Consider the following 113266-nt stretch of genomic DNA (forward strand, 5'->3'; position numbering starts at 1 on the left):
CGCCGGACGCCGTGACGATCATGCGTTCGATGCGGGAGGGGTCCTCGCCGCCAAGCGCCTGAAAAATGGCGTTGTGCTCGCTGTCCATCGGCAGCAGTTGCACGCCCATTTCCGCCGCCTTCCGCATGAAGGGCACGCCGGCGCAGACAAGACATTCCTTATTGGCGAGCGCCACGTCGCGGCCGGCGGCGAGCGCCGCGTAGGTCGGCTCGACGCCGGCGGCGCCGACAATGGCCGAGACCACGAGATCGGCGTCGCGCAGCGCGGCCTCGATGATCGCCTCGCGACCCGCGGCGACCTGAATGTTGGTCCCGGCGAGCGCCGCCTTGAGCGCCGCATAGGCGCTCTCGTCGCGGATGGCGGCGAATTCGGCCCTGACCGCGCGGGCGACCCGCGCGAGCGCCTCGACGTCGCGGCCGCCCGCCACCGCCGACACCGAAAACCCTTCCGGATCGCGTTCGAGAAGGTCGACCGTCGAGCGGCCGATCGAGCCCGTCGCGCCCAGCAGCACGATGCGGCGCGGAACCGGCGCCGGCGGCTGGGCCGGGGCGTGCGCGTGAAACTGTCCGTTTGCTAATGCCATTGGGTCCCGCCCTACCAGAAGAAAAGACCGGCCGCCACCGACGGCGCGCCGCGCAGCAGGCCCACCGCCGCCGCGAAGGCGCTGGCGAAGATGAAGCCGTCGAGCCGATCCATGGCGCCGCCATGGCCGGGAATAAGCTGGCTCGAGTCCTTCACGCCGAAGCGGCGCTTGACCGAAGATTCGAAAAGATCGCCGACTTGCGAGAAGCCGGCGGCGGCCAGTCCGACCAGGAACACACGCCAGCTCGCAAGTTGCGGGCCGGCGCCGAGATAGACGGCGACGAGGCCCAGTAATGCGCCGCAGAGAACGCCGGTGATCGTGCCCGACCATGTCTTGCCGGCAGAGACGCGCGGCCAAAGCTTCGGGCCGCCGATCAGCCTGCCGCCAAAATAGGCAAAGATATCGGTGCCCCAGACCACGGCGAACAGGAAGGCGATCGCCAGCGCGCCGAAATCGGGCGACTCGCGCAAAAGACATACGGAGAAGGCGAGCGCGCCGGCGTAGACAACGCCCGTCGCCGCCCAGAGGCGACGCTCGGCTCCCGCCAGCGCTGCGCCCGCAAGGGCAAAAACCGCAATCGCGAGCGCGGCGGCGCCCGGCATGAAGACGCGTCCGAACGCCGTTGCGGCGGCGACCGCCGCGCCGCCGACGGCGATTCTGGCGGCGCGCCCGTCGCCGCCGATCAGGCCCTGCCACTCCCAATTCACCGCGAAGGCGGCCGCCAGCCAGAAGAGCGCGAAAACGTCGCCGCCAAGATAGAGCGCGCCGAGGGCGGCGATGACCATCGCCGCGGCGGATGCGAGGCGCGGCCCAAGGTCGGCGAAGCCTCCGGCAGACGGCTTTTCAGGAGGCTGCCCGGCGCGGCTTATGTCGCTTCGATCCGCCGTCATGAAGCGGTCTTGGCGCTGCGCGCCGCGGCCTCAAGCCCGCCAAACCGGCGATCCCGATGGGCGTATTCGGCGATCGCCGCCGAAAGCGCCGCTTCGTCGAAATCCGGCCAGAGAATCGGCAGGAAGACGAATTCGGCGTAAGCCGCCTGCCAGAGCAGGAAGTTCGACAGCCGCTGTTCGCCCGACGTGCGGATGATCAGGTCCGGATCGGGAATGTCCGCGGTGTCCAGCCGCCGCGCGATCGCGTCGGCGTCGATCTCCTCGGGCCTCAGTCGGCCTTGCGCCACCATTTCCGCGAGCGCGCGGGCCGCCGCCGCGATCTCCTGCCGCGCGCCGTAGTTGAACGCGACGACGAGGGTGAGCCCGGAGTTCGCCTGCGTCATCTGCTCGGCCTCGCGCAGCAGGTCCGAGATGTCGGGCGCGAGCTCGGCGCGCGCGCCGATGACGCGCACGCGCACATTGCTCGCGTGCAATTCCGCCAGATCGTTGCGGATGAAGCGGTGGAGCAGCGAAAGAAGGCTTTCCACCTCCTCGCGCGGTCGCGACCAGTTTTCCGCCGAGAAGGAATAGACGGTCAAATAGCCGATATTGAGCTTGATCGCCGCCCGCACCGTGCGGCGCAGCGCCTCAACGCCGCGCCGGTGTCCTTCGAAGCGCGGCAGGCCCCGCTTCGCCGCCCAGCGGCCATTGCCATCCATGATCAGCGCGACATGACGCGGCGCCGTGCGCGCGCGCTGAGCGTTCGTTTGCGCCTCCAAAATGTCGCTTTCCGTCATATTCGGGTTCCAAATGGCCATAGGACCTGCGCCAGACGACGCCGCAGCTTCCTAGACCTGCATGATTTCCTTTTCCTTGGCGGCGAGCGCGGCGTCGATCTCCTTCACCGTCTCGTCCGTCGCCTTCTGCACCTCTTGTTCGTGGCGCTTCTCGTCGTCCTCGGGAATCGCGTGATCCTTAAGTAACTTCTTGAGAATGTCGAGGCCGTCGCGGCGCACGTGGCGCACGGAGACCCGCGCCTCCTCGGCGTATTTATGCGCGACCTTGACGAGTTCCTTGCGGCGCTGCTCGTTCAGCTCCGGCATGCGGATGCGCAAATTCTGACCTTCCACCGTCGGCTGAAGACCGAGATTGGCCTCGCGGATCGCCTTGTCGACGGCGATGACCAACGCCTTGTCCCATACCTGCACCGAAAGAAGGCGCGGCTCGGGCACGCTGACGGTGGCGACCTGATTGAGCGGCGAAACCTGCCCATAAGCTTCAACATGAATCGGATCGAGCAAGCTCGTCGAGGCGCGTCCCGTGCGAAGCCCGCCGAATTCGTGCTTGAGCGTCGCGACCGCGCCCTGCATGCGGCGCTTCATATCGGCAAGGTCAAAAGTTTCCGCCATGTGAACAACCTGTCTTTGATCTGTCGCCGCTCTTACGAACTCTCGCGCGGCTCGGCTTCTTATATTTCGAACGTGGCGCGGCAAAAAGGGCGCACGCCGCCGCCTTCGCCGGCGCTCCGGCTCCGCGGCGCAAGATTTATTGCACGATTTATCGTCTGGCGCGAAAGGGTCTTACGGCGCAACGAGGGTCGCGCGCGCCCGACCGGAAAGCGCCCCGTCGATGGCGCCGGCCTCGGCGATCGAAAAGACGAGAATCGGGATCTTGTTCTCGCGGGCGAGCGCGAAGGCCGCCGTATCCATCACCGCCAGGTTTCTGGCGATCGCCTCGTCATGGCTCAAACGGTCGTAGCGCTCCGCGGTGGGATCGCGCTTGGGATCGGCGGTGTAGACGCCGTCGACCTGAGTGGCTTTGAGCACCGCGTCGGCGGAGAGCTCCGCGGCGCGCAACACCGCGCCGGTGTCCGTGGTGAAGAAGGGGTTGCCGGTGCCTCCGGCCGCGATGACGACGCGTCCCTTGGCCAGATGATGCAGGGCGGCGCGGCGCGAAAAGGATTCGCATATGGACGGCATCGAGACCGCTGACAGGCAGCGCGCCTGCCGCCCCTGCCCTTCGACCGCCTGCTCCAGCGCCAGCCCGTTCATCACCGTCGCCAGCATGCCGATCGAATCGGCGCGCGCGCGCTCGATGCCGGTTTCGGCGCCCTTGATGCCGCGAAAGAAATTGCCGCCGCCGACGACGACGGCGATCTCATGTCCAGCCGCCGCGGCGGTCGCGAGGTCGGCGGCGATGCGGGCGATCGTGACGGCGTCGAGACCATGCGGCGCCGAACCCTGCAGGGCTTCCCCGGACAGCTTGACGACCACACGCTTGAATCGTCGCGTCGACGTGAGGTCGGACATGAGGCGTCTCTCGGTGGCTGAAGCGGGGCGCGTTCTTCATACGGAGGCCGGGCGGCGCCGGCAAGTGAGGCGCGTCACCCAAGCTCTGGATGAGACCCGTGTATCGAGCCCGTGGGAGCCGCCGACGCATCAACTCTCGCCGCCGCCCCACACGCGATTGCAATCGAACCGCCACGCGTCGGTCGGGGCACTATTCACGACACTTGATTACGGCCCCACTTCGCCGCCAGTCGCGCCGAACACCTGGCCTGTCGTGAAGCTCGCTTCGCTTGACGCGAGCAGAACATAGAGCGGCGCGATTTCCGCCGGCTGTCCAGGGCGGCCCAGCGGCGTGTCGGCGCCAAATTCGGCGAGGTGATCGGGAAATTGTCCGCCGCTCGGCTGCAGCGCCGTCCAGAACGGGCCCGGCGCGACGGCGTTGACCCTGATGCCTTTGTCGGCGAGCTGCTTCGCCAGACATCTGGTGAAATTGAGAATGGCGGCCTTGGTCGCCGAATAATCCAGAAGCTGCGGCGAAGGATCGAAAGCCACGATCGAACTCGTATTAATGATCGACGATCCCGGCCGCAGATGCGCAAGCGCGGCTTTCGTGATCCAGAACAGCGCATAGAGATTGGTGCGGAACGTCCAGTCGAGGTCCTCGGTCGTAATGTCGAGAATCGATTTGCACGCATGCTGGCGCGCGGCGTTGTTGACGAGAATATCCAGGCCGCCGAGATCGCGCGCCGCATCGTCGACGAGCTTGCGGCAAAAAGCTTCGTCGCGAATGTCTCCCGGAAGCGCCACCGCATTGACGTCGGCCTCGCCCATGAGGTCCATGACTTCCTTGGCGTCCGCCTCCTCCTCCGGCAGATAATTGATGGCGACGTCGGCGCCTTCGCGCGCAAAAGCGATCGCCGCGGCGCGGCCGATGCCGCTGTCGCCGCCGGTGATGAGCGCCTTGCGGCCAAGGAGACGCCCCGAGCCTCGGTAGCTTTCCTCGCCATGATCGGGACGCGGCGTCATGAGCCCGGCGAGACCCGGCCAGGGCTGCGTCTGCTTTTCGAACGGCGGCTTGGGATAGAGCTCGCGCGGATCGCGCAGTTTGCGCGCGGACGGCGCATCATCGAATCCAAGCACGGAAGTGGCGGCGTCGATCGCGCGCTCAACGCGCGGTCCGCGAATCGTTGCGTCGGCGGCGGTCTTCTTGGCGCGCATGCGCGGCTCCCTCTGCTCGATCTTCGCCCTGCGACGAACACCAACATCCGGAGCCTAAACGCCGCCCGCCCGCGATTGTTTCGAAGGGCGCGACAACCGAGAGCATGCCGAACGCGCACGCGGCCCGAAGGAGGATGAGGCGAAGGTCGCGGCGTTGCGGACGGAGGGAATAACAGCGGGAAGTTTCATCCGTCATGGCCGGGCTTGTCCCGGCCATCCACGTCGAGAGGCTGAGTTATGCTGAGAGGCTCGTGCGTCGCCGCTTGGATGCCCGCGACAAGCGCGGGCATGACGCGGAGAGATATCGCGAAAAGAAAAAGGCCGGGGTTCAACGCCCCGGCCCCTCACCCTGAACTTCTCCCCACATGCGGGGAGAAGGAATGTCTTACCCCTTCACAGCCGCGGCCACTTCCGCAGCGAAGTCGCTCGTCTGTTTCTCGATGCCTTCGCCGAGCGCGTAGCGCACGAAGCCCTTGAGAACGATCGGCGCGCCGGCCTTTCCTTCAAGCTCCTTCACCGCCTGGGCGACGCTCTTGCCGCCGTGGTCAGGATGGTTGGAGATCTGATCGAGCATGCAGACCTCCTTGGCGTAGGTCTTGATGCCAGAGTCGATGATCTTCTGCAGCACGTTCTCAGGCTTGCCGGCGTTCTTCTCGGCAAGCAGCTTCTTCTCGCGCTCGACCGTCGCCGGGTCGAGGCCCGTGGCGTCAAGCGCCAGCGGATTGGCCGAGGCGACATGCATCGCGAGCTGGCGCGCGAGCGTCGCCAGCACATCCTTGTCGCCTGTCGATTCGAGCGCGACGATCACCGCGATCTTGCCCTGGCCGTCGACGACCTGCGCATGCACGTAACGGCCGACGACGCCCTCGCCGACGCTGAGCGCGGCGGCGCGGCGCAACGTCAGGTTCTCGCCGATGCCGGCGATCGCATTGGTGATCGCCTCGTTCACCGTTCCGCCGCCGGGATAGGCTTCCTTGCCGAGCGCCTCGACGTCGCTCGCGCCGCTTTTTAAGGCGACTTCGGCGATGTTCTTCACCAGCGTCTGGAAATCGGCGTTGCGGGCGACGAAATCCGTTTCCGAATTCACCTCGACGACGACGCCCGATTTGTCTGACACGAGCGCGGCGACAAGCCCTTCGGCGGCGACGCGATCGGCTTTCTTCGCGGCCTTGGAGAGGCCCTTCTTGCGCAGCCAGTCGACCGCCGCTTCGAATTCGCCGTCCGTCTGGGTGAGCGCCGCCTTGCAATCCATCATGCCCGCGCCGGTGCTCTCGCGCAGTTCCTTCACAAGGGCGGCGGTGATCGTAGCCATGGCTGAAATTCCTTCTCGGAGAGTCATGCGACGACGCCGGCCCACTGGACCGGCGCGCGCGTCTTAAGCATTGGACTTGACGAATCGACTAGGCGGCGAGAAGCGCCTTCGCCTGATCGACCCAGCCGTCGCGCGCAATGCGGCCGTTCAGCTTCAACTCGCCGTCGAGTTTTTCGACGTCCGCCGGAGTCATCGCGGCAAGCTGCCAATAGTGATAGACGCCGGCGTCGTTCAGCTTCTTGACGAGCTGCGGGCCGACGCCGTGCAGCTTGGCGAGATCGTCCGGAGCGCCGCGCGGCGCCGACAGCAATTCGTAGGCCTCGACAGGCGTATCCGCATCCGCGACGGCGACCTCGGCGGGACGCAAATCTTCGCGGACCACCGGGCGCGCCTCGAGCGCGGGCTCAAGCGCCGGCGACTCATCGGCGCCAATATCGATTCCCACCGAGCCCTGGCTGCGCGAAATGCCGTCGATGGCGGCTCTCGCCACGAGATCGCAGTAGAGCGCGATGGCGCGGCCCGCGTCGTCATTGCCTGGGATCGGATGGGTGACGCCATCCGGATCGCAATTGGTGTCGAGCACGGCGACGACGGGAATCTTGAGGCGATTCGCCTCCTTGATCGCGAGCTGCTCTTTGTTGGTGTCGATCACGAAGATCAAATCCGGCGTGCCGCCCATATCCTTGATGCCGCCGAGCGCCTTTTCGAGCTTGTCGCGCTCGCGGGTCAGCAGCAGGCGCTCTTTCTTGGTGATGCCCGATGCGCCGGCCGAAAGCTGCTCGTCGAGCTTGCGCAGACGGGTGATCGATCCGGAAATCGTCTTCCAATTGGTGAGCGTGCCGCCCAACCAGCGGGAATTGATGTAATATTGAGCGCTCCGCTTGGCGGCGTCGGCGATCTGCTCCTGCGCCTGGCGCTTGGTGCCCACGAACAGCACGCGTCCGCCCTTGGAGACAGTGTCCGAAATCGTCTTCAACGCCTGATGGAGCAACGGCACCGTCTGGGCGAGATCGATGATGTGGATGTTGTTGCGGGCGCCAAAGATGTAAGGCGCCATCTTCGGGTTCCAGCGATGCGACTGATGGCCGAAGTGAGCGCCGGCCTCCAGCAGGCCGCGCATGGTGAAATCGGGCAGAGCCATAGTGTCTTTTCTCCGGTTGAACCTCGGCGAGAGAGAAAAGAGGCCGGAGAGCCGGCCACCGGAGCGACGTCTTGAGGCAGACGCCGCGTAACCCTCGCCTGTGGAATGGCGCGCTTATAGGCGATGCGCCTACGTCCGGCAAGGGCCGCCGCCGGCCGGCCCGCGCGGACGCTTTAGCCGTTCGATGCATGGCTGGCGCATCGGCGTTCGAAGGGAACGCGAGGACGAAGGAATGGGCTTAATTTTTTGCAACGACCGCGACCTTCTGTCGCATGTTAACTACTTGTATTTAAATAGTAATATTGCTTTTTTGGCAGGCCTTAGAGTCCCCGCAGGAGCGCATTGCCATCCGATCGGAAACAAGCTAGGCTCCCTCTCGATGCGGCAAGCATTCACGTAAAATCAAGAACAGGGGGAAAACGCATGGCCGTCAACGTTCACAATACCGGCGATATCGGCAAGATGCTGCTTTGGGTCGCCGCCTTCGTCGCTTTCGTTGTCGTCGCTCTGACCTGGGTTCCGGACTGGATTTCTCCCGAAGGAACCAACGGCACGGGCAACCGCAACGGCATGCAAGGCGATGGCGTTGGCTCTACCGCCCGCATGATCCAGTAAAACATACCCCTGCCGAAAAGACTCGCCGGGCGCGCAAGCTCCCGGCCCTTGTCTTTCTGGCGGGCGATCGGCCGGTTACCGCGCAGATCATTTTGGAGCCGACGTTCTCGACGTGATCGAGCGTCGGCTTCCACTTTTTCGGACGCTTAGAGCGCTTCCCGATCACGTGGAATCATGTGATCGATAAGGAATCGCTCAAAATCAAAATGCTGGAGCAGGTTCTCCTCGAAAAAGTCTGTCAACTTTTTCGGAACCTGCTCTAACGCGCCCGACTCCACACTTGCGACAGCCGACTCCAGTATTGCGACACCCAAATATTTTGCGCGGCCGGTCCAGCTTCGACGAAGACGGCGCTAAGCAAGATCAGCAACCCGCCCAGCATCGCCGGCCCGGTGAGGCGCTCCGACAGCAGGATGGCGCCCGCCAAGGCTGCGAAAACGCTCTCCAGCGACATGATGAGCGCGGCTTCGGCCGCTGGCGTATATTTGAGCGCCACGATTTGAAGCGTGAAGGCGATCCCCCCGGAGCAAAGCCCCGCATAGAGAATCGACGGCAGGGCGGCGATCAGGCCATCGAGCGAAAAAGGCTCGCCGCCAAGGCCCACGACGGTTCCAAGAACGCCGATGACGCCGAACTGCGCGAAAGCCAAAAAATACGGCCGATCGGCGCGCGCGAGAAAGGTCGGGACGAGACTGATCCCGGCCGCCCACGCAATATCCGCAATCAAAACCAAGGCGTCGCCCGACGTCCAACTCTGGAACTGCGCGTTGTCCGTGAGAAGCCAGGCGCCCAGGATGGACCCGAGGCCCGCGACGAGAACGACCTGCCGGGGTCTTACGCCGGTCTGCGTAAAGACGAACACTGGAACGAGCACGACATATAACGCCGTGAGAAATCCGCCGTTGGTCGCCGTCGTCGTGGCGAGACCGACTTGCTGCAAAGCGGCGGCGACGAAGACGCAAAAGCCGATCAGGCCGGCGAGAGGCAAATCGCCTTTTCTTAGGGGAGATTCACTGTGACGGCCTTCGTAGAGCGCCAGCGGCGCGAGCGCGGCGCACGACAGGAGAAAACGGACGCCGACGAAGGTGATCGGCCCCATAAGCTCGCCGGCGTTTTTTTGCGCGATAAAGGCCGTCCCCCAGATAAACGCCGCCAGCACAAGCAGCAAATCGGCGCGAATGCGGCTCATAATATGCCTGTGCTCTTTAGCCTTTGACGTCGCTGCTCCAGTCGCTCACTCCCTGCATTCCATGCATCGGCGAGCGCGCGCCACAGCGCGAGGGCGGCTCTATAAATCGGGGTCGCCAATAAGCCGAGCGAGGAATGCGGGTCCGCGGCGTCTTCCTCGACCCCGTATTTAAGACGCGGGTTCTTGGTCGAAGGCATCTCGAGCGATCCGAACATCCAATCCCAAATGGCGAGAACGCTGCCGAAGTTGCGATTGAAGTGCTGGGAATCTGTCGAATGATGGATCTGGTGATGCGCGGGGCTCAGGACGATGTGTCCCCAAATCCCGCGAAAGGGAATCCAGAACTGCGAATGTTGAAGATGCCCGATCGTCCAGAGGAAGAAGATGAAAAGGATGTTCTTCCCGTCGACCGTGAAGGATTCTGTGGTTCGCCCAAAGACCCAAGCCAAGATGCCTGACGCGCCGCCAATGAACGTCGCGAGCATGTAGCCGAAAATGATGTTGTCGATCGGATGATTGCGAAAGTTCGTCACCGGGGTCAGCACCTCGGCGGTGTGATGCACCTTGTGGAACTCCCACAAAAACGGAATTCGATGCTTGAGATAGTGATCGACCCAATAGCCGACTTCATAAGCCAAAAAAAGCGCGGCGGTCGAGAAGAGCCTTACCGAAAGGTCACAGCAAGAGACCGGCGCAAAAGCGCCAAAAGAATTGCGCAGCGAGCCGCTCACGAGCGTCGCGACGGCATTCGACGATATGACGAGGGCGCCCACCACGACCGGCATGAGAACGACGCTCAGGATGAAGAGCTTGACGTCCGCGGCAAACGATTTGGATAGCAGGAGTCGCTTGTCGAAGATCGCCCGCGCCATGGCCCGCGGGTTGACGCGCCCCCGGCGCATCTTGCGCTGATAGGCCAGCGCGCCAACGGCGATGACAAACGTCGTCGCCAGGGAATAGACCGAAAAAATCGATCCCGCCGAAAGCAGTTCGTTGGAGATCTTCGCAGCGGAAAAGCGGAGCGCGCCGTAAACGTCCATCGAGCTTTCGGGTCCAGATGATGTTGAGAGTTCGGCCTAGGACTGACGCGCCTCAGGATGCCTGCTCGCGTCGCTGGCGCGCGTTCCTGTCCGCCACGGAACTGCCTGCCCGCAAAGCGTATTCTCTACGCGAGCCGCTGCCAAGAGCGATATGCCGGCGGGCCTTCAAAGCATAGGTTCAGGTTAGAATTCGATACCCTCCTGCGCTTTGACGCCGGCGCCGAAATGGTGCTTGACCAGAGTCATCTCGGTGACCAGATCGGCTGCGGCGATGAGCTCCGGCTTGGCGTTGCGTCCGGTCACGACGACGTTGAGATCGTCGCGGCGCACGGCGAGCGCGCCCAGCACTTCCTCCAACGGCAAATGCTCATAGCGCAGTGAAATGTTCAATTCGTCGAGCACCAGCAGGCGGACCTCAGGGTCGTCCATCAGTTCGCGCGCTTTCTCCCAGGCGCCCCGCGCCGCCGCCGCGTCGCGGGCGCGGTCCTGGGTCTCCCAGGTGAAGCCCTCGCCAAGCGTATGCCAGGCGACTTGACCGAACTCTTGGCCAAGCTTTTCGAGCATGTTGCGCTCGCCGGTGCGCCACTGGCCCTTGCCGAACTGAACGACGCCGATCTTCCAGCCATGGCCGAGCGCGCGCAGCGCCAGCCCGAAGGCCGCCGTCGACTTGCCCTTGCCGGCGCCGGTGTGGACCATCAGCAAGCCTTTGCGGGCGACCGTCTTGCCGGCGACCTCTGCGTCCTGAACCGCCTTGCGCTTCTCCATTTTGAGACGATGGCGGCGCGCCTCGTCGTCTACATTCATATCGGTCACAGGCGCTCCTCTGCCGGTTTGACGGAAGCCTAAGCCGCGCATATGACTAGTCGGGACGGTCCTTCGCAAGAAGTGAAAAGGGAACGCGGCGCGGGCATTACGCCTGTTTCCGCGGCTGCCCCCGCAACTGTAGCCGGCAAGGTCCGCGCCATCTGCCACTGAGCGTGATGCTTGGGAAGGCGGCGCGGTCCGACGACCCGGGAGCCAGGAGACCTGCCGTCAGGGCGATCATTTCGGATCGCCGCGCGCATCGCATCGCCGCCGGTGGGGCGGCAGGGAGACCGATATGAACGTCAAATCCGTTAATTCCACCGCCCTCGCCGCTTCGAGACTCGAGGCGCTGAAGGCCGCCGCCGTCGCGCTCACTCTCGGCTTCGGTCTCGTCTGGCTTGCGGGCTTCGCTTATCCAGAAAGCGTCCATGACGCGGCGCATGACACGCGCCACGCGCTCTCCTTTCCCTGTCACTAGGCCGCAACGCGCTTGATCGCGCGCATTTTGACGACCGGCCTTATCGCCGGCCTTGTCGCCGGGCTTGCGGTCGCGGCCCTGCAACACTTCACCACGACGCCGCTCATCCTCGCCGCCGAAGTCTATGAGGCGGCGCAGCATGCGCATGACGGCGGCGAGGCGGGCGCGGCGTTTTCAGGTCTGAGCCGCACGGCGGCGACCAGCGTCGCGACGATCGCCGTGTCGATCGGCTATGCGCTCATTCTGCTCGCCGCGATGCTTCTCTCGGGCGACGCCATCGCGCCGCGCCGCGCCGCGCTTTGGGGCGCCTGCGCCTTCGCCGCGACCGGACTCGCGACGAGTCTCGGCCTCGCGCCGCAGCTTCCCGGCATGGCGGAAACCGAACTCGCCGCGCGCCAAATCTGGTGGCTTGCGACCGCGCTTTCCACCGGCGCCGGACTCTTCGCCCTGTTGCGGCTTGACTCGACGGCGGCGAAGATCGTCGGCGTCGCGCTGATCGTCGCGCCGCATTTCTTCGCGCCGCAGCCCGCGACTCCCGAGAGCACGGCGCCGGCGGAGCTCGCCGCGCGCTTCGCCGCCGCCTCGCTCGCCGTTCAGGCGATCAGCTGGGCGCTCGCCGGCGCGCTCGCCGGTCTCGTCTGGCGACTCCAGTCGCGCCAACAGGAACCCTCATGAGCGCCAAGATCCCTGCAACAATTGTCACCGGCTTTCTTGGCGCGGGGAAGACGACGCTCATTCGTCATGTGCTCGAGAACGCCAAGGATCGGCGTCTCGCGCTCGTCATCAATGAATTCGGCGACGTCGGCGTCGACGGCGAAATCCTGCGCGCCTGCGGCGTCGAAAACTGCCCCGAAGAAAATATCGTCGAACTCGCCAACGGCTGTCTGTGCTGCACCGTCGCCGACGATTTCATTCCGGCGATCGAAGCGCTGCTCGCGCATGAAAAGCGTCCCGATCACATCATCATCGAAACCTCGGGGCTGGCGCTGCCCAAACCGCTGGTCAAGGCGTTCGACTGGCCGGCGATCCGCTCGAAGCTGACAGTTGACGGCGTCATCGCCGTCATCGACGGCAAGGCCGTCGCGGAGGGCCGTTTCGCCGACGATCTTGAGGCGATCGCCAAAGAGCGCGAAGACGCGCAGACGATCGATCACGACAATCCGCTTGAAGAGGTGTTCGAAGATCAGCTCGCCTGCGCCGATCTTATCATCCTCAACAAGACCGATCTGCTGGGCGCCGATGAAGAACGCGACGTCGCAGATCGTCTGGCGCTAGGCGCTCGGAAAGCGGCGAAGATCGTGCGCGCCAGCGGCGGGCGAGTCGATCCGCTCGTGCTGCTCGGCCTTTCCGCGGCGGCGGAGGATGATCTGGCGACCCGTCCGTCGCATCATGACGCCGAGCCCGAACATGACCATGACGACTTCGACAGTTTCGTCGTCTCTCTCTCGGCCGTCGCCGATCCGGCGGCGCTGGTTGCGCGACTCGCCGAAGCGGCGCGCGCGCATGACGTGCTGCGCATCAAGGGATTCGTTGAAGTCGTCGGCAAGCCGATGCGCCTGCTCGTGCAAGGCGTCGGCGCGCGCATCGAACATCATTTCGATCGGGCGTGGAAACCCGATGAGCAGCGCATGAGTCGGGTCGTGATCATCGGCGAGAAAGGCCTCAATCGCGACGCGGTCATCGCGACGCTGGCGCAGCCGTGATACGCCATGCATCTTCTCCCGCGCGATCTCCATAATCTCGACGACGCCGGCGCCGCCGTCGATCTTGGACAATCTCCAGCAGAGATCGTGTTTCTGTCCTTCTCTGATTCAGAGCTGCGCCTGCTGGCGCGGCTCTATGAGCAGAGCGCGGGGACGCTCCCGAGCTTTCGCTGCGCGTCGCTCGCGCAATTGAAGCATCCCTATTCCGTCGATCTCTATCTCGACGCCGTCGCGCGACATGCGCGTCTGATCGTCGTGCGACTGCTCGGCGGCAAAGATTATTGGCCCTATGGCGTCGAGCAACTCGAGGCGCTGGCGCGCGCGAAGGGAATCGCCCTTGCGATCACGCCCGGCGACGCCCATGACGACGCCCGTCTGAAGCAGGCGTCGACGCTCGACGCGGAGACGCTCACTCGAATTTGGCGCTTCTTTCAGGATGGCGGTCCCGACAATCTGCGTTCGTTTCTCGGTTGCGCATCGACTCTCGTCGGCCGTCCGGCGCCGTGGCGCGAAAGCGTTCCCGTCGCTAACGCCGGGCAATTCGAATCCGCGTGCCGCGCCGGCGGCGAATTGCGCGCGACGATCGTCTTCTATCGCGCCATGTTCCTCGCCGACGATGTCGCGCCGATCGTCGCGCTCGCCGACGTGCTGGGTGAGCGGGGGTTCGCGGTCGAGGCGGTTTATGTGGCGAGCCTGAAGGAGGCCGAGAGTGAAGCTTTCGTATCGCGCGCGCTCGAGACGTTCGCGCCCGACGTCATCCTCAACGCCACCGCCTTTTCGGCGCGTCGCGACAGCGGAAGCGTGCTGGATTGCGCGGACGCGCCGGTGCTGCAGGTCGCTCTTGCCACCTCGTCGCGTGACGCATGGGCCGCCTCGATGCGCGGCGCGAATGGCGCCGATCTCGCGATGAATGTCGTCTTGCCGGAAGTTGACGGGCGCATCTTCACGCGCGCGATTTCCTTCAAGGAGGAAGCGCCGCTGCGTCTTGCGGCGGAATTCAGCGAGACGCGGCATGCGCCGGAACGCTCGCGCATCGACTTCGTCGCGGACCTCGCGTTGAACTGGGCGCGACTGCGCCGCAAACCCAACGCGGATAAGAGCCTCGCGCTCATTCTTTCGGACTATCCGGCGCGGCGCGGCCGCGGCGGCTACGCCATCGGCCTCGACGCGGAAGCAAGCGTGCATGAGATCGTCACAGCTTTGCGAGAGGCGGGATACGACATTGGCGCGGCGCCCACCTCCCCCTTGAGGGGGGAGGTCGCGTCGCGAAGCGACGCGGGTGGGGGTGACGCCCCGCATTATGAAGCTTCACCCCACCCCGGACTGCTGCGCAGTCCGACCCTCCCCCTCAAGGGGAGGGTGACGCGCGCGCTGGAAGATGGATATCAGGCTATCCGCTTCCTGCTCGCCGACTATCTGGCGTTGCTCTCGAACGTCTCCCCCGACTTCGTCGCAAGCGTCAACGACGCCTGGGGCGCGCCGCAGGACGATCCGGCGTTTGTCGACGGAGCGTTCCGCGTCCCCTGCTTGGAAGCCGGCAAGCTCATCGTCGCGCTGCAGCCCGATCGCGGCGCGCGCGCTGAGCGTTACGAGAGCTATCACGACGTTCAGCGCCCGCCGCGTCACGCCTATGTCGCATTCTATCTCTGGCTGCGGCATGTGCGAAAGATCGACGCGCTCATTCATCTTGGCGCGCATGGCACGCTCGAATGGCTGCCCGGCAAATCGGTCATGCTGTCCGAGGCGTGCGCGCCGGAAGCGGTGCTTGGCCCGACGCCGCTCATCTATCCGTTCATCGTCAATGATCCCGGCGAAGCCGCGCAGGCGAAGCGCCGCACATGCGCCGTGACGATCAGCCATCTGACGCCGCCGCTCGTCGACGCCGAACTGTTCGACGCGGCGGCGAAAGTTGAAACGCTGCTCGACGAATATGCGACGGCAAGCGCGCTCGACGCGCGCCGCGCGCGACTCGTCGCCGGCGCGATCATCGATGAAGCCGAGCGCAGCGGCCTTGCCGCCGAATGCGGCGTCTCGCGCGAGATGGACATCGCCGAGACTTTGACGCGGCTCGACGCCTGGATGTGCGATCTGAAGGACATGCGGATCGGCGACGGACTCCATGTCTTCGGACGCGCCCAAACAAATTTAGACAGCGATCCCGCGCGTGGCACCTGCGCGCGCGCCGAACGCGAGGCGTTCATCGCCGCGCTATCGGGCCGCTTGATCGAGCCCGGCCCGGCGGGCGCGCCGTCGCGCGGGCGCGCCGACGTTCTGCCGACCGGCCGCAATCTCTATTGCATCGATCCGCGCCATGCGCCCACGCAAACGGCCTATGACATTGGCCGGCGCGCCGCCGCCGAGGTGATGACGCGCCATGCGCAACTGCATGGCGAATTTCCGCGCCGCATCATTCTCGATCTGTGGGGCAGCGCCACGATCCGCACCGGCGGCGAGGATTTCGCGCAAGCGCTCGCGCTTCTCGGCGTGGCGCCGCGCTGGGATACGGCAAGCGCGCGCGTGATCGGCTTTGAAATTTTGCCGCAGGCGCGGCTCGAGTTTCCGCGCGTCGACGTGACGCTGCAGGTCTCGGGGCTGTTCCGCGATATGTTCGGAAATCTCATTGCGCTGTTCGACGACGCCGTGCGCGCGGTCGCCGCGCGCGATGAAGACGCTGCAATCAATCCGCTGAAAACGGCGGACGATCTGCGCCGCGTCTTCGGCGCCGCTGACGGCGCTTACGGTCTTGGCGTGAGCGATCGCGCGCTGCGCGGCAATTGGTCGGACCGCGACGATCTTGCGCGCGCCTATCTTTGCGCCGCGGGTCACGCCTATGATCGCGCGGGCGAAAGCAATGAAGCCGTCGCGGCGTTCAGCGCGCGCGTCGCTGACGCCGACGCCCATGTCCATGTGCAAGACATGGCGGAAGTCGACGTTCTGATCGGACCCGCCTTCGCCGATTACGAAGGGGGCTTCGCCGCCGCCAACGCCATGCTTGGCGGCGACGCCGATTTGGTGCATATCGATGCGACGCGGCCAGAACGGTTACGGTCGCGCGCTCTGAAAGATGAAATCGCACGCGTGCTGCGCATGCGGCTCGCCAACCCCCAATGGCTTCAAGGCCAGAAGCGGCACGGCCACCGCGGCGCCGGCGAAATCGCCGAGACGATAGACAATCTCTACGCTTTCGCCGCGACAAGCGGCCTCATCAGCGACGCACAATTCGACCTCGCTTTTGACGCCACCTTAGGCGATGATGCGACACGGGATTTTCTCGTCGCGGAAAATCCCCGCGCGCTCACCGCAATCGCGCGGGTTTTTAGCGAAGCGCTCGCGCGCGGCTTGTGGAATACGCAACGCAACAGCGTGCGCGGCGCCTTAAGCGATTTGGAACGCCAACAGGGAGGGCGTCTTGCAGCCGAGGCCTGAGATCAAGGGCTGGTGTCCCGGAGCCTTCGCGCCGATGCCGAGCGGCGACGGTTTGCTGATCCGCGCCAAGGCGGTCGGCTCTCGCCTGAGCGCGGCGCAGGCGCGCGAGATCGCGAGAATTGCGGACAACTGCGGCAATGGGCTGATTGATCTCTCCCAGCGCGCGCAACTGCAGCTGCGCGGGATCAGCGAGGCGACGATCGCCGAAGCCCTGCGCGGCCTTGAGGCGATCGGCATGCTCGCGCCCAGCGCCGACGCCGAACGCGTGACGAATATCATTGCGTCGCCGCTCGCCGGATTCGTCGCGGGCGCTTTTGACGCCAACGTCATGGCTGTGCAGCTTGCTGCGGAATTGCAGCGCGACGCGGCGCTGCGCGCGCTTCCGCCGAAATTTCTGTTTCTTCTCGATGATGGCGGCGCGCTGTCGCTTGCCGACGTCGAGGCCGACATTCGGATCGAAGCGATTGCAAACGGCGACGTCGCAATTCGCATCGCCGGCGTTCCCAATCGCGCCGTAGTCGTCGCAGCCGATGACGCGCTCGACGTGGCGTTGCGCGTTGCGCGCGCCTTCGTGGAGCTGCGCGACCGTCATGCAAATAGCTTCAGGCGCGTCCGCACGCTGGTCGAGGCGCTCGGCGCCGACGCGCTGCCACGCGCCGCCGGACTCGGCATGCGCATCTCTAGGGAGGCGCCCGCGCCTGCGCGATGGGCGCATATCTTCGGCGAGCAACGTCGCGGCGCCGTCGCTTACGCAGGCGTCGGCGCGCCCTTCGGCCGCTGGCGCGCAAGCGAACTCGCCGCCGTCGCCGACTTTGCGCAAAGCGAGGGAACCGGCGAGCTGCGCCTCACGCCGTGGCGCGCCTTGCTGATCGTCACGCCCGATGAAGACAACGCGCGACGCGTCGTCTCGCGCGCGCAAGACCACGACCTCATTACCTCGGCCGACGACAAGCGCCTTGCCGTCATCGCCTGTCCCGGCGCGCCGGAATGTCCGCAGGCGATCGCCGAGACGCGCGCGCATGTGATGGATCTCGCGCCGTTGGCGCAAATGATCGGCGGCGCTGATGGCGTGGGCTTGCATCTTTCGGGATGCGCCAAAGGCTGCGCCCGGCAGAGCGCCTCGCCGATTACGCTGCTTGCCTGCGCTGAAGGATTCGATCTCATCGAGAACGCCGGCGCCGATGGCGCGCCGAGCTTCAGATCGCTGACATTCGAGGCCGTCATGCGCGAACTCTCCACGCGCGCAAGCGGTAGGACGCAATGAGCCGCTGCTTCGACTATATCCACGAAGGCGCGCAGATTTATGCGCGCTCCTTTGCGACCATTCGCGCCGAGTCGAATCTCTCGCGTTTCACGGCCGAGCAGGAAAAGATCGCCGTGCGCATGATCCACGCCTGCGGCATGGTGGAACTCGCCGACGACATCGAGTTCTCGCCGGATTTTGCTGCAGCGGCGCGCGACGCCCTGCAGAAGGGCGCGCCGATCCTGTGCGACTCCAACATGGTCGCGCATGGCGTCACCCGTTCACGTCTGCCGGCGGAAAACCAGGTGGTCTGCACGCTGCTCGAGCCGCGCGTGCCGGCGCTCGCCGCCGAGATCGGAACCACGCGCAGCGCCGCGGCGCTGGAGCTGTGGCGCAACAGGCTGGATGGCGCATTGGTCGCGATCGGCAATGCGCCCACCGCGCTGTTCCGTCTCCTCGAGATGATTGACGAAGGCGCGGCGCCGCCGGCCGCCATCATCGGCATGCCGGTCGGCTTCGTCGGCGCGGCGGAATCAAAAGACGCGCTGCGCGAATACGGCCGCGTTCCCTTCGTGATCGTGAAAGGCCGCAAGGGCGGCAGCGCCATGGCCGCCGCCGCCATCAATGCGCTGGCAAGCGAAAAGGAATGAACGCGCTCGCCTCGACCTCGCATGAAGCCGTCGCGACGCTCGGCGCGCTGATCGGCGTCGGACTCGGTCCCGGCGATCCGGAGCTTGTGACGGTGAAGGCTGCGCGCCTCATCGGCGCGGCGAACGTCGTCGCCTTCTTCGCCAAGCGCGGACGCGCAAGCCACGCGCGCGCGATCGCCGCGCCCTATCTCGCGCCGGGCTGCGAAGAGATTGCGCTGCTCTATCCGGTGACGACGGAGATTCCTTTCGATCAGCCGGAATATGTCTCGTCGCTTCAGCACTTCTATGAAGAGTGCGTGATGCGCATTCGCGCCGTGCTCGAAGCCGGACGCGACGTAACGCTGCTCTGCGAAGGCGATCCGCTGCTCTACGGGTCTTTCATGCATATGTTCGCGCGGCTTGACGCGCGTTTTCGCGTCGAGATTTGCGCCGGCGTCTCCGGCATGTCGGGCTGTTTCGCCGCGGCGCGCCAGCCGATGGCTTGGGGCGACGACATTCTCACCGTTCTGCCGGCGACGCTCGACGAAGACAGACTTGCGTCTCGCCTCGCCGAAACCGACGCCGCGGTGGTGATGAAGCTTGGCGGCAATTTCGCCAAGCTGCGCCGCGCGATGACGCGCGCCGGCGTCATCGATCGCGCGATTTATGTCGAACGTGGCGCGATGCCCGGCGAAAAGATCATGCGCTTCGCCGACAAGCGCGACGATGACGCGCCCTATTTCTCGATGGCGCTCGTGCCGGGGCGAGGCCGACGCCCTTGAGCGGCGCGCTTGACATTGTCGGCCTTGGTCCGGCCGACGCGCGATGGCTGACTCACGAGGCGCAGGCGGCGCTCGACGAGGCGCAGGACATTATCGGCTATGCGCCTTACGTTGCCCGCGTTGCCGAGCGCGCAGGACAGACACGGCTGGCAAGCGACAACCGCGTCGAAATCGATCGCGCCCAGGAGGCGCTGGCGCGCGCCGCGCAAGGACGCCGAGTCGCTGTCGTCTCCGGCGGCGATCCCGGCGTCTTCGCGATGGCGGCGGCGGTTTTCGAAGCGGTCGATGGCGGTCCGCGCGCGTGGCGGGATCTCGACATTCGCGTGCTGCCCGGCGTCTCGGCGATGCAGGCGGCGGCGGCGCGGCTTGGCGCGCCGCTCGGCCATGACTTTTGCGCGATCTCGCTCTCCGATAATCTCAAGCCCTGGGACGTCATCGCCAAGCGGCTGGAACATGCGGCGCAAGGCGATTTCGTCATCGCGCTTTACAATCCGGCGTCACGCGCGCGGCCGACGCGCATCAATGACGCCTTTGCGCTGCTGCGTCGTCATCTTCCCGGCGAGACTTTCGTTGGCCTGGCGAAATCCGTCGGCCGCGAGAACGAAGAGATCATTCTGACGCGGCTCGACGAAGCCGCCGGCGACAAGGTCGACATGTCGACGCTTGTCGTCATCGGCGCCAGCGGCACGCGGCGCATTGCGCGCGATCGCGCGCGCGATTGGGTCTATACGTCGCGGAAGGCGACATGAACACGCCATGGCTGTCGCTGATCGGCCTCGGCGAAGACGGCGTCGACGCGCTGACGCCGGCGGCGCGCGCGCTCGTCGCGCAGGCCTCGCTGATCGTCGGCGGCGCGCGCCATCTCTCGATGGTCGACGCGCCCGCCGAGCGCCTGCAATGGCCCTCGCCGCTCTCCGACGCCTTGCCGCGCATCCTCGCCCAGCGCGGCAGGCCCACGGTCGTTCTGGCTTCGGGCGATCCCTTCTTCTACGGCGTCGGCGATCTCATCGCGCGCCACGTCGCGCGTGACGAGATTTTCTGCGTTCCGGCGCCCTCGGCGTTTTCGCTCGCGGCCGCGCGACTCAAATGGAGCCAGCAGGATTGCGCGCTGCTTTCGCTGCACGGCCGCGCCTTTGAACGCGTGACGCCGCATCTGCAGCCGGGCGCAAAGATCATTGCGCTCTCCTGGGACGAGACGACGCCTGCGCGCCTCGCGCGCCATCTCATCGAGCGCGGCATGGGCGGATCGCGTCTCTGTGTGCTCGAGCGGCTCGGCGGCGCTAACGAGCGGCTGCGCGACGCGCGCGCCGACACTTTCGCGCTCAACGATATTGCGCCGCTCAACACGGTCGCCCTCGAAATAGACGCCGGCGAAGACGCAGCGGTCATTCCGCTGGCGCCGGGCCTGCCCGACGATTGGTTCGAGCATGACGGGCAGCTCACCAAGCGCGACATCCGCGCCGTGACGCTCTCCGCGCTCGCGCCGCGCAAGGGCGAATTGCTGTGGGACGTCGGCGCCGGCGCCGGCTCCATCGCCATCGAATGGATGCTGAGCGATCCCGCAAACCGCGCCATCGCCATCGAGCGCGACATGGAACGCGCCGCGCGCATTGCGCGCAACGCGCTGTCGCTTGGCGTTCCGGATCTGCGCATCGTCAAGGGCGAAGCGCCGCAAGCGCTCGCCGAACTCGATGCGCCGCAGGCGATCTTCATCGGCGGCGGCGCCGATGCGGCGACGCTCGCCGCCGCGTGGGACGCCCTGCCCCGTTTCGGACGCATCGTCGTCAACGCCGTTACGATTGAGACTCAGTCGCTGCTCGCCGACGCCTATCGCGAGAAGGGCGGCGAGCTCATACATCTGCAGATAGCGCGTGCGCGTCCGATCGGCCGTTTCCATGCGCTCGATCCAGCGATGGGGGTGTTGCAATGGCGTGCGGTGAAGAGATGAATGTTGCGACAGCGCGCACACCCTCTCCCTATGGGAGAGGGTGGCCCCGCGTAGCGGGGCCGGGAGAGGGGTTTCCATCCTTGTTCATTTGCGAAGATCATTCGATCCAACGGCGTAGCCAATTTCGGTCGACGGATACCCCTCACCGCGGACCTTCGGTCCGACCCTCTCCCGATGGGAGAGGATGGGCGCGCGCCTATGACTGACGCTCCGCTTTACGCCTTCGGGCTCGGCGCAAGGCGCGGCGTCGCCGCGAACGACATCATCGAACTCGTGCGCCGCGTCGCGCAAACGCATAAGGTCGACCTCAGCGAGGCGAGGCTTTGCGCGCTCGAAAGCAAGGCGCAGGAGGCCGGGCTGCACGAGGCGGCGCGCGAACTTGGGCTTGAACTCGTCTTTCTGCCGCTCGCCGCGCTGCGCGCCCGCAAGGCGACCGCGGCGACGCATTCGCCGCGCGTGCAGGCGATGTTTGGAGTCGGCAGCGTCGCCGAAGCCGCGGCGCTTGTCGGCGCCGGACCCAACAGTCGCCTCGTCGCGCCGCGCCTGACGACGCCGGTCGCCGCCTGCGCGCTGGCGAAGCGCGCCGAAGAGAACAACTCATGACCGTGCATTTCATCGGCGCCGGCCCCGGCGCCGCCGATTTGCTTACCTTGCGCGGACGCGATCTCATCGCGCGATGTCCGGTCTGCCTTTACGCCGGCTCGCTCGTTCCTGCCGGCGTGCTGGCGCATTGTCCGCCGGGCGCGCGCATCGTCGACACCGCGCCGCTGTCGCTCGACGCCATCGTCGCCGAGATGCAGCAGGCGCATGACGCCGGCCTCGATGTCGCGCGGCTGCATTCGGGCGATCTCTCGATCTGGAGCGCGGTGGGAGAGCAGATGCGCCGCCTCGACGCGCTCGGCATTCCTTGCACAATGACGCCGGGCGTTCCCGCCTTCGCGGCGGCGAGCGCCGCGTTGAAGCGCGAACTCACGCTGCCCGAAGTCGCGCAATCGCTGGTGCTGACGCGCACGTCGGGCCGCGCCTCATCGATGCCTGGGACCGAAAGGCTCGCCACATTCGCGCAATCCGGCGCGACGCTCGCGATCCATCTCTCGATCCATGTTCTGGCGCGGGTCGTGGAGGAGCTGACGCCCTATTATGGCGGCGGCTGTCCCGTGGCGCTCGTTTATCGCGCCTCATGGCCCGATGAGCGCGTCGTGCGCGGAACGCTGGCCGACATTGAAGGGCGCGCGTCCGAGACGCCGATGGAGCGCACCGCGCTCATTCTCGTTGGACCGGCGCTCGCGAGCGAAGATTTCCGCGAAAGCGCGCTTTACAACGCGGACTATGATCGGCGCTTTCGGCCGAGCGGCGAAAGGTGAACGCGCCCGGACTGCTGATCGGCGCGGCGCGCTCCTCCTCGGGCAAGACGACCCTGACGCTTGGCCTGATGCGCGCGCTTGTGCGGCGCGGCTTGTGCGTCGCCCCGGTCAAATGCGGGCCCGACTATATCGACCCGGCCTTTCACGCGGCGGCGACCGGCCGCGCCGGGGTCAATCTCGATTCATGGGCGATGGATGCGCATTCGATTGGGCGGCTCGCCGCGCGCGTGAGCGAAGGCGCGGACATCGTGATCGCCGAAGGCGCGATGGGGCTGTTTGACGGCGCGCCCGGCGGCGCGGCGGGAATCGGCGCCAGCGCCGACATCGCCGCCTTGCTTGGCTGGCCAGTCGCGCTCGTTCATGACGTCTCCGGCCAGGGGCAGACGGCGGCGGCGATTGTCCGCGGCATCGCAGGACACGACGCGCGCGTGAAGGTCGCCGGCGTCGTATTGAATCGCGTCGGCTCCGAGCGTCATCGCAGACTCGCCGGCGAGGCGATCGAGGCGCTGGGCATCCCGGTGTTTGGCGCGCTGCCGCGCAATGAGGGGGTTTCTTTCCCCGAACGCCATCTCGGCCTAGTTCAGGCCGGCGAGACGGCAGGTCTCGACGGGCGTCTCGAGGCGCTCGCGGATTTCATTGAAGCGCATGTGGATGTCGCGGCGGTGATCGAGGCGGCGCGCAGCGCCCCCTCCCCAGCCCTCCTCCGCTTCGCGGGAGAGGGGGTAGGTCAGCGCGCTTTATCAGCGTCACGCGAAAACGGCGTGAGCGTCCCCTCTGCCGTTCGAAGTCGGCTGTTGCCGACTTCGGAGTCGATGCGCAACCCGGGAACACCCGGTTTGCGAAAGCGGGGGAGCGACCGGGAGGGGGGCCTTCCGCCCCCCGCGCAGCGCATCGCGGTGGCGCGTGACGACGCTTTCTCCTTCTTTTATCCGCATCTCGCGCAGAGCTGGCGCGACGCCGGCGCGGAGCTTTGCTTCTTCTCGCCGCTCGCCGACGAGGCGCCGCCCGGAGATTGCGATCTCTGCTGGCTGCCGGGCGGCTATCCAGAGCTGCACGCCGGTCGGCTGTCGGCGGCGCAGGGCTTCATAAAGGGGTTGCGGCGTTTCGCTCAGAGAGGATGGCTCCACGGCGAATGCGGCGGCTACATGGTTCTCGGCCGCGCGCTGATCGACGCGACGGGCGCCGCTCATGAAATGGCCGGACTGCTCGAACTGGAAACGAGCTTCGCCCAGCGCAAATTGCATCTCGGCTATCGCCAGGCGAGATTGGCTGTCGATCATCCGCTGGGCGCCGTCGGATTTCGACTGCGCGGGCATGAATTTCACTACGCGACTGTTCTTCGCGAAGAAGGCCTGCCCTTCGCGTTGGCGCGGGACGCCTATAGCGATGATGAACGCCCAGCCGGACTGGCGAGAAACGGCGTCTCCGGCTCGTTTTTCCACCTGATGGCGTAAAAAAGGGCCGCCGGACGAACCAGCGGCCCAAGTCAAGGGAGGAAACGCCCAAGGAGGGCTACGAAGCAAGACAACTCTCGCTGCGTCGCACTGTTATATTGCTGCGCCGCACAAGAGTCAAGATATTTTTCGCTACACGGCAAAGCTTCAGCGAGTAGCCGCCCATCGCGCCTTGGACAGAAAAGAAAGCCGCGCCTAAGCGCGGCTTTGAGTTTGCTCGAAGGATCCGAGAGTTTTAAAAAGATTTGGACGGATGAGCGGCCGCGGATTTCCTGACGCCAATAGAGGCCGGCGGCGTCGGAATATCTCCCCCCAATGCGTCCCTGCTGGAACGCACCAATTTTTTCACGCTGTTGGTGGGGCTTGGATCCGAGGCTGCGAGCGCGGAAAGGTCGCGGTGGTCGCTGCGCATCGGCGCCAATGCGACGACGCGGGTCTGCCGGCTTTCGCCAGCGGCCTTCGCCGCGGCCAGGGTCACGACCGGCGGTTTGGCGGCGAGCTTGGCCGCGACCTTGGCGACAGCCGACCCAGCGCCACGGTTCGGCTTCTCGTCGAGGGCGATTTCGGTCGGCGGAACGATCGTCTCCGGGCGGCTGACCTCTGGAATCCGCGATGCAAAGGCCGGGTGCTGGCCGCCGTCCTGATAAACGATCCGCACCGGCTTCACGCCGCTTTGCGCGAGTTGGGCGATCTTGGCTTCGTCCTGGGCGCTCTTCTGGGCCACAGCCTGGGCGATCTCCGGGTCCTGTTGGAGCGGCGGACAGGCGGCGTCCGGATCGAGATTGGCCGCGCCCGCCGCGTTGAACACGTAACGCCGGTTGCAGAAGGCGACCTGCGGCTCCTGCAAGGTCACCTCGAAATGATCGGAGCCTTCCTTGAGCTGCTTCCAGAAGTCGATGTTGGGATCGAGACGATGTTTGGCGAGATTTTCCGCCGTCATCTTGAAGGGGAAGGATTGCATCTGGATCGCGCGTTGACCGCCGGCGAGCGACGAGCGGGCGATCGCGTAGATCTCGGCGATCTGCTTGTCGGTCATCGAGAAGCAGCCGGCCGACGAGCAGGCGCCATGCACCATGATGTCGCCGCCGGTGTGGCCAAGGGCGCGATCGAGCGCGTTCGGATAGCCGACGTTGAACGACAGATAGTAGCTTGAGTTCGGATTCATCTGCGCCGGGCCGATGGCGTAAAAGCCTTCCGGCACTTGGCGGTCGCCCTGGCGGCGCTTGGGTCCGAGCTGACCCGACCAGCGGCACATCGGAAACGTCTTCAGATGGACGTAACGACCATCGGACCGCATCTTCCAGATTTCGAGCTCCGCTTCCTTTTTATAGGCGCGGATCAGCATCGGCGCTTCCTTGGTCGTGCCGGCCTGCTCCATCAGCGCGACAGTCTCGGAGGGGATCGGCGCTAGCGAGCGATGCGCGAGACCGCTCTGCTCGCAGGCCGAGAGCGCGAAGGCGGCCAGGACGGCAAGCCCCAGCGCCGGCGCAATGCCTCGAGTCTTCATAGTGTCCCCTCTGGCGGCGCAGTCGCCTCGCGAAGGTCTCGGAAGCGAGCCGCCGCGCCTGATCAGGAAAAACAAATAATGGGACGAGAAGTTGTCCGAATTGGCGAAGAATCGCGCGCGGACGCGCTTTTAGGGCCAATCTTCTGGAATTTACGTTAACGCTTCTCTTCAAGTTTCCGGCCCATGGCCAAAAACTTGTCGGCACGGAATTGTCTCAGCTGTTCGCGCGACAAATTCGCCAGGCCGGCAAGCTCTTTGGCGAGCGCCTCTCCGACGGCGCCAATCGCCGCCTCGGGATCGCGATGGGCGCCGCCCGGCGGCTCCGTCACAATCAGGTCGATGATGCCGAACTTTAAGAGATCCTGCGCCGTGATTTTCATGCTCGTCGCCGCCTCTTGCGCCTTGGCGGAGTCGCGCCACAGGATCGAGGCCGAGGCTTCGGGCGACGCAACGGTGTAGACTGAGTGCTCAAGCATCAGCACTTTGTTGGCCGCGGCGATCGCGATCGCGCCGCCGGACCCGCCCTCGCCCAACACCACCGCGACATTGGGCACGCCGAGCAAGAGCGACACGTCGGTGGAGCGGGCGATCGCTTCGGCCTGCCCGCGCTCTTCGGCGTCGATGCCTGGAAAAGCGCCAGCCGTGTCGACAAGCGAGACGACCGGCAAACCGAAACGGTCGGCGAGCTCCATCAGACGGACCGCCTTGCGATAGCCTTCCGGCCGCGCCATGCCGAAATTGTGATGAAGACGACTCGACGTATCCGAGCCCTTCTCCTGGCCGATGACGCAGATCGGCTCGCCGCGGAACCGCCCGAAACCGCCGACGATCGCAAAGTCCTCGCCGAACAGCCGGTCTCCGGCGAGCGGCGTGAACTCGTCGAAAAGCTGCCGCACATAATCGGAAAAATGTGGCCGCTGCGGGTGGCGCGCCACCTGGATCTTTTGCCAGGGCGTCAGGCCGGCGTAGAGATCCGCGAGCGCCTTCGCGGCTTTGGCCTGGAGCTTGCTGAGTTCCTCGCCGATCGACACGGCCTCTCCGTTTCCGGCCAGCGCGCGCAGTTCGTCGACCTTGGTTTCGAGTTCTGCGACGGGCTTTTCGAAGTCGAGATAGGAGCGCATTGAGGCGGCGTTTTCCTTTAGGCGAGGGACGCCTCGCGGGCGCGGGCAAACTCGCCGCAACCGGCTTTGAAGTCAAGGAACACAAAGCGCCAGCGGCGCGGTTGCGAATCTCGATGGAGGGCTTCAATGTCGCTGTCGACCGGGCAGGTTTTATATGCGGGAATGGTCGTTCCATGGCGTCTGCGCAAGAACCGTTTAGCCGCTACATTCACGTGGCCGACGGGCTCCGCTTGCATTATTTCGACTATCCCGCGCCGCCGGGCGGCGGCGGGGGTCTGCTCCCGGTCGTTTGCCTGCCGGGGCTTGCCCGCTCGGCCGATGATTTCGACCGCATCGCCAGGGCGCTGCAAGCCGACGGCCGGAGGGTTCTTGCCCTCGACTATCGTGGACGCGGCCGATCCGACTGGGATCAGGACTGGCGACGCTATGACTTCAACGTCGAGCATGCCGACATCATGGCTCAACTTGCCGACGCGGGCGTCGCGCAAGCGGTGTTTATCGGCACGTCGCGCGGCGGCCTTCACACAATGCGCATCGCGGCGCGCCGGCCCAGCGTCGTGCGCGGCGCGGTGCTCAACGACATCGGACCGAAGATCGAGCACGCCGGCCTGCTCCGCATTAAGCGCTACGTCGGCAAGCTGCCGCCCATCCCGTCTATGCGCGAAGCAATCGCGCTGATGCGAATGACCGCCGGCGTCAATTTTTCCGGCGTCTCGCCGCAGGAGTGGGAGGATTATGCGCGGCTTACCTTCGTCGAGAAGGACGGGAAAGTTCTGCTGCGCTACGATCCGGAATTGTCGCATACGCTCGACTCTGTCCTGCCCGATGTTGCGCCAAAGGAACATTGGGACGACTTCGCCGCGCTGTCGGATGTTCCGATTCTCGCCATTCGCGGCGCGAACTCCGACATTCTCTCGCCCGAAGTCTTTGACGAGATGGCCCGGCGCGCGCCGCGCCTTGAGCGGGCCTGGGTCGAAGGCCAGGGCCATGCGCCGCTGCTGCTCGATCAGCCGACAATCTCGCGCATCGCGGACTTCGTGCGCCAATGTCCATAAATCGCGCACAGCCAATCGCTAGGGAGCGTAGCCTTGCGCTTGATTGAGCCGTGAGATCGCGACGCCGACATTGATCTCGGCGTTCGCCTCCATGCGCTGCGCCTCGAGTTGAATCTGGCGCACGCGGTAAAGATCGAAGGCGCTGATCTCGCCAAGTTTGAAGGCTTTGCGCGACAGTTCGAATTGGTCGTTGGCGACGGTAAGTCGGCTGTTGGCCAGTTTCACGGCGCGTTGCGCCGCCGCCAGCGCTTCGCGCGCCGCCTTTATTTCCGCCGTGATAATTCGCCTGGCGCGTTCATATTCGGCCGTGGCGCGATCCATCTCGGCGAGCGCCGCGGCCCGTCTCGGCTCGTTGCGACCCGCCGTCGGCAAAGGAATGCGGATGCGAACGCCGATGGTCGTCGAATCCGTGCGCTGGTTGGTGAGCGTCTGAGAGGGATCGGTTGAATATTGATCATTATATTCGCGCCGCCCGAACACGCCGATATCGGGACTGTCGATCGGCGTTGCGTCGATGAGCCGCGCCTGCGACTCGGCGCGCACCAGCGCGGCGCGCGGCGCGCGTAGGGCCGGATGATTTTCAATCTCGGTCGCGGGATGCAAGGACTCGAGTGTTCCTTCCGCGGGCGTGCCGGCGGTGAGAGCCATATAATTGACTTGCGCGACCTTCGCGGCGCCTTCCGCCTGCGCCAGTTCCGTTTCGGCGGCGAGCGTCTCATTCCGGGCGAGCAGCGCATCGCCTTGCGCGGCGTCGCCAAGTTCGAAGCGGCGGGTCATGTCCGCGCCGATGTCGCGCGCGGTCGTGACGCGCGTGCGCGCGACCGAGACTTCGCGCGCCGCCCGCTGCACGCTCCACCATGCGTTGCGCAACGCGCCAGCGACATCGAGTCGGCGCAGCGCCAGCCGCTCCTCCACCTCGACGAGGCTGGTCGTGACCGTCGCCTCAAAGGCGTCGCGCTGTCCGGGCAGCCACAGCGGCATGCCGACCTCAAACTCCGTCTCGTTGTAATTGCGCAGATTGCCGGTGACATTACTGGAGATATTGTTGCGCTGCAGGCCGCCCACGTAGGGCGAGCCGGGCGTGATCGAATTGGCCGTCGCATAGCGCGCCGAGGTGGCCCGAAACTGCGCCTCGAGCGAACGGCTCTGCGCATCAACCAAGACGGCCATCTCAAGATGTTTCGCCAACACGCCGCCGCTTCGCCTGGTCGGCGCCCGAACACGGGCTTTCTTGCGCGATGTCCCAGGCGGTTTCTTGGGTGCAGCTTTGACAGACGCTTTGATCTGCATCTCCGCCGGCTCGCCCTGCTCCTGTGCAAAGACTCGCGTCTCGAAAGGCAAAGCCAACGCAAACAACAAAAATGCTGTAAAAACCGCGCCGACCCTCATACGCGAGCGTCCTCGCGCGCACGCATTGGCGCGGGTCGCCGCATCGCGCGCGCGCGGAACTTCTGACGAATGACCAAGCCGAGATTGGCGGTGCGATCGTAAAGAATCGGCAGCAGGATCAAGGTCAGCACCGTGGCCGAGATCAACCCGCCAATGACGACGATGGCGAGCGGGCGCTGGATCTCGGCGCCGGGCCCATGCGCGAACAGGAACGGGATCAAGCCGAAGGCCGCGATGGTGGCGGTGAGCAAGACGGGCCGCATGCGCCGACGCGCGCCTTCCAGCACCGCTTCGCGCGTGCTGCGCGTGCCCTCGGCCACAAGCTTGTTGATGTAGGAGATGAGCACGACGCCGTTGAGCACGGCGATGCCGACAAGCGCAATGAAGCCGACCGACGAGGGCACTGACATGAATTCTCCCGAAAGCCACAGGCCCAAAATGCCGCCGATCGCCGCGAAGGGCACATTGCAGAACACCAGCGTCGCCTGCAGCACCGAGTTGAAGGTTAGATAAAGCAACAGGAAAATCAGCGCCATCGCGATCGGCACGACGATCGCAAGCCGCGCCGATGCGCGCTGCTGGTTCTCGAATTGGCCGCCCCATTGATAGCGATATCCCGGCGGCGTCTTTACGTTTTTGGTGACGGCCTTCTTGGCCTCGTCGACGAATCCGACAAGATCGCGTCCCGTCACATTGGCGAGGACGGTGGCGAAGCGACGGCCTTCCTCGCGAATGATCTGGATCGGTCCGTTCTCCACGCGCACGTCGGCGAGTTGCGACAGTTCGACGACTTTGCCTTCAGATGAAACCATCGGCAGCCGCGCGAAGTCGACGGACGAGCGGCGCGAGATTTCAGAGCCGCGGATGACGAGCGGGGTGCGGATCGGCCCTTCGAGGACGATGCCCACCGGCTGACCGTCGACCCACACGCGCAGCGCGTCCTGAATCTCGCCGGCGTTGAGGCCAAAGCGCCCGGCAGCCAGCCGGTCGACGCGCGCCGTGAGATAGCGCATGCCGTCGTTCTGCAGGCCGAACACGTCGCGCGCCCCCCTGATCTTGCGCAAGGTCGCCGCGACCTCGCGCGTGAGACGATTGAGCTCATCGATGTCGTCGCCAAATATCTTGACGACGACGTCGCCGCGGGCGCCGATGATCATTTCCTGTACGCGCATGTCGATCGGCTGCGAAAAGGCATAGGAAATGCCCGGCATGCTATCGAGCACGGCGCGAATCTCGCCCATCAGCCAATCTATATCCTTGCCGCGCCATTCGCTTTGCGGCGCAAGCGTCAGGAAATTATCGGTGTCGTTGAGGCCGACGGGATCGATGCCGAGTTCGTCGGCGCCGGCCCGGGCCATCATTCCCTTGACCTCCGGCACGCGCTCCATGATTGCGCGCTGAATGCGCATGTCGGTTTCCGCGGCCATATTGACGCTGATCGTCGGATGTTTGCGGATGGTGATGACGGGCGTGCCTTCATTCATCACCGGCATAAAGGTCTGGCCGATGCCCGCATAGGCGATGAAGGCGACGACGAGGCCGATGACAGCGGCGGCGCCGACAATTAAGGGCTTGTCGAGCGCGCGCTTGAGCAAGGGCTCGTAGACTGCGGCGACCTTGCGCACCAGCCAGGGTTCGTCGGCATGGCCGGGCTTCAACAATGTCGCGCTCAGCGCCGGAACGACGGTGAGCGACAGCAGGAGCGCAGATCCGAGCGCAAAGGCGATGGTCAGCGCCACCGGCGCAAACAGACGACCCTCGAGCCCTTCGAGAGACAGCAGCGGCAGGAACACCGTGACGATGATGATGACGCCGGACGTGAGCGGGACGGCGACCTCGCGGGTCGCCTCAAGCGTCATGAAGATGCGATCGGAAAGACTGACGTCATGCGCATGCGCCATGCGATGTTCGACGTTCTCGACGACGACGACAGCGCAGTCGACCAAAAGTCCGATGGCGATCGCGAGACCGCCGAGCGACATGATATTCGCCGAGAGTCCCCACCAGCGCATGATGCCGAACGTCGCGAGCGCGGCGAGCGGCAAGATGACCGATACGACGATCGCGGCGCGAAGATCGCCAAGAAACAAGACGAGCAGGATGACGACGAGGACGATCGCCTCGATCAGCACCTTCTGCACGGTCCAGACCGCTTTGCCGATCAATTCGCTGCGATCATAGAAGATTTCGATTTTGGCCCCGTTCGGCAACGTCGGCTCGATTTCGGCCAGGCGCTGCTTCACGCCATTGACCACCATGCGCGCGTCCGCGCCGCGCAGCCCGAGAACAAGTCCCCACACCGCCTCGCCTTCGCCGTTGCGCACGACGACGCCGTTGCGCGGCAACGCGCCGTTGCGCACTTCGGCGACGTCGCCGACGCGCACGATGCCGGTGTCACGCGCGGCGATCACGACGGATCGGATCTCCTCAAGCGATCGCAGGCGGCCTTCGGCGCGCACCAGCAGCGCTTCCTCGCCATCGCGCACGCGCCCCGCGCCGTCATTCTTATTGTTGTTGGAGAGCGCCAACTGGAGCATCTCCACGGTGACGCCACGAGACGCCATGGCGGCTGGAAACGGCGCGACTTCGAAGGTGCGCACGAAGCCGCCGAGCACGTTGAGGTCGGCGACGCCCGGCAGGCCGCGGATGGCGGGGCGTATCGTCCAATCGAGCAGCGTGCGTTGCTCCGTCGGCGTGAGATGGCCGCCGACGATGGTGAACATCACCATCTCGCCAAGCGGCGTGACGATCGGCGCGAGGCCGCCGGAAACGCCGTCCGGCAACTGACTTTGCGCTTGCGCCAGACGCTCGTTGACCTGCGCGCGCGCCCAGTAGATGTCTGTCCCTTCCGAAAATTCGAAGGTGATCAGCGTCACCGAATAACGCGTCGTCGAGCGCATGCGAACGAGGCTGGGAATGCCTTTCGCCGCGATCTCGATCGGCACGGTGACGCGCGCCTCCAACTCCTCTGGCGTGAGGCCCGGCGCGCGCATCGCGACCAGCACCTGCACCGGCGCGACGTCCGGAAATGCGTCGATCGGCAGTTTGAAATAGCTGACCGCGCCCCACGCGGCGAGACCGAGCGCGCCAAGAAAGACGAGCAGCCGCTGCTGGAGCGCGACACGGATCAGTCTTTCAAGCATTGCGTATCATCACCTTTCGGCCTCGGCGAGTTCCGCCAACAAGGTCAGCAGACCGCGGGTCGCGACGCGCTCGCCTGCCTTGAGCGCGCCCTGGACCGAGGCGAACTGCGGCGTCTCGGAAAGCAGCGTCACCGGGGTCGCGACAAAGCCTTCCGGCGAGCGCACGAACACCCAATTGTGGTTTTTGAAGTTCACCAGAGCGTCCGAGGAAACCCGCCACTGCGTATCGCCGCCGCCCTTAAGGCGCAGGATCGCCTGAACCGCTTGGCCAGGGCGCAGCGGACTCGATCCAGGCCGAAACTCGGCGACGGCCGTGACAGACTGCGTCGCCGCGTCCACGGTGCGTCCGATGCGAATGAGTCTGCCGTCGATGCCCGCCAGAGGCAAATGCACGCGGGCGACGCTGTCTAGCGCAGCGGCGCGGCCAAGGGGCACCTGCAGATTGACCCAAATGGGGTCGAGCCGTGCAATCGTGATGAGCGGCGCCGACGCCTGCACGCGCTCGCCGGTCGTGCCGTGTCGCTGCAGGACGGTGCCGGTAACCGGCGCGCGCACGACAAGCGAGCTTGCGAGCTTGCGCTCGCGCTTCAGCGTCTCGATCTCCTTATCCGTCATGCCGGCCAGCGACAGAATTTGCCCGCGCTCATCCAGCGCCGAACGCGCCTGAGTCGCCTCGGCGCGCGTGACGATCAATCGCCGCTCGGCGATAATGTGCTCCTTGAATAGCTGCTCGTCGCGCCGCAGCTTCTCGGCCGCGAGATTCGCCTCCGAGACAGCGTGCAGGAAGGCGCGCTGGGCCTCGATGAGCTCCGACGACTTCAGCGTCGCGATCGGCGCGCCTTGTTTGACATCCTCGTCGATTGCGACAAGCAGAGTCTCGACGAGACCGGCGGCGGGGGCCGCCACGATGAGGAGCTGCTGCGGCGGCACGGCGACGACGCCCGGCACGACGAGTTCGCCCATGCCCGACTCCCGCTCGATGGGCTGAGTCTCAACGCCGGCGACGCGCATCTGATCTTCGCTGATTTTGACGAGGATCGGTTGCAGGTTCTGTGTCTCAGCGGGGGCGCCTTGCGCTGTTGGAGCGCTGAAGGTCAGAAGACCGCCGAGAATGAAAAAGCCCGAGAGAATGCAAAGGCCAAGGAAAGGAGCAAGCGTCCGCCGCATGTGAGTGATCATGAACCTTCGCTTTACAGGCCGTTCGCCTGCCTTCCGCTGTCGAGGGCAGCGGGACGCGTTCCAGAGGCGAAGCGGCGCACGCTGAAGTGACGCGCGCAACAGCGGCCGCCGCATTCCTACGGCGCCGCGATGGCGATCATCTTGCCCGGATGCGGCGAAAGGCTCAAGGCAATTCGGCCCTTCGCCGGAGATTTTCCAGAAAAAATAGATTGGGCGTCCGTGTTTTCGGCCGCTCCAACCGTCGCAAATGAGCGCGCAGGTTCTATAATCATCGAAGAAACCGTCACCCTAGCCCTGAGGAGCGAAATGCGTCATCCTTCGACCGCCGCCATTCGGCTCGCGGATTACCGTCCTGCCGATTTCGCGATCGATTCTGTCGAACTCGACTTCGCTCTGCATCCGACCAAAACCCGCGTCTCCGCGCGACTGGCGCTGCGCCGCAATCCAGCCGGGGATTCTTCTGCGCCACTCGTGCTCGACGGCGACGAGTTGATGCTGCTGGGCGTGAAGCTCGACGGCCGGACGCTGGGGCCCGGCGAATATGAAGCGACGCAGGATCGCCTTACTCTCGCCGAAGTTCCTGACGCGCCTTTTACGCTGGAAATCGACACGGAGCTCAATCCGAGCGGCAATACGCAGCTTTCCGGGCTCTATCGCTCCGGCTCGGCCTATTGCACGCAGTGCGAGGCGGAAGGTTTTCGCCGCATCACCTATTTCCTGGATCGGCCCGACGTGCTCAGCGTCTATACGACGCGCATCGAAGCCGAGAAAAGCGACGCGCCGATCCTGCTGTCGAACGGCAATCCGATCGAGCATGGCGATGTCGCAGGATCCAATCGCCACTATGCCCTCTGGCGCGATCCGTTCCCAAAGCCCTCTTATCTGTTCGCGCTCGTGGGCGGCGATTTGGGCGTTGTGCGCGACGAATTCACGACAATGTCGGGCCGTGTCGTCGAACTGGCCATCTACGTCGAACATGGCAAGGAATCGCGCGCGGCCTATGCGATGGACGCGCTGAAGCGCTCGATGCGCTGGGACGAAGAAAAATTCGGTCGCGAATATGATCTCGACGTGTTCAACATCGTCGCCGTTTCCGACTTCAACATGGGCGCGATGGAGAACAAGGGCCTCAACATCTTCAACGACAAATATGTGCTCGCCTCGCCCAACACTGCGACCGACGGCGATTACGCCGGCATCGAAGGAGTCATCGCGCACGAATATTTCCACAATTGGACCGGCAATCGCATCACCTGCCGCGACTGGTTCCAGCTTTGCCTGAAGGAAGGGCTGACGGTTTTCCGCGACCAGGAATTTTCCGCTGACATGCGTTCGCGCGCGGTGGAGCGCATCGGCGACGTGCGCGGCCTGCGTCTCGCGCAATTTCCCGAAGACGCAGGTCCGCTCGCGCATCCCGTGCGTCCGGACGTCTATCAAGAAATCAACAATTTCTACACATCGACCGTTTACGAGAAAGGCGCTGAAATCATCCGCATGCTGCGGACGCTGATCGGCGACGACAACTTCCGCCGCGGCATGGATCTCTACTTCGAACGCTTCGACGGGACGGCCGCGACGATCGAAGATTTCCTCTCCTGCTTCGCCGCCGCATCCGGCCGCGACCTGACGCATTTTGCGCTTTGGTACAGTCAGGCGGGAACGCCTGTGGTGACGACGTCAGGCGACTACGATCCCGCCGCCCGGACGTTTGCCTTGAAGCTGTGTCAGCAAACGCCTCCAACGCCGGGCCAAAGCGACAAGAAGCCCGTCGTGATCCCGCTGGCGCTGGCGCTCTTTGGCGAGAACGGGCAAAAGCTCGATCTCGTCAGCGAAGACGCCGCGCCGACTGAACTCGCTTGTGGTTTGATCGAACTCGACCGCGCCGAGCGCGTCATCCGGTTCCGCGAGATTCCCTCACGGCCCGTGGTCTCGCTGCTGCGCGGCTTTTCCGCGCCTGTGCGCCTCGAGCCCGCGCCGGCGAGCGAGGATCTCGAACGTCTGCTCGCCTGTGACGACGATCCGTTCAATCGCTGGCAGGCGTCGCAAAGCCTCGCCTTGCGGGCGATCTTCGGTCGGCTCGAAACCGGCGCATTGGACGCCCGGGGACTTTGCGAAGCGCTGCGACTGCTGCTCGCCAAGTCCGAGGACGATCCGGCGTTGGTCGCACAGGCGTTGTCGCTGCCGTCGGACATCGACCTTGCGCGCGAAAAGGGGAACGACGTCGACCCGGATCAGCTCTTCGACGCGCGCATGGCGTTGCGCGCGGAGATCGGCAGGTCGCTCGGCTCAGCGCTCGACGCGATCCACGCGCGCTTCTCCGCCGCTGGGGCCTTTACGCCCGACGCCGCGAGCGCGGGACGCCGCGCTTTGCGCAATGTGGCGCTCGATCTTCTGGCCGCGGGCGATGCTGAAAAAGGCCGATCGCTCGCCACGGCGCAGTTCGAAACCGCCGGCAATATGACCGACAAGCTCGCCGCGCTCGCCACATTGGCGCTTCTCGGCGGCCATGCGCGCGAGGAGGCCTTCGCCCGATTCTACGCACAATATGCCGGAGACGCGCTCGTCATCGACAAATGGTTCTCGCTGCAGGCGATGATTCCGGAAGCGGCGACCACACAGCGCGTATTGGGCCTGATGACGCATCGGGAATTTTCGATGAGCAACCCCAACCGCGTACGCGCTTTGATCGGCGCCTTCGCGAACGGCAATCTCACGCGCTTTCATGCGCTCGACGGGTCGGGATACGATTTGCTGACGGCCGTGGTTCTCGAAGTCGATCCGAAGAATCCCCAGGTGTCCGCACGGCTTCTCTCGGCGCTGCGATCCTGGCGCACGATGGAGTCGCGGCGCCGCGGCCTCATTGAAGCCCGGCTCAAGCATATCGTCGCGCAGGAAAATCTCTCGGCGGACCTGCGCGACATCGCCACGCGGGCGCTTGGCTGAGGCGCTTGCTGAGGCGCCCAAAAAAGAGTCGTTAACGTCGCGTTAAGATCTGGACAATCGCACGTCGAGAGATTCGAATGAAGGTGATTCGCTCGTAAGCCGCGTTCGCATCACATTCATTTTGGAGGCTATCGATGGCGCGCGCTCCCGCTGCCCGCGTGAAGACTCACGCCCATACCGTGTGGGGAGCGTACCGGTTCGATGAGAACGGCGCAAAGCGGCCAAAGGACTTCTCCTGGCTGCGCCCTTTGGCGTTCGCCGCCTGCGCGGTTTGCCTCGTCTCTCTCGCCGCCTTTGTCGTGTCGCTGACCAGCGCGATGCAGGATCGACTGGTCGAACAGGCTGTCGACGATCTCGACCTTTTCGTGCGCGCCGTGTCGCAGGACCTACGCGACAAAATCAAGACCGACGCGCAAAAGCCGTTCGGCGCGCCGCTCGATCAGCTCGTGCCGCAAGGCGCGCTCGCGCGAGGGCGACGCGTTCTGGTGACGGACGAGCGCGGCCGCGTCGCCGCCGCCTTTCCGCCGATTCCATCGAAAGACCTTACGCTGTCGCAAGCCATCGGCGCCGAAGATGCGCTCGTCGACTTCGCCGACAACGCCGGCGTCTTGCGCGTCACCTTGCCCGATGGCGTTCCGGCGCTTGTGAGCGTCAGGAAGCTGCCGACGCCATTCGGCCAGGTGGCGATGATTTATCCCGTCGACAATGTGCTCGGCGAATGGCGCGTGATCGCGTCCCGTTATGCGCTGCTGTTCGCCTGCACCACGCTGCTGCTGCTCGTCATCGTCCTCGCCTATTTCCGCCAGAGTTGGCGTCGTCAGGAAGTCGAACGCGCCAATACGCTGATCCGCAGGCGCCTCGAGGCGGCGCTGTCGCGCGGCCGGTGCGGCCTTTGGGAATGGGACATTGCGCGCGGCCGGATCTACTGGTCGGACTCCATGTATGAAATGTTGGGGCTGCCGGCCGAGCGCCGCTCGCTTTGCTATGCCGAATTGAGCGCGCTGCTGCATCCCGACGATGGCGACTTCCAGACGATGGCCGACATGGTCGCGAGCGCACGGACGAATAGCGTCGATCACGAGTTTCGGCTGAAGAACGCCACGGGCGAATGGATCTGGCTGCGCGCGCGCGCGCAGATTGTCGAAGACAGTCGGGAAGCCGGCAAACATCTTATTGGAATCGCAATCGACGTTTCGGAGCAACGCGCGCTCGCCGAACAAACCGAGATGGCCAATTTGCGCCTGCGCGACGCGATCGACGCCATTTCCGAAGCCTTCGTGCTGTGGGACTCCAAAAATCGACTCGTGACCTGCAATTCGAAATTTCTCTCACTGCATGGCCTTTCGCTCGAAGCCGCATCCGCCGGGGCGAACTATCGGCAGATCATGAGCTGCGCCATCGCGCCGCTGATCCGCACCCAGGTCGCCTCGCCCGACGGACCTTCGCCAGACGCCCGCACCTACGAGGCGCAGCTCATCGACGGGCGCTGGCTTCAGATCAACGAGCGCCGCACCAAGGATGGCGGCTATGTCTCCGTGGGCGCCGATATTACGGCGCTCAAGCGCAACGAGGAGAAGCTGCGTGAATCGGAGCGCCGCCTCACCGCGAGCGTCGCCGATCTAACCCGCTCGCGACAGACGCTGGAGATGCAGGCGCAGCAGCTCGCGATACTCGCCGAGCAGTATCATCACCAAAAGGCCGAGGCGGAAGCCGCCTATGTGGCGAAATCGGAATTCCTCGCCAATATGAGCCACGAGTTGCGCACGCCGCTCAACGCCATCATCGGCTTTTCGGAAATGATGGAGGCGGAGCCTTTCGGCGCGCTCGGTTCGCCAAAATATCTCGAATATTGCTGCGGCATACGCCAGGGCGGCAATTACCTCAACGAAGTGCTGTCCGACATTCTCGACATGTCGCGTCTCGAAGCGGGCCTCATCCGCCTCGCCGAACGGGAGATCAACGTCGCGGAGGCGCTGCGCAAATCCGTCGGAGCCTGGCGCGCGCGCGCCGAAGTAAAGAACATCGAGCTTGTCGCCGACGCCCGCGAGAACCTGCGTTGCGTCGGAGACGAAGCGGCGATCGTCAAGACGCTCAGCATCTTTCTGTCGAATGCCGTCAAATTCAGCGAATTCGGACGCGTGGTGCGGGTGCGCGCGCGAGCCCACGGCGGCGCGATCGACGTCTATGTCGAGGATTCGGGACGCGGCATCGACCCGCGCGCCATCCCCAAGCTCGGCAAGCCGTTCGAACAATGCGCCGATCTGATGGAAAACGGCATGCGCGGATCCGGGCTCGGCCTCGCCATCGCCCGCGCCCTCATCGAGCTGCATGGCGGCGCGCTGCGCGTCCGCTCCCGTCTTGGAGAAGGCACGGTCGTCATGATGCGCTTGCCGGCGGCCTCGGCGACGGTGACCCCATTGAAGGCGCGCGCCGTCGAAGCGGGCGGGACCGCGAAGATTGCGCCTTATGCGCGCTCCATCCGCGCCGCGGGACCGACGGTTGTACGCATCGCAGGCAGCGACAGCGCCACGCGCAATCCAGGCGCATTGTCTTCTATCCGCAACGCGCCGTGATGCATCCGCGCAACCGCCGCCGCCAGCGACAAGCCGAGACCTGAACCCGGCCGCGAACGGGAATTCTCAAGCCGCACGAAACGTCCCACCACGCGCTCGCGATCCGATGGCGCAATGCCAGGTCCGCGATCCGCGACGACGATTTCCACGCGATCGCCGACGCGCCGCGCCTCGATGGCGATGCGCGGCTCGTCGCCTGTCCCGCCATATTTCAGCGCGTTGTCGACGAGATTCACGAGCGCCTGCCCGAGCAGTTCGCGGCTGCCGGTGACCGCCAGTCCGTCCTGCGCCGCGACATCGAGGCGGACGCCCTGCTCTTCGGCGACGGGCTCATACATCTCGGCGATGTCGCGCACGACGGCGTCGGCGTCGAAGGTCGCCATGTTGTCGCTAGAATAGCCGGCCTCGGCTCGCGCGATCATCAACAGCGCGTTGAACACGCGGATCAGGTTGTCGGACTCTTCGATCACGGCGGCGAGCGCCGCACGATGCTCGCTGCCCTTGGCGTCGGCGCGTAGCGCCGCCTCGGCGCGGTTGCGCAAACGGGTTAACGGCGTCTTGAGGTCATGCGCGATATTATCGGAAACTTCGCGCAAACCGGCCATCAGCTCGCTGATGCGCTCGAGCATGGCGTTGAAGTTTTCCGCCAGCCGGTCAAGTTCGTCGCCGGCGCCCGAGATGGCGAGTCGCTCGTGCATATCACCCGCCATGATGCGGCGCGCGGAGCCCGACATCACGTCGACGCGCTCCAGCATGCGATACGACACGAACAAACCTCCAAGCGCGCCGACGAGCGCGAGCCAGAATAGCGACACGCCCAGCGCGCGGCGCAATATGCCGCGAAGCACTTCATGATCTTCGATGTCATGGCCGATAAGCAGGCGAAAGCCGCCGGGAAGAAGGAACAGCCGCAGCAAGGCCGGATGCTTGACGCCCGGCTCGCCGCGTCGCTCATAGGTCGTCTCGACGAGTTCCGTGCCGCCCGACGGCGTGAAATTCGGCGGCTCGATATTGCCGACGATGACGTCTCCGGAATGACTCGAGAGCAGATAGAGCGAACCGCCGGGCGCGCGCACGCGGCGCTCCACCGCATTGGCGAGCTGCCGTAGGCCGCCCTGCGCATATTGTTCGGACAGCGCCCGTATTTCGGCGTCGACGGTCTGCTCGATCTGTTCGTCGAGAACTTCCTTGACGCGTGCGCCGACGCGCGCAAGCACAAGGCCCGCGCCAATCGAGAACAGCACGAGATAGGCGATCGACAGTTTGAACGCCGTCGTGCGGAAAAGTTTACCGAGCGCCGTCACGGATCATATACCCAGCCCCGCGGATCGTGTGCAGAAGCGGGTTCTCGCGGCCTTTGTCGATCTTTGAGCGTAAACGGGAAATATGCACGTCGATGACATTGGTCTGCGGATCAAAATGGTAATCCCAGACGTTTTCGAGCAACATGGTGCGGGTCACCACCTGGCCGGCATGTTTCATCAGATATTCCAGCAGCCGGAACTCGCGCGGCTGAAGCACCACCTCCTGGCTGCCGACCGTCACCTTGTGCGACAACCGATCGAGCTCCAGATCGCCGACGCGATATTGGGTTTCTTCGCCTTTGGGCCCGACGCGGCGGCGCGCCAGCGCCTCGACCCGCGCCAGCAGTTCCGAAAAGGCGTAGGGTTTTGGCAGATAGTCGTCGCCGCCGGCGCGCAAACCCTTCACGCGATCGTCGACTTGGCCGAGCGCGGAGAGAATGAGCGCCGGCGTCTGAACGCCCTGCTCGCGCAGGCCCGAGATCAGCGACAGCCCATCCATTTTGGGCAGCATCCTGTCGACGATCAGCACGTCGTAACCGCCTTCGCTGGCGCGTCCATAGCCAGCAAGCCCATCGGCGGCGTGTTCGGCGACATGGCCTTGTTCGCGGAACGCCTTGACGAGGTATTCGCTCGCTTCGCTGTCGTCTTCAATGATCAGAATGCGCATGTTTCACTATAGCTGAGATTGCAAAAAAACGGCAGGCCGGCGCATTGCGCGCCAGCCTGCCCCGCGTTCGGGCGCCAGGAGGGGACTGGCTCTGCCCGACGCTCTTCGTTGCGGAGACCGGCTGCGGGCGGGTGCAGTGATGACGGCCTCAACGCAAGAAGTTCCTTAAGCCGCCTTAGCCGGCGCCGCCTTTCACCGGAACAGCGATGAACTTCGCACCGTCCGCAGATTTCACACGCAGCAGCACCGAACGCCGTCCCTCCTTGCGGGCCGCCTCGAGCGCCGAGGCGAGGTCGCCACGGGAACTCACCGGCTGCCCGGCGGCCTCGATAATCACGTCGCCCCTGCGCAATCCTTTTTGCGCGGCGGCGCCGGAGGGATCGAGATCCGTCACGAACAGCCCTTCCCGGCCTGCGCCGCGGACCTCGGCCGCCGGAGCGACCTCGAGCCCAAGACCGGACAGTTCCGGTCCCCGCTCTGAGAAGCCTTCATCGTCCGCGCGCGCTTCCCGCTCGTCGGGCAGCGCGCCCAGTTTCAGCTTCACCGTCTTTTCGGCGCCCGAGCGCAGAAAAGTGATGTCCGCCGTCTTGCCCGGGCCAAGGGTCGCGATGCGGCGCGCGAGATCGCGCGACGTGTCGATCTTGTCGCCGTTGACGGCGACGATGACGTCGCCAGACCTCAGGCCGGCCTCTTCCGCCGGAGCGCCCCGCTGCGGCTGCGCGATCAGCGCGCCTTTCGCGGACTTCAGCCCCATGCTGTCGGCGATTTCCGGCGTAACGTTCTGAATCTTGACGCCGATCCAGCCACGCGACACGGAGCCTTTTTCCTTGAGCGCCGCGACCACGTCCTTGGCCACCTCGGCCGGAATGGCGAAGCCGATGCCGATCGAACCGCCCGAAGGCGAATAGATCGCCGTATTGACGCCGATCACATTGCCGCGCGAATCGAACGCCGGACCGCCGGAATTGCCGCGATTGACCGGCGCGTCGATCTGCAGGAAGTCGTCGTAAGGGCCGGCGCCGATGTCGCGCCCGCGCGCCGAAACGATGCCGGCGGTGACTGAGCCTCCGAGACCGAACGGGTTTCCGACCGCGATCACCCAGTCGCCGACGCGCGGCGCGGCGGAGCCCCAGTCGACATAGGGCAGCTTCGCGCCATCGCTGATCTTGAGCAGCGCCAGGTCGGTGCGCTTATCAGTGCCGACCACCTTGGCGGGCAGCGTTCTTCCGTCGTCGAGCGCAACGTCAACTTCGCTGGCGTGTTCCACAACGTGGTTATTGGTGACGACATAGCCGTCCGGGCTGATGATGAAACCAGAGCCCTGCGACATCGTCATATGTTTCTGGGGACGGCCCTGACCTTCTCCGAAGCGCTTGAAAAAGCGATACATCGGGTCGTCGGGCGAGACGTCCGGCATCTCGAAGATGCCGCCCTGCTGATCACCGACGGCCTTGACCTTGATGGCGACGACGGCCGGCTTGACGCGTTCGACGACGTCAGCGAAGGAGGCGGGTCCGGCGGCGGTGACAGATCCTGAGAGCGGCGCTTCGGCGTAAGCCGGCGTCAGCGGCGCCGGACCGATCGCAGCGGTAAGCGCGAACGCCGCCGCAGCGCCCATCAGCGCCAGACGGGACGCGCGGCGCGGCGCTTTGACGGCGCGGGCGCGAGGATTGTTTGCGATAGGCATTTCTCGAAAATCTCCATCTTGAACGACGCCGCGGGAGGAGGAGCGCAACGTCGCCGCAAGATGAAAGATGGAGATTGCCGCTTTGCCGTCCAATGGCGGCGGGATGAAACTTTCGTAAGGCGCTAGGCCCAAGCAAAAAGTCGCAGGCGACTGCGCCTGAGACACGCGCGGCGTGAGAGCCTTGGCGACGCGCCTCGGCGGCGATGGCGGGCGGCGTTCACAGCCAGCCGGCGCGACGCAGCCGATAATACAGATAGCCGCAGATCGACATCGTCACGCCGAGGACGACGTAATAGCCATACTCCCACTGGAGTTCCGGCATGTGCTGGAAGTTCATCCCGTAAATGCCGGCGATGGCGGTGGGCACCGCCAGAATCGCGGCCCAGGCGGCAAGCCGGCGCGAAATGTCGGTTTGCTGGATCTGCGCGTTCATCAGGCTCGACTCGAAAGCGAAGGCGAGCGTCTCCCGCATCGTGTCGATGCGTTCCTGGACGCGGCGCAGATGGTCGCGAACGTCGCGAAAATGCGGCCGCATCTCCCGGTCGATGGCGACGACGTCGCTGCGCTCCAAGCGACGGCAGACGTCCGCAAGCGGCGTCACGGCGTTGCGCAGATGCAGGAGGTCGCGCCGCAAACTATAGAGCTGCTCGATTTCCGGTTTGCCCATCGTCGTTGCGAGAACATGATCCTCGATGTCCTCGACCTGACCATTGATCGCGTCGAGCACCGGAAAGTAGTTGTCGACGATGAAATCGAGAATGGCGTAGACGATAAAATCTTCGCCCTCCGTGAGGCGTTCCGCGCGCGCCTCGCAGCGTTCTCGCACATGCGCATAGGAGCTCGACGCGCCGTGGCGCACGGTCACGACATAGCCGGCGCCGATAAAAATATGCGTCTCGCCGAAGGCGATGCGGCCGTCAACCATCTGCGCGGTGCGCGCGACGATGAAAACGCTGTTTTCATATTCTTCGAGCTTGGGAAACTGATGCGCCTTGAATGCGTCCTCGATCGCGAGATGATGCAACGCGAACTGTTCGCCGACGCGCTCCAGCAGCTCTTGTGACGGCTCGTGGAGTCCGATCCAGACGACATAGCCTTCGCGCTTGGTCCACTCTCCGGCCTCATCGATCTCGATATCGGCGACCTTACGTCCCCCGTGATAGACCGCCGCTGCGACGACCCCGGCTTCCGTAGGCTTTGTCGCGGTCGCTCGCTCGTCCATGCGCATCCTCGAACGGTCAGGACGGTTTTGATCCGCCGCGCGCAACGCCGACTTTTGCGGGGCGCAACACGCGTTCGCCGATCATGTAGCCTTGCTCAACAACCTGAGCCACCGTGCCTGCGGGTTGCGTCTCGTCGGGAATTTCGAACAGCGCTTCATGCTGATTAGGATCAAAGCGCGCGCCATGGGCGTCGATCTTCCTGACGCCGAAGCGCGCCAGCCGCGCAAGAAAATCGCGCTCCATCACGTCGACCCCCTCAAGCAGCGACGCGACCGCCGGCTCGGCGCGCGCCTCCTCGGGCACGCTCTCGATCGCGCGGCGTAGATTATCGGCGAAGGACAGCATCTCCCGCGCGAAATTCGCCACGCCATAAGTTTTCGCGTCGGCGATCTCGCGCTCGGCGCGACGGCGCACATTCTCGACTTCGGCGAGCGCGCGCAGGAGCTTGTCCTTTAACCCTGCGTTTTCGGCATAAAGATTTTCGAGCTCGGTGAACGGCTCCGGCTGCGCAATGTCGGATTCGGCCGACGGCTGCGACAAGGACGAGGGCTCTGCGCCCTCCCGATTCTTCGTCGACTCAGCCTTCTTGTCCGCATTCGTTGGATCGCTCATGCTGTCACCATCATTCTTCGTAAAGGCTTCGATATCTGCGTGCGAAACGTCAAAATCAAGTCGCGGCGGCGGCGGGCGTTTTGGTCCCGCGGGCGCCCGGACCGCGAAACACGTCCAGGAGCTGGCGCTTGATGGCCGCCTGTCGCTGCGCCGAGGCGATCTTCGCTCCGGTCAAATCCGTGACATAGAAGGCGTCGACGGCGCGCTCGCCGAAGGTCACGATATGCGCCGAGGCGATATTGAGATTGAGCCGCGAGATCGCGTTGGTGAGCTCGAACAGCAGACCCTCGCGATCGAGTCCCGAGACCTCGATGACCGTATAGACGTTCGACAGGCTGTTATCGACGACGACCTCAGGCGCGACCGAGAAGGCGTCGGTCGGCAGATGGGCTTTCGCGCGCGCCCGCAGCTCTTCGGACACGACGACCTCACCGCGCAGCGCCCTGGCGATGAGGCCGGCGATTCGTCCGGCGCGACGCATTTCGTCTTCGTCAAAATCAAAGGCGCGCGAGAAGAAGATCGTGTCGAGCGCAAGACCATCCGCGGTGGTGAAAATATGCGCATCGACGATATTGGCGCCGCCTGCCGCGCAGCCGCCGGCGATGATCGACAGCAGACGCGGGTTGTCGGGCGCGACGACGGTCAGCTCCACGGCGCCTCGCGTCCTGTCGAGTTCGACCGCGGTCGCCAGCGGCGCCGATGCGCCGTTCATCTGGCGAAGCAGCTCCGCGTGACGCAGCTTGCGGGCGACGTCAACCTTGAGCCAGTAGGCCGGATAGTGGCGCTTGGCGTAGGCGTCGAACGCCTCGTCGCTCCACTCCGGCAGCGCTGCGCGCAGCTCGGCTTTGGCGGCGGCGACGCGACTCTTGCGATCGACCGCCGAATGGCCGCCGCCGAGCACGACCTCGGTCTCCCAATAGAGCACCCGCAGCAGCTGCGCCTTCCAGGCGTCGAGCACGCCGGGCCCGACCGCGTTGATGTCGCAGACGGTGAGAACGAACAGCATCTTCAGCCGCTCCATCGTTTGAACGATGGCGGCGAAATTCTCGATCGTGACGCGGTCGGAGAGATCGCGGCTCTGCGCGAAGCTCGACATGGTGAGATGGTGCTCGACGAGCCAGGCCACGGACTCGGTCTCGCCGGGGGTGAAGCCCAGACGCGGACACAGGCTGCGCGCCACCTCCATGCCGGCGCGGGAGTGATCCTCCTTTCGGCCCTTGGCGATGTCGTGCAGGAACAGCCCCAGATAAAGCACCTTGCGGTTCACGATCGTCGGCAGAATTTCGTCAACGAGCTGCTGATGCTCCGGCATGCGGCCGGCTTCGAGATCGGACAGTCCGCCGACCGCGCGCAGCAGATGCTCGTCGACGGTATAGTGATGATACATATTGAATTGCATCATCGCGACGACTTTGCCGAAATCCGGAATGAAACGCCCAAGCACGCCGGTTTCATTCATCCGGCGCAGCGTAATTTCGGTCATATTGCGCGAGAGCAGAATTTCGAGAAACAGCCGATTGGCTTCCTTGCTGGCGCGCAGATTGGCGTCGATCAGGCGCAGCGACAGAGTCACCGCGCGCAGGGCGTCGGGATGCAGCGGCAGGCCGTGATGATCGGCCATCCAGAACAGCCGGATGATGTTGACGGGATCGCGCTTGAAGACATCGGCGTCGACGATGCTGATGCGGTCGTGGTCGACGATGAAGTCGCCTTGCGGGGCGCGACTGCGCCGGCGCCGAAACGGCTGCAGGAAGCGCTCGAAGATGGCGCGCGGCTTCGCCTGCTTTTCTTCAAGCGCCGCGCAGACGATCGCGGTGAGATCGCCGACTTCCTTGGCGACGAGAAAATAGTGCTTCATGAAGCGCTCGACCGGCGATAGCCCGCTACGGTCGTGATAGCCGAGACGCTTGGCGATCGTTGTTTGTACGTCGAAAGCCAGCCGTTCTTCGGCCCGGCCCGTCGCGAAATGCAGATGACAGCGCACGCGCCACAAAAACTCCTCGCAGCGCTCGAACAGGCTCAGCTCCGCCGCGGTGAAGAGGCCGGCGGCGACGAGTTCCTTCGCCTCACGCACGCGATAGACATATTTGGCGATCCAGAACAGCGTATTGAGATCGCGCAGGCCGCCTTTGCCTTCCTTCACATTGGGTTCGACCAGATAGCGCGAGGCGCCGGCGCGCATCACGCGCGCGTCGCGTTCGGCGAGCTTGGCGGAGACGAATTCGCGCGTATCCGAACGGGCGATCTCGCGATCGAAGCTCTCGCGGAACTCGCTGAACAGCTCGGCGTTGCCGAGAATGAAACGCGCTTCGAGAAGCGTCGTTCGAATGGTCATGTCGGCGCGGGCCTGACGCATGCACTCGGCGACGGAGCGCGTCGCATGGCCGACCTTCTGACGCAGATCCCAAAGAATATAAAGGATCGCCTCGATGACGCTTTCGCCCCACGGAGTCTGTTTGTAAGGGACGAGAAACAGCAGATCGATGTCGGAGCCCGGCGCGAGCGTCCCGCGCCCATAGCCGCCGACGGCGACAATCGCGAGACGCTCAGCAAACGTCGGATTGTCGACGACGTAAACATAGCGCACGACATAGTCGTAGATGGCGCCGATCAGCTCGTCTTCGAGCGCCGAGATCAATCTCGCGCAGGCCAGTCCCGAGCCGCGCGCCTCAAGCCGGGCGCGCGCAATCTCGCGTCCTTCCGCCAAAGCCGAGCGAAACAATTCGACGATCGCCGTGCGTCGCGCATGGCCGCGCTCCCTCTTGCAGATCGCCGCGATAGCCGGCGCGAGCGCCTGCCGCAGACCGCGAAACTGCTCGTTGGGATCAAGGCCGGCGAAAACGCTGAGCGGCGCCACTTCGTTCATAGAGTCAATTCCGGCGATCGGCCTGATGCGCGCAGCGCGCGCAGACGCGCCTCGATGGCGTCGAAGAGCGGCGGCGCAAGATCCGGCCCGCCGATGCGTTTTAGCGCGCGGAGCCCCGTCGGCGAGGTCACGTTGATCTCGGTGAGCCAGCCATCGATCACGTCGATGCCGACGAAAACCAATCCGCGCCGTTTCAGCTCCGGCCCGAGCCTCGCGCAGATTTCCTGCTCTCGCTTGTCGAGTTCGGTAGCCGCCGGCGCGCCGCCGCGCACCATATTCGAGCGTATGTCGTCAGCGGCGGGAACCCTATTGATCGCGCCCATCGCCTCGCCGTCGATCAGCAGGATGCGCTTGTCGCCCTTCACGATCTCCGGCAGGAAGCGCTGCACGACCCACGGCTCGCGGAAAGTCGTCGCGAACATGTCGAACAGCGAACCGAAATTCGGATCGCGTGGCGCGACCTTGAACACCGCGGCGCCGCCATGGCCGTAGAGCGGCTTCATGACGATCTCGCCATGCTTGGCGCGAAAGCGCTCCATCGCCGCGCGGTCGCGCGTAATCAGCGTCGGCGGCATCAGATCGGCGAACTCCATCACGAAGATCTTTTCTGGCGCGTTGCGCACATGCGCGGGGTCGTTGACGACGAGAGTCCTCGGCGCGAGCCGCTCCAGAAAATGCGTGGAGGTAATATAGGCAAGATCGAATGGCGGGTCCTGACGCAGCAGCACCACGTCCATGGCGCCGAGTTCAAGGTCCGTCGCCTCGCCGAGCGCGTAATAGCGCGAAGGATCGTCGAAAACGTCGATGCGATGCGCGCGCGCCGTCAGCCGCTCGCCTTCAAGCGAAAGTCGATCCGGCGTGTAGAACCATAGGCGATGGCCCCTGCGCTTCGCCTCCAGCATCAGCGCGAAGGTCGAATCTCCTGCAAAATTAATGCGTTCCAAGGGGTCCATCTGGACCGCAATCTCGAGCATCGATCCCCCTGCCCCGGCCGCCGCCGCCCTGCGCCGGCCCTTGGGAACGGCGCCGCCGCCCGGCGACACATAGCAGGAGAACCGTGGCCCTGCGCAACCCTCAATCGCCCCCGCGCCGGGGCGATCGGGTGGGCTTCCTCATCCTGAGGAGCGTGCGCAGCACGCGTCTCGAAGGGCGAGGAAACCCGTTTTCGCGTATTTTTCCTCACCCGATTCCCCTGGCCCCGGCGCTTAGCGGACGCGACGACGCGGGTCAGATGACGTAATCGAAAGAATCATAGGCGAGGCCGCGGAGGATCTGGTCCATATCGCGCGCCGGCTCCATACACGATTCGGTCCCGACCACCTTCGCCGGAACGCCGGCGACGATCGAATTGGGCGGAACCGACTGCAGCACCACCGAGCCCGCGGCGATCCGCGAACAGGCGCCGATCTCGATATTGCCGAGAATTTTGGCGCCCGCGCCGATCATGACGCCGCGCCTGACCTTCGGATGACGGTCGCCCGCGACCTTGCCCGTGCCGCCCAGCGTCACATTATGCAGAATCGAGACGTCGTCGTCGACGACCGCTGTCTCGCCGACGACGAAACCGGCGCCATGATCGAGGAACAGGCCTTTGCCAAAGCGCGCGGCCGGATGAATGTCCGCCGCGAGCGCGTCGGAGGCGCGGCTTTGGATATAGAAAGCGAAATCGTGGCGCCGCGCGCGCCACAGCGCATGCGCCAGCCGCGCCGACTGGATCGCGTGAAAGCCCTTGAAATAGAGCAGCGGCTCGATCATCCGCCCGCAGGCCGGATCACGCTCGACATAGGCGGCGAGATCGGCGCGGAAGGCGGTAGCGATCGCCGCGTCGTCGCGCACCGCCTGCAGGAAGGCGTCGGCGATCGTCTCGGCGTCCAGCGCTGACGCGCCGAGTCTTGCGGCGATGCGATGGACCACCGCCTCTTCGAGCGATGCGCGATTGAGAATCGCGCCCAGCATCAGCGGCGTCAGCGACGGGTCGAGACGCAGCGCCTCCTCGGCTTCGCGGCGCATATGCGCCCACATCGCCTCCCGCGCGATCAGCTCTTCTGTCGGCGCGTCGGCGCTCATCGTTTAGAACTTCACTTCCGGCGGCGATTGCGCCGCGCCGGCCGCGGAAAATTCCGCCATCGGCTTCGTGCCGGCGAAGAAGGTCTTCGCCCAGAGGAGCGTCGGGAAGGTGCGCAGCGAGGTGTTGAATGCCCGCACCGCCTCGATGTAGTCGCGCCGCGCGACATTGATGCGGTTCTCGGTGCCTTCGAGCTGCGACTGAAGAGCGAGGAAGTTCTGGTTGGATTTTAAGTCCGGATAGGCTTCGCTCACGGCGATCAGCCGGCCGAGCGCGCCGGTTAGCTGATTTTGCGCCTCCTGGAACTGTTTCATCTTTTCAGGATCGGTCAGCGAACCCGCGTCAACCTTGACGGATGTCGCCTTGGCGCGGGCCTCGACGACCGAGGTGAGCACGTCCTTCTCCTGCCTGGCGTAGCCCTTCACGGTCTCCACGAGATTTGGAATGAGATCGGCGCGGCGCTGATATTGCGACTGCACGTCCGACCATTTCGCCTTGGCGTTTTCTTCGAGCGTCGGAATCGTATTGTAGCCGCAGCCGGCAAGGCCCAGGCTAAGAAAAATCGCGGCGGCGACGGCGCGCCAGCGGGAAAAGTCGCTCATATAAAACTCCTAAAGAGCGGCGCGGCGCGCCAGCGATTGTCGCGCGGAATGTAAGGCGTGGCCCTCGCCAAGGAAAGGGCGCGGCTTAGCGCCGAAATGAGGTAGAATGCGCCTTCGCAGCGAGGATGCGAACAAAATGCAGATCGACGAGATCATCGGCAATTTCGAGCTGCTCGATGAGTGGGAGGATCGCTACCGCTATCTCATCGAGCTTGGCCGCACGCTCGAGCCGTTGCCGAAAGACGCCTATACCGACGCCAATAAAGTGCGCGGCTGCGCCAGCCAGGTGTGGCTCGAAACGACTCCGACGCGCGACGCCGAGGGGCGGACCGCGCTCTCGTTTCGCGGCGACAGCGACGCGCATATCGTGCGCGGCCTCGTCGCGCTCGTGCTGGCGCTTTACTCGGGGCGGCCGGCGCAGGAGATCGTCGAAACCGACGCGGCGCCGCTGTTCAAGGAGCTCGGCCTTGCCGAACATCTGACGCCGCAGCGCGCCAATGGCCTGCGGTCGATGGTCGAGCGCATCAAGAAAGAAGCCAAAGAGGCGATGGGGGCGTAAGCCCCAGGCTGCGCCAAAACCTGATCACACGACGCGAGCCATCTTCAGATCGGCTCGGCGTGCAGAGTTTCGCACCAATGGTCTCGTCGATCTCTCAGAGCGCGCTCGCGCCCATAGACAAGCTCCTCGACATCCACCCGTTCAACAATCTCGAATGTGAAGCTTGCGGCGCCAGTTTCTCGCCAGGCGGTCTGTAGTGAGCGATGTGGGGAGGCGCCCTGGCGAAGCGTGAACGACAAGCGATTCCAGATCGTGGCGAGATCCGGCGCGCTGCCCGCCCATTGCTGGCCGGTCGTCGCGCAGCGCACGACATAGACGCCGGCGATCGCCTTGCGTTCCTTGTAGGCGGCGATGGCCGCTTTCCTATCCTCCGGCTTCAAGATCCACCCTCCAATTTGGCGACGGCCAGGCCGCTCGCGCAATTTATACCCGGATGATATTTACAAAAGCAAATTTACCCGGGTAATATACGGCTGCATTAGAGAGTCCCTTCATGCCGGAATTTCTGTCCAAGCCTTGCACCGCTTTCCAGGGAACGCGCCGAATAGCTGCTGGCCCGCTGATCGATGTCGCGCGGGCTGTAAAGGCGGCGATGGAGGCCAATCCCAATTGCTCCTTTCTCACTTTTGACGATGCGACCGGCGCTGTGGTGGACCTCGATCTGCGAGGCGAGACAGCGGAAATCGTGGCGCGCTTGGCGCAACGCGCCAACATGGGAGATCGTGTGAGGCGAACGCCTCGCCGCCCTGACGTCAGCGATGCGACGCCGGAGCGCGGTCGCGGCCGGCCGAAATTGGGCGTTGTCGGCCGGGAAGTGACATTGCTTCCCCGGCACTGGGATTGGCTGGCCACGCAACCCGGCGGCGCGTCGCAAGCGTTGCGCAGGCTGGTGGATGAGGCGCGGCGCATGGACGGCGGCCGGAGCCAGGTCCGCGCCGCGCAGGCCGCGACCTACGCCTTCATCTCGGCGATGGCCGGCGACCTTGCAGGATTCGAGGAGGCGACGCGCGCCTTGTTCGCTGGGGATCGTAAGCGGTTCGCCGAACATAGCCGTGCTTGGCCGCCGGATATCCGAGCCTACGCCGAAACCCTCATGACCACTGGACTCGCCACGCCGCAACAAGGAGAGCGGACCGATGCAGACCTACCTTGAACCAACTCAAAAGGCAGGACGCGCCCTCTTTATGCGCGGCATTCAAGGCGAGGTCGTCATGCTCAACCTGCTACGCTTGCGCCAGCTGGCGGACTATGCCGCTAACCCCGAATTGGCGCCCGCGCAGCCGATCAGCGGCGCCGAGGCCTATGATCGCTACATTGCCCATACCCTCCCATATCTGACCCAGAGCGGCGGAGCGCTCCTCTTCCTTGGTGAAGGCGGCCCCTTCCTGATCGGCCCCGAGGGCGAGCGATGGGATCGCGCGATGCTCGTGAAGCAGAGTTCCGTGCAGGCCTTCATGGCCTTCGCCGGCCACGACGCCTATCTCGCCGGCCTCGGACACCGGACGGCCGCGGTCGAGGATTCGCGATTGCTGCCGCTGGTCCAATATCCGCTTCCAAACGTTGATCGAACATGACGGCAAGCACGAACCCCGCCGTCGTCGACGAACTCAACTGACGGCGGGGCGCAAGTTTTTTTTAAGGGTCCCCTCTCCCACGAAGCGGCGCGACCCACCCTCCCCTCAAGGGGAGGGTAAGCCTCACACTCTCGGCCGATAATCCTCGGCGCCCCAATGCAGCAGCGCCTGCGCGCGGTCGCGGCCGCGCGCTTCGACCGCGAGCCCGTAATGGCGCGCCAATCGATCAAGCGCGATTTTGAGCACGACTTTCGCCGAGCGGGGCGGCCAGCCGCGTTCGCTTTCGACGATCTCCATGCCCTTGAGATAGCCGCAGACGTCGGTCAACAGGCCCGCCAATTCCGGCCCCGTTGCGTCGACGGCGCGCGCGAGGCGACGGCGCGCGTCGATCGCCACCTCGGAGACGGCGCCGGCGTCGGCGCCGCGTCGAGCGGCGTTGATCGACGCCTCCCAATTCGCGGTCACGCGCTGCAGGAGCTGCGCCTGCTCGATGTCGCGGCGAAAACGCTCGCCGGCTTCGAGCTGCGCGGCGTCGAGAAAGGTTCGGCCGTCGCGGTCCTTTCGCCGCGCGAGCCAGGCGAGCGGACTTTCCGCATCATTGACGAGCGTCGGACGCGCGGCCTTTTCGAGCTGGCGCAGCGCATAGGATGCGTGCTGGGCGCGAAACGGCTCGGCCTGATCGACGTCGGGCGCTGATAATCGGCGCAGATAAGCGCGGCCGGCGTCGGTGAGCGCCAGCCGACGCTCGCCGCCGTCCTGCTCCCATCGCACGAGCCCTTCGGCGAGCGCGGCGTCGGAAGCGGCCACCGCAAATCGCGCGCGCGCCACGGTGACGCCTTTACGCGCGGCGAGCACGACGAGCGTCGCGGCCTCGAGCGGGCTCAGCGCGCCGCGCGCCCCCGGCTCGGCAAGCGCCTGCAGCAGGCGGCGCATGGCGCGGCCGGTTTCCTCCCGGGTCCCAGATCTTTTCTTCATTGCGCGCTCCCTTGCGCAAGGAGGGCGCAGATCATGTCGCGCTGCGCGGCCAGCGCGGTTTCGAGCCGGCGGGCGCCGGCGTCGAAACGAGGATCGTCGCGCAAATCTTCGATCGTCGCGCAGGCGTGACGGACAGTGGCGCGGTCGCGCGCGAATGCTTTGGCGCAGGCCGAAACGCTGGCGCCGAGCGCGACATGGTGGAGATAGACGGCGAGCTGACGCGCCCGCGCCACCGAGGCGCGGGAGCGGCGAGGCGAAAAAAGATCGGCGAAGGGCGCGCCCTGCGCGGCGGCGGCCGCGGCGGCGCTAAGCCCCGGAATAAGCGTCGGATCGAGAAACATCGAGGTCTCCAGCTGAGTGGCGGGCAACCGTAAGCTGGAAAATAATCCTATTCAAGGATAAAATACTTATCCTCATCCGTTCGAGTAAACGCATTCTGAGCGTCACGGAGGATGATCCATGACGCACAGGCCAGTTCACGCCCCGCAAGACGACCGCCCCGCCCGCTTCGCCGCAGCAGCTGGCGCGGCGCTCGACGCCGCCCTCGTCGCGGGTCTCAACGCCTATGATCGCACCCGCGCATTGACGCGTTTCCATCGCCTGTCGCCCGACACGATCGCCAGCGAATCGCCCGACGCGGCGCGCGCCGCGCTCAAGGAAATCGAGCGCGCGATGCGCGGCGAACGCGCCCGGCGCGGCCATTGGAGCTATGATCTCAACCGCATATCAGTCTGCTCGTCGCCCATCGCGCCGAGACCGCGCGGCTTCATCGCCTGTTGAACCGCGCATGAGCGCGGCCGCGCTTCCGCCCTCCTGCGCAATGCTTTAAGCTTCGCGCTTTCGGTCCGAGACGCAAAGGTCGGCGATGTATCTGGAGAAAATTCTGGCGCTGTTGGCTGCGGCGCTCGTCGCGGTCGGAGCCGGCATCGGCCTGACCTGGCTGGCCCTCAATCCCGCGCCGCGCATGGCCGATGCGGGATCAGGGATCGCGGCGCCCGCCAACGGGCAAGTCGACAAGGGAAGCGCGCGGCAGCAGATCGAGGCCCTGATCGCCTCGACGCCGGATTATGCGCGCTATTTCGCCCGGCTCCGCGAGACCTTCACGGCCGATTACGAAGCGGCGATCAATGATTTCGCCACCCGCCTCGCGCAGACGAAGGAAGAGCAGAGCGTCGACTATTATCTTTCCGAGGCGGTGCGCCGCATCCGCACCTCGCGCGGCGCGCTCGCGGCGAAGGCCGAGCCAGAGCCGATCGCCCGCGTCTTCGAAAAGCAGCTGGAAGTGCTGCAGGCGGTGGCGCGGGAGGACAAGCGCATGTGCGTCGCCTTCCTCTACGGCGCGACCAATCTCGACTTTCAGCGATTCGCCGCCTCCCGCCGCCAGATCGTCTCGGACATGGCGCTGGCGGGGCTCGAGGCGATCGTCAGCGGCCAAGCCAAAAAGATCGAGCGGACCGCGCCGACGGAGGCGGACTTTCGCCTGTTGGAGACGGCGCTCGCCGCGCGGGGTCTGAGCAAGGTCGAGATCGACGCGCTGCTCGACGGCAAGATGCCCACGCCGCCGCTCGAAGACGCCCGCATGTGCGGCGCCGGGCAGGCCTATTTTGAAGTGCTGAAGACCCTGCCCGAACCTGCCCGCACGAAAGTCTACGGGCTGGCGCTGGAGCTGATGGCGCGCTCTTAGCGCAGCTTTCCGAAAAAGTTGACAGACTTTTTCGATGAGAACCTGCTCCAACATTTCATATTGAGCGAATCCTTTTCGATCACATGATTCCATGTGATCGGGAAGCGCTTGACGCGTCATGGCCCCGCATGCGCCGGGGGAGTCGGCGCAGCGCCGCCTCCCGGCTTTGCGGGCGCCTCCAGCAGCTGGCGCAGTTGTGCGACGGCGATCCGGATCAGCGCGTCGCGCGGCCGCGCCGGTCCGATCTCGACCGCGGCCATATTCGCCATCACCTTGGCCAGATTTTCGGTCGGCGCGCCGTCGGCGGTGAACAGCGCCAGATCCTCGTTGGCGCCGCCGACGACGCCCTGGGCCACGTTGGCCGCGTAAGCGGCGATCCGCGCCAGCTCCCCCGAGCAATTCAAAACGCTAACCGGGGGCGCCCGCGGCGCGGGCGACGGCGGCAGGTCGGCGATTGTCGTCCGGGGCGCCGGTTGGATCAGCTCGGCGAGCTTTTCCCGCCGCGCCGGAAGCTCGGAGACGCCGGCCATGATCGAGGGCGCCGGCATCAGGTCGACGGGCTTTGCGAGCGGTCGCCGCGCCGTCTTCAGATTGACCCCGCCGCGCCCATGCGCCGCCAGCCAGCGCGCGCGAAGCGTGTTGTGAATGCCGCGCGGCGCAATCCCCATGGGGACCACGCGCTGCGGCGACATGCGCGCCATGCCGCCGCGCGACGCCGGCCGCCCGGGAGCGGCCGCCGGCCGACGAGGCGCGGCGGGCGGGAGGACGAGCGAACATTGCGCCGGCGCCCAGCGCTCGACGATGGCGCGCGCGGTGCGCCGCCCATAGTCGACGTAATATCGGCGCAGCAGCAGCGCCGCGACGGCGGCGCCCTCCTCCGCCGAAGCGAAGGCGACATGGCCGTCGGCGTCGGCGGCGATCTCGCCATTCCAGCCCGCGCTCTTGATGCACCAGTAATTGTTGAGCTTGACGCAGCGGGCCGGCTCGCCGTCCTCCGCGCCAAACGCCCGGCGGATCGCGGCGACAGGCGCCATCTCCAGCGCCAGGGCGCTTTCGAAGCGCCAATTGTCCACGGCGCGCGCCTGAGGCTGATAGGCGGGGTTCGGCGTCGCGGCGAACATCGACGAGGGCGCGACAAGCGCCGCCGGCGCCTTTTGCGGCGCAGCTAGGGCCAGCATCGTCAGGAGCGCTTCGATCAGCATGGCCGCTCTTTGCGGGTTTGCGCACTGCGCTAGTCGGGGTCTTCCGTCGCCTCGCCCCGTAGAATGCCCGGCGTGACGAAGCGCGCAAGTCGCGCGCCGCCCCTGCCGACGTCCGCCCAATGATCGGTCGCAAAGTCGAGCATCGCCAGCGCCGCCGTAGGGAATTTAGAGCGCATCAGCGCCAAGTCTTCCGCCTCGCCTGAACCCGCGAGCCAAGCGGCGAGCTCCGCAAAGCCCGGATTGTGACCGACGGCGAGCAGCGTCGCGACCTTGTCAGGCGTCTGCTGCAAAATCTCGACCAGATGGTCGACGGTCGCAAGATAAATCGTATTCTCGATCAGATGCGTGACATGGCCTGGAAAAGCGTCGAGCACCTGGTCGAGGGTCTGCTTGGCGCGACGCGCATCGGAGGCGACGGCGAGGTCTGGCGCGATGTTGGCGTCTCGCAGATACTCGCCCATGCGCCGCGCATCCTCCATCCCTCGACGGGTGAGCGGACGTTGGCGGTCGCCGCCGGCCGAATGCCGGTCGGCCTTGCCATGGCGCAGGAGCAGGAGTCGACGCATGCGGCCTCTCTATCACGGCGCCGCCGCGCCGCCACGCGCCGCCCCTCGCTAAACGCCGGCTGCGACGAAACTACGCGCCTCTTTACCCCGAAAGGCGCGGCGTGCAAGCTCTCCCCGTTCGTCTTCCCAAGGCTCCCCTGATGCGCAAATTGCTCGCCATCGGCGTCGTGACGTCGCTTTCGCTCGTTGGTTTCGCCGCGCCTTCGCCGGGCGCCGGCGAAAAGTCGCTCACGCTCGACAATCTCGTCATCACGCTCGGCGCGACGACCTATCGTATCCCGCACATCGAAATCGAAGGCGCGAGTCTGCCGCCGGCGGAACTCGCGAAATTCTTCATGAACGGCGGCGCGAATGCCGCGGCGCTTCTCGCGCGCATTTCCGCGCGGCGAATCGCCGTGCCTTCTATGTCGAGCGAAAGCCGCAATGATTTGCGCGTCGAGCGCGCCGCTTATCGCAAGCTCCTCTTCGAGAACGTGGTTTCGGGTCGCGCCGCGAGCGTGCGCGGCGACGGCGGCGAGGAAACGATCGAATCCACGAAGGGCGGCGTTCAGCGCGTGTACTGGGGCGCCTCTGTCGCCAAGGGCGTCGATCTCGCCGAACTCGCGCGTCTGGCGCTCTCCACGCGCGGCGACGCCAATGAACCTCTGAAGCCATTGGTCGAGGAGGAAATCGTCGAATCGTCGCGCCTCGAAGACGCAAGCGCCAATCTCGTTCTGACGACGGGCCGCCTGAAGATTGAGGGCGTGCGCGGGCGGGCGTTGCAGACTGCCGCCGGCAAGCTCGTTGAAAGATTCGAGACGCTCAATCCAGCAAAGCCCGAAGATGATCCCGCGCTGATGCGCGATGTCCTCGACGCGCTGCAATCCTTCGAAGCCGCGTCGATCGACGTCGATGACGTCGTCGCCGCCGGCAAGGGCGAACCCGCCGGAAAGCCGTTCACGGCGAAGATCGCGCGCGCCGGCCTACGCAAAGTCGCGGGCGCCGGCGCCGGCGAGATATTTTTCGACGATTTCTCGCTCGCCGCGTCGGACGGCGGCCATCTGTCGGTCAAGCGATTTGCGCTGAACGAAGTGCAGCTCGCGCCGGTTTTGGAGGGCGCCGCCTATCCCAAGCTGGCGCGCATCGAGCTGCGCGGCGTCGCCGCCGATCTGCCCGACTCCAAAACCAGCGAAACGTCGCGCATGAAATTCAGCGTCGAGAACGCCAGCGCGACGTTCGACAATTTCCATGCAACGACGCCGACGAAATTCTCGGGCCGGATCGACAATTTCGTCGTCGATCTTTCGGCGCGTGGCGAAACCCAGACGACCGCGCATTTCCTGGCGCTCGGCTATCGCGAGCTCGCGCTCTCCGGACTCGCCGCCGGCGAATGGCGCGAGAAGTCATCGGAAGCGGCGCTGGAGCCTGTCGCGATCGACGCGAAAAACATGGGCGTGGCGCGACTCTCCGCGCTCTTCGGCAATGTGTCGAGCGCGGCGTTCTCGTCTTCGCCCCTCATTTCGCGCGCCGCCATGCTCACGACGTCGATCAAATCGATCGACCTGACGCTCGAAGGCGACGGCCTCGTCGATCGCGTGCTCGCGCTCGAAGCCAAAGAGCAGAAGACGTCCGTCGACAAGGCGCGCGCCGATTACGCCAAGGCCGCCGCGACGGCGATCGCGGCGCTCGGCGGCGCAGGGGCGAACGCCAAGCGCATCGCCGACGCGGTTTCGGCGTATATTGAGAAGCCGAAGCGCCTGCATCTGCGTTTTGTCTCGCCGAGAGGCGTCACCGCCATCGACGCGCTGGCGCGAAAACCCAGCGAAATTCTGGAAAGCCTCGAAGTGGAGGCGAGCGCCGACAGGTGATACGCCAGCCGGGGGCTGCTGCTAACCGGCGGTCTGCAGACGTTTACTGCACGGTCGCTGTCGCCTGTCCGTTAATCGGTTCGATTTTCAATCGTAGTCGCCTCGAACAGATGGCGCCTAGCGCATCTCTATCTTTATCTGATAGTTCCAAAGGATATTTTCTGTTTGACGTCGTCGTAGACCAAACGTCGAAAACTTTCACGAGCGGCGTGGCGTCCCAGCTCGCAACAATGCGCCAGCGCGCTGCATTGCTCGAATAATCATCATCTTCACCTGGAACTGAAATCTGCTTTTCAGGAAGCGCCCTTCGAATAAATTCGTTCACGTTGGCCTCGGGCGGAACAATGCATATTGTATCCGCAGAGAACAGCTGGTTCAGATTCAAGATTTGGTTTTGACGAGGCGCGGACAATACGAACTCTGTGACGTCTTGCCCAGAGTCATCTGGCCATAAATATTGAGCAAGGCGAAACAACGGCAAAACGCCAATAATCACAAACGATAGAACGACCATAGTCAGCACAAAATAGTACACGCGCCTTTCAGTTTTGCTGAACATTTTTTCGGGACAACCGAGTGCTACTTCGGCTGCGGAACTCCCGGCCCCGCCTTCGTCAATGCTTGGCGCTCGTAGACAAAATAAGTATCACCATTTTTGAGTTTATACGGCGCTTCTTCCAATAAGTTGAGGGCAGACATGTTCGCTGTGCTAAATCCAAGTGAACTCATCGCAAAGAAAGCGCCATCTGAGCTTCCGCTTATTTCTTGACATCCCTCCGCAGAATTTCTTTTTCGCCAGTCCTCTGTGCGGTAAACATCAACATCGACGATATGATCCATCTTATCGAACTCCGGCGGTGAGCCTTGCAATAAAAACGCTCTTACCGGCAACTCGGCGTCTATGACAATTCTCGTATGAAATGCATGATAATTGATGTTACATTTTTGAGGATAGAGTCGCGGATCTTTAAAAAAAGGTTCTGTGCGTTTCTTTATGATTTCCACTTCTTTAACGGCGCAATATTTCGTGTTTTCGTCCACGGAGATATAGGCCAAATCGCTCGAATTCGACGCGTCCTTGACCGAAATGATGTTGTTCTCGCGGGTGAACTTTATGTCAGAATATTTGGTCGAGCGCGCCGCGGAAACGCCGGGCGGCGCAGAAAATCGGTTGAGGATGTTAAAATCCGAACTGCACTCGTAAGAGTCGGAATCATCGCCCCTATAGGTCTCCGCCGCTCCAGCCGGAGCGGCGCTGCCGACAAGCGTCGCTGAAAACACAAGCGCGCCGAGGCGCGGCCGGGCCCCGACGGCAGACGATGATCTGCGCAAACCCTTGTTGAAAAGCCTCAAGACGATCCTTCCCGTAATTCGCCGCTACAACGGGGTAGGCATGTGCAGTCTCGATGAGAGTAGCCGCGCCGCTTACGCCGTCAAGCCGACCTGCATAAAAACAGAGCTCCGAATCCAGGCTAACAAGGCGTCCTCTCACCGCGTCATGGCCGCGCTTGTCGCGGCCATCCATGCGCCGTCCCCGCGCGATGCGTTTCGCGATGTCCCGGCGTGGATGCCCGGCGCAAGGCCGGGCATGACGGCTGAAAGAAAGCTGATCCCGAGTTCGAAGCCCTGGCATAAGCAAAGCGCGCGTTTACGCTGGCGACGACCCCCATCGCCACGGCGCGCGCCCCGGCTGCGAGGCGCGTCAGCGCCCGGAAAAGTTCGGCTCGCGCTTCTCGAGAAAGGCGGCGCGCCCTTCCATGTAGTCCGCGCTGTCGAAACAGGCGCTCGTCAGCGCCTCGCACTGCTCATGCGACGACGCGCCGGGCAGGCGCGCGGCGGCGCGGATCGCCGCCTTGGCGGCGCGCAAGGTCAGAGGCGCGCCAGCGGCGATGGTTTCGGCGAGCGCATGCACGGCGCCTTCAAAACTCTCGATGGCGAAGAGGCGGCTGACGAAGCCGCGCTCCTTGGCTTCGTTCGCGGTGAGACGGCGCGCCGTGTAAAAGAGGTCGAACGCGAGTTGCGGGCCGACCGCGGCGACGACATAGGCCATCGCCGAGGGCGGATAGCCGACACCGAGCTTCGCCGCCGGAATCGCGAACGTCGCTTGCGCATCGGCGATGCGCAGATCGCAGGCCGCGGCGATTCCGAATCCGCCGCCCATGCAGAAGCCCGACACGGCCGCGATCGTCGGCTTGGAAAGATTCGAAATCGAGTCGAAGGCCTCGACATTGGCGTCCTCATAGAGGCGCCCGCCTTCGCTCGTCGCGCGCAGGTTGGAGAATTCGCTGATGTCGGCGCCGGAACAGAACGGCAGACCCGGCGCCCCGCTGATGACGAGGACGCGCGCGTCCTCCGCCGCGTCGACGGCGCGCAGCAGCGACGGCAGCGCGCGCCACATCTCGAAGTCGAACGCGTTTCGCTTGGCGGGATTTTCGATGTAGAGGCGCGCCACGCCGAATTCTATTGTGACGCGCAGCTTCGGGGTCGCAGATATGATCGCCATTGTTCCTCGTACAGCATAGTTTCAACGTCGCCGGACCGCTCGCTAGGAGCGCATGTCGGCGTGTTTTGGACCACATTCGCCGACCACTCTAAGCCGACACACACGCAAAGCGACGAACCAGGCGCCTACCGCCGGGCAAGCGCTGCAATCGCGACGCCATGCCGCGCCATACCGCCCACGTCGCGACCTCATGCCACAGCATTCCACGCGCTGATCAAGATTAAGATCGATGTCGCATTTAAAGGAAATCTCCTGCCAGCCGTGGAGCAGCGATGGCGATGAGACCGGACACATTCGCGTCGCCTGGCGCGCTGCGGCTAACCTTAGCCTTTGCGGTTTTCCTCCACCACACGACCAGTTTCAACCTCGGCATGTCGGCCGTGCTGGTCTTCTTCGTGCTCAGCGGCTACTGGGTCGCGGCGATGTGGAAGAACACCTATTCGAAAACGACGTCGGCCTATTTCACCTATCTCGTTTCGCGCGTGTGGCGCATCGCGCCGGTTTTCGCTCTCTGCTCGGCGATCGCTTGGGCGCTGCTGCTCTGGCGCGACGACGCGCCCGTCGCCTTCGGCGGGCTGATGCATCAGGTCTTCTCCAACATCATGATCCTCGGCTACAGCGCGCTGCCGTTCCAGGCGAACATTCCCGGCTGGTCGCTGGATGTGGAACTGCAATTCTATCTTATCGCGCCGGCGATCATTTTTCTCATTTCGAAAAACATCTCTCTCTTGCTGATCTGCCTTGTCGTTTCGGCCGGCGCGCCTTGGCTCGGCGGCTCCGCCACGGTCGCGCCTTTCCTTTTGTTTTTTGGAATCGGCGTCGCGGCGGCGAGCCACGACTTGAGGCCCGATCGCGCCTTCGCCTATCGCGCATTGTTCACGACGCTGGCGACGCTATTCCTCTGCGCGCTGATCTTCGCCAAGGACATGATGCTCGGCGAAAAGCAGGATCTGCTCGCCTTCAGCGACAAGATGAATCTCGTCATCGCGGTGATGATGACGCCCTGGGCGCTCTATACGACGCAGCAGGCGAGCGGCGCCAAGGACCGAATGCTCGGCGAGCTTTCCTACATCTTCTATCTGCTGCACTGGTCGGTGCTCGGCGCCCTGAAGACCGGCGTAGGCTCCTATCTCGATCGCGCCCTGCTCTGCTCCGAGGCGCTGCTCATCATCTTCGTCGCTTCCTACCTGATCTGGCGGCTGTTCGATCGGCCGATCAATAGATTGCGCGCCGCCTGGGTGCATGGCCGGCTTATGGTCGCGCCCGGCGCGATCCCCTCGACGACGCCGGCAAGCGCCGACTCCGCATTCGCCTAGCATGGTCGAACGTCGGATCGATCGCGCTGAGACAAGCGCATCCAGAAATTTGCTTGAGTCCAGTCGCCGGGATATGGGTTCGCCATGTTCCCGGGGGCGCATAAACTGGCGTATGTTCTGGCCGTCACAAGCGGGCTGACGCTTCTCAGCTTGAAGCGGTCGGATGAGCCGACGCTCTACTGCGCCAATGTGAACGGCGGCGGGGAAGACTACAGAATCCTCGTCATCGGCGAATCCTGGGCCTCGGACGGCAAGATCCTGCCCGAACTGCCGCGCGCCGTCTCAAAAAGACTTGAAGGCCGCGGCGTCCGGGCGTGCAGTCTCGGCTTTGCCGGCCGCAACTCACGGTTGCTCTACGCCGAACTGCGCGAGAAATTCCCCAAATACAAACTCTACCGCATGTTTGAGGACAAGAAGCCGGACAAGGTCGTCCTGATGAACGGCGTCAATGACGCGATTCAGCACGTCGGCGCATCGGCCTATGTCGAATATACGAAAAAGCTCGTCGAGTATTTTGCCGACGTCGACGATGTCGAACTCATCTCCATACCGCGGGTCAACGAGCGGAATTTCAGGCCGCCAAATTTCTACAGCGCCCTCAAGCGCTCGATATTGAGCTGTTTCTATGATGGCTGCGAGCGACAGGTGAATGACCTCTATCGGGTCGCGCTGTGGCGCGACCATCCCGAACTCAACACTCTCGAATATGACGGTTTCATCGATCGCTACGAAGGACACGAGCGGTGTTACACGACAGACGGCGTCCATCTGACTGACGAATATTTCCACAAATACGGAGAGTTCGTCGGCGGCGCGGTTTCGCTCGGAAATGCCGCGCCGGCCGTGAAATAGCGCCGTCTTGCCCGCCTCGCTGCTATAAGCCGCTGATGGACCTCCTCTCTCGCCTGCTCCACCGCGACGGGCTGATGCTGATCATCGACAAGCCCGCCGGCGTCGCCGTCCATCGCGGGCCGAAGGGCGGCGCAAGCCTTGAAGACGGCTTCGACCAGCTGCGCTTTGGCCTGCCGCGGCCGCCGGCGCTGGCCCACCGACTCGACAAGGACACGTCCGGCTGCCTCGTGCTTGGGCGCCACCGCAAAGCCCTCGAGCGGCTCGGCAGGCTGTTCAAGTCCGGCCGCGTCGGCAAGACTTACTGGGCGGTCGTCGAAGGCGCGCCCGTGGGTGAAGAAGGCGAAATCGACCTCCCGCTCGGGCGGCTCGACGCGACGCGCGGCTGGTGGATGCGGCCGGACCCTCTGGGTCTGCCCGCCCGAACTTCCTGGCGCGTGCTTGGCGGAAGTCCGGACAACGCGCTGACGTTCATCGAATTCACGCCGCACACCGGCCGCACACATCAGATCCGCGTGCATGCGCAGGCGATGGGGTGGCCCATTCTCGGCGATCCGATCTATGGCTCAGGTCGCCGCGAGGACTCAGCCCCTCTGCATCTTCATGCGCGCGCGTTGAGCGTGCCGATGCAGGACGGCAAGCCGCCTGTGCAAGCTGTCGCCGCCCCGCCCGAACATATGGGCGAGGCGCTCGCCGCATGCGGATGGAACGGCGATGCGCAACCGTAACACGGCGATTGCAAATCACCGCCGAAACGACCACCATATGAGGGAATTTTGGAGCGACCAATGGCGGCCACGCCTTCGACGACCGAAGCCTCACGCCCCAGGGGCGGCAACGCCTTCGCGTTGGACCGCGCGCTGCTCTACGATCTCGCCGATATCGCGCTGACCGCCGCCAAGCGAAACGGCGCCAGCTACGCCGACGTCAGGATCGGCGAAACCCGGCGCGAATACGCCTTCGCGAAAGACGACCGTTTGGAGAATTTCGACGAGCGCGCCTCGCAAGGCTTCGGCATGCGCGTGCTGCTCGACGGCTGCTGGGGATTTTACGGCGCGCGGCGGCTCGATCCGCAGAGCCTGCGCGATGGCGTCGAGCGCGCGCTGGAGAACGCCCGCGCGGTGAAACGGATACAGTTCCAGCCGATCGCGCTCGAGCGTCTGCCCGCGCATGAAGCCGAATGGATCATGCCGATGGGCATCGATCCCCTTGAAGTGTCCGCCGGCGAGAAGGCCGACCTGCTGCTTTCGATCATCGCCAGCGCGCGCGATCACGGCGCGGATTTCTGTTCGGCGTCGCTTTCGGCGACCTGTGAAGAGCGATTCTTCGCCAATAGTCTTGGCAGCCGCATTCATCAGACGCGCACCCGCGTCGCGCCGAACTTTCAGGCGACCGCCATCGACCGCGCCAGCGGCCGTTTCGCGACGCGCGACTGCCTGGCGCCGGCGCGCGGCGCCGGCTGGGACTATGTCGTCGGCGCCGGCCTGATCGAGGAGGCCGCGCAGGCCGGCGAGGAGGCGCGCGCAAAGCTTGATGCAAAACCAGTAACGCCAGGCGATTGCGACATTGTGATCGACCCGACGAATCTGTGGCTCACAATTCACGAGACGGTCGGCCATTCGACCGAGCTCGACCGCGTGCTGGGCTGGGAGGCGAATTTCGCCGGAACGAGCTTCGTCAAACCCCATATGCTCAACGAACTGCAATTCGGCTCCGAATTGATGACAATCGTCGCCGATCGCGCGCAACCCGGCGCGCTCGCCACGATCGGCTACGACGACGACGGCGCCCCAGCGGAAGCCGCCGACTTCGCCATCGTCGAAAAGGGCGTGTTCAGGAATTTCCAGATGGCGCTTGGACAGGCGCATCTCATCGGCCTGTCGCATTCGAACGGCTGCGCCTATGCGGACAGCCCCACGACGTTTCCCATTCAACGCATGCCGAATATTTCGCTCAAGCCCAATCCTCAGAAATGCTCCTTCGACGATCTCATCAACGATGTCGAGAACGGCATTTATGTCGTCGGCGCCGGCAGCTGGAGCATCGATCAGCAGCGCGACAACTTCCAGTTCGGCGGACAGCTGTTCTATGAGATCAAGAACGGCAAGCTCGGCGATCTGCTGCGCGACGGCGCCTATCAGGGCCGCACCACGCAATTTTGGAACTCTCTCGCAGGGCTATGCGACGCGAGCGCCTATCATCTCGACGGCACCTTCACCTGCGGCAAGGCCGAGCCGGTGCAGGTGGCGCCGGTCTCGCACGGCAGCCCGCCGGCGCTCTTTCGCAATGTGCGCGTGCTGAACACGAGCGACGACGCATAAAGCATGTTCCTTTCTTCAGACGACGCAAAGTCGATCGCCGACAAAGTTCTCGCGCGTTCCAAGGCCGACGCCTGCGCCGTGCAGATTCAGGGCGGCTTGGATCAGAGTCTGCGCTTCGCGCGGGGCGGCGCCACGACCAATCTTGCGACCGCCGAAGCCAATCTGCGCATCTCGTCACATATTGGCGGGCGCATCGGCTCTTGCAGCATCTCGCGTTTCGACGATGCGGCGTTGGCCGCCGCCGTGGCGCGCTCGGAAGAGATCGCGCGGATGTTGCCCGTCGATCCGGATTATGTCGCGCCGCTCGGCCCGCAGAATTACGGCTTCTCCGACCGCTATGACGAGGCGACCGCCAATCTGCGCCTCGACGCCCTCGCCGACGCGGCGGCGCGCGTCATCGAGGAGGGCGCGCGCATCGGCGTCGACACCTTCGGCTGCGCGACGACGGCAAGGCGATTCAACGTATATGCGACGAGCGCCGGCCTCTTCGCCTATGAGCGGCGCAGCGAAATCGATCTTTCCGCCACGGCGCGCAACCGCGCCGACGCTTGGTCGGGCTGGGCCGGCGCGCATCAATTCTTCGTGGATCGTCTCGACGCCGTAGCAATCGCCCGCGTCGCCTGCGCGAAGGGCGCGCATGATGCGACTCCGGTCGATCTCGAACCCGGCGCCTATACCGTCGTTCTCGAGCCGGAGGCAACGACCGAGCTCGCTTTTTGGCTCATCAAAACGATGGAGGCGCGCGCCGCCGACGAGGGGAGAAGCTTCTTCGCGCGTCCTGGCGGCGGAGCGCTTTTGGGCGAGCAGCTCTTTGACGAACAGCTCACGATCCGCGTCGATCCCGCCGACCCGCTGGCGCCGGAAGCGGCCTTCGGCTTCGAGGGCGTGCCACATCGCGCCCGCGCCTTCGTTGAGAACGGCGTTGTGACGACGCTCTATCGTTCACGCGCCTGGGCGCAAAAGACCCAATCGGAACCAATCCCTTTTGCGAAGAATTTCGTGATGTCGGGCGGCGACGTTTCGCTTGACGACATGGTGCGCTCGGTGCGGCGCGGCGTTCTGGTGACGAGACTCTGGTACACTAACATCGTCGACCGGAAGAGCCTGCTGCTGACCGGGCTCACGCGCGACGGCAATTTCCTCATCGAGAACGGCCGGATCGTCGCGCCGATGCGCAACATGCGCTTCAATCAGCGGCTCGGCGAGTTGTTCAGCAACATCAAAGCCCTCGGTCCAACGCGTCGGACCTGGCGCGCGGCGGGCGAAGGCGGCGCGCCGGCGGCGCCGGCGATGCTCGTCGAAGGCTTCAATTTCTCGTCGAAATCGAGCGGGATATAGAGCCCGCGCGCGTTCATGTATGATGCGCGCCTCGCAGCCGGAGCCGCACCATGCGCCTTTTCGCCTTGCTCATCGCTCTCCTCATCGCGGCGCCGGCCCTCGCGCTCGACAAGGTGCGCTTCGCCACCAATTGGCGGGCGCAAGCCGAGCACGGCGGTTTCTATCAGGCCGTCGCCGACGGCACGTATGCGCGCTACGGGCTCGACGTGACCCTTCTGCAAGGCGGCCCGCAGCTCAACGCGCGGCTGCTGCTCGCCGCGGGCCGGGTCGACTTCGCGATGGGCGCAAACACCATTCAGATGTTCGAATCGGTGCAGCAGAACGTGCCGGTCGTCACCCTCGCCAGCATGTTCCAGGTCGACCCGGTGATTTTCATGTCGCATCCCGGCGTGGGCCTTGATCGTTTCGAAGATCTGCCGATGGCGACGGCTTTCATCGCCAGCGACATGCGCGCTTCCGTCTGGCAATGGCTGAAGCAGGCCTATGGGTTCAAAGACAAAAACGCCAAGCCCTATAATTTCAATTCGACGCCTTTCCTTGCCGACAAGACGTCGATTCAGGAGGGAATTCTCACCTCGGAGCCCTATGCCATCGAACGCCAAGGCGGTTTCACGCCCAACGTGTTTCTTTTGTCGGACTATGGCTATGACAGCTATTCGACGACGATCGAGACGCGCGCCGACACGATCGCCAAGACTCCCGACCTCGTGCAGCGCTTCGTCGACGCTTCGATTATCGGCTGGTACAATTATCTCTACGGCGACAATGCTCAAGCCAATGCGATGATCAAGCGCGACAATCCGGAGATGACCGACGGTCAGATCGCCTATTCCCTCGCCAAAATGAAGGAGCGCGGCATCGTCGATTCCGGCGACGCGCTGACTTATGGCGTCGGCGTCATCACCGACGCGCGGATGAAGAGCTTTTTCGACAAAATGGCCAAGGCCGGCGTGGTTCCCGCCGACATTGATTACGCGCGCGGTTACACGCTGCGTTTCATCGGCAAGAAGGTCGGCATGGAGCTGCGGCCAAAATGACGCCGGGCGTTTCGGCGGTCAGAGAGACGCAAGTGACGGCGCCCGCGCTCGTTTCGTTGCGCGCGATCGGCAAGACATTCCCGAACGGGCTCGTCGCCCTCGCCGACTATGATCTCGACGTGCGCGAAGGCGAGATCCTGACGCTGCTCGGGCCTTCGGGCTGTGGCAAGTCGACGGTGTTGCGGCTCATCGCAGGGCTCGCGAGTCCGACGGCGGGCGCGATCGACTGGAGCGCGCCCCAAATTAAGAACAACATCGGCGTCGTGTTCCAGGACGCGACGCTGCTGCCTTGGGCGAGCGTCTTCGACAATGTCTTTCTGCCGCTGCGACTTAAGGGCGTTCCGCGCGAAGCGGCGTCGCCGCGCATCGAAGAGGCGCTCGCGCATGTCGGTCTTCTCAACTTTTCGCGCGCGCTGCCGCGAGAACTCTCCGGCGGGATGCGGATGCGCTGCGCCATCGCCCGCGCCCTGGCGACGCGGCCCACGCTGATGATGATGGACGAACCTTTCGCCGCCCTCGACGAGGTGACGCGCTTCAAGCTCAATGACGATCTGCTCGCGCTCAAACGCCGCTTCGGCGCGACGATCGTCTTCGTCACCCATTCGGTGTTCGAAGCCGCCTATCTCTCGACGCGCATCGTGGTGATGTCGCGGCGCGCCGGCAGAATCATCGACGACATCGAGATCGACCCAGCGATCCCACGCGACGACGACTATCGGTCGAGCAAGACCTTCGCCGACGTGTGTCGCCGGGCGTCGCAAGCGCTTCGCGTCTCAATCGAAGAGGCGACGCCGTGATCCAGAAACCTAGCGCGATCGCCTGGCGCGACATCGGCGTGCCGCTCGCCGTGTTTTTCGCAGCGCTCGCGTTGTGGGAAGGACTCGTGCGGTGGAAAAACATTCCGCCCTATATTCTCCCGGCGCCGAGCGTCATCCTCGCCAAGCTGATCGAGGACCGTGAACTACTGTTCTCATCGCTATTGGTGACTCTCGGCGTCACCTTCGAGGCGCTTATCGTCGCTACGGTTTGCGGCGTGGCGCTGGCGCTGCTTATCGCCCAGTCGAAATGGCTGGAGCGCGCGCTGCTGCCCTTCGCCATCACCTTGCAGGTCACGCCGATCATCGCCATTGCGCCTTTGCTGCTCGTGTATTTGCAACCCGGCAATGCGGTGCTGGTCTGCGCCTTTCTCGTCGCCTTCTTTCCGATTCTTTCGAATACGTCGCTCGGCCTCGCCTCCGTCGACTTCGGCTTGCGCGATCTGTTCGACCTCTATCGCGCCTCGCCATGGCAGAAGCTGATTTATCTACGCCTGCCCTCGGCGCTGCCGCAATTCCTCGCTGGCTTGCGCATTGGCGGCGGACTGGCGCTCATCGGCGCCATCGTCGCGGAGCTCGCCGCCGGCGCATCCGGTCAGGGGACAGGACTCGCCTATCGCATCGTCGAGGCGGGCTTTCGTCTCGACATTCCGCGCATGTTCGCGGCGCTGGCGCTCATCTCGCTGAGCGGGCTGGCGATCTACGGCGCGCTCGCGGCGCTCTCCTATATTTTGCTGCGCGGCTGGCACGAGAGCGCCAGAGCGCAAGACGAATGACGCTCATCCGGGACATTCGCGAGGCGGACGCCACGGCGTGGCGCAGGCTCTGGGCAGGCTATAATGATTTTTACGCAACGTCTGTGCCGATAGACGTGACGGAATTGACCTTGCGCCGCCTGCTCGATCCGACCTCGGCCATGATCGGCCGGATTGCTGAAAGGGAGGGACGCATCGCCGGCTTTTCCGTCTCCGTGCTGCATGAAAGCAGTTGGACGTCTTCGCCGACATGTTACCTCGAAGACCTTTTCGTCGATCCAACTATTCGGGGCGCGGGCCTGGGACGCGCGCTCATTCAAGACCTCATCGATCTTGGACGCGCTCGCGGATGGGCGCGCCTCTATTGGCACACGCAAGCGGACAATGAACGCGCTCGGCGCCTCTATGATTCATTCGGTGAAGCCGACATTTTCGTTCGCTACCGCCTGACGCTGTAGCGCTCATACGGAATTTGACGAAGCGTTCACTGTTCGGCGATTCCGCTCACTTCATCGAGATGATAGACATCATCGCGAAAATGCACGAGGCCGTCCGCCGACGCCCAGCCGGTCATATAGACCCACGCCACCGGCACGTGCTGCGTCAGCCGCGCCTCCTCGCGTTCGCCCGACGCGATTTTTGCGTTGATCTCCTCCTTGCTCATCTGCGGGCCGGATTCGCCGTCGAGCAGCCAGGCCGCGAGATCGACGACGCTCTGTACGCGCACGCAGCCATGCGACAGGAAGCGATAATCATTGGCGAAGAGATTTCGCGACGGCGTGTCATGCATGTAGACGGAATGGGAATTGGGCATCGAAATACGGATCGAGCCCAGCGAATTGTCCGCGCCGGAATCCTGCCGCAGCGTGTATTGGGCGGCGCGCTCGCTCGCCCAGTTGATCGAGCGCGGATCGACCTCCTCGCGTTGCGCATTCAGCACGCGAATATGCGAGCGCTGCAGATAGGTCGGGTCCTTCAGCATCTTCGGCGCGATCTCGTTTTTGATGATCGAGACCGGAACAGTCCATGTCGGATTGATGTTGACCGCGACGACCTTCGCCTGCAGTTCCGGCGAATGATGCTCGGGATCGCCGACGATCGCGGCGTAGCGGCGCATGACGCGATCGTCTTCCACCGCATCGACCGCCGTCGACGGAATATTGACGACGATGTAGCGCGGGCCAAAGGCGAAATCGAACGCAGTGAGCCGCTGTGCGGTGGACTCGAGCTGATGGAAGCGGGTCTCCGCCGGCACGTCGAGTTCGCGTAGCGTCGCGCCGGCGACGACGCCCGTCTGTTTCAGCCCCAGGCGATACTGAAAGCGCTTCACCGCCGCCGTGAGATCGGCGTCCCACTTCTCTTTCGCCGTGTCGACGATGCCGTCGTCTTCGGCCGCAAGGCGCCGGCGCAGCGCCGAGACTGCGGGTCCCTTCGCGCCGGGCCGAAGCGAGACGCCCACTCTCGGCCATCCGCCGAGATCGACGATCTGCCGGTAGCGATCCGCCGCCTTCGAGGTAGTGAAAAATGTCTGAGGCTGCAACGCCGGCGTCGGATCGTCGGAGAGCGCCGCCTCGCGCGGCGGCGCGGGTTTTGGTTTTGGTTTTGGCTTTTTCGCGGCGGTCTGAGCGGGCGCTGGATTTGTCGCTTGCGGCGCGGCGGGCGCGGCGCTGACCGGCGGCGCAGAGGTCACAGGCGCAGGTTCGGACGGCGCTGCGGGCGGCGGCGGCGCGACGGGCGTCGGCGCCGACTGCGCGGGAGCCGGCGCCGATTCGGGCGTCGCGGTTTCAGCGCCAAGCGGCGCGCCTGTCGCGAGCATCGCCAACAGCGCCCCAATCAGGAGGCCAAGACGAGAAGCGGAAGGAGTTCTCTTCATTTTCATGCCGTGTCGGCGCGGGCGTCGCGCACAGCGGCGGCGCGCCGCCGCCCGTTGTGAATCACGCGCGCCTATGCTCTAATTTCATCGCATATTCTATTGTTTTGGGGGAGCCATGATTGCAAACAAAGCACTGCGCGCGCTATTGCGGGCGCACATCGCCGCCGCCGCGCTGCTGGCGCTCGCCGCGGCAAATCCTTCGTCAGCCGCCGAACCGAACTACGCGAATCAGGGAGATCATTGGACGCCCGCCGAGCGCAAGGAATTCTACAGTCTCGATCAGGGCTCGCGAATCATGCCGCTCGACTGGTTCAAGGCGCTGAAGCGTCCCGACGGCTCACATTTTCTCGACGACGGAATGACGCGCTACGGCTATCTGCGCAATCCGGACAGCGCCGCCGGCCTCCCCGTCGGATTTCTTGTCGCGCCTGAGAGCAAGACGCTCAGCATGACATGCGCCGCGTGCCATACGCGCCAGATCGACGTCGGCGGAGTGTCGTGGCGAATCGACGGAGGTCCGGCGATCGTCGACATTCAGCACTTCTTCGCGGACATCGACACGTCCGTCGATAAAGTTGTCAACGACGCGCCGACATTCGCCGAATTCGCCAAACAAGTGCTGGGCCAGCACGCGACGGAGCTGGAACGCAAACTGCTCCACAAGCAGGTGGAGGACTGGTTCAAGCCGTACCATGTGCTGATGAAAGCATCCCTGCCGCCCGAAGGATGGGGCGTCGGGCGTCTCGACGCCGTGTCGATGATCTTCAACCGCGTCTCCGGATTGGACATCGGGACTTCGCCCGATCACATCATCAAGGAGAATATAAAGAGGGCCAACGCGCCCGTGCGCTATCCCTTCCTTTGGAACGCGCCGGTCCAGGATATGACCCAGTGGCCGGGGTTTGCGGAAAACGGAAACGGCATTCTCGGCCTCGCGCGCAACGTCGGCGAGGTTTATGGCGTCTTCGGCGTCTTTCATCCCCGTAAAGATATTTTGTATCCGGACGGGGTCGAATATCTGAATGGCTCTTCACTCAATATGCCGGGCCTCATGCGTCTCGAAACGCTCATAAGGCAAATTGAGCCGCCAAAATGGCAGTGGGCCGTCGACAAGGGACTCGCCGACGCCGGAAAGAAAATTTACGACCGCGAATGCGGAGCAAATTGCCACGAGATCAACACCAAGGACGCCGCCAAGCGCTTGTGCGCGAAATTTACCTGGAGAACGCCGATACAGGACGTCGGAACAGACGTCGCGGAATATGGGGTTCTAGAACGTGTCGGCAAAACCGGCGTGCTTGAAGGCCAGTTGCTCCCAAAACCTCCCTTTAATCAGAGATTGAAGCGCGATGGCGAAAGCCAAATCAACATTTTAACCGTGGCTGTCGTCCAATCGATCCTTCGCGCGCCCATACATTTCAGAGACATCGCACTGTATGAGCCCCTGCTGCGGGAGTGCCTGGAAAGCGACTCCGCTAGGCCGGAGGTAACGGCGCAGGCATTGAGGGAGGACTTCCTCGGCGTCATGGAGAAAAGCCTAGCCGAACTCTATCAAAAGCCGGAGGAAAAGACGCCGCCCGCATATGAGGCTCGGGTCATGCAAGGCATCTGGGCGGCGGCGCCATATCTGCACAATGGCTCTGTGCCGACCCTCGCCGATCTCCTGAAAAAGCCTGCCGACCGTCCGGCGTCTTTCAAGGTCGGCCCCGCCTATGACATCGAAAACGTCGGCCTCGCCAAGCAACAGACGAAGTTCGACGACACCTACGCCACCACAGCCAGCTGCGATCCGAAAAATCGCGACGCTTCCGGCAACAGCCGCTGCGGCCATGACTTCGGGACTTCGCTTTCGGATCCCGACAAGAAGGCGCTTCTCGAATATCTGAAGAGCCTATAGCGCGAAGGCCGCGCGCGACGACGATCGCAGCATGAAGACGAGGGGGACGCGCGTCCCCCTTGCCTTTTCTCGCGCCGCCCCGCATACCGCGCCGCAACGCGCAATCGAAAAACCGGGACGGATATGGGGTTCAAATGTGGCATCGTCGGCCTGCCCAACGTCGGCAAGTCGACCCTCTTCAACGCGCTCACGCAGACCGCCGCGGCGCAGGCCGCGAACTATCCCTTCTGCACGATCGAGCCCAATGTCGGCGAAGTCGCCGTTCCTGACCCGAGGCTTGAGGAACTGGCCAGGATCGCCGGCTCCAAAGAGATCATTCCGACGCGCCTGACCTTCGTCGACATCGCCGGGCTCGTGCGCGGCGCCTCCAAAGGCGAAGGTCTCGGCAACCAGTTTCTCGCCAATATCCGCGAATGCGACGCCATCGCCCATGTCGTGCGCTGTTTCGAGGACGGCGACGTGACCCATGTCGAAGGCGGCGTCGATCCGATCCGCGACGTCGAGACGATCGAGACCGAGCTGATGCTCGCCGATCTCGACAGCCTCGAAAAGCGCGTCGTCGCCATGGAGAAGAAAGCCAAGGGCGGCGACAAGGAGGCGAAGGAACTCGCCGATTTGATGAACCGCTGCCTTGTCCTGCTGCGCGAGGGCAAGCCCGCGCGTCTCGCCAAGGTGAGCGCGGAGGAGCGCGTCGCCTTCGCCGGTCTCGGGCTCCTTTCGTCGAAGCCCGTGCTTTACGTCTGCAACGTCGAAGAAGCGTCGGCGTCCGAAGGCAACGCCCAATCAGCGAAAGTCGCTGTGCGCGCCGCCGAGGAAGGCGCGGCCGCGGTGGTCGTCTCGGCGAAGATCGAAAGCGAGATCGCTGTTCTGCCGGGCGCAGAGCAGAAGGAGTATCTGGAGGCGGTCGGCCTCGTCGAGCCGGGGCTTAATCGCGTCATCCGCGCCGGCTACGACCTCCTGCATCTCATCACTTATTTTACCGTCGGCCCCAAGGAGGCGCGCGCCTGGACCATTGAAAAAGGCGTGCGCGCGCCGGCGGCGGCGGGCGTGATCCATACCGATTTCGAGAAGGGCTTCATTCGCGCCGAGACGATCGCCTATGGCGATTACATTTCAAACAAGGGCGAGGCGGGCGCCCGCGACGCCGGCCGGCTGCGGCTCGAAGGCAAGGAATACGTGGTCGCCGACGGCGACGTGATGCATTTCAGATTCAACACGTAAATTCGGCGAAGCTTGAATTCGCGCAGGCGAAGACCGTTCATCAATATCCGTTCTCCAGGATCGAAAGCCAATGGGCGCAAAAGCGCTTTACGTCATCCAAACCTGGACCAATACTGTGGCGGTTACGGGTCCATCGGGTCCGAGAAGGAATGCTCGGACCTCCGTCGGGTCTTCTTCCTGTCCGGGGACATTGAAAATCACGCGCAGATGATTGGGATCGCCGTCCGGATCCTGAACGAGAGCGATTTCTTCTCCAGGCATCGCGCCTTCGACGACAGGTCGCAAGCGCGCCAGGCCGAACCGGCCAAGGCTCTCGCCCCTGAACTCGATCATGACCTTGCGCGCGTGCGACCAAACGCCTGTGGTCGGCACAGACTCGGCGACCTGGAGCGTGCGCGTCCATGGCTTCGTCATTCGGATCGCGACTGCCGGCGCAATATGCGGCGGCAATATTTCTTCCGCATTCCAATGCAGGCGATATGATATTTGGATAGGCGTATTGACGCGCGGTTTTTCGGCGGGTTTGAAAAAGGCGACGATATTGTCGGAATATTCCGACTCGGTCGGTATCTCAACAAGATGGATCGCGCCTTCCGGCCATTTGCCCAGCGGCTCCACCCAAAGATTGGGACGGCGTTCGTAAGCGACGCGATCAATATAGCTCGCGGATGAGCGGTCGCGTTGCAAAAGTCCAAAGCCGCGCGGACTCTCGTCGAGAAACGTCGAGACGGAAAGCCGCGCGGGATTGTTCAGCGGACGCCACAGCCATTCTCCCGCGCCATTGTGCATTAGCAGTCCGTCCGAATCATGCACCTCCAGGCGCCAGTCGCGACCGGCCCAACGGTTTGTTTCGGAATACCAATACATAGAGGTCAATGGCGCGAAGCCGAGACAGGCAATGTCGTCGCGCCTAGGAAAAACAGTCGCTTGCACAGTTGTGACGATATTCGGAAACCTCTTGATTTCAAAGAAATACGCTCCAGCGACGCTCTTGCCTTCGAGCAAGGCGTACACATGATAGTCCGATCCACTTTTTTCGATCCAGAATTCGGTGAAGGCGGGAAATTCCTCCTCCTTCCCGGCGACCGCCGTATCGATCGCCAAGCCGCGCGCCGAAACGCCATATTGGTCGAGGTCTCCAGAAGAGCGAAAATACGAAGCCCCGAGAAACGATATCCAGTCTGGCGCGAGTCCTCTCTCCAGCCCCCTCGGATCGCCATGCCGATGCACGCGAAATCCCGAGAAACCGGCATCGTCGGGCATATTGGCGGCGGGGCTTTCCTTCGGATATCGGAAGTCGTGCTTGCGATAACGAATTTCGCGCGCAACGCCGTCGTCAAGAAGGTGGATGCGAACCGGATGCGGAAACAAGCGGGCAAGATGAAGAAGCGTGACGGCGCCGTCGCCATCCGGCGCGGGATAGAGACCCCTCTCGATCGGCTGAAAAATTCGATTATGCGCGTCATAGTCGATTTGATTGACGATGCGCGGCGCGGGCGTAGGCCGAGGCGCGTAAGGGAGACTCGCCCGCTTGCGCGCTTGCTTCTTCACTTTCGAGAAGGAAAACGCCGTCGCGGGACCGAATTCCAGCGGGCGTATTGATTTCGACTTGGCGCCGGCGAACGCAACCGAAGGATGAGCGGCGCAGGCTGGCAGACTGTGGATGAGCGCTAGGAACAATCGCCGGCTAATCGAAACATTCATCGTCATGAACCTATTACTAGGCGTTTTTCGCGATTCGCGGCAAGGCTGGCGATGCATTTTCACATGATGCAAATTCAGATGGCGATGATGCGCATATCGGCAGGATTGTCGCGGAAACGCGACGCCGTTGACGCCTGCGGCCCGACGTGGAAATGCGCCTAACGCCGATGATGCGGAAGAAGCCTCAACCGCTTCCGGCCAACGCCTATTTGGCGGAGACCGCCGCCCGCGCGACGCCGGACGGCTGAGTCCGGAACGCAAGGATTACGTCGCGGCCGACGACGACGTGATGCATTTCAGGTTTAATAGGTAAATCCGCGGAGCGTCTCTTCCTCTCCCACTCCTCTCCCACTTGCGGAAGAGGGCGGCTCAGCCAAAAGGCGTCTGTACGGAGGCCCGTCGCCAGCGACGGTCTTTAGCCGGGTCGGGTGAGGGCGCTGCGATTTTCTGAACGGCGTCGACCCTCATCCGTCGTCACTTCGTGACGACGTCTTCTCCCGCAGCGGGAGAAGGATGGCCCGGCGTAACGCTGAACGCCTACCCCGGCTTCGACAGATTATCGATCCGCTTGTTCAGCTCGTCGAGCTGGCGCTTCAGGTCGGCGACGTCGCCGCCCTCCTTGCGCGCGCCGCCGGCGCCTTCCTGCTCGTCGAGCGTCGGCGCCGTGGTCATCATGCCTTCCGTCGGCACGCCGAAGGGATTGAACATGGTCAGCGCCTGACGGAACACGGCCATGTTCTTGCGCGCCTGCTCTTCGAGCGACTGGAACGCCGCCCGAGTCGGCTCGGCGAAGGGAGCGCCCCCGACGCCGAGCGCCGAGGTGAATTGATCCCGGAATCTTTGCTGTTCTTTCGTCAGCTTGTCGATCGAGAACTCAAGATAGCTCGGCACCAGCATCTGCATCGAGTCGCCGTAGAAGCGGATGAGCTGGCGCAGGAAGGCGATCGGCAGCAGGCTTTGGCCTTCCTTGCCCTCCTGCTCGAAAATGATTTGGGCCAGCACCGGGCGGGTGATGTCATCGCCGCTTTTTGCATCGCACACGACGAAATCCTCGCCGCGCTTCACCATACCGGCAAGGTCCTCCAGCGTCACATAGGTGCTCGTTCCGGTGTCATAGAGCCGACGATTGGCGTATTTCTTGATCGTTGTGGGTTTTTTCTCAGTCGCCATACGCCTGACATGCTCCCTCGCCGCACGGCCGCCGCCCGCCTAAAAACAGTCGTCTAGCGTTGGACGATACGCGCAAATTGGCGCCTGCGGCAATATTTTCATGCCGAAAGCCTTTCGCTACCGCTCGATTCCGTGCAAAACGGGCCGCGGCTTGCCCACCGCAAGCGCGAAAGGACCAACACTTCGCCCCCTGACCGGCCAAGGCGGTCGGGCGGTTGGACTATTTTTTAAGGAGATCGACAGATGACCGATATCGTGATCGTTTCCGCGGCGCGCACCGCCGTCGGATCGTTCAACGGAGCCTTTGGAGCGGTTCCGGCCCACGAGCTCGGCGCTGTCGCCATCAAGGCCGCTCTCGAGCGCGCCAAAGTCCAGCCCAATGAGGTCAACGAGGTCATTCTCGGGCAGGTGCTCGACTCGGCGCAGGGCCAGAATCCGGCGCGTCAGGCGGCGATCAAGGCAGGCGTTCCGGACAGCGCCACGGCCTTCGGAATCAATCAGGTCTGCGGCTCCGGCCTGCGCGCCGTGGCGCTCGCCGCCCAGCAGATCCAGGCGGGCGACGCCAGCATCATCGTCGCCGGCGGTCAGGAGTCGATGTCGCTCGCGCCGCATGCGTCGCAGCTGCGCACGGGCACCAAAATGGGCGACGTCAAATTCGTCGACACCATGATCGTCGACGGGCTCACCGACGCCTTCAACAATTATCACATGGGCGTCACCGCCGAGAACGTCGCCAGACAATGGCAGATCACCCGCGAGCAGCAGGACGAGTTCGCGGTCAAGTCGCAGAACAAAGCCGAGGCCGCGCAGAAGGCCGGCAAGTTCAAGGACGAAATCATCCCCTATACGATCTCGACCAAGAAGGGCGACATCGTCGTCGACGCCGACGAATACATCAAGCATGGCGTGACCATGGAGGGCGTCGGCAAGTTGCGCCCGGCCTTCGCCAAGGACGGCACGGTGACGGCGGCGAACGCCTCGGGCCTCAACGACGGCGCCGCGGCGCTCATCGTCATGAGCGCCGAAGAGGCCAAGAAGCGCGGCCTGACGCCGCTGGCGCGCATCGCCTCCTGGGCGACCGCCGGCGTCGATCCGTCGCTGATGGGCTCCGGGCCGATCCCCGCGTCGCGCAGAGCGCTGGAGAAGGCCGGCTGGAAGGTCGCCGACCTCGATCTCATCGAGGCGAACGAAGCCTTCGCGGCGCAGGCGCTCGCGGTCAACAAGGACATGGGCTGGGATCCCGCCATCGTGAACGTCAACGGCGGCGCGATCGCCATCGGCCATCCGATCGGCGCCTCCGGCGCGCGCGTGCTCACGACGCTCCTGCACGAGATGGCGCGTCGCGGCTCCAAGAAGGGCCTCGCGACGCTCTGCATCGGCGGCGGCATGGGCATCGCGCTGACGGTGGAGCGGTAATCATCGGCAGTCGGCAATAGGACGTAGGCAGTAGGCATTCGGATTGCGATATTCTCCGACTGCCTGCTCACGACTGCCGACTGCCGTTTCAAACGATCAACAATTCTGGAGGAGACTCTTTAAATGGCAAGAACTGCAGTTGTGACAGGCGGCACGCGCGGCATCGGCGAAGCGATTTCCAAGGCGCTGAAAGCGGCGGGCTACACTGTCGCGGCCACCTACGCCGGCAATGACGAAGCCGCCAACAAGTTCAAGGCTGAGACGGGCATTCCGGTCTTCAAGTTCGATGTTTCCGACTATGACGCCTGCGCCGCCGGAATCGCGCAGATCGAGAAGGAGATCGGCCCGGTCGACATTCTCGTCAACAACGCCGGCATCACCAAGGATCGTCTGTTCCACAAGATGGAGCTTGCCCAGTGGCAGGCGGTGATCAACACCAATCTCAACTCGCTGTTCAACGTCACGCGCCCGGTCATCAACGGCATGCGCGATCGCGGCTTCGGCCGCATCATCGTCATCTCGTCGATCAACGGCCAGAAGGGCCAGGCCGGCCAAACCAACTATTCCGCCTCCAAGGCCGGCGACATCGGCTTCGTGAAGGCGCTGGCTCAGGAGAGCGCGTCTAAGGGCATCACCGTCAACGCCATCGCGCCGGGCTATATCGCCACCGAGATGGTGAAGGCCGTTCCGCAGGACGTGCTCGACAAGCACATCATTCCCTATATCGCCGTCGGCCGCCTCGGCGAGCCCGAAGAGATCGCGCGCGCCGTCGTATTCCTCGCCGCCGAGGACGCCGGCTTCATCACCGGCTCGACTCTGACGATCAACGGCGGCCAGTATCTGCACTAAGCGGATGGCCAGAGAATAGGCCGGTCTTCGCCGGCCATTTTTCTGACCTTTGAGGCGAAGCGCTATTCCGCGCAAAGCGAGATGGCCATGAGCGTAGAGGACGATCTGCTACGACCGACGCGTCTCGCGCCCGAGCTGCGATTGAGCGAAATTGTCTCGCCGATCAGCGGCCTTCGGACTTTGTCCGCGAACTCGGGGCCGCAGCGAGCGACCAGCTCAATAAAATACATCTCTCAGCGTAGCGGATATGTCGCGCTGATTTTGAACGCCGCTTTTTTTGCCTACATATCCTACTGGCTCTATCAGAACATCGAATTTTCCGATCTGTCGCAGGCGCTGAAGCAGATCCCCTTAAGCGCGATTCTGATGGCAATGACGATGAATGTGTTCGTCTTGCTGTTCTATGGGTCGCGCCTGTCGACGCTGCTTGGCGGCGGACTCTTTTCCGGTTTTCTGATCGCCACGATGGGATTTACCTTCAACAGTTTAGTTCCGTTCAGGGCTGGCGAAGGCGTGAAAATCTATTTTGGACATTCCTATTTTAATTATGCGATTGGCGGCATCAGCGCCGCAGTCCTGCTGGAAAAGCTCTACGACGTCACAGCGATCGTCATTTTGTCATTGCTCATCCTCGCGAGTTCAGATTCGCGCATTGTCGACCCGCGCCTGTTGATCGCAGCCGCCGTGATCCTTTCGATTGTTTTTTGCGGCATATTCGCCTTCCGGCGGAAAGCCGCCATCTTGAGCCTCCCGGATTGGCGCATCCTGGACGCCTTGCGTCTGGACGCATTTTTCAAACAGGCAGGCGGATTGGTCGCTAATCACCGCGCGGCGAGAACGGCCTTCTTCACGGCCTCGATATGGATGACAAATGTCTGCCTGGTCTATGTCGCCTTTCGAACGCTGCTCCCCGAAATCGATTTCACCCTCATCCACGCGATGACCTTATTGATGATCGGCGCGCTGGCGATCGCCGTTCCGGCGAGCCCCGCCGGCTTGGGACTGTTTGAAGCCGGCATCGTCGCCTATCTCGTCAACGGCTACGGCGTTCAGAAGGAACGCGCCATTTCCGCAGCCTTGGCGTATCATTTCTCAATCACCGCGCCCCACACGCTGATCATCGTCGGCTTTCTGGGAGTGGCATTTTTTCGCTGGCTGAAAGTGCGCGTGACGCCTGAGGGCGCTGCGCTGAGGCCCGCGCAGGCGCAAGACTCCGCTTCGACGCTCGCCTGACGGAATTCCCGCGTGCGCCGCCGCACGGAATGCGGGCGGCGCCTCTTCTACAACGCGCTCATCGAGACATCGAACATCGAGCGCAAGACAATGAACCGCCGCACTTCCAAGATCGCCCAATTCGCTTTCGCCGCCGCCCTCATCGGAGTCGCCGCCTCGGCGCCGCAGGCCGCCGCCGCCCGCGAATTCGTTCATTATCACTCCGAGCTCGATCCCGGCTCCATCGTCGTCAGCGAGCACGAGCGCAAGCTCTATCTCATCGTCGATCAGGACGACGCCATCGCCTACAAGGTCGCGGTGCCGAAGGCGGGCAAGGAATGGAGCGGCGTCGTGCAGATCAACGCCAAATTCGTCGAGCCGGATTGGACGCCGCCGGAAGATGTGAAGCACGATCATCCGGAGCTGCCGGAGGTGATCCCCGGCGGCGCGTCGAATAACCCGATGGGCGCCCGCGCCATGACGCTCAGCGAGGGTCAGGTCGCGATCCACGGCACGACGCAGAAGATGCGCAAGTCGATCGGCTCGGCCGCCTCCTATGGCTGCATCCGCATGCTCAACGAGGACGTCGTCGATCTTTACGACCGCGTCGCCGTCGGCGCGACCGTGGTGGTGACTCCGTAAGCCGCCTCACGCCGGACGGTCGGCGGCTGACCGCCGCTACTCTTCCGGCAGCGGAATGAACTCCGCGTCGCCCGGCACTGAAGGGAACTTCCCTTCCCGCCAGTCGCGCTTGGCCTGTTCGATCCGCTCCTTGCTGGAAGACACGAGATTCCACCAGACGAAGCGGCGCCCGTCGACCGGCGCGCCGCCGAGCAGCATCATCCGCGCATCGGAAAGCGCGCGGATCGTGATCGCGACGCCCGGGCTGAAGATCAACAATTGCGGCTCGTCGAAACGTTCGCCAGCGATCTCTATGGCGCCCTCGACGAGATAAAGCGCGCGCTGCTCATAATCGGCATCGAGCGGCGCCGAAGCGCCGGCGGCGAGACGCAGCTCGACATAGAACCAATCCGATAGCGTCTCCACCGGCGACTTGGCTCCGAACGCGGCGCCGGCGATGACGCGCGCGAACATGCCTCTATCGTCAACGGCAGGAAGAACTTCGGCGCTAAAATGCTGGAAGCTCGGCTCGGTCTCTTCATGCGCCAGCGGCAAGGCCAGCCAGCTTTGCACGCCGAGCATCTGTTGCCCCGCCGCGCGCGGACCCGGCGGCGTGCGCTCCGAATGCACGATGCCGCGCCCAGCGGTCATCAAATTCATGGCGCCAGGCGCGATCTCCTGCACATTCGCCAAACTATCGCGATGCAGAATGCGCCCGTCGAAAAGATAGGTGACGGTCGCAAGACCGATATGGGGATGCGGACGCACGTCCATCCCCTGCCCCGGCGCGAATTGAACCGGGCCGAAATGATCATAGAAGACGAACGGCCCGACCATCTGGCGCCTGTCGTCGGGCAATGCGCGCCTGACGCTGAAGCCGCCGAGATCGCGCGCGCGCGGCGCAATCTGCAATTCGATCGACTTCGCCGCCGTCGCGGCGCCCCCGGGGATGGACATGCTGAGCCTCTTCTCGCGCGTGAGGGTTGCGCGAGTAGCTAACGCCGCCCGTCGACGGATCAAGCGCCCCAATTACGCGCTGCGGCGCTTGCCCTTCATGACGCATCCGACATTCGCCGCCTGTCGCACCCTCTTGCCATTGGCGCAACGCGGCGGCGGATTGGCGTCGAGACTCGTCGCCTGCGGCGCAGAGGCCGACGCGCGCTGCAAGCCGCCCGCGCTCGAATAGAGACTGAAGGACATGGCGAGAGCGGCCGCCACCAGGAATATGAACATTCGCATCGCATCACTCCCTTTTGATCATGAGAAAAGCAGGCCTCGACCCTCATCCGAAGCGCGTTGGTTTACTGTGCTCTCGCGCACAAGCGAGCGCCGGCCGCGCTTGACGGCGCGAATAAATGGGCATATGCACATATCATGTCTTCGTTAGATCCGTCCGAGATCAAGCTCTGCGCGCAAAGCTGCGCGGCCGCGAATATTCGCCGCGCCAGCCGCGCCATCACGCGGCTCTACGGGCAGTTCATGGCGGCGACCGGTCTGGAGCCGACGCAATATTCGCTGCTCGTCGCCTGCTCTCTCACCGGAGGCGCGACGGTCAGCAAACTGGCCGAATATTTCGCGCTTGATCGCAGCGCGCTTGCGCGAAACCTAGCGGTTTTGGAGAAGCGCGGGCTTGTGAAGGTGAAGCCCGGCGACGATCGCCGCACGCGCAAGATTGCGCTGACGCCGTTCGGCGAGGCGACGCTCGCCAACGCGCTGCCCCACTGGCGGGAGGCGCAGAATGCAGTGGAGTCGAAATTCGGCGCCGAACGCCTGCAAAAGCTTCTCTCCGAACTGCGCGTTCTGACGGAGGCGACCTCGCCAATCTAAGCTGAACGGCGCCGAGACTGTCGCCGCGCTAAAAGGGGTATATGCAATGATGGTAGATCGCAGCCTCTCCTTCGCACGTGACGCCGCAGATCTCGATGCGAACGCGCTCCGCGACATTGCTCTTGAGGCCGGCGCCGACGACGTCGGCCTTGTCTCGCTCGACGATCCGGCGCTTGACGATCAGCGGCGCGACATTCTCGCGGCTTTTCCCTTCGCGCGAACGCTCATCTCCTTCGTCCTCCGCATGAACCGCGAGAACATCCGCAGCCCCGCGCGTTCCGCCGCCAATCTCGAATTCCACCATGCAGCCGACGATTGTGACGATGTGGCGCGCGCGATCGCCCACTCCCTCGAAGCGCGCGGCGTGCGCGCCGCCTATCCGTCGATGGGCTTTCCGATGGAAGCGTCACGATGGCCGGACAAGATGTGGCTCATCTCGCATAAGCCGGTCGCCGTGGCGGCGGGGCTTGGACGCATGGGAATCCATCGCAACGTCATTCACCCGAAGTTCGGCAATTTCATTCTGCTTGGCACGGTCGCCGTCGACATCGACTTTGAGGCGCGCGCCACGCCGCTCGACTTCAATCCGTGCTTCGAATGCAAGCTCTGCGTCGCCGCCTGTCCGACGGGCGCGATTGCGCCGGACGGACATTTCGACTTCGGCGCCTGCTACGCGCATAATTATCGCGAGTTCATGGGCGGGTTCGGCGAGTTGGTGGAGACGATCGCGGATTCAAAAAGCGCACGCGCCTATCGCGCGAAGGTCAGCGACGCCGAGACCGTCTCGACGTGGCAGAGCCTCGCCTTCGGTCCGAACTACAAGGCGGCCTATTGCATGGCCGTCTGCCCGGCGGGCGCCGATGTCATCGGCGCCTATCAGGCGGATAAGAAGCGCTATCTCCAGGAGATCGTCGATCCGCTGCAGAAGAAAGCCGAGACGGTCTACGTCGTCGCTGACTCCGACGCCGAAGCTTATGTGGCGCGCCGGTTTCCGGCCAAGACGTCGAAACGCGTGGACTCGACGCCACGTCCCGTGACGATCGAGGGCTTCCTCTCCGGCTTGCGGCTATTCTTCCAGCGCGGCAAGTCGACCGGTCTCGACGCGGTCTACCACTTCGTCTTCACCGGCGCGGACCGTCGCAGCGCCACCATCGTCATCGCAAATAAAACGCTCCGCGTCGACGACGGCCTTGTCGGCGACTCGCGACTGCTCGTGACCGCCGACTCCGAAACCTGGCTGCGCTTCGTGCGCAAGGAGACGAGCCTCGTCTGGGCGCTGCTGCGCCGCAAGATCAGGCTGCGTGGCGATCCGCGCCTGCTGCTGGCCTTCGGGCGCTGCTTTCCAGGCTGAACCGCTATCCCGCGTTCGCCTTCGCGGTATGCGCGGCGACGATGTCGCGCGCCTGCTTGCCGACGACTTCCGCGAGATGGTCGAAGCGCGCTTGGTAAAAGCCCGCGCCGGCGGTCGCCGAGCGCAGTTCGACGATGAGATTGTCCATCTCCGCCTCCGGGATCAGAGTCTCGAGCTTGTCCCAGCCGTCCCAACCCTCGCGCGGACCAAAGCCCATGATCTGGCCGCGCCGCGCCGAGACGATGCCGGTTGCGCGCGACATGGCGTCGCTCGGCACGAAAATATCGACCGCGAGCACCGGCTCCAGCAGGATCGGCTCGGCCTTTTCCAAGGCTTCGCTCATGCCGATGCGCGCCGCGGTGCGGAACGCCATGTCGGAAGAATCGACGGAATGGTACGAGCCGTCGGTCAGCACCGCCTCGACGTCGACCACCGGAAAACCTAACGGGCCGTGCAGCAGGGCGTCCTGACAGCCAGCCTCGACGGACGAGAAATATTGCCTGGGCACGGAGCCGCCGTGGACGCGTTCGCTGAAGGCGAATCCTTCGCCGCGGCCGCGCGGCGCGATCTCCATCACCACGTCGCCGAACTGGCCATGTCCGCCCGACTGCTTTTTGTGACGGCCGCGGACGGTGACCTTATGGCGGATCGTTTCGCGATAGGCGACCGTCGGCCTTGAGCAGTCGACCGCGACGTTGAAGCGCGCGGCGAGGCGTTCAAGCGCGACGCGCAAATGCATCTCTCCCTGGCCGAAGAGCTTGATCTGCGACAGCTCCTGGTCATGGACAAAAACGAGCGAAGGATCCTCTTCGATGAGCTTCGTCATCGCCGCGGCGAGGCGCATCTCGTCCTTGCGGTCCTTCACATTGAGCGCGAGGGCGTGCACCGGATCGGGAGCTTCCGCGCGCGTCTTCTGCAGATCCGCCGCGCCCGAGCGGGCGTCGGCGACGATCGTGTCGCCGGTCTGCGCATGATCGAGACGCCCGAGAGCGACGACCTCTCCGGTCTTCGCCTCCGTCGTCTTGCTCGTCGCCGCGCCCATCAAATGCGATATGCCCGAAATGCGATCCTCTCCCTGCGGCGAAGCGACGGTCTGCCCGTCCGCAAGGGAGCCGCGCAGCACGCGCGCGACCGACATTTTTCCGCCGTGCGGCGTGTGGATCGTACGGATGACGCGCGCCAGCGCGGGGCCGCTCTCGCCGACGCCAAGCCGCACGCGGGTCGCTTCGACTCCCGGCGCCTCGTGGCGCATCGCTTTCAACAGCCGCGTCACCCCGGCGCCCCGTTCGGCCGAGCCGATGAACAAAGGCACGACCAGTCCGGCGCGCAATTCCTTGGTGAGGTCGTCGAACACCTGATCGCGCGGCGGCTCGATGTCGGAAATCAGCTCCTCCATCAGCGTGTCGTCATAGTCGGCGAGCCGCTCCAGCATCGAGTAGCGGGCGTCCTTCTCGGTCGCGACGTCGCCCCCGGAAATCTCGACGACTTCCGACGGCGCATGTTCGCGATAGACATAGGCGCCCTCCAGCGCGAGATCGATGAAGCCGACCGCGACGCCATTGTTCCAGATCGGAACCTGACGCAGCAGCAGCGGCGTGCGCGAAGCCTGCTGCAGAATGGTGAGCGCCTCGCGCACGTCGATGGTCGCGGCGTCGATCTTGTTCAGGAAAATGAAATGCGGCACGCCGAGCTCTTCAAGCTGGCGCAAAATGAGCTGCAACGCCGGTATCTTGCGGGGGTCGGCCTCGCAGACGACGACGGCGGCGTCGACCGTCGGCAGGATATTGCGCGAGTCATGGGCGAATTCGACGGAGCCTGGCAGATCGACGAATGTGTAGCCGTCGCCCATATAATCGACCGTCGCGACATTGGACTCGACGCTCATCTGATGGGCGCGGGCTTCCGGACTGGAGTCGCCGACGCTGGCTCCTGCAGCGACGGGGCCCTGCCGCGGGATCGCGCCGGCGTGGGCCAGAATAGCCTCGAGAAGAGTGGTCTTGCCGCATTGGAACGGGCCCGCCAGCGCAATCAGCCGCGGGCCCTGTGCTCTCGCCTCGTGAGAATGCGCTCCTTGGGACGACGCTGGGGACAATGTTTGACCCATCACTCCCTCCTTATCTATCGGAGCCTGGTTTCGTCCGGCCCCGTTAGCTCATGGTTTCACCATGCGGCCGCCAGCGCAAGACGCCGTCCCTCGCCCGGCGCTTCCAAGCTCGCGGAAAGCGCGATAGAAGGCGCAACCCATACGACAACGGAGCTATTATGCGCCCCAGTAAACGCGCGCCCGATGAGATGCGCCAGGTGAGTTTCGAGCGAGGCGTCGCCCGCTACGCCGAGGGCTCCTGCCTCGTAAAATTCGGCAATACGCAGGTGCTCTGCGCAGCGTCGCTCGAAGACAAGCCGCCGCCGTGGCTGCGCGGCCAGGGCCGAGGCTGGGTGACGGCGGAATATTCCATGCTGCCGCGCGCCACCCACACCCGCACGCGTCGCGAGGCCGCCGCCGGAAGGCTCTCGGGACGCACGCAGGAAATCCAGCGCCTTATCGGCCGCTCGCTGCGCGCCGTCACCAATCTGCCAGCGCTTGGCGAGCGGCAGATCGTCGTCGACTGCGACGTCATCCAGGCGGACGGCGGCACGCGCACGGCGTCGATCACCGGCGCCTGGCTGGCGCTGCATGATTGCCTTGATTGGATGCGTTCGCGCTCCATCGTCAAGGAAAGCCCGCTGCGCGATCATGTCGCCGCCGTGTCCTGCGGCATCTTCAACGCAACCCCGGTGATCGACCTCGATTACGCCGAGGATTCAACCGCGGCGACCGACGCCAATTTCGTCCTCACCGGGTCGGGCGGCCTCGTTGAAATTCAGGCGACGGCCGAAGTCGCGGTTTTTTCCCAGGATGAGTTGTCGGCCATGCTGGCGCTCGCCCAGCAGGGAGTTGCGGACCTCGTCGCTCTGCAGAAAGCTGCGCTCGCGTAAGCGATCTCGTCCGCGTCAGCGCAGGAAGGCGGCGATCTGATTTGAAGAGACGGCGCGGCTCAAGCCGCATGGGAAGCTCGTCCCGCGCCGCGCGCCCTGCATCGATCGCTGGGCGCGTTTTCTTTCAGCACCGTTTACGCCGCCGATGGCGGATTGATCGGCAGAGGATCAGTTTCCAACAACGCATAGAGCAAATGGTCGCGCCACTGGCCATTGATGTTGAGATAGGAGCGCGCATAGCCCTCCTGCTTGAAGCCGACGCGCTCCAGCAACCGCTTGGAAGGCTCGTTCGTCGGCAGGCAAGCCGCCTCGATGCGATGGAAGCCGCGCTTCTCGAAAGCATAGGCGCAAGCGGCGCGAACGGCGCGGGTCATGTGGCCCTTGCCTGCATAGGGTTCGCCCATCCAATAGCCGAGCGTGGCCGCCTGCGACACGCCCCGCCGGACATGACCGAAGGAGAGGCCGCCCATCAGCGCGTCGTCCTCCTCACGGAAGATGAAGAAGGAATAGGCCTCGTCGCGGGCCATTTCCTCGGCGTGGCGGCGCACGCGGTAGCGAAAGCTCGCCCGCGTGAGATCATCGATCGGCCAGAGCGGCTCCCAGGGCGTCAGGAAGGAGCGGCTTTTTTCGCGCAGTTCGGCCCACTCGATGTAGTCGCGCATTTCGGACGCGCGCAGATAAAGACCGTCGCCTCTAATCGGCAGGTCGCGCCGCCCGATTACGCTGAAGATCGCCATCGTGCTCCTTGCCAGACCTTGTCAGCTCTTCGCCGCCCGCGCGTGCGACGAGATGAATTCGGCGACTCGCGCGCCATCATTCTCAAGAATCGTGAATCGTTCCGGCGCGTCAAGCCGCGCCGCAATATTTTCAGGCGGCTGCGGACGCAGTCCGATGGCGCGCTCAATAGCGTCCGGAAACTTTGCCGGATGCGCCGTCGAAAGCGCGATGACGGGAGTCGCCGGATCTTTCGCGAGCCGCGCGCGCGCCGCGGTGACGCCGGTCGCCGTATGCGGATCGAGCACATAGCCGGTCTCGCGCCAAGTGCGGCGAATCTCCTCCGTCGTCTCGGTCTCGCCGACGGACTGCGCATCGAATTCGCCGCGAATGGCGGCGAGCGCCGCAGGCGGAATGTCGAAAGCGCCGGATTGATCGAGCGAGGCGAAAGCGGCGCGGATCACTGCAGGATCGCGCCCCGTCGCATCAAACAATAGGCGCTCGAAATTGGATGAAACCTGAATGTCCATCGACGGCGACTGAGTCGGCGTGACGCCCCGCGGCTCGTAACGGCCGCTCGCAAGCGCGCGCGCTAGAATGTCGTTGGCGTTGGTCGCGACGACCAACCTCTCGATCGGCAGCCCCATCCGCTTGGCGACATAGCCGGCCAGCACGTCGCCGAAATTGCCCGTCGGCACGGCGAAGGAAATATGCCGATGCGGCGCGCCAAGGGCGACGGCGCTCGTGAAATAATAGACGGTCTGCGCGACGACGCGCGCCCAGTTGATCGAATTGACCCCGGCGAGTCCGACGCGCGTGCGAAAGTCGGCGGCGCGAAACAGCCGTTTCAAAATCGCCTGCGCGTCGTCAAAGGAGCCCTGCAGCGCGATCGTATGAACATTGTCGTCAGCGACCGTGGTCATCTGCTTGCGCTGCACGTCGGAGACCCGGCCGTGCGGAAACAATATGAAGACGTCGACGCGGTCCAGACCCTTGAACGCCTCGATCGCCGCGGCGCCCGTATCGCCGGACGTCGCGCCGACGATGGTGGCGCGCAGATTTCGCTCTTCGAGCACATGATTCATCATGCGCCCGAGGAGCTGCATCGCCAGATCCTTGAAGGCGAGCGTCGGCCCGTGAAAAAGTTCGAGAACGAAGAGATTGTCGGCGATCTGCGTCAGCGGCGCGATCGCGCGGTGACGAAACCCGCTATAGGCGCTCTCTGTCTGCGCTCGCAAAATCTCACGCGAAAACGTCTCGCTGAGATAAGGCGCGATCACTTTCGCCGTCGCTTCGGCATATGACCGGCCCGCGAGCGCGGCGATCTCGGAAGGCGCGAGACGCGGATAGGCGAGCGGCGTGTAGAGCCCGCCGTCAGTCGAAAGACCGGCGAGCAGAACGTCGTCGAAACCGAGCTGCGCGGCCTCGCCGCGGGTTGAGAGATAGCGCAACCGTCAATCCATGGATGGAAGAGCGCGCGCCGCGCGCACGCGTGTCAGTGCGCTTTTCATAGCATATTCGACAGCGCTGCAAGCCCGAGGTCGCTAGATGCGCTTATGCGCAAGAACGCCGCGCGCGTAGATCCCAAAAACGACGAGAAGCGCGAGCGACAGGCCGAACCACGTCACGACGTAGGAGAAGTGATTATTGACGATCGTTGGAACGCCTCCCACCGGGCGCGGCCAATCCGGCCCCGCTGCGGGGACCGCGTCGAGGACGAGCGCGAAAGGCGCGGCGTCGGCTAAGCCGAGAGCGCCGGCGATCGCCGCGGGATCGCGCGCGTAGAAGACGTTCTTTTCGGGCTGATCGGCGGGCGTGAACGGGTTGCGGCGCTCCGGCGCGCGCAGCAATCCGACGAGCGTCACTTCGCCGGAGGGGGCGGCGCGCACGTCGGCGTCGCCGGCTTTTGAGGCCGGAAGAAATCCGCGGTCGACAAGCACGACGCCGCCGCCCGTCGGCGCAAACGGCGTGAGCAGCCAATAGCCCGGCTCGCGGCTCGCGCCCTCCGGCGGCGCGGCGAAGACGAGCGCGTCGCGGCCGCCGACAAAACGACCCGTCGCCCGCACATGCATGAAGTCGTAATCTTCAGAGCGAAGGCTCGCCCATCGCTCAGGCGGCGGAATTGGCTGCGGCGCCTGCGTGGAGCGCTGCTCGACGCGCGCGATCAGCGCCTCTTTCTCGCCGAGCCGCCGCACCTGCCAAAACCCTAGACTGACCAGCAGCGCAAAGAGCAGCGTCGTCGCAACCGCCGGCCCCAGAAGCGCGCGGACGGCGGAACTCACGACTGATGGCGGCTTTCTTCAGCCTTGTTGAAATATTGCAGGGCGATCAGCAGGCCCTTCATCGGCCGCAGCAGCCCCACGCAGAGAATGGCTGATAGCGGCACGAGGATGGCGGCGTGCACCCAATAGGACGGCTGATAGTTCACCTCGACGTACCACAGCACCGCGATCGCGACGAAGCCGACGACGGTCATGACCATGATCGCCGGACCGTCGCCCGCGTCGGCAAAGGAGAAATCGAGCCCGCAAACCTCGCAGGTCGGCGCAACGGTCAGCAGGCCGCGGATCATGTGGCCCTTGCCGCAGCGCGGACATCTGCCGAGGATTCCGTCGACATAGAGCGAAACGGGCGGATAGACGTGCTCTTGTGACATGTTGGTCCTCCAACGAAAACGGTCACGGGCGCGCCCGTGACCGTCCAATGTTCAAACTGGCGCAGGCGCGCCTATTCCATTGTCCCGCCCCAGTTTCCCCACACGTAAATGCAGGCGAACAGAAACAGCCAGACGACGTCGACGAAGTGCCAGTACCAGGCGGCGAATTCGAAGCCCAAATGCTGGTCCGGCGTGAAGGCGCCCTTGAAGACGCGCAGCAGGCACACGATGAGGAAGATCGTGCCGACGATCACGTGGAAACCGTGAAATCCGGTCGCCATGAAAAAGGTCGAGCCGTAATTCGTCGCCGCCGGCTTCGCCGGGTCGAAGGCGAAGGCGAAGGGCGCGTGAAGATATTCATAGGCCTGGATCGTCGTGAACAGCAGGCCGAGCGCGATCGTCGCGATCAAGCCCTTCTTCAACACGTCGCGCTTGTTTTCCAGAAGGCCATGATGGGCCCAGGTCAGAGTCGCGCCGGAGCTGAGCAGAATGAGCGTATTGAGGAGCGGCAGTTTCCAGGGGCTCAGCACTTCCATGCCCTTGGGCGGCCAGACGCCCTGGAACAATTCGGTGCGCAGGACCTGCGCCGCATCGGCCGGGAAGAGCGCCGAATTGAAGAACGCCCAGAACCAGGCGACGAAGAACATCACCTCCGAGAAGATGAACAGGATCATGCCGTAGCGATGATGCAGCCGCACGACCGGCGAGTGGAATCCGCCGACGCTCGCTTCGTGGATGATGTCGCTCCACCACGCATACATGACCAGCAGAATGCCGCCCAGGCCGACAAAGAACATGGCGCCGCCGAAGGTCATGCCGCCGATCGGCGCGCCCTTGTGCTGCGCCATCCACATGACCGCGCCGATCGCCGTGATGAGCGCGGCGAGCGCGCCCACGATCGGCCACGGACTCGGATCGACCAGATGATAGTCGTGTTCGGGTTTCGCGTGTCCGTCCGCCATCTTGCTCTTCCTTGTCATCGGCCGGCGGTACCGGCCAGTCCCCTAGTTTGCCGCGCGGTCAAGTCGCGCGGCGCAGTCAACCCTTCGGCTTTGCGGTCGCCGTCTCGCTCGTCTTCGCCGCAGTGGAATCCTTGATGGCGAAGAACGTGTAGGAAAGCGTGATCTCACGAACGCCGCGCATGCCTTCTTCGCGCTCAAGAGCGGGATCGAGATAGAAAACCACCGGCCATTCCTCGGCCTCATGGGGGCCGAGCCGCTTCTCCTCGAAGCAGAAGCAGGCGACCTTGACGAAGAAGGCCCCGGCCTGACCGGGCGTGACATTGTAGGCCGCCTGGCCGCTGGTCTCGCGATCAGAGAGATTGGCGACCTTGTAATAGACGGTTTTCGTCTCGCCGGTGCGCAAGGAGATCTTGGCGACCTCAGGCTCGAAGCGCCACGGCAGATCACGGGCGACATTGGCGTCGAAGCGCACGGTGAGCACGCGCTCGCCGGGGGACGGCGCGCCGGCGACATCGGTCCTCGGCGTGCCGCCAAAGCCGGTCGCGGCGCAAAAGGCCCGGTAAAGCGGAACCGAAGCGAAAGACAGGCCGAGCATCGCCGCCGTGCCCACGACCAGCGCTGCCGCGATCATCCGCGGGCGTTTGCGTGAACGAGGCGCCGGCGCGTTCATGGTCAGATCGTCCGATTGACGATGGCGGCGCCAAACTTCACGAGCGTGACGGCATAGAACAGCACGGCGAGGAGCGCGATCGTCACGCCGATCGCGATGTTGCGCGCGCGACGGCTGCGCGCCTGCTCGTCGGTCAGCACGACCCCTGGCCGGTCGAATAAGCTCGCGCGCGCTTTCATCTTGTCTCCTGCATCGGTCATTTCTTTCACCATCCGCTTGGCCGCCTAGATCAGCGCAAAGATATGCGCCGTCTGCTCGACGACGAGGACCAGGAACAGCAGAAACAGATAGAGGATGGAGAACAAAAACATCCGGCGGGCGGCCCGACGGGCCGCATCGCCTTCACGCTGCTTGAACACCGCCGCGGCTCCGCCGACGAGCGCAATCCCGCAGCCGATCGAGACAAGCCCATAGGCGAGCGAGGCGAAGCCTAACAGCCATGGCGCGACGCCAAGCGGCGCGAGCGCCAGCGCATAGATCAGGATTTCGAGACGCGTGCGGTCTTCGCCGGCGACATTCGGCAGCATCGGCACGCCGGCGCGGGCGTAGTCCTCGCTTCTCAGCAAGGCCAGCGACCAGAAATGCGGCGGCGTCCACATGAAGATGATCGCAAACAGCACGACGCTCGCAAGACTGATCTCGCCCGTCGCGGCGGCATAGCCGACCATCGGCGGAAGCGCGCCGGCGGCGCCGCCGATGACGATATTCATCGGCGTCCAGCGCTTCAGCAATATCGTATAGATCACGACATAGAAGAGAATGGTGAAGGCGAGCAGCGCAGCGGCAAACCAGTTCGCGACATAGCCGAGCGTAAAGACTGACAGCGTCGCCAGCACGAGGCCAAAGGCGAGCGCCGACTCAGGATCGAGGCGACCCGCGGGAATTGGCCGCTTGCGCGTGCGCGTCATCAGCGCGTCGATATCGGCGTCGTACCACATGTTGAGCGCGCCGGAAGCGCCGGCGCCAACGGCGATCGCGAGGAGCGAGGCGAAGCCAATCAGCGGATGCGGCGGCGTCGGCGCGAGCAACAGACCGGCGAGCGCGGTGAACACTACGAGCGACATCACGCGCGGCTTGAGCAGCGCGAAATAGTCGGATGGCGACGCGACCGAGATGCGCGGAGCCTGTTCGTCGTGCAGATAGGATGCGTCGCTCATGGCGTTTCACTCAGAACCTTGGCCGCTGAGGCGGGCGCAGAAGAGCCGAGTCATTGCTCGCCGGCGCCGGCTTGCATCGTCGGCGCGAGTTCTTCGCGCCGACGCTTCGTTTATTACCGGCTCGCCCCGGTGATCCGCGGCAGAACCTGGAACTGATGGAAGGGCGGCGGCGACGACAGAGTCCATTCCAGCGTCGTTGCGCCCACGCCCCAGGGATTGGCGCCGGCCAGCCGCTTCTTCATGAAGGCCTCAATGATCGCGTAGAACCAGACGATCAGCGAGAGCGTGATGAAGATCATGCCGGAGGACGACACCAGATTCCACAGCGCGTAAGCGTCCGGATAGTCGATGTAGCGACGCGGCATCCCGCCCAGTCCGAGGAAGTGCTGCGGGAAGAAGACGACGTTGACGCCGATGAACAGCAGCCAGAAGTTCGCCTTGGCCAGAGTCTCCGAATACATGTAGCCGGTCATTTTGGGGAACCAGTAATAGAACCCCGCATAGAGCGCGAAGACCGCGCCGAGCGACAGCGTGTAATGGAAGTGCGCGACGACATAGTAGCCCTCGTGGAACTGCTTGTCGGCGCTGGCGTTGGCCAGCACGACGCCGGTGATGCCGCCCATCGTGAACACGAAGATGAAGCCGATCGCCCAGACCATCGGCGCGCGGAACGAGATCGACCCGCCCCACATCGTCGCGATCCAGGAAAAGATCTTGATGCCGGTCGGCACCGCGATCACCATCGTCGCCAGCGTGAAGTAGCGCTGCGCATTGAGCGACAGGCCGACCGTATACATGTGGTGCGCCCACACGATGCTGCCGAGCACGCCGATGCTGACCATGGCGTAGGCCATGCCGAGATAGCCGAACACCGGCTTTTTCGAGAAGGTCGACACGATCTGGCTGATGATGCCGAAGCCGGGAAGAATGACGATGTAGACTTCCGGATGGCCGAAGAACCACAGCAAATGCTGGAACAGCAGCGGATCGCCGCCGCCCGCCGGATCATAGAACATCGTGCCGAAGTTGCGGTCGGTGAGCAGCATCGTCACGCAGCCGGCAAGCACCGGCAGCACGAGCAGCAGCAGGAAGGCGGTCACGAGGATCGACCACACGAACAGCGGCATCTTGTGCAGCGTCATGCCGGGCGCGCGCATGTTGAAGATCGTCGTGATGAAGTTGATCGCGCCAAGGATCGACGAAGCGCCGGCGAGATGCAGCGCCAGGATCACGAAATCCATCGCCGGGCCGGGCGAGCCGGTGTTCGACGACAGCGGCGGATAGAAGGTCCAGCCGCCGCCAAAGCCCTTCATGCCCGGCGCGCCCTCGACGAACATCGAAATGACGGCGAGCACGAGCGAGGAGAAGAGCAGCCAGAATGAAATGTTGTTGAGGCGCGGGAACGCCATGTCCGGCGCGCCGATCATGATCGGCACGAACCAGTTGCCGAAGCCGCCGATGAGGATCGGCATGGCCATGAAGAAGATCATGAGCACGCCATGCACCGTGATGAACACGTTGTAGAGGTTCTTGCCCGCATCCAGCGCCATCGACGGATCGGCGCCCTGGAGCGCTTCCGCAAGCCCCGGAAAAATCTGCACGCCGGGATACGCCAGCTCGAGCCGCATGCCGAGCGACAGCAGGAAGCCGATGACGCCGCCGATCGAACCGAGGATGATGTAGAGCGTGCCGATGTCTTTGTGGTTGGTGGAGAAGAGGAAGCGGCGCAAACCCCTCGGATGATCATGCGCCCCGGCCATCGTCGAACTCGCCATCGTCATGTTCCTTAGAAAGACTAGTGTGTTCCGTTGCGTCTCGTTTCAGCGGCTTTTCAGTGGCTCTGGGCGGCGACCCGCACCCGCGAGCCGGCGCTGGCGAACTTCTGCTTCGCCTCGGCAAGCCACTCATTGTATTTCTCGCGGCTGACCGCGCGGATCACGATCGGCATATAGGCGTGATCCTTGCCGCAGATGAAGAAGCACTGGCCGTAGTAGACGCCTTCCTTCTCGATCTTGAACCATGTCTGGTTCAAACGACCGGGGATCGCGTCCATGCGAACGCCGAACGCAGGGACGCCGAACGCGTGGATGACGTCATTCGACGTGATGTGCACGGCGATGACCTCATTGACCGGCACAAGCGCCTCATTGTCGACGGACAGCAGACGAAGATCGCCGGGCTGGAGTTCGGATTCGGGCTTCAGCATCTGATCGAAGCCAAAGCCGCCGCCCTGATCCTCCGGATATTTATAGGACCAGTACCACTGGTTGCCGGTCACTTTGAGCGTGACGGACGCCTCCGGGACTTCAACCTGCTCCGCCAGCAGCCGCAGCGACGGGACTGAGATGAACAGAAGGATCAGGACCGGAATCAAGGTCCAGACGATTTCGAGCGGCGTATTGTGCGTCAGCTTCGAGGGAATGGGGTTCTTCTGCTCGTTGAACCGATAGCTGACATAGACCAGCAAGCCCAGAACGAAGAGCGCGATGAACGAAATGATCGGCATCAACACCATGTTGTAGAATTGCTGAGTTCCCAGGCCGACCGGCGTGACCATGTTCGGCAGGCCGAGGCCGCCCGGAGTGGGCTGCCCTTCAACTTGTGCGAGGGCGAAGCCGGCGAACAAAGTCGCGGGAATCGCCACGGCGGCCGCCAATGCGCCACGTGTCAGCATCTGTCGATTGACGTTAAACATTAAAGCCGCCTTTCGAACCCTTCGCCAGACAGTCGTTGTTCTTTTTGCGATTTCCGTGCGCAGCCCGCCCAAAGCCCGCCCCGCTCGGTAGTCGGCCGGTTCAATCACAAACCGTCGGTCCGCGCAATTGATGCAACGCCAAATTCGACAGACAAATCGTCGCGTCAAAGGGTTTGCCAAACAATGCGGCGCGAACGCCGACGACCTTGACAGTTGAAGTCCATTTGATAGGCAACGGCCTGTCGCGCTGGACGGCCCGAGGCGACCGGCCACTTTCCCAGCGTCACGAAATTGGAACGGCCGCGGAGCCGTCCGCCAGGAGCCATCATGAAGCCCTTGCGCCCTGCGAAAACGCGTCGCCTGTTGCGACATCAGGTCGCGGCGGCGGCCTCATTGCTGTTGCTCGGATTCAGCGCCATCGCGAGCCATGCGCAAGGCGGCCCCGCCAAGGCCAAATTCGGCGATTGGGAAATGCGCTGCGAGAAGCCCGCAGGCGCGGCCGCGGAACAATGCGCGCTGATTCAGAGCGTCGTCGCCGAGGATAAGAGCAACATCAACCTCGTCGTCATCGTCTTGAAGACGAGCGACGGCAAGAGCCGTCTGCTGCGCGTGATCGCGCCGCTCGGCGTGCTCCTGCCTAACGGGCTCGGCTTGAAAATCGACCAAGCCGACGTCGGCCGCGCCGGCTTCGTCAAATGTCTGCCGACGGGCTGCGTCGCCGAGGTGATGATGGACGACAAGCTCATCGATCAACTGAAGAGCGGCAAGACCGCAACCTTCATCATTCACCAGGTTCCGGAAGAAGGCATAGGATTGCCGCTGACTCTGCAGGGATTCAAGGATGGATTCGCAAAGCTGCCGTAACGTTTGCACGAAGCGCCCGGCGGGCACGCTCTTTAGAACGGCGCGGAGTCGCCTGGCCATAGCTGTTTCCGCGTCCATCGCGCTCACGCCTGTGGCGGCGGCTTTCGAACTGCCGCGGCTTCGCGTGCCCAGCATCTTCGGCGGCGGCGAACCAAAGGAGGGGCAGCCAGCGCCGCCCGGCGCGACGCCGGATTGTCCCGAAGTGTTCATCGAAAGCGGCGCGGCCATGCTGCGGTCGCCGCCCGACGCCGACGGCTCCAATGTGCGCTATCAGCTTTCGCTTGGCGAGACGGCGCGCGAATGCGTGGTCGACGGCGACCATCTGACGATCAGAGTGGGCCTCGAAGGCTCCGTCGTGCTCGGCGCGCTCGGTCAGCCCGGCGCCTTTGGCGCCAATCTGCGGGTGGCGATTCGCCGGCTGAAAGACGATACGCTCATCGCCTCGAAGACCTATCGCGTTAGCGCGTCAATCCCAAAAGGCGGCGCGCGCGGCGAATTTCAGGTCATCGCCGATCCGTTCACGGTGCCTCTCATGAGCCCGCGCGCCCAGGATGATTACGAAATTCTGGTGGGCTTTACCCAGGGCGCAGAAAAGCCCGCGACCGAGAAAAAGCGCAAGGGCGGCTAGAACAGGCTCCGAAAAAGTTGACAGACTTTTTCGATGAGAACCTGCTCCATCGATCACATGATTCGATGTGATCGATAAGCGCTCTAAGCCGCCCTTCTCATCAGTGTGCGAGCGACTTCAGTTCCTTGATGCCGTCGCCGACGAAATCCTTGCCGGCGCCTGCGCCGGCGGAGAGCGCACGCTCGGCGATCTTGACGGCGGCGTCGGCGGCGGCGGCGCGCACTTCGGCCGAGGCCTGCGCCTCCGCCTGCGCGATCTTCTGTTCGACCTGCTTGACGCTGCGGTCCATGAATTCGCCGAGGCGACGACGCCCCTCGGCGGCGATCAATTCCGCCTCTTCCTTCGCCTGCGCGACGATGGCCTTGGCTTCGGCTTCCGCTTCCGCCCGCTTCTGTTCAAAGGACGCAAGAAGCGCCTCCGCTTCGTTGCGCAGGCGTTCGGCTTCGGCGAGCTCGCCCTTGATGCGGTTGATGCGCGCATCAATGAACGCGGCGAACTTCGAGTGCGCGCCGACCCAAACCATCACGAGAACAAAGATCGTGAAGCCGACGGCGACGTAGAATTCCGCGTCGAAATGCATTGAGCCTCTCCTCAGTTCGACGATGTCGCGTGCTTGGCGAGCGCGGCCTGGTCGATTTTGGCGCCGGTGAGCTTCTCGACGATGGAGGCGGCGGCGTCGACGGCGATCTGCTCGACATTGGCCAGCGCCTTTGTCTTTGCGCTCGCGATGCGCTCATCGGCGGCGCGGATCTTCTCCGACGCCTGCGATTCGGCGAGCGCGCGCTGCCTTGCGCTCTCAGCGGCGATCTTGTGCTGCGCCTCGCGGCCGATGCCTTGCGCCTCGTCACGACGGCGACGAAGGTTTTCGTCATTCGCGGCCGCGGCGGCCTGCGCCTTCGACTGCATCTCGCGCGCGGCGCCGAGATCTGATGCGATCTTGGCGCCCCGGTTCTCGATGATGCCGCCCACGCGCGGAAGCGCGATGCGCGACATCAGCACGTAGAGCAGTCCGAAAATGATGACGAGCCAGAAAATCTGCGGCGCGAAATTTTCGGTCTGGAAGGGCGGAAAGACGCCCTCGTGATGCGCCTCGCCGGCGCCGACGGCCTCGTGCGTCGTCTGCTCGCCCTCGGCGGCGAAAGCGGAAGAGATGATCGCCATGGACATGATCCAAGTCTCGGACAAAGGCCGCGCGGCGGCCGCGCGGCGCATGAGAAAGCGCGCCCGGCCGCAAGGCCGGACGCGAAAGGTCACTGCTTCAGGAACAGCAGGATTGCGATGAGGAAGGCGAAGATGCCCAGGCCTTCGGCGAGCGCCGCGCCGATGATGGCGTTGGTGAACTGGGAAGCGGCCGCCGACGGGTTGCGCAGCGCGCCGTTGACGAAATTGCCGAAAATGATGCCGACGCCGATCGCCGCGGCGCCGGTGCCGATCGCCGCCAGTCCGGCGCCGACGAGTTGCATTTCTGACATATCTTTCTCCTGCTGAATGGGGCGACGTTTATTGTTCGATTTTTATCAGTGGCCCGGGTGAATCGCGTCGTTCAGATAGACGCATGTGAGAACGCTGAAGACGAACGCCTGCAGACAGGCGACGAGCAGTTCGAGCGCATAGAGCGCGACGATCGCCAGGATCGGCACGGGCGCGAGCGCCGCCCAGACGCCGGCCCCGAGCAGCATCACCACGAAGCCGCCAAACACGGCGAGGGTGATGTGGCCGGCGAGGATATTGGCGAAGAGACGGACGGAAAGCGACACCGGCCGCGACAGGAAGGAGATGATCTCGATCGGCACCAGCACGACGAGCACGGGCAACGGCACGCCATGCGGCACGAAAAGATTGAGGAAGCCGAAGCCGTGGCGATAGAGGCCGTAAACGACCACGAGCGAGATCACCACGATCGCGAAGGCGAAGGTGACGACGATCTGACTCGTCACCGAATAGGTGTAGGGCACAAGCCCGATCAGATTGGCGATGAGAATGAAGGCGAAGAGCGTGAAGACGAAGGGAAAGAACTTCATCCCTTCGGTCCCGGCGGTCTGACGCACCATGCCGGCGACGAATTCATAGAGCATCTCGGCCATGGCCTGCACGCGGCCCGGCACGATCGCCTTCTTGGAGGTCGCAAGGATCATCAGCGCGACGACGCCGAGCGCGGCAAGCAGCATGAACAGCGAGGCGTTGGTGAAGGAGGTCTCGATGCCGCTGATCTCGAAGGGCCACAGTCGATGCAGTTCGAACTGCTCGATGGGATTGGGCTTTGCGGCTGCTTCTTCCGGATTCATCGCTTTTTCCGGGCGTCGCCGCCCGGCCCCGCTTGGCGCTAGGACGCGCCTTCATGTTCCCTAGAGCGCTTATCGATCACATGGACTCATGTGATCGATAAGGAATCGCTCAACATCAAAACGTTGGAGCAGGTTCTCATCGAAAAAGTCTGTCAACTTTTTCGGAACCTGCTCTAGTCCTCGCCCGGCGCTTTCGGCTTCGCCACGCGATAGACGTTCCAAAATCCCGCCGCGACGCCCAGTCCCAGCATCACGATCAGAAGCCATGGCGTCGTGCCAAGCCACTGATCCGCCTGCCAGCCTATGACGGCGCTGACCAACACCGCCCCGACGAATTCGGAGAACGCGTTGAGGCCGACGCGCAAGGCGCGCGTGAAGCCCTTGCGCTCCGTCCGCGGCGCGACTTCGGCGGCCTTCTCTTCGTCGACCTTGCGCAAGGCCGCGTTGAGCTTTTGGAGCCGCGCGTTGAGCGCCGCGCGCTCCGCGTCTTCCTCGTTTTCGTCGCTCATCGGCGTTTTTCGCCTCGCAGATTGCGCCATGCGCAAAAATTGAACGATGGCGCGACGCCGCGCGACGGAAAAGTCGAACCGTTCGGGAGACGGCGCGAAACTCTCGGCTTGCGGCCAATCCTTTCGAGCCGCGCGCAACATATTTCCGGTCTTTCATTTAGTCAAGGCGAGGCTCGTTTTGATAAGCAGTTGAAATGAAAGCATGTTTCTCGGAGCGGACCCATCTGCTCTCCGACGAGGCGCCGCGGCGCGGCAAATTGCCGGAGGGCGCGGGCGCGGAACTGTGACAGCGGTAAACATGTTACGCTTTTATGACGCTCCCCTTGCGATCCCTGGCGCCGCTCGTCGCCTTCCTGCTCCTGCTGCTCGCGCCGAGCCTGGCGATCGCCGGCGGCGCGCTGTCGTTTCAAATCCGCTTCGAGGCGCTGCTTGTCGTTTCCGGCCTTTGCATCGCGGCCTGCGTGCTCGGCGGATATTCCTTCGCTGAACTCGGTCTGGGCGCGCCCAGAGGCGCTCGCGCCTGGCTGATCTGCGGCGCCCTGACCTGTCTTCTTCTGGCGGGAGTCGTCGTCGAAGCGCAGTTCCTGAGCCATTCGACCCCGGAGCCGAACTGGGTCGCCTTCGCGCCCTTCTATGTGCTCGTCTCGAGCCCCTGCCAAGAGATCGTCTGCCGCTCGGTCCCCAAGCTGATCGCCGATCGGCTGCAGATGAGCGGACGCCATTACGTGCTGTTTTCCTCGGCGGTCTTTTCGCTGATGCATGGCGCCTATGGCGATCCCGTCCTGCTCGCCAACACATTTCTCGCCGGAGTCGCGTGGAGCACGGCATATCTTTTCACGCGCAACGTCTGGCCGCTGACCGCCTCTCACGCGGCCGTCGGCTCTTTCGCGTTCTGGATCGGGCTTGCCTGATCGTCCGGGCGCGCTGCGGCGACGATCGCCGCGCGCAGCAGCAGCCACAACACGCAGGCGTTCAGCATATGCCACAGAAAATGCGCGCCGAGCGGAACGGCGGGACAGATCGCGCGGTCGATCGTTCGAAAGACAAGCGAGATCGCGAAAAGCAGCGCGGCGACGGCAAGCGCTTGCGCGGTCCCGCGCTGCCCGCGCCGCGTCCAAAGCAGCGCGGCGAAGATCGCCAGCGCGGCGAGCGCCGGCAGATAGCCGACCGACCCGTTCAGCGCGTCAACCGTCGTCGCGAACAATGACAGGGCCGCGAAAGCGAGCGTGATCGTCGTCGCCAAAACTATCGACAGACGAAAGTACCGGCGAAGCGCCAGCAGGAAATAGCCATAGATGAAGATCGCGATCGGAACGACGTCGAGCAGCATGGCGCCGCGCGTCGCGATCGTATGGAAGATGAAGCTGCCAACGCCAACCGACGCGGTCACGACGATCAACGCGAGCGCTGGATAATCCGCCCCGCCCCGCCGTCGCCAAAGAAGAAGGGCGCTGGCGGCGGCGATCACGAAGGCGAAATTGCTCAACGCATTCGCCGGCTCCGCCCAGAAGGCCGAGCTCGGCCTTTCGCAATAATCCATTACCGGCGCGCGCCAATCCATGAACGGTTCTTGCAATTCAAATGCTACGGCGCGACGACGGCGTTCGTCAGTCGCGCCCACCCTCCCCTTGAGGGGGAGGGTGTTTACGCCTTCTCTCCCGGCAGCTTCGTCGACTCGCCCAAGGTATCCCGCACATAGAGCTTGATCACCGCGACATAGATGACCACCGTCAGCGGCGCGGCGAAGATCGTCGCGCCCAGTCCGAACAGCGTGCCGAACGTCGCGATCGAAATGAGCATGAGCGCCGGCGGCACGCGCACCAATTGCCGCTGGATGAGCGGCATGATCATGTTGCCGTCGAGCTGATGAATGGCGAGATAGGCGAGGATCGTCCAAAGCATCGTATAGGGTCCGATCGTCGCCGCGACCGCCACCGAAGGAAAGATCGCCAGAATCGGCCCGATATAGGGGATGAATTCCGAGAGCCCCGATATGGCGCCAAGCGCGAAGGGCGAAGGCAGGCCGATGAGCCAGACCGCCACGCCGGCCATGACGCCCATCGTGACCATTTCAATCATCTGACCGAGCAGCCAGCGGCGCAGCGCGGTGGCAACGTGACCGAGCGTTTCGCGCGCTCTATTGCGCCAGCGCGGCGCAAACAGCAGCGTGAAGCCTTCGCTGTAGAGCGCCGGATCGCTCGCGATGAACACGCCGGCGAAAAAAGCTACGAGCCCGCCAAGAACGGCCTCGATGCTGACGGTGAAGGAACGTCCGATCAGAGCCGGCAGCGAAATATTTTCGCCAAAGGAAGACGGCAGGTATTCAGAGAGACCTGATCGGGCGATTGCGAGCGAGATCGCGTCCGCCGTCTGCTCGGCGCGGCGCAGCACGTCGTGAAACTCGTCAGCCATCGTACGGCCGAAGAGATAGAAGGTTCCGCCGATGATCGAGGCGATCAGCAAACCCGAAAGCGTGAGCGCCACGCCGCGCGGCAGGCGGATCTTCAGGAACGGCGTTGCGACGAGGTGAATGAGCGTCGCGACGAGCACCGCGCCTGTCGCAAGGACGATGACGTCGAAGAGCAGCCAAATGAGAAACGGCGCGAGGGCGAGCGCGATGAAAATCGCCGAACGCAAAACAAATTCGCTTCTGGTCATATCAGCTTCGCCCGATTACGTGGTCAACGCGCGTAAGCCGCAAGCCAAGCGCATATTCGGGACATTTAGTGCGGCGAACGGCCGAAGCGCTTACGTGGCGACGTCGAGTCGCCGAAACACGCCAGCGGCGACAAAGCGAAAGCTTTTGGCTTCGAGTGACTGCTCTCGCAACTCAAACCAAACCAAAACCTTTAAATCATCAACTCGCCAGCGCGAATTTCTCCGCCTGCTCCAGATCGACCGAGACGAGCTGCGAGATTCCGCGCTCAGCTTGCGTCACGCCGAACAGCCGGTCCATGCGCGCCATGGTGATCGGATTATGGGTGATGGTGACGAAGCGCGTGTCGGTCTTCTTGCGCATCTCCTCGAGGAGATCGCAGAAGCGCTCGACATTGCTGTCGTCGAGCGGCGCGTCGACCTCGTCGAGCACGCAGATCGGCGACGGATTGGTCAGGAAGACCGCGAAAATCAGCGACATGGCGGTCAGCGCCTGTTCGCCGCCGGAGAGCAGCGTCATCGTCGTCGGCTTCTTTCCCGGCGGTCGCGCGAGAATGTCGAGGCCGGCCTCAAGCGGATCGTCGCTTTCGACAAGCTGCAATTCCGCCGCGCCGCCGTCAAACAGCAGCGTGAACAGCTCCTTGAAGTGCGCGTTGACCTTGTCGAAGGCGGCGAGCATGCGCTCGCGCCCCTCCTTGTTGAGACTGGCGATCGCGGCGCGCAATTTCTTGATGGCTTCCGAAAGATCGTCGCGCTCGGCGATCATCTTTTCGCGCTGCGCCTCGACCTCGGTGAGTTCGTCCTCGGCGCGCAGATTGACGGCGCCGAGCCGTTCGCGGTCGGCGCGCAAATTCTCCAGCCGCCGTTCGATGTCGGCGATCTCCGGCAGATCGTCGCCGTCTTTGACCTCGGCGAGTTGGGCGAGCGCTTGTGGCGTCGATTCGAGATCATGCGCGATGGCGCGCTCGACGTCCGCGACCCGCTGGCGCGCGGCGTCCAGCTGCGCCTCGCTGCGCGCCATCTCTTCGCGCGCGGCGCTCATCGCCTCAAGCGCGGCGCGAGCGGCGCGGTCGGCTTCAGCAAGACGCGTTTCGGCGGAAGCGCGCGCGTCGGAGGCGTCGCGGCGCGCGGCCTCGGCCTCTTCGAGCGCGTTCATCAGCGCGCGGCGCTGGCCGATGAAAGCGTCGGGCGCATCGCCGATGCGGGCATGTTCCTCTTGCGCCGTCGCCAGCCGCTCTTCCAGCTCGCCGATGCGGTCCTGCGCGCGATCGCGGCGTTCCGCCCATGACGCGGTTTCTCGCGCGATCGCCGACAGCCGCGACGCGCGCGCCGCTCTTTCGTGGCGCAGGGAGGCGACCGCGGCCCGCGCCTCGCCGGCCTGGGCGCGCTCCGCCATGGCGCGGCCGCGCAAATTCTCCAAAGCGCCGGCGAGGAACGCCGGCTCCTCAAGCTGGTCGAGCGCCTGCGTCACGCTTGCACGCTTTTGCGCGGCCTCGTCGCGATTGGCGAGCGTCCGCGCCTTGGCTTCCTGCAGCGCCGACAGGCGCTGGGCGATTTGCGCCTGACGGCGCTCCGCCGTCGAATGGCGTTCGCGCGCTTCCTCGAGGCGGACGCGGGCGCGACGATGCGCGTCGCGCCCCTCCGCTTCGGCCTGGGCGGCCGCTCGCGCGGCCTCACGCGCCCCGTTCAGCGCTTCGGTCAGCGAATCGGCCGCGGCGCGCGCGGCGGCGGCGTCGACGCGCAAATCGGCGAGCCGGTTCTTCTCGGCGAGGCGGCGCGCGGCGGCGGTCGGCGCCTCGGCGGCCTGGGTGAAGCCGTCCCAGCGCCACAGGTCGCCCTCTTTGGAGACGAGCCGCTGGCCGGGCTTTAAAAGCTTGCGCAGGCTCTCGCCCTCGGTGCGCAGCACGACGCCGATCTGCGCGAGCCGGCGACGCAGCGCCGGCGGCGCGTCGACCAGCGCGGCGAGCGCGCGCACGCCATTGGGCAAGGCCGGATCGCCCTCCCCGGACGTCACGGACCAATGCGCCGGCGCCGAATCGTCGGCCGAGGCGTCAAGATCGTCGCCGAGCGCCGCGCCCAGCGCGGTCTCATAGCCCTTTTCGACGGTCATGCTTTCGACCACCGGCGCCCAGAGGCCGCCGGAGCCGGTTTGCAGCAGATGTTCGAGCGTGCGGGTCTCGGTCTCGAGCCGCTGCGCGCGCAGCGCCGCCTGCTCCAGCGGCGCGCGGGCGGCGGTCTCGGCGTCGCGCGCCCGCCGCGTGGCGGCCTCGGTCTCCTGCGTCGTTTCTTCGGCGGCGCGCGCATCCTGCGCCGCCTGTTCGAAAGCCTGCGCGAGACGCTCGACTTCGTCGGCGCCGCCGCCCTGCCCGGCGATCAGCGCAAATTCCGTCTCGATGCGGGTCAGCTCCGCCTCGAAGCGCGCGACCCGCTGATTTTCGTCGCGCAGCGCCGCTTCGAGCGCCCCCCGCTTGGCGTTGACGCCGGCGAGCTGCTCCTGCGCGCTCGACAGCTCGGCCTCGGTCGCCGCCAGCGCCGCTTCAATGTCGATCAGCCGCGCTTGCGCCTCTGTCTCGCGGCCGGCGTCGTGCGAGTCGCCGCCTTGCAGCTCGGCGCGCTCGTCCTCAAGCCGCTGCGCGACCTCGGCCGCGTCCTGGATCAGCGCGCGTTCGCGTTCGAGATCGCGGCCGAACTGTTCGATATGGCGCTGAAGCTCGGCGATTCGCTGCTTGGCGCGCTGCTCGTCGGCCTCCAGCGCCTGACGCGCGACGACGAGCCGATGCAGCGCCGCGCCGGCCTCCGCCTCCTTCTCGCGCAGCGGCGGCAGCTCATGCGCGGCGACCGCCTGAAACTTCGCCGCCTCAGCCTGCTCCAGCGTGCGGTCCTGCACGCTGCGCCGGCCGGCCTCGAGCTTCGAAGCGGCGCCCTGCAGCTGTTGTGCGGCGAGCTGATAGGCGAGAAGCGCCGCCAGCGCCTCATTCTTGCGGATTTGCGCCGCAAGCCCGCGGTATTTGTTGGCCTGGCGCGCCTGCCGCTTCAGGCTGTCGGCCTGGCTGTCGACCTGCTTCAGCACATCTTCGAGGCGCGTGAGATTTTCTGACGCGGCGTTGAGGCGCAACTCGGCCTCGTGCCGGCGCGAATGCAGCCCGGCGACGCCGGCGGCGTCTTCGAGGATGCGGCGGCGCGCCTGTGGCTTGGCTGAAATGATCTCGCCGATCTGGCCCTGGCGCACGAGCGAGGGCGAGCGCGCGCCGGTGGCGGCGTCGGCGAAGAGAAGCTGCACGTCGCGGGCGCGCACCTCGCGGCCGTTGATCCGGTAGGTGGAGCCCTGCTCGCGCTCGATTCGGCGCGTCACCTCGATCGCGTCGGCGTCGTTGAAGGCCGCCGGCGCGGTGCGCGACGAATTGTCAAGCACCAGGCCTACTTCGGCCAGATTGCGCGCCGGGCGCGAGCCGCCGCCCGAGAAAATCACGTCGTCCATGCCGGACGCGCGCATGTTTTTATAGGAGTTTTCGCCCATCACCCAGCGCAGGGCTTCGACGAGATTAGACTTGCCGCAGCCATTGGGGCCGACGACGCCGGTCAAGCCCGGCTCGATGAGGAAATCGGTCGGCTCGCAGAAGCTCTTGAAGCCCAGAAGGCGCAGGCGCTCGAATTTCATTGCCTAAAGACCGCCACAAACTGCAGGGGAAAGCAAGAAAACCGACGCGATATGTTGTGGGTAGGCTCTACCGAAGGGCGCTCCCGTGACGGATGCGCGTCGCATTTCGCCGCCGAATCACATTTTCATTGCATCGCAGGATTGCGGCGGAAAAAATAGGAAAGAGACGCTGGGCGTCTAGTGAAGGACAGCTATCCTCTCCCTCATGCTGAGGAGCGCCTGGAAGGCGCGTCTCGAAGCACGAGGGAGAGCTTAAAAGGCGTGCGTGAAGGTTCCATCGTCCTTCGAGACGCCTGCGCCGATCTCGGGTTTAGCCGAGATCGGCATTTGAAGCCCAAGTCGGGCAAGCCCGACTTGGGTGCAGGCTCCTCAGGATGAGGAAACCTTCAGTCGAGCACTGCGAATCTTTGACCGAAATCCGAAATCGTGAGGCTCCAGGGCGAAGAATGGGTTCAGCCAGTCCGCGGGACGAAGATTTCTGGGTGTTCGGCTACGGGTCGCTGATGTGGCGGCCGGGCTTCGACTTCATCGACAGCGCGCTCGCCTGGGTGCACGGCTATCACCGCGCGCTGTGCATCTTCTCGCATGTCCACCGCGGCACGCCGGAGCGGCCGGGGCTGGTGCTGGGGCTCGATCGCGGCGGCTCCTGCCAGGGCGTGGCCTTCAAGGTCGCGGGGCGCGACCGCGCCGAAACGATTCGCTATCTGCGCGAACGCGAGCTCGTCACCTCGGTCTATCTGGAGAAAACGCTCGGCGTGCGATTCGTCGACGGCGGCGGCGCCAAGGCCCTCGCCTATGTCGTCGACCGCACGCATATCCAATATGCCGGGCGGCTGCCGGAAGACGAGATGATTCGCCTGATCGCCGAGGGCGTCGGCCTCAATGGCGACAATCCCGCCTATGTGCGCAACACCTACGAACATCTGCTGCGGCTCGACATCCATGACGCCGAACTCGCCGAGGTCGTCCGTCGGCTCGATCGTCAGTCATGCAGAGCCGCCGGGCCCGCGACCGGCGGCGCCGGCGATGAGCCGACGCCGCTTTGACGCGACGCCATACGCAACGCTTTTGCACAACGCTTTTGCGCAACGACGCAACGCTTGCGCGCACGAAACTCGCGACGCAACGCTTACGCTACAGACAGGTCCGCCTGATCAGTTGAGCAGCGACGCGGAAAGATCGCGCAACGACGCGGCGTCGGCGCAAAAATGCACATGCCATTCGGCGACGCCGAGCTCCCGCGCGATCTCGCGCAGCCTGCGGCGGGCGCGTTCCTGCGCGAGAAAGACGCAGACCGGCCGCGTCGTCACGCCCTCCCGCGCGACGCCGATGACGACGCCATTCGTCACGTCGGCGACGAAAGAGTCCTCGCCCGACTGAAACACCGAGCACACATAGCGGCGGCCGGAAGCGCCTCGCCAGGAAAAGAACCGGCTACGCAGCGAATCCGTCTCGGCGAGCGATTGAAGCGCCTGGCCGCGCGGCGCGGCGTCCTCAAGCGATTGCCCCAAGGCGCTGCGAGAGGCGCTGCGAGAAATGCTGAAAGACGGATAACGAGGCTGATACATGGCACGATCCGCTAACGAGGATGAACACGGAACATGACTAGAACAAAACCGGCACATCGTCAAGAAGCGCGCGCCCGTCCATATCTCTTGGGTTCCTGGCAAAAGACAGGACAGGCGCGCACGCGCCGCTACTCGCCAACGGCGCAAGACGGTTTCCCGTCTCGCGCTTAGTGATGCATGGCGATGATCGTGAAAGATGTGCGCCAACGCGCATGACGAACGCTTTACCTCTTATCGAGGTGGGCGCCGATTGAGGCTTTCGCAATAGCGCCGGCGACTATCCGTTCGCGCCGCCGCCCGCCGTGCGCAACCAGGCCGCGCCGCAGGCCTTGGCGAGTTCGCGCACGCGCAGAATATAGCTCTGGCGCTCGGTCACCGAGATCACGCCGCGCGCATCGAGAAGATTGAAGGCGTGGCTCGCCTTGATGCATTGGTCATAGGCCGGCAGCGCCATGAGATGCATCTCGTCGCCCGAGCCCGCGCCAAAATGCAGCAAGCGCTCGCATTCGGATTCGGCGTCCTTGAAATCTTCAAAAAGTTTTCCCGTGTCGGCGGCCTCAAAATTGTGGCGCGAATATTCCTGTTCGGCCTGCAGGAAGACGTCGGCGTAAGTGACTTTTTCGTCGCCGTCGCGGCCGTTGAAATTCAATTCCATGATGCTGTCGACGCCCTGCAGATAACAGGCGAGACGCTCCAGCCCATAGGTCAGTTCGCCGGCGACCGGCGCGCATTCGAAGCCCGCGACCTGCTGGAAATAGGTAAACTGCGAGACCTCCATGCCGTCGCACCAGCATTCCCAGCCGAGCCCCCAGGCGCCGAGCGTCGGGCTTTCCCAATCGTCCTCGACGAAGCGGATGTCATGGAGCTTCGGATCGACGCCGATCGCGGCGAGCGAGGCGAGATAGAGCTCCTGCAGATCGGGGGGCGAAGGTTTGAGGATCACCTGGAACTGATAGTAGTGCTGCAGGCGATTGGGGTTCTCGCCATAGCGTCCGTCCTTGGGGCGCCGGCAGGGCTGCGCATAGGCCGCGCGCCAGGGTTTTGGCCCGAGCGCGCGCAGCGTGGTGGCGGGATGAAAAGTGCCCGCGCCCATCTCCATGTCATAGGGCTGCAGAATGACGCAGCCCTGCGCCGCCCAGAAGTTTTGGAGGGTGAGGATGAGCCCCTGGAAGGAGCGGATGGGGGAGAGGTGCGGTGAGACGGGGGGCATGGGGAAATCCTGCGCGAGTTGCGCGCAAGCTATTGGCGGGGCCAACGCAGGTCAACGACATGCTTCGCCGACGGCGGGCGGGTGAATATCCGCGATGCGTCAGAGGCGGACGCTGCAGGGTCGATTTGAGTTGTCGTTCTCGCTAGCGAGACTTCGAGAAACGTGGCGCCATCCGGCTCAGAGTGCGATCGCGAAAGACGAAGTGATGGATCAATGCCGAGCCGGCATGGATCATGGCGAGGACGATAAGTCCGTTCGCTAGAGCCTCATGAATTTCCTTCATGTTATGCGCAAAGCCTTTGTCTTTGATCCATGGCGACGCGACATCGACAATCCCAAGCAGGGAAAGCGCATGACCATCCGCGAATTGCGTCGCGACGCCAAAGACGACCACAGCAGCCAGCAACGCGTATAGCGCAACATGGACGACCTTGGCGGCAATATTACCTAGGCTTCCCAAGGGCGTCGGTTCCGGAGGCGGCGGCGGGTCGATGAGACGCCAGCCGACACGAATGATCAACAGAATGGCGATCAACTCACCCGCAAAAACATGGATAAATTCTCCGAGCTCCCGGGTGCTCCCCCGAGGAAGATCTTCGCCCACGGTCCCAAGGACCCAAGCGAGGGCCACAAGGAGCACCGAAAGCCAATGAACTAGTTGCACGGCCGCGCCATAACCATGCTGAGAATTACGCCATTGCATTGAGGGCCTCCCCGATCGTTCCGCAGAACTCTATCGAACGAGTTGGTCCTCACCTCGGCAAATTTTAGTCGAATGGCGACAGTCGATACGGCAAATTGTGTCAGCAATCGGCGAATCGGAGATGCCGCCAACGGCACACGAGACGTATCAGTCGAATGTTCCCGCAAAGCGCCAAGAGCAGCCGTCCCCCGGGGAATGAACCCACGATCAACTGCGATATACGTCGCTTCGATTAAATGCTCCCGAGCGCAACCGGACGATCGGTGATGGCCATTCTTGAGAAGCGCGGCAGCCGCTGTCACTGTGACCGCGATGAAGAAACCACGTCCTTTGCGGCTCGATGCGCGACGCCAGGCATGATCCGGATCCTTGTAGTCGTGTCCGGCTTGAGCCGGAAGGCGGCTTCACCATCGGCGATGACAACGTCGTAGGTCGCAGCGCCTTCGCTCGACTTCGAGCCAACCGAAATCCGTGTGACTCTTCCCGCAAACGGATGGTCTGGATCCGTTTCGAGGCTGACCGACACCGCGTCGCCCACACGCAGCGCGTCGGCCAGTCGCGAACCGACCGCGACAGCAATTTTCACCATGCGCGGATCGGCGGCGACGCGAAACAAAGGCCCCGTCCGACCTGCCACGACCGCTTCGCCAACCGTCACGTTGCGGGCGACGACCGTCCCCGCGATCGGCGAAACGATGGAGGTGTGCTCAAGATTGCTCTGAGCCGCGGCGAGCGCCGCTTGGGCTAAAGCGGCAGCCGCTTCTGCGTCGGCGACCTCGGCTCGCATTTGCTCGAGGGCCTTTTGCGAGACTTTTAGCGCGCTGAGCGCGATAGCTTTGCGCTTAAAGAGGCTCTGATTTCGCTCATACTTGCCTCGCGCACGAGCGAGGCGGGCCCTGGATTTCTCCAACCGTCCGTTGGCCAAGCTGAGATCAACATTGCCGCGTTCAACAATGAACCGGTATGGGCGCGCGTCGATTTGCGCACAAACTTGTCCAGCCTTCACGATAGACCCGACATCGCAAAACACGACGTCTATGACCCCAGAGGTGAGGACGCCGATGGCCGTCGAGTCGCTGGTGATGTACGCGGTCATGATCTCGCTCCACGCGCTCTCGGGCTCCGGCGCGCCTTGGCGAAAGCGAGCAAAGTAATCCCAGCTCAGATAAACGCCGGCGGCGGCGAAGGCGAGGGTGACGAGCACGCCTGCGGACATTCGCCAACGTCGTCCGCCATCGGAGGCGCGTTCGAGCGCTCGTTCGAACGCCGTTACGCCACGGTTCTCGCGGGTATTCAGCCGTTGTCAGGCGCCTGCGACTCGATATCCAATTGCGCTGCGGCGTCCTCGTAGATGTCCTCTTCTTGCGCGTTGTGTATATGCACGAGGGACTCTATTGACTCGATGATGCGTTGGGCGTCGCGGACCAGATAGGGCTCAACGTCGCTCGGCCCTAGCCCATCCGATAGGCGGCCCAAAAGTCTGGCCTGATGCAAGATTTCGCGATGCGCGCGACTCATGGCGCCCAACCCATGGCCGTTCTTGAGGTAGCTCGACACGCGCGGATAGACCGTCGCCTCGTCCTCGCGTTCGTGCCGGGCGATCACTCTTTCGATGATCCGATTGGCCTCTAGAATGTCGTCCACCGCCTCGGCCCCTTGTGCGTCATCCAGCGCATCGGTTATCTGACGCAAGCGTTCGAGACTTGGCGCTAATTTTTCGTGCTCCTCGCGAAGGATCGCCGCGGCCGCCTCCGACATCGGCGGACGACCGAGAGCATGGGGCGGCGCAAGCGCGCGCAGCGCATTGAGAATCACCGCTACGTCGATCGCCTCCTGTATGAGCGCTCCCGCGACCGGCGTCACATAGCCGAAAGCTGCTGCGATCATCGTCACGCCCGAGAGCGCCATCCCCGCGACGATGCTCTGCATTGCGATGGCCCGCGTGCGCCGGGCAATCGCAACCGCGTCAGCGACGCGATCGAGACGATCGACGAGAATGACCGCGTCCGCCGCCTCCGAAGAGGCGCTCGCGCCGCGCGCACCCATGGCCAAGCCGACATCGGCCGCGGCCAGGGCGGGGGCGTCGTTGATGCCATCGCCGACCATCAAGGTCGGCGCGAGTCGTCGTTCCATGACGACTGCGTCAACCTTGTCGGAAGGAACGCGTTCGGCGAGCACCGCATCGAGATCGAGGGCAGCCCCGATCGTTTCGGCGGGTTCGGCGCGATCGCCGGTCACCATGACGATTCTGGATACGCCCGCCCGCCGCAACGCCTGAATCGCTCGCGGAGTCTCACCGCGCAACTCGTCGGCGAACAGAAAAACGGCGATCACGCGCCCGTCGACGGCCACGAATACCGTCAGCGCAGAACGCCAGGACGCGCGCCGCGCCGCCCGGCGCGCCCATTCCTCCAGTCGCCCTTCGCCATGGGCGAACTGGAGTGAGCCGACGCTGACTTTGCGACCCTCTATGACGCCCTCCAATCCAGATCCCAGCACCTCGCGAACGTCCTGAGGGGCCTGGAGCGAAAGCCCTTTGCCGCGAGCCGTGGAGACGATTGTCGCTCCTAGAATATGATGCGAAGCTTGCTCGATCGAAGCCGCAAGCCGCAACGCTTCGTCGGGCGCTACGCCGGGAGCAGTCTCGACGGCGACGAGGCGGGCGCCGCCAACCGTCAAAGTCCCGGTCTTGTCGAACATAACGGTGTGGATGCGCGCGAGCGTCTCGAGCGGGCCCCCGCCCTTTACAAGGACGCCTCGGCGCGCCGCTTGCGAGGTTCCTCCTATGAAAGCCGCCGGCGCAGCAAGGATCAGCGGGCATGGCGTCGCCGCAACGAGCACCGCGAGCGCGC

106 protein-coding genes and 1 riboswitch (2 of these 107 only partly in view) are annotated in these 113266 nt (G+C 64.2%); of the genes, 44 read left to right on the plus strand and 62 right to left on the minus strand.

The window, feature by feature from the left end:
• The 8 genes from dxr to ACR65T_RS07985 all read right to left on the minus strand — a co-directional run.
• Positions 1-583, minus strand: partial view of a 1-deoxy-D-xylulose-5-phosphate reductoisomerase gene (dxr, locus tag ACR65T_RS07950; RefSeq protein ID WP_434495969.1) — the 5' portion only. The gene continues 665 nt to the left of window position 1, outside the view; 583 of the gene's 1248 nt are visible here — the first part of the coding sequence; the start codon lies at positions 581-583; the stop codon falls past the left edge of the window.
• A gap of 11 nt (positions 584-594) precedes the next feature.
• Positions 595-1473 (minus strand): phosphatidate cytidylyltransferase, encoded by an 879-nt coding sequence (locus ACR65T_RS07955; protein WP_434495970.1) that lies wholly within the window; start codon positions 1471-1473, stop codon positions 595-597.
• A complete protein-coding gene (locus ACR65T_RS07960) occupies positions 1470-2249 on the minus strand; it encodes an isoprenyl transferase (RefSeq protein WP_434495971.1) in 780 nt (259 codons plus the stop codon). Before ACR65T_RS07960 ends, ACR65T_RS07955 begins: the two co-directional genes overlap by 4 nt.
• Positions 2250-2300: 51 nt before the next feature.
• Positions 2301-2861, minus strand: coding sequence for a ribosome recycling factor (frr, locus tag ACR65T_RS07965; protein ID WP_014892614.1), 561 nt, complete (start codon positions 2859-2861; stop codon positions 2301-2303).
• A 171-nt stretch (positions 2862-3032) separates the two neighbouring features.
• Positions 3033-3761: a UMP kinase gene (gene pyrH / locus ACR65T_RS07970; protein ID WP_123175289.1), complete on the minus strand. Its 729-nt coding sequence runs from the start codon at positions 3759-3761 to the stop codon at positions 3033-3035.
• 207 nt (positions 3762-3968) lie between these two features.
• Positions 3969-4958: an SDR family oxidoreductase gene (locus ACR65T_RS07975; RefSeq protein WP_434495972.1), complete on the minus strand. Its 990-nt coding sequence runs from the start codon at positions 4956-4958 to the stop codon at positions 3969-3971.
• A gap of 385 nt (positions 4959-5343) precedes the next feature.
• Positions 5344-6270 carry a translation elongation factor Ts gene (tsf, locus tag ACR65T_RS07980; protein WP_434495973.1) on the minus strand — a complete coding sequence of 309 codons (927 nt, stop codon included), beginning with the start codon at positions 6268-6270 and terminating at the stop codon, positions 5344-5346.
• Positions 6271-6358: 88 nt separating this feature from the next.
• Positions 6359-7411 carry a 30S ribosomal protein S2 gene (locus ACR65T_RS07985; RefSeq protein WP_434495974.1) on the minus strand — a complete coding sequence of 351 codons (1053 nt, stop codon included), beginning with the start codon at positions 7409-7411 and terminating at the stop codon, positions 6359-6361.
• A 423-nt stretch (positions 7412-7834) separates the two neighbouring features.
• Here ACR65T_RS07985 and ACR65T_RS07990 point away from each other — a divergent pair, with 423 nt between their 5' ends.
• Positions 7835-8026 carry a hypothetical protein gene (locus ACR65T_RS07990; RefSeq protein WP_018407577.1) on the plus strand — a complete coding sequence of 64 codons (192 nt, stop codon included), beginning with the start codon at positions 7835-7837 and terminating at the stop codon, positions 8024-8026.
• 259 nt (positions 8027-8285) lie between these two features.
• On the opposite strand, the gene ACR65T_RS07995 is transcribed toward ACR65T_RS07990, so the two are convergent.
• From ACR65T_RS07995 to cobO, 3 genes are all read right to left on the minus strand, one after another.
• Positions 8286-9215 carry a DMT family transporter gene (locus ACR65T_RS07995; protein WP_434495975.1) on the minus strand — a complete coding sequence of 310 codons (930 nt, stop codon included), beginning with the start codon at positions 9213-9215 and terminating at the stop codon, positions 8286-8288.
• Positions 9212-10255, minus strand: coding sequence for a sterol desaturase family protein (locus ACR65T_RS08000; RefSeq protein WP_434495976.1), 1044 nt, complete (start codon positions 10253-10255; stop codon positions 9212-9214). Before ACR65T_RS08000 ends, ACR65T_RS07995 begins: the two co-directional genes overlap by 4 nt.
• A 183-nt stretch (positions 10256-10438) precedes the next feature.
• Positions 10439-11059 carry a cob(I)yrinic acid a,c-diamide adenosyltransferase gene (cobO, locus tag ACR65T_RS08005; protein ID WP_434495977.1) on the minus strand — a complete coding sequence of 207 codons (621 nt, stop codon included), beginning with the start codon at positions 11057-11059 and terminating at the stop codon, positions 10439-10441.
• Positions 11060-11107: 48 nt separating this feature from the next.
• Positions 11108-11303: riboswitch (cobalamin riboswitch) on the plus strand.
• Between the two features lie 51 nt (positions 11304-11354).
• Here cobO and ACR65T_RS08010 point away from each other — a divergent pair.
• The 12 genes from ACR65T_RS08010 (at position 11355) to ACR65T_RS08065 (ending at position 24086) form a co-directional block, all read left to right on the plus strand.
• Positions 11355-11537: a CbtB domain-containing protein gene (locus ACR65T_RS08010; protein WP_434495978.1), complete on the plus strand. Its 183-nt coding sequence runs from the start codon at positions 11355-11357 to the stop codon at positions 11535-11537.
• Between the two features lie 12 nt (positions 11538-11549).
• Entirely contained in the window at positions 11550-12212 is a 663-nt protein-coding gene (locus ACR65T_RS08015; RefSeq protein WP_434495979.1) for a CbtA family protein, read from the plus strand.
• Positions 12209-13240 (plus strand): cobalamin biosynthesis protein CobW, encoded by a 1032-nt coding sequence (gene cobW, locus ACR65T_RS08020; protein ID WP_434495980.1) that lies wholly within the window; start codon positions 12209-12211, stop codon positions 13238-13240. The genes ACR65T_RS08015 and cobW overlap by 4 nt, the downstream gene beginning before the upstream one ends.
• Positions 13241-13246: 6 nt before the next feature.
• Positions 13247-16666: a cobaltochelatase subunit CobN gene (cobN, locus tag ACR65T_RS08025; RefSeq protein ID WP_434495981.1), complete on the plus strand. Its 3420-nt coding sequence runs from the start codon at positions 13247-13249 to the stop codon at positions 16664-16666.
• The gene (cobG, locus tag ACR65T_RS08030) at positions 16650-17930 is read left to right on the plus strand and encodes a precorrin-3B synthase (RefSeq protein ID WP_434495982.1); all 1281 of its coding nucleotides are present in this window, start codon (positions 16650-16652) and stop codon (positions 17928-17930) included. The genes cobN and cobG overlap by 17 nt, the downstream gene beginning before the upstream one ends.
• Positions 17927-18559, plus strand: a complete 633-nt coding sequence (locus ACR65T_RS08035) for a precorrin-8X methylmutase (RefSeq protein ID WP_434495983.1) — start codon at positions 17927-17929, stop codon at positions 18557-18559. The genes cobG and ACR65T_RS08035 overlap by 4 nt, the downstream gene beginning before the upstream one ends.
• Positions 18556-19320, plus strand: a complete 765-nt coding sequence (locus ACR65T_RS08040; protein WP_434495984.1) for a precorrin-2 C(20)-methyltransferase — start codon at positions 18556-18558, stop codon at positions 19318-19320. The genes ACR65T_RS08035 and ACR65T_RS08040 overlap by 4 nt, the downstream gene beginning before the upstream one ends.
• Positions 19317-20069 carry a precorrin-3B C(17)-methyltransferase gene (cobJ, locus tag ACR65T_RS08045; RefSeq protein ID WP_434495985.1) on the plus strand — a complete coding sequence of 251 codons (753 nt, stop codon included), beginning with the start codon at positions 19317-19319 and terminating at the stop codon, positions 20067-20069. The genes ACR65T_RS08040 and cobJ overlap by 4 nt, the downstream gene beginning before the upstream one ends.
• Positions 20066-21268 (plus strand): precorrin-6y C5,15-methyltransferase (decarboxylating) subunit CbiE, encoded by a 1203-nt coding sequence (cbiE, locus tag ACR65T_RS08050; RefSeq protein ID WP_434495986.1) that lies wholly within the window; start codon positions 20066-20068, stop codon positions 21266-21268. The genes cobJ and cbiE overlap by 4 nt, the downstream gene beginning before the upstream one ends.
• A gap of 198 nt (positions 21269-21466) precedes the next feature.
• Positions 21467-21871, plus strand: a complete 405-nt coding sequence (locus ACR65T_RS08055) for a cobalamin biosynthesis protein (protein ID WP_434495987.1) — start codon at positions 21467-21469, stop codon at positions 21869-21871.
• Positions 21868-22632 (plus strand): precorrin-4 C(11)-methyltransferase, encoded by a 765-nt coding sequence (gene cobM / locus ACR65T_RS08060; RefSeq protein ID WP_434495988.1) that lies wholly within the window; start codon positions 21868-21870, stop codon positions 22630-22632. The genes ACR65T_RS08055 and cobM overlap by 4 nt, the downstream gene beginning before the upstream one ends.
• Positions 22629-24086, plus strand: a complete 1458-nt coding sequence (locus tag ACR65T_RS08065; protein ID WP_434495989.1) for a cobyrinate a,c-diamide synthase — start codon at positions 22629-22631, stop codon at positions 24084-24086. Before cobM ends, ACR65T_RS08065 begins: the two co-directional genes overlap by 4 nt.
• A gap of 235 nt (positions 24087-24321) precedes the next feature.
• On the opposite strand, the gene ACR65T_RS08070 is transcribed toward ACR65T_RS08065, so the two are convergent.
• Complete coding sequence (locus tag ACR65T_RS08070) at positions 24322-25593, minus strand: L,D-transpeptidase family protein (protein WP_434495990.1); 1272 nt, start codon at positions 25591-25593, stop codon at positions 24322-24324.
• A 155-nt stretch (positions 25594-25748) separates the two neighbouring features.
• Positions 25749-26714 (minus strand): acetyl-CoA carboxylase carboxyltransferase subunit alpha, encoded by a 966-nt coding sequence (locus ACR65T_RS08075; RefSeq protein ID WP_434495991.1) that lies wholly within the window; start codon positions 26712-26714, stop codon positions 25749-25751.
• A 173-nt stretch (positions 26715-26887) separates the two neighbouring features.
• Here ACR65T_RS08075 and ACR65T_RS08080 point away from each other — a divergent pair, with 173 nt between their 5' ends.
• Positions 26888-27769: an alpha/beta fold hydrolase gene (locus tag ACR65T_RS08080; RefSeq protein ID WP_434495992.1), complete on the plus strand. Its 882-nt coding sequence runs from the start codon at positions 26888-26890 to the stop codon at positions 27767-27769.
• Positions 27770-27787: 18 nt separating this feature from the next.
• On the opposite strand, the gene ACR65T_RS08085 is transcribed toward ACR65T_RS08080, so the two are convergent.
• The 3 genes from ACR65T_RS08085 to ACR65T_RS08095 form a co-directional block, all read right to left on the minus strand.
• Positions 27788-28939 (minus strand): TolC family protein, encoded by a 1152-nt coding sequence (locus ACR65T_RS08085; protein ID WP_434495993.1) that lies wholly within the window; start codon positions 28937-28939, stop codon positions 27788-27790.
• A gap of 215 nt (positions 28940-29154) precedes the next feature.
• Positions 29155-32301 carry an efflux RND transporter permease subunit gene (locus ACR65T_RS08090; RefSeq protein WP_434495994.1) on the minus strand — a complete coding sequence of 1049 codons (3147 nt, stop codon included), beginning with the start codon at positions 32299-32301 and terminating at the stop codon, positions 29155-29157.
• 9 nt (positions 32302-32310) lie between these two features.
• Positions 32311-33480, minus strand: a complete 1170-nt coding sequence (locus ACR65T_RS08095) for an efflux RND transporter periplasmic adaptor subunit (protein WP_434495995.1) — start codon at positions 33478-33480, stop codon at positions 32311-32313.
• Positions 33481-33786: 306 nt separating this feature from the next.
• On the opposite strand from ACR65T_RS08095, the gene pepN reads away from it, so the two are divergent.
• Both pepN and ACR65T_RS08105 read left to right on the plus strand, forming a co-directional pair.
• Positions 33787-36423, plus strand: a complete 2637-nt coding sequence (gene pepN / locus ACR65T_RS08100) for an aminopeptidase N (protein WP_434495996.1) — start codon at positions 33787-33789, stop codon at positions 36421-36423.
• A 134-nt stretch (positions 36424-36557) separates the two neighbouring features.
• Positions 36558-38996, plus strand: a complete 2439-nt coding sequence (locus ACR65T_RS08105) for a PAS domain-containing sensor histidine kinase (RefSeq protein WP_434495997.1) — start codon at positions 36558-36560, stop codon at positions 38994-38996.
• Here the strand turns inward: ACR65T_RS08105 and ACR65T_RS08110 are convergent.
• The 9 genes from ACR65T_RS08110 to ACR65T_RS08150 form a co-directional block, all read right to left on the minus strand.
• Positions 38888-40300, minus strand: coding sequence for a sensor histidine kinase (locus ACR65T_RS08110; RefSeq protein WP_434495998.1), 1413 nt, complete (start codon positions 40298-40300; stop codon positions 38888-38890). The two genes, ACR65T_RS08105 and ACR65T_RS08110, sit on opposite strands and share 109 nt — an antisense overlap.
• Entirely contained in the window at positions 40284-40967 is a 684-nt protein-coding gene (locus ACR65T_RS08115; protein WP_014892581.1) for a response regulator transcription factor, read from the minus strand. The genes ACR65T_RS08110 and ACR65T_RS08115 overlap by 17 nt, the downstream gene beginning before the upstream one ends.
• Positions 40968-41142: 175 nt before the next feature.
• Positions 41143-42654, minus strand: a complete 1512-nt coding sequence (locus tag ACR65T_RS08120) for a Do family serine endopeptidase (protein ID WP_434495999.1) — start codon at positions 42652-42654, stop codon at positions 41143-41145.
• A gap of 217 nt (positions 42655-42871) precedes the next feature.
• Positions 42872-43876, minus strand: a complete 1005-nt coding sequence (corA, locus tag ACR65T_RS08125) for a magnesium/cobalt transporter CorA (protein WP_434496000.1) — start codon at positions 43874-43876, stop codon at positions 42872-42874.
• Positions 43877-43892: 16 nt separating this feature from the next.
• Positions 43893-44489, minus strand: coding sequence for a nucleotide exchange factor GrpE (gene grpE, locus ACR65T_RS08130; protein ID WP_434496001.1), 597 nt, complete (start codon positions 44487-44489; stop codon positions 43893-43895).
• Positions 44490-44544: 55 nt separating this feature from the next.
• Positions 44545-47355 (minus strand): [protein-PII] uridylyltransferase, encoded by a 2811-nt coding sequence (locus ACR65T_RS08135; protein WP_434496002.1) that lies wholly within the window; start codon positions 47353-47355, stop codon positions 44545-44547.
• The gene (gene gshB, locus ACR65T_RS08140; RefSeq protein ID WP_434496003.1) at positions 47352-48329 is read right to left on the minus strand and encodes a glutathione synthase; all 978 of its coding nucleotides are present in this window, start codon (positions 48327-48329) and stop codon (positions 47352-47354) included. Before gshB ends, ACR65T_RS08135 begins: the two co-directional genes overlap by 4 nt.
• Positions 48330-48582: 253 nt before the next feature.
• On the minus strand, positions 48583-49422 hold the full coding sequence (gene cysE, locus ACR65T_RS08145; protein ID WP_434496004.1) for a serine O-acetyltransferase: 840 nt from the start codon (positions 49420-49422) through the stop codon (positions 48583-48585).
• 3 nt (positions 49423-49425) lie between these two features.
• Positions 49426-50022: a LemA family protein gene (locus ACR65T_RS08150; protein WP_434496005.1), complete on the minus strand. Its 597-nt coding sequence runs from the start codon at positions 50020-50022 to the stop codon at positions 49426-49428.
• 136 nt (positions 50023-50158) lie between these two features.
• On the opposite strand from ACR65T_RS08150, the gene ACR65T_RS08155 reads away from it, so the two are divergent.
• The gene (locus ACR65T_RS08155; RefSeq protein ID WP_434496185.1) at positions 50159-50581 is read left to right on the plus strand and encodes a SufE family protein; all 423 of its coding nucleotides are present in this window, start codon (positions 50159-50161) and stop codon (positions 50579-50581) included.
• A gap of 44 nt (positions 50582-50625) precedes the next feature.
• Here ACR65T_RS08155 and ACR65T_RS08160 read toward each other — a convergent pair whose 3' ends face one another.
• A complete protein-coding gene (locus ACR65T_RS08160) occupies positions 50626-50961 on the minus strand; it encodes a GIY-YIG nuclease family protein (protein ID WP_434496006.1) in 336 nt (111 codons plus the stop codon).
• A 113-nt stretch (positions 50962-51074) separates the two neighbouring features.
• Between ACR65T_RS08160 and ACR65T_RS08165 the strand changes: the two genes are divergently transcribed.
• Together ACR65T_RS08165 and ACR65T_RS08170 are read left to right on the plus strand one after the other, a co-directional pair.
• Positions 51075-51734: a DUF2239 family protein gene (locus ACR65T_RS08165; protein WP_434496007.1), complete on the plus strand. Its 660-nt coding sequence runs from the start codon at positions 51075-51077 to the stop codon at positions 51732-51734.
• Positions 51718-52155: a DUF1330 domain-containing protein gene (locus tag ACR65T_RS08170; RefSeq protein ID WP_434496008.1), complete on the plus strand. Its 438-nt coding sequence runs from the start codon at positions 51718-51720 to the stop codon at positions 52153-52155. Before ACR65T_RS08165 ends, ACR65T_RS08170 begins: the two co-directional genes overlap by 17 nt.
• A 123-nt stretch (positions 52156-52278) precedes the next feature.
• Here ACR65T_RS08170 and ACR65T_RS08175 read toward each other — a convergent pair whose 3' ends face one another.
• Together ACR65T_RS08175 and ACR65T_RS08180 are read right to left on the minus strand one after the other, a co-directional pair.
• Positions 52279-53130: a DUF6456 domain-containing protein gene (locus ACR65T_RS08175; RefSeq protein ID WP_434496009.1), complete on the minus strand. Its 852-nt coding sequence runs from the start codon at positions 53128-53130 to the stop codon at positions 52279-52281.
• Positions 53127-53471 carry a helix-turn-helix domain-containing protein gene (locus ACR65T_RS08180; protein ID WP_434496010.1) on the minus strand — a complete coding sequence of 115 codons (345 nt, stop codon included), beginning with the start codon at positions 53469-53471 and terminating at the stop codon, positions 53127-53129. The genes ACR65T_RS08175 and ACR65T_RS08180 overlap by 4 nt, the downstream gene beginning before the upstream one ends.
• A gap of 118 nt (positions 53472-53589) precedes the next feature.
• Between ACR65T_RS08180 and ACR65T_RS08185 the strand changes: the two genes are divergently transcribed.
• Together ACR65T_RS08185 and ACR65T_RS08190 are read left to right on the plus strand one after the other, a co-directional pair.
• Positions 53590-53910: a hypothetical protein gene (locus tag ACR65T_RS08185; protein ID WP_434496011.1), complete on the plus strand. Its 321-nt coding sequence runs from the start codon at positions 53590-53592 to the stop codon at positions 53908-53910.
• Positions 53911-53995: 85 nt separating this feature from the next.
• Positions 53996-54814, plus strand: coding sequence for a hypothetical protein (locus ACR65T_RS08190; RefSeq protein WP_434496012.1), 819 nt, complete (start codon positions 53996-53998; stop codon positions 54812-54814).
• A gap of 116 nt (positions 54815-54930) precedes the next feature.
• Here ACR65T_RS08190 and ACR65T_RS08195 read toward each other — a convergent pair whose 3' ends face one another.
• The gene (locus ACR65T_RS08195) at positions 54931-56016 is read right to left on the minus strand and encodes a hypothetical protein (RefSeq protein WP_434496013.1); all 1086 of its coding nucleotides are present in this window, start codon (positions 56014-56016) and stop codon (positions 54931-54933) included.
• A gap of 29 nt (positions 56017-56045) precedes the next feature.
• Complete coding sequence (locus tag ACR65T_RS08200) at positions 56046-56582, minus strand: SixA phosphatase family protein (RefSeq protein ID WP_434496014.1); 537 nt, start codon at positions 56580-56582, stop codon at positions 56046-56048.
• A 140-nt stretch (positions 56583-56722) separates the two neighbouring features.
• On the opposite strand from ACR65T_RS08200, the gene ACR65T_RS08205 reads away from it, so the two are divergent.
• Positions 56723-58429: a hypothetical protein gene (locus ACR65T_RS08205; RefSeq protein WP_434496015.1), complete on the plus strand. Its 1707-nt coding sequence runs from the start codon at positions 56723-56725 to the stop codon at positions 58427-58429.
• A 43-nt stretch (positions 58430-58472) separates the two neighbouring features.
• On the opposite strand, the gene ACR65T_RS08210 is transcribed toward ACR65T_RS08205, so the two are convergent.
• From ACR65T_RS08210 to ACR65T_RS08220, 3 genes are all read right to left on the minus strand, one after another.
• Positions 58473-58988, minus strand: a complete 516-nt coding sequence (locus tag ACR65T_RS08210; protein ID WP_434496016.1) for a hypothetical protein — start codon at positions 58986-58988, stop codon at positions 58473-58475.
• A gap of 20 nt (positions 58989-59008) precedes the next feature.
• A complete protein-coding gene (locus tag ACR65T_RS08215; protein ID WP_434496017.1) occupies positions 59009-59782 on the minus strand; it encodes a hypothetical protein in 774 nt (257 codons plus the stop codon).
• 349 nt (positions 59783-60131) lie between these two features.
• Complete coding sequence (locus ACR65T_RS08220) at positions 60132-60932, minus strand: enoyl-CoA hydratase (protein WP_434496018.1); 801 nt, start codon at positions 60930-60932, stop codon at positions 60132-60134.
• Positions 60933-61204: 272 nt separating this feature from the next.
• On the opposite strand from ACR65T_RS08220, the gene ACR65T_RS08225 reads away from it, so the two are divergent.
• The 9 genes from ACR65T_RS08225 (at position 61205) to ACR65T_RS08265 (ending at position 69821) form a co-directional block, all read left to right on the plus strand.
• Positions 61205-62248: an acyltransferase family protein gene (locus ACR65T_RS08225; RefSeq protein WP_434496020.1), complete on the plus strand. Its 1044-nt coding sequence runs from the start codon at positions 61205-61207 to the stop codon at positions 62246-62248.
• A gap of 150 nt (positions 62249-62398) precedes the next feature.
• Positions 62399-63100, plus strand: a complete 702-nt coding sequence (locus tag ACR65T_RS08230) for an SGNH/GDSL hydrolase family protein (protein ID WP_434496021.1) — start codon at positions 62399-62401, stop codon at positions 63098-63100.
• A 35-nt stretch (positions 63101-63135) separates the two neighbouring features.
• Positions 63136-63825, plus strand: coding sequence for an RluA family pseudouridine synthase (locus tag ACR65T_RS08235; protein WP_434496022.1), 690 nt, complete (start codon positions 63136-63138; stop codon positions 63823-63825).
• Between the two features lie 60 nt (positions 63826-63885).
• Positions 63886-65418 (plus strand): TldD/PmbA family protein, encoded by a 1533-nt coding sequence (locus ACR65T_RS08240; protein WP_434496023.1) that lies wholly within the window; start codon positions 63886-63888, stop codon positions 65416-65418.
• 3 nt (positions 65419-65421) lie between these two features.
• A complete protein-coding gene (locus ACR65T_RS08245) occupies positions 65422-66756 on the plus strand; it encodes a TldD/PmbA family protein (RefSeq protein WP_434496024.1) in 1335 nt (444 codons plus the stop codon).
• Between the two features lie 50 nt (positions 66757-66806).
• Positions 66807-67793, plus strand: a complete 987-nt coding sequence (locus ACR65T_RS08250; protein ID WP_434496025.1) for an ABC transporter substrate-binding protein — start codon at positions 66807-66809, stop codon at positions 67791-67793.
• Positions 67790-68590 (plus strand): ABC transporter ATP-binding protein, encoded by an 801-nt coding sequence (locus tag ACR65T_RS08255; protein WP_434496026.1) that lies wholly within the window; start codon positions 67790-67792, stop codon positions 68588-68590. The genes ACR65T_RS08250 and ACR65T_RS08255 overlap by 4 nt, the downstream gene beginning before the upstream one ends.
• On the plus strand, positions 68587-69384 hold the full coding sequence (locus ACR65T_RS08260; RefSeq protein WP_434496027.1) for an ABC transporter permease: 798 nt from the start codon (positions 68587-68589) through the stop codon (positions 69382-69384). The genes ACR65T_RS08255 and ACR65T_RS08260 overlap by 4 nt, the downstream gene beginning before the upstream one ends.
• A complete protein-coding gene (locus ACR65T_RS08265) occupies positions 69381-69821 on the plus strand; it encodes a GNAT family N-acetyltransferase (protein ID WP_434496028.1) in 441 nt (146 codons plus the stop codon). The genes ACR65T_RS08260 and ACR65T_RS08265 overlap by 4 nt, the downstream gene beginning before the upstream one ends.
• 26 nt (positions 69822-69847) lie before the next feature.
• Here ACR65T_RS08265 and ACR65T_RS08270 read toward each other — a convergent pair whose 3' ends face one another.
• Positions 69848-71236 (minus strand): L,D-transpeptidase family protein, encoded by a 1389-nt coding sequence (locus tag ACR65T_RS08270; RefSeq protein ID WP_434496029.1) that lies wholly within the window; start codon positions 71234-71236, stop codon positions 69848-69850.
• A gap of 115 nt (positions 71237-71351) precedes the next feature.
• Between ACR65T_RS08270 and ACR65T_RS08275 the strand changes: the two genes are divergently transcribed.
• Both ACR65T_RS08275 and ychF read left to right on the plus strand, forming a co-directional pair.
• Positions 71352-73133 carry a di-heme-cytochrome C peroxidase gene (locus tag ACR65T_RS08275; protein ID WP_434496030.1) on the plus strand — a complete coding sequence of 594 codons (1782 nt, stop codon included), beginning with the start codon at positions 71352-71354 and terminating at the stop codon, positions 73131-73133.
• Positions 73134-73256: 123 nt separating this feature from the next.
• The gene (gene ychF, locus ACR65T_RS08280; protein ID WP_434496031.1) at positions 73257-74354 is read left to right on the plus strand and encodes a redox-regulated ATPase YchF; all 1098 of its coding nucleotides are present in this window, start codon (positions 73257-73259) and stop codon (positions 74352-74354) included.
• Positions 74355-74441: 87 nt separating this feature from the next.
• Here ychF and ACR65T_RS08285 read toward each other — a convergent pair whose 3' ends face one another.
• Positions 74442-76058 (minus strand): glucan biosynthesis protein, encoded by a 1617-nt coding sequence (locus tag ACR65T_RS08285; protein WP_434496032.1) that lies wholly within the window; start codon positions 76056-76058, stop codon positions 74442-74444.
• Positions 76059-76595: 537 nt separating this feature from the next.
• The gene (phaR, locus tag ACR65T_RS08290; protein ID WP_434496033.1) at positions 76596-77228 is read right to left on the minus strand and encodes a polyhydroxyalkanoate synthesis repressor PhaR; all 633 of its coding nucleotides are present in this window, start codon (positions 77226-77228) and stop codon (positions 76596-76598) included.
• Positions 77229-77471: 243 nt separating this feature from the next.
• On the opposite strand from phaR, the gene ACR65T_RS08295 reads away from it, so the two are divergent.
• The 4 genes from ACR65T_RS08295 (at position 77472) to ACR65T_RS08310 (ending at position 81347) form a co-directional block, all read left to right on the plus strand.
• Positions 77472-78644 (plus strand): acetyl-CoA C-acetyltransferase, encoded by a 1173-nt coding sequence (locus ACR65T_RS08295; protein WP_434496034.1) that lies wholly within the window; start codon positions 77472-77474, stop codon positions 78642-78644.
• Positions 78645-78767: 123 nt separating this feature from the next.
• Entirely contained in the window at positions 78768-79493 is a 726-nt protein-coding gene (gene phbB, locus ACR65T_RS08300) for an acetoacetyl-CoA reductase (RefSeq protein ID WP_434496035.1), read from the plus strand.
• An 87-nt stretch (positions 79494-79580) separates the two neighbouring features.
• Positions 79581-80726: a lysylphosphatidylglycerol synthase transmembrane domain-containing protein gene (locus ACR65T_RS08305; RefSeq protein WP_434496036.1), complete on the plus strand. Its 1146-nt coding sequence runs from the start codon at positions 79581-79583 to the stop codon at positions 80724-80726.
• Positions 80727-80738: 12 nt separating this feature from the next.
• Positions 80739-81347: a L,D-transpeptidase gene (locus tag ACR65T_RS08310; RefSeq protein ID WP_434496037.1), complete on the plus strand. Its 609-nt coding sequence runs from the start codon at positions 80739-80741 to the stop codon at positions 81345-81347.
• A 36-nt stretch (positions 81348-81383) separates the two neighbouring features.
• On the opposite strand, the gene ACR65T_RS08315 is transcribed toward ACR65T_RS08310, so the two are convergent.
• Complete coding sequence (locus tag ACR65T_RS08315; RefSeq protein WP_434496038.1) at positions 81384-82283, minus strand: pirin family protein; 900 nt, start codon at positions 82281-82283, stop codon at positions 81384-81386.
• Between the two features lie 72 nt (positions 82284-82355).
• On the minus strand, positions 82356-82565 hold the full coding sequence (locus ACR65T_RS08320; RefSeq protein ID WP_434496039.1) for a hypothetical protein: 210 nt from the start codon (positions 82563-82565) through the stop codon (positions 82356-82358).
• 135 nt (positions 82566-82700) lie between these two features.
• Here ACR65T_RS08320 and ACR65T_RS08325 point away from each other — a divergent pair, with 135 nt between their 5' ends.
• Together ACR65T_RS08325 and ACR65T_RS08330 are read left to right on the plus strand one after the other, a co-directional pair.
• A complete protein-coding gene (locus ACR65T_RS08325) occupies positions 82701-83153 on the plus strand; it encodes a MarR family winged helix-turn-helix transcriptional regulator (protein ID WP_434496040.1) in 453 nt (150 codons plus the stop codon).
• Between the two features lie 46 nt (positions 83154-83199).
• Positions 83200-84504: a 4Fe-4S ferredoxin gene (locus tag ACR65T_RS08330; protein ID WP_434496041.1), complete on the plus strand. Its 1305-nt coding sequence runs from the start codon at positions 83200-83202 to the stop codon at positions 84502-84504.
• Between the two features lie 4 nt (positions 84505-84508).
• On the opposite strand, the gene ACR65T_RS08335 is transcribed toward ACR65T_RS08330, so the two are convergent.
• The gene (locus tag ACR65T_RS08335; RefSeq protein ID WP_434496042.1) at positions 84509-86608 is read right to left on the minus strand and encodes an elongation factor G; all 2100 of its coding nucleotides are present in this window, start codon (positions 86606-86608) and stop codon (positions 84509-84511) included.
• Positions 86609-86766: 158 nt separating this feature from the next.
• Between ACR65T_RS08335 and rph the strand changes: the two genes are divergently transcribed.
• Positions 86767-87480 carry a ribonuclease PH gene (rph, locus tag ACR65T_RS08340; protein ID WP_018407504.1) on the plus strand — a complete coding sequence of 238 codons (714 nt, stop codon included), beginning with the start codon at positions 86767-86769 and terminating at the stop codon, positions 87478-87480.
• 134 nt (positions 87481-87614) lie between these two features.
• Here rph and ACR65T_RS08345 read toward each other — a convergent pair whose 3' ends face one another.
• The 10 genes from ACR65T_RS08345 to coxB form a co-directional block, all read right to left on the minus strand.
• Positions 87615-88217, minus strand: a complete 603-nt coding sequence (locus ACR65T_RS08345) for a GNAT family N-acetyltransferase (protein ID WP_434496043.1) — start codon at positions 88215-88217, stop codon at positions 87615-87617.
• Between the two features lie 21 nt (positions 88218-88238).
• Complete coding sequence (gene thrC, locus ACR65T_RS08350) at positions 88239-89645, minus strand: threonine synthase (protein ID WP_434496044.1); 1407 nt, start codon at positions 89643-89645, stop codon at positions 88239-88241.
• Positions 89646-89738: 93 nt separating this feature from the next.
• Positions 89739-90476 (minus strand): SURF1 family protein, encoded by a 738-nt coding sequence (locus ACR65T_RS08355; protein ID WP_434496045.1) that lies wholly within the window; start codon positions 90474-90476, stop codon positions 89739-89741.
• Positions 90473-90850 (minus strand): DUF983 domain-containing protein, encoded by a 378-nt coding sequence (locus ACR65T_RS08360; RefSeq protein ID WP_434496046.1) that lies wholly within the window; start codon positions 90848-90850, stop codon positions 90473-90475. Before ACR65T_RS08360 ends, ACR65T_RS08355 begins: the two co-directional genes overlap by 4 nt.
• Positions 90851-90921: 71 nt before the next feature.
• Positions 90922-91812: a cytochrome c oxidase subunit 3 gene (locus tag ACR65T_RS08365; protein ID WP_434496047.1), complete on the minus strand. Its 891-nt coding sequence runs from the start codon at positions 91810-91812 to the stop codon at positions 90922-90924.
• Between the two features lie 76 nt (positions 91813-91888).
• Positions 91889-92482: a cytochrome c oxidase assembly protein gene (locus ACR65T_RS08370; RefSeq protein WP_175093564.1), complete on the minus strand. Its 594-nt coding sequence runs from the start codon at positions 92480-92482 to the stop codon at positions 91889-91891.
• Between the two features lie 2 nt (positions 92483-92484).
• A complete protein-coding gene (locus ACR65T_RS08375) occupies positions 92485-92682 on the minus strand; it encodes a CoxF (RefSeq protein WP_434496048.1) in 198 nt (65 codons plus the stop codon).
• A gap of 24 nt (positions 92683-92706) precedes the next feature.
• A complete protein-coding gene (locus ACR65T_RS08380) occupies positions 92707-93639 on the minus strand; it encodes a heme o synthase (protein ID WP_434496049.1) in 933 nt (310 codons plus the stop codon).
• A 113-nt stretch (positions 93640-93752) separates the two neighbouring features.
• The gene (ctaD, locus tag ACR65T_RS08385) at positions 93753-95414 is read right to left on the minus strand and encodes a cytochrome c oxidase subunit I (protein ID WP_434496050.1); all 1662 of its coding nucleotides are present in this window, start codon (positions 95412-95414) and stop codon (positions 93753-93755) included.
• A 56-nt stretch (positions 95415-95470) separates the two neighbouring features.
• Complete coding sequence (gene coxB, locus ACR65T_RS08390) at positions 95471-96334, minus strand: cytochrome c oxidase subunit II (RefSeq protein ID WP_434496051.1); 864 nt, start codon at positions 96332-96334, stop codon at positions 95471-95473.
• 327 nt (positions 96335-96661) lie between these two features.
• Here coxB and ACR65T_RS08395 point away from each other — a divergent pair, with 327 nt between their 5' ends.
• Together ACR65T_RS08395 and ACR65T_RS08400 are read left to right on the plus strand one after the other, a co-directional pair.
• On the plus strand, positions 96662-97198 hold the full coding sequence (locus ACR65T_RS08395) for an invasion associated locus B family protein (protein WP_434496052.1): 537 nt from the start codon (positions 96662-96664) through the stop codon (positions 97196-97198).
• 91 nt (positions 97199-97289) lie between these two features.
• The gene (locus ACR65T_RS08400; RefSeq protein ID WP_434496053.1) at positions 97290-97826 is read left to right on the plus strand and encodes a hypothetical protein; all 537 of its coding nucleotides are present in this window, start codon (positions 97290-97292) and stop codon (positions 97824-97826) included.
• A gap of 100 nt (positions 97827-97926) precedes the next feature.
• Here ACR65T_RS08400 and ACR65T_RS08405 read toward each other — a convergent pair whose 3' ends face one another.
• The 5 genes from ACR65T_RS08405 to ACR65T_RS08425 form a co-directional block, all read right to left on the minus strand.
• Entirely contained in the window at positions 97927-98406 is a 480-nt protein-coding gene (locus ACR65T_RS08405; RefSeq protein WP_434496054.1) for a F0F1 ATP synthase subunit B family protein, read from the minus strand.
• Positions 98407-98417: 11 nt separating this feature from the next.
• Positions 98418-98987, minus strand: a complete 570-nt coding sequence (locus ACR65T_RS08410; protein WP_434496056.1) for a F0F1 ATP synthase subunit B family protein — start codon at positions 98985-98987, stop codon at positions 98418-98420.
• An 89-nt stretch (positions 98988-99076) separates the two neighbouring features.
• The gene (locus ACR65T_RS08415) at positions 99077-99298 is read right to left on the minus strand and encodes a F0F1 ATP synthase subunit C (RefSeq protein ID WP_014892520.1); all 222 of its coding nucleotides are present in this window, start codon (positions 99296-99298) and stop codon (positions 99077-99079) included.
• A gap of 45 nt (positions 99299-99343) precedes the next feature.
• Entirely contained in the window at positions 99344-100111 is a 768-nt protein-coding gene (locus ACR65T_RS08420) for a F0F1 ATP synthase subunit A (RefSeq protein WP_434496057.1), read from the minus strand.
• Positions 100112-100284: 173 nt separating this feature from the next.
• Positions 100285-100620, minus strand: a complete 336-nt coding sequence (locus ACR65T_RS08425; protein ID WP_434496058.1) for an AtpZ/AtpI family protein — start codon at positions 100618-100620, stop codon at positions 100285-100287.
• Positions 100621-100931: 311 nt separating this feature from the next.
• On the opposite strand from ACR65T_RS08425, the gene ACR65T_RS08430 reads away from it, so the two are divergent.
• A complete protein-coding gene (locus ACR65T_RS08430; protein ID WP_434496059.1) occupies positions 100932-101531 on the plus strand; it encodes a CPBP family intramembrane glutamic endopeptidase in 600 nt (199 codons plus the stop codon).
• Here ACR65T_RS08430 and ACR65T_RS08435 read toward each other — a convergent pair.
• From ACR65T_RS08435 to smc, 3 genes are all read right to left on the minus strand, one after another.
• Entirely contained in the window at positions 101486-102181 is a 696-nt protein-coding gene (locus tag ACR65T_RS08435) for a ceramidase domain-containing protein (protein WP_434496060.1), read from the minus strand. The genes ACR65T_RS08430 and ACR65T_RS08435 overlap by 46 nt on opposite strands.
• Before the next feature lie 83 nt (positions 102182-102264).
• Positions 102265-103278, minus strand: a complete 1014-nt coding sequence (locus ACR65T_RS08440; protein ID WP_434496062.1) for an AI-2E family transporter — start codon at positions 103276-103278, stop codon at positions 102265-102267.
• Between the two features lie 199 nt (positions 103279-103477).
• Positions 103478-106933, minus strand: a complete 3456-nt coding sequence (gene smc, locus ACR65T_RS08445; protein WP_434496063.1) for a chromosome segregation protein SMC — start codon at positions 106931-106933, stop codon at positions 103478-103480.
• A gap of 446 nt (positions 106934-107379) precedes the next feature.
• Here smc and ACR65T_RS08450 point away from each other — a divergent pair, with 446 nt between their 5' ends.
• The gene (locus ACR65T_RS08450; RefSeq protein WP_434496064.1) at positions 107380-107979 is read left to right on the plus strand and encodes a gamma-glutamylcyclotransferase; all 600 of its coding nucleotides are present in this window, start codon (positions 107380-107382) and stop codon (positions 107977-107979) included.
• A gap of 108 nt (positions 107980-108087) precedes the next feature.
• Here the strand turns inward: ACR65T_RS08450 and ACR65T_RS08455 are convergent, their stop codons facing one another.
• From ACR65T_RS08455 to ACR65T_RS08475, 5 genes are all read right to left on the minus strand, one after another.
• On the minus strand, positions 108088-108501 hold the full coding sequence (locus ACR65T_RS08455) for a hypothetical protein (protein ID WP_434496065.1): 414 nt from the start codon (positions 108499-108501) through the stop codon (positions 108088-108090).
• 277 nt (positions 108502-108778) lie between these two features.
• Positions 108779-109711 (minus strand): glycine--tRNA ligase subunit alpha, encoded by a 933-nt coding sequence (locus ACR65T_RS08460; RefSeq protein WP_434496066.1) that lies wholly within the window; start codon positions 109709-109711, stop codon positions 108779-108781.
• A 142-nt stretch (positions 109712-109853) separates the two neighbouring features.
• Entirely contained in the window at positions 109854-110414 is a 561-nt protein-coding gene (locus tag ACR65T_RS08465) for a cytochrome b (RefSeq protein ID WP_434496067.1), read from the minus strand.
• Positions 110415-110712: 298 nt separating this feature from the next.
• Positions 110713-111630, minus strand: a complete 918-nt coding sequence (locus ACR65T_RS08470; protein ID WP_434496068.1) for an efflux RND transporter periplasmic adaptor subunit — start codon at positions 111628-111630, stop codon at positions 110713-110715.
• A 77-nt stretch (positions 111631-111707) separates the two neighbouring features.
• Positions 111708-113266 carry the 3' portion of a heavy metal translocating P-type ATPase gene (locus tag ACR65T_RS08475; RefSeq protein ID WP_434496070.1) on the minus strand. Its footprint extends 745 nt past the window's final position, so only the last 1559 of its 2304 coding nucleotides appear in the window; its start codon lies off the right edge, out of view; the stop codon is at positions 111708-111710.

The organism is Methylocystis sp., assembly GCF_051061285.1.
Lineage (GTDB): Bacteria > Pseudomonadota > Alphaproteobacteria > Rhizobiales > Beijerinckiaceae > Methylocystis.

Excerpts from the sequence above, each read along its gene's own strand:
- cobM (WP_434495988.1), top strand. The coding sequence starts at position 21,868 with ATGACCGTGCATTTCATCGGCGCCGGCCCCGGCGCCGCCGATTTGCTT.
- ACR65T_RS08055 (WP_434495987.1), top strand. The coding sequence starts at position 21,467 with ATGACTGACGCTCCGCTTTACGCCTTCGGGCTCGGCGCAAGGCGCGGC.
- ACR65T_RS08120 (WP_434495999.1), bottom strand. The coding sequence starts at position 42,654 with ATGCCTATCGCAAACAATCCTCGCGCCCGCGCCGTCAAAGCGCCGCGC.
- ACR65T_RS08225 (WP_434496020.1), top strand. The coding sequence starts at position 61,205 with ATGGCGATGAGACCGGACACATTCGCGTCGCCTGGCGCGCTGCGGCTA.
- ACR65T_RS08200 (WP_434496014.1), bottom strand. The coding sequence starts at position 56,582 with ATGCGTCGACTCCTGCTCCTGCGCCATGGCAAGGCCGACCGGCATTCG.
- ACR65T_RS08185 (WP_434496011.1), top strand. The coding sequence starts at position 53,590 with ATGACGCACAGGCCAGTTCACGCCCCGCAAGACGACCGCCCCGCCCGC.
- ACR65T_RS07985 (WP_434495974.1), bottom strand. The coding sequence starts at position 7,411 with ATGGCTCTGCCCGATTTCACCATGCGCGGCCTGCTGGAGGCCGGCGCT.
- phbB (WP_434496035.1), top strand. The coding sequence starts at position 78,768 with ATGGCAAGAACTGCAGTTGTGACAGGCGGCACGCGCGGCATCGGCGAA.
- ACR65T_RS08135 (WP_434496002.1), bottom strand. The coding sequence starts at position 47,355 with ATGAACGAAGTGGCGCCGCTCAGCGTTTTCGCCGGCCTTGATCCCAAC.
- ACR65T_RS08170 (WP_434496008.1), top strand. The coding sequence starts at position 51,718 with ATGCAGACCTACCTTGAACCAACTCAAAAGGCAGGACGCGCCCTCTTT.
- ACR65T_RS08465 (WP_434496067.1), bottom strand. The coding sequence starts at position 110,414 with ATGCAATGGCGTAATTCTCAGCATGGTTATGGCGCGGCCGTGCAACTA.
- ACR65T_RS08240 (WP_434496023.1), top strand. The coding sequence starts at position 63,886 with ATGGCGGCCACGCCTTCGACGACCGAAGCCTCACGCCCCAGGGGCGGC.
- ACR65T_RS08190 (WP_434496012.1), top strand. The coding sequence starts at position 53,996 with ATGTATCTGGAGAAAATTCTGGCGCTGTTGGCTGCGGCGCTCGTCGCG.
- pyrH (WP_123175289.1), bottom strand. The coding sequence starts at position 3,761 with ATGTCCGACCTCACGTCGACGCGACGATTCAAGCGTGTGGTCGTCAAG.
- ACR65T_RS08420 (WP_434496057.1), bottom strand. The coding sequence starts at position 100,111 with ATGAATCCGGAAGAAGCAGCCGCAAAGCCCAATCCCATCGAGCAGTTC.
- ACR65T_RS08090 (WP_434495994.1), bottom strand. The coding sequence starts at position 32,301 with ATGCTTGAAAGACTGATCCGTGTCGCGCTCCAGCAGCGGCTGCTCGTC.
- ACR65T_RS08150 (WP_434496005.1), bottom strand. The coding sequence starts at position 50,022 with ATGAGCGACTTTTCCCGCTGGCGCGCCGTCGCCGCCGCGATTTTTCTT.
- ACR65T_RS08115 (WP_014892581.1), bottom strand. The coding sequence starts at position 40,967 with ATGCGCATTCTGATCATTGAAGACGACAGCGAAGCGAGCGAATACCTC.
- ACR65T_RS08460 (WP_434496066.1), bottom strand. The coding sequence starts at position 109,711 with ATGCCCCCCGTCTCACCGCACCTCTCCCCCATCCGCTCCTTCCAGGGG.
- ACR65T_RS08470 (WP_434496068.1), bottom strand. The coding sequence starts at position 111,630 with ATGTCCGCAGGCGTGCTCGTCACCCTCGCCTTCGCCGCCGCCGGCGTT.
- cobW (WP_434495980.1), top strand. The coding sequence starts at position 12,209 with ATGAGCGCCAAGATCCCTGCAACAATTGTCACCGGCTTTCTTGGCGCG.
- ctaD (WP_434496050.1), bottom strand. The coding sequence starts at position 95,414 with ATGGCGAGTTCGACGATGGCCGGGGCGCATGATCATCCGAGGGGTTTG.
- pepN (WP_434495996.1), top strand. The coding sequence starts at position 33,787 with ATGCGTCATCCTTCGACCGCCGCCATTCGGCTCGCGGATTACCGTCCT.
- tsf (WP_434495973.1), bottom strand. The coding sequence starts at position 6,270 with ATGGCTACGATCACCGCCGCCCTTGTGAAGGAACTGCGCGAGAGCACC.
- rph (WP_018407504.1), top strand. The coding sequence starts at position 86,767 with ATGCGCCCCAGTAAACGCGCGCCCGATGAGATGCGCCAGGTGAGTTTC.
- ACR65T_RS08085 (WP_434495993.1), bottom strand. The coding sequence starts at position 28,939 with ATGGCCGTCTTGGTTGATGCGCAGAGCCGTTCGCTCGAGGCGCAGTTT.
- ACR65T_RS08360 (WP_434496046.1), bottom strand. The coding sequence starts at position 90,850 with ATGTCACAAGAGCACGTCTATCCGCCCGTTTCGCTCTATGTCGACGGA.
- ACR65T_RS08235 (WP_434496022.1), top strand. The coding sequence starts at position 63,136 with ATGGACCTCCTCTCTCGCCTGCTCCACCGCGACGGGCTGATGCTGATC.
- ACR65T_RS08305 (WP_434496036.1), top strand. The coding sequence starts at position 79,581 with ATGAGCGTAGAGGACGATCTGCTACGACCGACGCGTCTCGCGCCCGAG.
- ACR65T_RS07990 (WP_018407577.1), top strand. The coding sequence starts at position 7,835 with ATGGCCGTCAACGTTCACAATACCGGCGATATCGGCAAGATGCTGCTT.
- cobN (WP_434495981.1), top strand. The coding sequence starts at position 13,247 with ATGCATCTTCTCCCGCGCGATCTCCATAATCTCGACGACGCCGGCGCC.
- ACR65T_RS08425 (WP_434496058.1), bottom strand. The coding sequence starts at position 100,620 with ATGAGCGACGAAAACGAGGAAGACGCGGAGCGCGCGGCGCTCAACGCG.
- ACR65T_RS08295 (WP_434496034.1), top strand. The coding sequence starts at position 77,472 with ATGACCGATATCGTGATCGTTTCCGCGGCGCGCACCGCCGTCGGATCG.
- ACR65T_RS08210 (WP_434496016.1), bottom strand. The coding sequence starts at position 58,988 with ATGTTCAGCAAAACTGAAAGGCGCGTGTACTATTTTGTGCTGACTATG.
- ACR65T_RS08250 (WP_434496025.1), top strand. The coding sequence starts at position 66,807 with ATGCGCCTTTTCGCCTTGCTCATCGCTCTCCTCATCGCGGCGCCGGCC.
- ACR65T_RS08435 (WP_434496060.1), bottom strand. The coding sequence starts at position 102,181 with ATGGATTGGCGCGCGCCGGTAATGGATTATTGCGAAAGGCCGAGCTCG.
- ACR65T_RS08255 (WP_434496026.1), top strand. The coding sequence starts at position 67,790 with ATGACGCCGGGCGTTTCGGCGGTCAGAGAGACGCAAGTGACGGCGCCC.
- cysE (WP_434496004.1), bottom strand. The coding sequence starts at position 49,422 with ATGAGCGCCGACGCGCCGACAGAAGAGCTGATCGCGCGGGAGGCGATG.
- grpE (WP_434496001.1), bottom strand. The coding sequence starts at position 44,489 with ATGAGCGATCCAACGAATGCGGACAAGAAGGCTGAGTCGACGAAGAAT.
- ACR65T_RS08035 (WP_434495983.1), top strand. The coding sequence starts at position 17,927 with ATGAGCCGCTGCTTCGACTATATCCACGAAGGCGCGCAGATTTATGCG.
- ACR65T_RS07975 (WP_434495972.1), bottom strand. The coding sequence starts at position 4,958 with ATGCGCGCCAAGAAGACCGCCGCCGACGCAACGATTCGCGGACCGCGC.
- ACR65T_RS08155 (WP_434496185.1), top strand. The coding sequence starts at position 50,159 with ATGCAGATCGACGAGATCATCGGCAATTTCGAGCTGCTCGATGAGTGG.
- ACR65T_RS08405 (WP_434496054.1), bottom strand. The coding sequence starts at position 98,406 with ATGCATTTCGACGCGGAATTCTACGTCGCCGTCGGCTTCACGATCTTT.
- ACR65T_RS08245 (WP_434496024.1), top strand. The coding sequence starts at position 65,422 with ATGTTCCTTTCTTCAGACGACGCAAAGTCGATCGCCGACAAAGTTCTC.
- ACR65T_RS08195 (WP_434496013.1), bottom strand. The coding sequence starts at position 56,016 with ATGCTGATCGAAGCGCTCCTGACGATGCTGGCCCTAGCTGCGCCGCAA.
- ACR65T_RS08370 (WP_175093564.1), bottom strand. The coding sequence starts at position 92,482 with ATGAACGCGCCGGCGCCTCGTTCACGCAAACGCCCGCGGATGATCGCG.
- ACR65T_RS08285 (WP_434496032.1), bottom strand. The coding sequence starts at position 76,058 with ATGAATGTTTCGATTAGCCGGCGATTGTTCCTAGCGCTCATCCACAGT.
- ACR65T_RS08075 (WP_434495991.1), bottom strand. The coding sequence starts at position 26,714 with ATGCGCTCCTATCTCGACTTCGAAAAGCCCGTCGCAGAACTCGAAACC.
- ychF (WP_434496031.1), top strand. The coding sequence starts at position 73,257 with ATGGGGTTCAAATGTGGCATCGTCGGCCTGCCCAACGTCGGCAAGTCG.
- smc (WP_434496063.1), bottom strand. The coding sequence starts at position 106,933 with ATGAAATTCGAGCGCCTGCGCCTTCTGGGCTTCAAGAGCTTCTGCGAG.
- ACR65T_RS08180 (WP_434496010.1), bottom strand. The coding sequence starts at position 53,471 with ATGTTTCTCGATCCGACGCTTATTCCGGGGCTTAGCGCCGCCGCGGCC.
- ACR65T_RS08220 (WP_434496018.1), bottom strand. The coding sequence starts at position 60,932 with ATGGCGATCATATCTGCGACCCCGAAGCTGCGCGTCACAATAGAATTC.
- ACR65T_RS08265 (WP_434496028.1), top strand. The coding sequence starts at position 69,381 with ATGACGCTCATCCGGGACATTCGCGAGGCGGACGCCACGGCGTGGCGC.
- ACR65T_RS07960 (WP_434495971.1), bottom strand. The coding sequence starts at position 2,249 with ATGACGGAAAGCGACATTTTGGAGGCGCAAACGAACGCTCAGCGCGCG.
- ACR65T_RS08315 (WP_434496038.1), bottom strand. The coding sequence starts at position 82,283 with ATGTCCATCCCCGGGGGCGCCGCGACGGCGGCGAAGTCGATCGAATTG.
- ACR65T_RS08365 (WP_434496047.1), bottom strand. The coding sequence starts at position 91,812 with ATGGCGGACGGACACGCGAAACCCGAACACGACTATCATCTGGTCGAT.
- frr (WP_014892614.1), bottom strand. The coding sequence starts at position 2,861 with ATGGCGGAAACTTTTGACCTTGCCGATATGAAGCGCCGCATGCAGGGC.
- ACR65T_RS08000 (WP_434495976.1), bottom strand. The coding sequence starts at position 10,255 with ATGGACGTTTACGGCGCGCTCCGCTTTTCCGCTGCGAAGATCTCCAAC.
- ACR65T_RS08010 (WP_434495978.1), top strand. The coding sequence starts at position 11,355 with ATGAACGTCAAATCCGTTAATTCCACCGCCCTCGCCGCTTCGAGACTC.
- gshB (WP_434496003.1), bottom strand. The coding sequence starts at position 48,329 with ATGCTCGAGATTGCGGTCCAGATGGACCCCTTGGAACGCATTAATTTT.
- ACR65T_RS08105 (WP_434495997.1), top strand. The coding sequence starts at position 36,558 with ATGGCGCGCGCTCCCGCTGCCCGCGTGAAGACTCACGCCCATACCGTG.
- ACR65T_RS08415 (WP_014892520.1), bottom strand. The coding sequence starts at position 99,298 with ATGTCAGAAATGCAACTCGTCGGCGCCGGACTGGCGGCGATCGGCACC.
- ACR65T_RS08270 (WP_434496029.1), bottom strand. The coding sequence starts at position 71,236 with ATGAAGAGAACTCCTTCCGCTTCTCGTCTTGGCCTCCTGATTGGGGCG.
- ACR65T_RS08040 (WP_434495984.1), top strand. The coding sequence starts at position 18,556 with ATGAACGCGCTCGCCTCGACCTCGCATGAAGCCGTCGCGACGCTCGGC.
- ACR65T_RS08095 (WP_434495995.1), bottom strand. The coding sequence starts at position 33,480 with ATGATCACTCACATGCGGCGGACGCTTGCTCCTTTCCTTGGCCTTTGC.
- ACR65T_RS07995 (WP_434495975.1), bottom strand. The coding sequence starts at position 9,215 with ATGAGCCGCATTCGCGCCGATTTGCTGCTTGTGCTGGCGGCGTTTATC.
- ACR65T_RS08320 (WP_434496039.1), bottom strand. The coding sequence starts at position 82,565 with ATGCGAATGTTCATATTCCTGGTGGCGGCCGCTCTCGCCATGTCCTTC.
- ACR65T_RS08440 (WP_434496062.1), bottom strand. The coding sequence starts at position 103,278 with ATGACCAGAAGCGAATTTGTTTTGCGTTCGGCGATTTTCATCGCGCTC.
- phaR (WP_434496033.1), bottom strand. The coding sequence starts at position 77,228 with ATGGCGACTGAGAAAAAACCCACAACGATCAAGAAATACGCCAATCGT.
- ACR65T_RS08080 (WP_434495992.1), top strand. The coding sequence starts at position 26,888 with ATGGCGTCTGCGCAAGAACCGTTTAGCCGCTACATTCACGTGGCCGAC.
- cbiE (WP_434495986.1), top strand. The coding sequence starts at position 20,066 with ATGAACACGCCATGGCTGTCGCTGATCGGCCTCGGCGAAGACGGCGTC.
- coxB (WP_434496051.1), bottom strand. The coding sequence starts at position 96,334 with ATGTTTAACGTCAATCGACAGATGCTGACACGTGGCGCATTGGCGGCC.
- ACR65T_RS08395 (WP_434496052.1), top strand. The coding sequence starts at position 96,662 with ATGAAGCCCTTGCGCCCTGCGAAAACGCGTCGCCTGTTGCGACATCAG.
- ACR65T_RS08275 (WP_434496030.1), top strand. The coding sequence starts at position 71,352 with ATGATTGCAAACAAAGCACTGCGCGCGCTATTGCGGGCGCACATCGCC.
- cobO (WP_434495977.1), bottom strand. The coding sequence starts at position 11,059 with ATGAATGTAGACGACGAGGCGCGCCGCCATCGTCTCAAAATGGAGAAG.
- ACR65T_RS07955 (WP_434495970.1), bottom strand. The coding sequence starts at position 1,473 with ATGACGGCGGATCGAAGCGACATAAGCCGCGCCGGGCAGCCTCCTGAA.
- ACR65T_RS08375 (WP_434496048.1), bottom strand. The coding sequence starts at position 92,682 with ATGACCGATGCAGGAGACAAGATGAAAGCGCGCGCGAGCTTATTCGAC.
- ACR65T_RS08410 (WP_434496056.1), bottom strand. The coding sequence starts at position 98,987 with ATGGCGATCATCTCTTCCGCTTTCGCCGCCGAGGGCGAGCAGACGACG.
- ACR65T_RS08330 (WP_434496041.1), top strand. The coding sequence starts at position 83,200 with ATGATGGTAGATCGCAGCCTCTCCTTCGCACGTGACGCCGCAGATCTC.
- ACR65T_RS08325 (WP_434496040.1), top strand. The coding sequence starts at position 82,701 with ATGTCTTCGTTAGATCCGTCCGAGATCAAGCTCTGCGCGCAAAGCTGC.
- ACR65T_RS08175 (WP_434496009.1), bottom strand. The coding sequence starts at position 53,130 with ATGAAGAAAAGATCTGGGACCCGGGAGGAAACCGGCCGCGCCATGCGC.
- ACR65T_RS08450 (WP_434496064.1), top strand. The coding sequence starts at position 107,380 with ATGGGTTCAGCCAGTCCGCGGGACGAAGATTTCTGGGTGTTCGGCTAC.
- ACR65T_RS08455 (WP_434496065.1), bottom strand. The coding sequence starts at position 108,501 with ATGTATCAGCCTCGTTATCCGTCTTTCAGCATTTCTCGCAGCGCCTCT.
- corA (WP_434496000.1), bottom strand. The coding sequence starts at position 43,876 with ATGGACGAGCGAGCGACCGCGACAAAGCCTACGGAAGCCGGGGTCGTC.
- ACR65T_RS08430 (WP_434496059.1), top strand. The coding sequence starts at position 100,932 with ATGACGCTCCCCTTGCGATCCCTGGCGCCGCTCGTCGCCTTCCTGCTC.
- ACR65T_RS08345 (WP_434496043.1), bottom strand. The coding sequence starts at position 88,217 with ATGGCGATCTTCAGCGTAATCGGGCGGCGCGACCTGCCGATTAGAGGC.
- ACR65T_RS08205 (WP_434496015.1), top strand. The coding sequence starts at position 56,723 with ATGCGCAAATTGCTCGCCATCGGCGTCGTGACGTCGCTTTCGCTCGTT.
- ACR65T_RS08070 (WP_434495990.1), bottom strand. The coding sequence starts at position 25,593 with ATGAAGACTCGAGGCATTGCGCCGGCGCTGGGGCTTGCCGTCCTGGCC.
- ACR65T_RS08335 (WP_434496042.1), bottom strand. The coding sequence starts at position 86,608 with ATGGGTCAAACATTGTCCCCAGCGTCGTCCCAAGGAGCGCATTCTCAC.
- ACR65T_RS08380 (WP_434496049.1), bottom strand. The coding sequence starts at position 93,639 with ATGAGCGACGCATCCTATCTGCACGACGAACAGGCTCCGCGCATCTCG.
- ACR65T_RS08165 (WP_434496007.1), top strand. The coding sequence starts at position 51,075 with ATGCCGGAATTTCTGTCCAAGCCTTGCACCGCTTTCCAGGGAACGCGC.